This is a genomic window from Sphingobium agri, assembly GCF_023051225.1.
Classification (GTDB): domain Bacteria; phylum Pseudomonadota; class Alphaproteobacteria; order Sphingomonadales; family Sphingomonadaceae; genus Sphingobium; species Sphingobium agri.
This window is the reverse complement of sequence record NZ_JALKHS010000006.1, coordinates 343,003-452,756: the sequence shown is the minus strand read 5'-3', so window position 1 is coordinate 452,756 and position 109,754 is coordinate 343,003. Positions and strand designations below refer to the sequence as shown.

General features: G+C 63.3%; 119 protein-coding genes and 1 tRNA gene (2 of these 120 only partly in view). 39 read left to right on the top strand and 81 right to left on the bottom strand.

All coding sequences use genetic code 11. From position 1 onward, the window contains the following. The 9 genes from MU848_RS05390 to ptsP all read right to left on the bottom strand — a co-directional run. Positions 1-1,072, bottom strand: the 5' portion of a protein-coding gene (locus tag MU848_RS05390) for an RsmB/NOP family class I SAM-dependent RNA methyltransferase (protein WP_247230703.1). The gene continues 104 nt to the left of window position 1, outside the view; the window shows 1,072 of its 1,176 coding nt (coding positions 1-1,072); the start codon lies at positions 1,070-1,072; its stop codon lies off the left edge, out of view. A gap of 137 nt (positions 1,073-1,209) precedes the next feature. Further along, entirely contained in the window at positions 1,210-2,667 is a 1,458-nt protein-coding gene (gene guaB, locus MU848_RS05385) for an IMP dehydrogenase (protein ID WP_201514666.1), read from the bottom strand. A gap of 152 nt (positions 2,668-2,819) precedes the next feature. Then, positions 2,820-3,170: a hypothetical protein gene (locus tag MU848_RS05380; protein WP_247230701.1), complete on the bottom strand. Its 351-nt coding sequence runs from the start codon at positions 3,168-3,170 to the stop codon at positions 2,820-2,822. Between the two features lie 90 nt (positions 3,171-3,260). Then, a complete protein-coding gene (gene ftsH, locus MU848_RS05375) occupies positions 3,261-5,210 on the bottom strand; it encodes an ATP-dependent zinc metalloprotease FtsH (protein ID WP_097092856.1) in 1,950 nt (649 codons plus the stop codon). Between the two features lie 74 nt (positions 5,211-5,284). Next, positions 5,285-5,476, bottom strand: coding sequence for a hypothetical protein (locus tag MU848_RS05370; RefSeq protein WP_247230699.1), 192 nt, complete (start codon positions 5,474-5,476; stop codon positions 5,285-5,287). 151 nt (positions 5,477-5,627) lie between these two features. Beyond that, positions 5,628-6,578 carry a tRNA lysidine(34) synthetase TilS gene (gene tilS, locus MU848_RS05365; RefSeq protein WP_247230697.1) on the bottom strand — a complete coding sequence of 317 codons (951 nt, stop codon included), beginning with the start codon at positions 6,576-6,578 and terminating at the stop codon, positions 5,628-5,630. A 9-nt stretch (positions 6,579-6,587) separates the two neighbouring features. Next, complete coding sequence (locus tag MU848_RS05360; RefSeq protein WP_247230696.1) at positions 6,588-7,499, bottom strand: tetratricopeptide repeat protein; 912 nt, start codon at positions 7,497-7,499, stop codon at positions 6,588-6,590. Between the two features lie 130 nt (positions 7,500-7,629). Next, complete coding sequence (locus MU848_RS05355) at positions 7,630-8,553, bottom strand: helix-turn-helix domain-containing protein (protein WP_247230694.1); 924 nt, start codon at positions 8,551-8,553, stop codon at positions 7,630-7,632. A gap of 91 nt (positions 8,554-8,644) precedes the next feature. Beyond that, positions 8,645-10,921, bottom strand: a complete 2,277-nt coding sequence (ptsP, locus tag MU848_RS05350; protein ID WP_247230693.1) for a phosphoenolpyruvate--protein phosphotransferase — start codon at positions 10,919-10,921, stop codon at positions 8,645-8,647. A gap of 173 nt (positions 10,922-11,094) precedes the next feature. Between ptsP and MU848_RS05345 the strand changes: the two genes are divergently transcribed. Then, positions 11,095-12,261: a pyridoxal phosphate-dependent aminotransferase gene (locus tag MU848_RS05345; protein WP_247230691.1), complete on the top strand. Its 1,167-nt coding sequence runs from the start codon at positions 11,095-11,097 to the stop codon at positions 12,259-12,261. Between the two features lie 40 nt (positions 12,262-12,301). Here MU848_RS05345 and MU848_RS05340 read toward each other — a convergent pair whose 3' ends face one another. From MU848_RS05340 to MU848_RS05320, 5 genes are read right to left on the bottom strand one after another with little or no spacing between them, the layout of a single operon-like run. Then, the gene (locus MU848_RS05340) at positions 12,302-12,769 is read right to left on the bottom strand and encodes an SRPBCC domain-containing protein (RefSeq protein ID WP_247230689.1); all 468 of its coding nucleotides are present in this window, start codon (positions 12,767-12,769) and stop codon (positions 12,302-12,304) included. Next, positions 12,766-13,254: a VOC family protein gene (locus tag MU848_RS05335; protein ID WP_097092048.1), complete on the bottom strand. Its 489-nt coding sequence runs from the start codon at positions 13,252-13,254 to the stop codon at positions 12,766-12,768. Before MU848_RS05335 ends, MU848_RS05340 begins: the two co-directional genes overlap by 4 nt. Before the next feature lie 13 nt (positions 13,255-13,267). Continuing rightward, positions 13,268-14,071: a VOC family protein gene (locus MU848_RS05330; RefSeq protein WP_247230687.1), complete on the bottom strand. Its 804-nt coding sequence runs from the start codon at positions 14,069-14,071 to the stop codon at positions 13,268-13,270. 28 nt (positions 14,072-14,099) lie between these two features. Further along, a complete protein-coding gene (locus tag MU848_RS05325) occupies positions 14,100-14,456 on the bottom strand; it encodes a DUF1428 domain-containing protein (RefSeq protein WP_247230685.1) in 357 nt (118 codons plus the stop codon). A gap of 24 nt (positions 14,457-14,480) precedes the next feature. Then, positions 14,481-14,924 (bottom strand): VOC family protein, encoded by a 444-nt coding sequence (locus MU848_RS05320; RefSeq protein ID WP_247230684.1) that lies wholly within the window; start codon positions 14,922-14,924, stop codon positions 14,481-14,483. A gap of 112 nt (positions 14,925-15,036) precedes the next feature. Here MU848_RS05320 and MU848_RS05315 point away from each other — a divergent pair, with 112 nt between their 5' ends. Beyond that, positions 15,037-15,723, top strand: a complete 687-nt coding sequence (locus tag MU848_RS05315; protein ID WP_247230682.1) for a winged helix-turn-helix transcriptional regulator — start codon at positions 15,037-15,039, stop codon at positions 15,721-15,723. 7 nt (positions 15,724-15,730) lie between these two features. Here MU848_RS05315 and MU848_RS05310 read toward each other — a convergent pair whose 3' ends face one another. The 3 genes from MU848_RS05310 to MU848_RS05300 all read right to left on the bottom strand — a co-directional run bounded on the left by MU848_RS05310 (position 15,731) and on the right by MU848_RS05300 (position 19,106). Beyond that, on the bottom strand, positions 15,731-16,468 hold the full coding sequence (locus MU848_RS05310; RefSeq protein ID WP_247230680.1) for a hypothetical protein: 738 nt from the start codon (positions 16,466-16,468) through the stop codon (positions 15,731-15,733). Positions 16,469-16,697: 229 nt separating this feature from the next. Beyond that, positions 16,698-17,711 (bottom strand): NAD(P)H-dependent flavin oxidoreductase, encoded by a 1,014-nt coding sequence (locus MU848_RS05305; RefSeq protein WP_247230678.1) that lies wholly within the window; start codon positions 17,709-17,711, stop codon positions 16,698-16,700. A gap of 129 nt (positions 17,712-17,840) precedes the next feature. After that, positions 17,841-19,106, bottom strand: coding sequence for an aspartate kinase (locus MU848_RS05300; protein ID WP_097092053.1), 1,266 nt, complete (start codon positions 19,104-19,106; stop codon positions 17,841-17,843). 159 nt (positions 19,107-19,265) lie between these two features. Between MU848_RS05300 and MU848_RS05295 the strand changes: the two genes are divergently transcribed. Further along, on the top strand, positions 19,266-19,472 hold the full coding sequence (locus MU848_RS05295; protein ID WP_097092054.1) for a hypothetical protein: 207 nt from the start codon (positions 19,266-19,268) through the stop codon (positions 19,470-19,472). A 42-nt stretch (positions 19,473-19,514) separates the two neighbouring features. Continuing rightward, the gene (gene ubiG / locus MU848_RS05290; protein ID WP_247230676.1) at positions 19,515-20,252 is read left to right on the top strand and encodes a bifunctional 2-polyprenyl-6-hydroxyphenol methylase/3-demethylubiquinol 3-O-methyltransferase UbiG; all 738 of its coding nucleotides are present in this window, start codon (positions 19,515-19,517) and stop codon (positions 20,250-20,252) included. 251 nt (positions 20,253-20,503) lie between these two features. Here ubiG and ahpF read toward each other — a convergent pair whose 3' ends face one another. From ahpF to MU848_RS05270, 4 genes are all read right to left on the bottom strand, one after another. Continuing rightward, the gene (ahpF, locus tag MU848_RS05285; protein ID WP_247230675.1) at positions 20,504-22,084 is read right to left on the bottom strand and encodes an alkyl hydroperoxide reductase subunit F; all 1,581 of its coding nucleotides are present in this window, start codon (positions 22,082-22,084) and stop codon (positions 20,504-20,506) included. 163 nt (positions 22,085-22,247) lie between these two features. Then, a complete protein-coding gene (ahpC, locus tag MU848_RS05280; RefSeq protein WP_097092057.1) occupies positions 22,248-22,811 on the bottom strand; it encodes an alkyl hydroperoxide reductase subunit C in 564 nt (187 codons plus the stop codon). A gap of 117 nt (positions 22,812-22,928) precedes the next feature. Next, positions 22,929-23,591, bottom strand: a complete 663-nt coding sequence (gene betI, locus MU848_RS05275; RefSeq protein ID WP_380800642.1) for a transcriptional regulator BetI — start codon at positions 23,589-23,591, stop codon at positions 22,929-22,931. A gap of 133 nt (positions 23,592-23,724) precedes the next feature. Further along, a complete protein-coding gene (locus MU848_RS05270) occupies positions 23,725-24,069 on the bottom strand; it encodes an ArsR/SmtB family transcription factor (RefSeq protein WP_201514683.1) in 345 nt (114 codons plus the stop codon). Positions 24,070-24,356: 287 nt separating this feature from the next. Here MU848_RS05270 and MU848_RS05265 point away from each other — a divergent pair, with 287 nt between their 5' ends. After that, entirely contained in the window at positions 24,357-25,496 is a 1,140-nt protein-coding gene (locus MU848_RS05265; protein ID WP_281494301.1) for a site-specific DNA-methyltransferase, read from the top strand. A gap of 102 nt (positions 25,497-25,598) precedes the next feature. Next, entirely contained in the window at positions 25,599-26,723 is a 1,125-nt protein-coding gene (folP, locus tag MU848_RS05260) for a dihydropteroate synthase (RefSeq protein WP_247230673.1), read from the top strand. 285 nt (positions 26,724-27,008) lie between these two features. Here the strand turns inward: folP and MU848_RS05255 are convergent, their stop codons facing one another. The 5 genes from MU848_RS05255 to glmM form a co-directional block, all read right to left on the bottom strand. Further along, positions 27,009-27,671, bottom strand: coding sequence for a L,D-transpeptidase family protein (locus MU848_RS05255; RefSeq protein WP_281494351.1), 663 nt, complete (start codon positions 27,669-27,671; stop codon positions 27,009-27,011). A gap of 633 nt (positions 27,672-28,304) precedes the next feature. Then, entirely contained in the window at positions 28,305-28,904 is a 600-nt protein-coding gene (locus MU848_RS05250; protein WP_097092061.1) for a ribonuclease HII, read from the bottom strand. Further along, a complete protein-coding gene (gene thiD, locus MU848_RS05245; RefSeq protein ID WP_201514684.1) occupies positions 28,897-29,658 on the bottom strand; it encodes a bifunctional hydroxymethylpyrimidine kinase/phosphomethylpyrimidine kinase in 762 nt (253 codons plus the stop codon). The genes MU848_RS05250 and thiD overlap by 8 nt, the downstream gene beginning before the upstream one ends. Next, positions 29,655-29,879, bottom strand: a complete 225-nt coding sequence (locus MU848_RS05240) for a DUF1272 domain-containing protein (protein ID WP_247230671.1) — start codon at positions 29,877-29,879, stop codon at positions 29,655-29,657. Before MU848_RS05240 ends, thiD begins: the two co-directional genes overlap by 4 nt. Further along, positions 29,879-31,219 carry a phosphoglucosamine mutase gene (glmM, locus tag MU848_RS05235; protein ID WP_247230670.1) on the bottom strand — a complete coding sequence of 447 codons (1,341 nt, stop codon included), beginning with the start codon at positions 31,217-31,219 and terminating at the stop codon, positions 29,879-29,881. The genes MU848_RS05240 and glmM overlap by 1 nt, the downstream gene beginning before the upstream one ends. An 87-nt stretch (positions 31,220-31,306) precedes the next feature. Between glmM and MU848_RS05230 the strand changes: the two genes are divergently transcribed. Further along, the gene (locus MU848_RS05230; protein ID WP_247230668.1) at positions 31,307-32,740 is read left to right on the top strand and encodes an alanine/glycine:cation symporter family protein; all 1,434 of its coding nucleotides are present in this window, start codon (positions 31,307-31,309) and stop codon (positions 32,738-32,740) included. A 14-nt stretch (positions 32,741-32,754) separates the two neighbouring features. On the opposite strand, the gene MU848_RS05225 is transcribed toward MU848_RS05230, so the two are convergent. From MU848_RS05225 to MU848_RS05205, 5 genes are all read right to left on the bottom strand, one after another. After that, the gene (locus tag MU848_RS05225) at positions 32,755-32,937 is read right to left on the bottom strand and encodes a CsbD family protein (RefSeq protein WP_097092066.1); all 183 of its coding nucleotides are present in this window, start codon (positions 32,935-32,937) and stop codon (positions 32,755-32,757) included. A 139-nt stretch (positions 32,938-33,076) separates the two neighbouring features. Then, positions 33,077-33,619: a 30S ribosomal protein S9 gene (gene rpsI / locus MU848_RS05220; protein ID WP_097092067.1), complete on the bottom strand. Its 543-nt coding sequence runs from the start codon at positions 33,617-33,619 to the stop codon at positions 33,077-33,079. Then, on the bottom strand, positions 33,619-34,098 hold the full coding sequence (gene rplM, locus MU848_RS05215; RefSeq protein WP_097092068.1) for a 50S ribosomal protein L13: 480 nt from the start codon (positions 34,096-34,098) through the stop codon (positions 33,619-33,621). Before rplM ends, rpsI begins: the two co-directional genes overlap by 1 nt. A gap of 130 nt (positions 34,099-34,228) precedes the next feature. Further along, a complete protein-coding gene (gene cutA, locus MU848_RS05210) occupies positions 34,229-34,549 on the bottom strand; it encodes a divalent-cation tolerance protein CutA (RefSeq protein WP_247230666.1) in 321 nt (106 codons plus the stop codon). Further along, on the bottom strand, positions 34,546-35,589 hold the full coding sequence (locus MU848_RS05205) for a COX15/CtaA family protein (RefSeq protein ID WP_247230664.1): 1,044 nt from the start codon (positions 35,587-35,589) through the stop codon (positions 34,546-34,548). The genes cutA and MU848_RS05205 overlap by 4 nt, the downstream gene beginning before the upstream one ends. A 140-nt stretch (positions 35,590-35,729) precedes the next feature. Between MU848_RS05205 and MU848_RS05200 the strand changes: the two genes are divergently transcribed. Beyond that, a complete protein-coding gene (locus MU848_RS05200) occupies positions 35,730-37,766 on the top strand; it encodes a hybrid sensor histidine kinase/response regulator (RefSeq protein ID WP_247230662.1) in 2,037 nt (678 codons plus the stop codon). 200 nt (positions 37,767-37,966) lie between these two features. Here the strand turns inward: MU848_RS05200 and MU848_RS05195 are convergent, their stop codons facing one another. Together MU848_RS05195 and MU848_RS05190 are read right to left on the bottom strand one after the other, a co-directional pair. Then, the gene (locus MU848_RS05195; protein WP_247230660.1) at positions 37,967-38,596 is read right to left on the bottom strand and encodes a 2-dehydro-3-deoxy-6-phosphogalactonate aldolase; all 630 of its coding nucleotides are present in this window, start codon (positions 38,594-38,596) and stop codon (positions 37,967-37,969) included. Continuing rightward, positions 38,593-39,495 carry a 2-dehydro-3-deoxygalactonokinase gene (locus tag MU848_RS05190; RefSeq protein WP_247230658.1) on the bottom strand — a complete coding sequence of 301 codons (903 nt, stop codon included), beginning with the start codon at positions 39,493-39,495 and terminating at the stop codon, positions 38,593-38,595. Before MU848_RS05190 ends, MU848_RS05195 begins: the two co-directional genes overlap by 4 nt. Positions 39,496-39,592: 97 nt before the next feature. Between MU848_RS05190 and MU848_RS05185 the strand changes: the two genes are divergently transcribed. The 5 genes from MU848_RS05185 to MU848_RS05165 all read left to right on the top strand — a co-directional run bounded on the left by MU848_RS05185 (position 39,593) and on the right by MU848_RS05165 (position 45,546). Then, the gene (locus MU848_RS05185; protein WP_247230656.1) at positions 39,593-41,395 is read left to right on the top strand and encodes an IlvD/Edd family dehydratase; all 1,803 of its coding nucleotides are present in this window, start codon (positions 39,593-39,595) and stop codon (positions 41,393-41,395) included. A 16-nt stretch (positions 41,396-41,411) separates the two neighbouring features. Beyond that, the gene (locus MU848_RS05180; RefSeq protein WP_247230655.1) at positions 41,412-42,341 is read left to right on the top strand and encodes a Gfo/Idh/MocA family protein; all 930 of its coding nucleotides are present in this window, start codon (positions 41,412-41,414) and stop codon (positions 42,339-42,341) included. Between the two features lie 18 nt (positions 42,342-42,359). Further along, a complete protein-coding gene (locus MU848_RS05175; protein WP_247230653.1) occupies positions 42,360-43,118 on the top strand; it encodes a FadR/GntR family transcriptional regulator in 759 nt (252 codons plus the stop codon). Between the two features lie 533 nt (positions 43,119-43,651). Then, positions 43,652-44,314 (top strand): protein-L-isoaspartate(D-aspartate) O-methyltransferase, encoded by a 663-nt coding sequence (locus MU848_RS05170; RefSeq protein ID WP_247230651.1) that lies wholly within the window; start codon positions 43,652-43,654, stop codon positions 44,312-44,314. A 242-nt stretch (positions 44,315-44,556) separates the two neighbouring features. Continuing rightward, positions 44,557-45,546 (top strand): LacI family DNA-binding transcriptional regulator, encoded by a 990-nt coding sequence (locus MU848_RS05165; protein WP_247230649.1) that lies wholly within the window; start codon positions 44,557-44,559, stop codon positions 45,544-45,546. Here the strand turns inward: MU848_RS05165 and MU848_RS05160 are convergent. Beyond that, complete coding sequence (locus MU848_RS05160; protein WP_247230648.1) at positions 45,543-46,400, bottom strand: SMP-30/gluconolactonase/LRE family protein; 858 nt, start codon at positions 46,398-46,400, stop codon at positions 45,543-45,545. The two genes, MU848_RS05165 and MU848_RS05160, sit on opposite strands and share 4 nt — an antisense overlap. Positions 46,401-46,403: 3 nt before the next feature. Beyond that, positions 46,404-47,498 (bottom strand): aldose epimerase family protein, encoded by a 1,095-nt coding sequence (locus MU848_RS05155; protein WP_247230646.1) that lies wholly within the window; start codon positions 47,496-47,498, stop codon positions 46,404-46,406. Positions 47,499-47,663: 165 nt separating this feature from the next. On the opposite strand from MU848_RS05155, the gene MU848_RS05150 reads away from it, so the two are divergent. Further along, positions 47,664-48,968 (top strand): sugar MFS transporter, encoded by a 1,305-nt coding sequence (locus MU848_RS05150; RefSeq protein ID WP_247230644.1) that lies wholly within the window; start codon positions 47,664-47,666, stop codon positions 48,966-48,968. A 70-nt stretch (positions 48,969-49,038) separates the two neighbouring features. Here the strand turns inward: MU848_RS05150 and MU848_RS05145 are convergent, their stop codons facing one another. Continuing rightward, positions 49,039-49,932, bottom strand: a complete 894-nt coding sequence (locus MU848_RS05145) for an N-formylglutamate amidohydrolase (RefSeq protein ID WP_247230642.1) — start codon at positions 49,930-49,932, stop codon at positions 49,039-49,041. A 147-nt stretch (positions 49,933-50,079) separates the two neighbouring features. Here MU848_RS05145 and cpdR point away from each other — a divergent pair, with 147 nt between their 5' ends. Beyond that, the gene (gene cpdR / locus MU848_RS05140; RefSeq protein ID WP_097092082.1) at positions 50,080-50,457 is read left to right on the top strand and encodes a cell cycle two-component system response regulator CpdR; all 378 of its coding nucleotides are present in this window, start codon (positions 50,080-50,082) and stop codon (positions 50,455-50,457) included. Positions 50,458-50,464: 7 nt separating this feature from the next. On the opposite strand, the gene MU848_RS05135 is transcribed toward cpdR, so the two are convergent. Further along, positions 50,465-51,799 (bottom strand): dicarboxylate/amino acid:cation symporter, encoded by a 1,335-nt coding sequence (locus MU848_RS05135; RefSeq protein WP_247230640.1) that lies wholly within the window; start codon positions 51,797-51,799, stop codon positions 50,465-50,467. Positions 51,800-51,926: 127 nt separating this feature from the next. Between MU848_RS05135 and MU848_RS05130 the strand changes: the two genes are divergently transcribed. Beyond that, positions 51,927-52,001 (top strand) — tRNA-Val (locus MU848_RS05130). A 60-nt stretch (positions 52,002-52,061) separates the two neighbouring features. Here the strand turns inward: MU848_RS05130 and MU848_RS05125 are convergent. After that, positions 52,062-52,631: a DUF1003 domain-containing protein gene (locus MU848_RS05125; RefSeq protein ID WP_247230638.1), complete on the bottom strand. Its 570-nt coding sequence runs from the start codon at positions 52,629-52,631 to the stop codon at positions 52,062-52,064. Between the two features lie 33 nt (positions 52,632-52,664). Beyond that, positions 52,665-53,783 carry a DNA topoisomerase IB gene (locus MU848_RS05120; RefSeq protein WP_097092122.1) on the bottom strand — a complete coding sequence of 373 codons (1,119 nt, stop codon included), beginning with the start codon at positions 53,781-53,783 and terminating at the stop codon, positions 52,665-52,667. A 118-nt stretch (positions 53,784-53,901) separates the two neighbouring features. Between MU848_RS05120 and MU848_RS05115 the strand changes: the two genes are divergently transcribed. Then, a complete protein-coding gene (locus MU848_RS05115) occupies positions 53,902-54,471 on the top strand; it encodes a type 1 glutamine amidotransferase domain-containing protein (protein WP_247230636.1) in 570 nt (189 codons plus the stop codon). Between the two features lie 94 nt (positions 54,472-54,565). Here MU848_RS05115 and MU848_RS05110 read toward each other — a convergent pair whose 3' ends face one another. From MU848_RS05110 to MU848_RS05100, 3 genes are all read right to left on the bottom strand, one after another. After that, entirely contained in the window at positions 54,566-55,336 is a 771-nt protein-coding gene (locus MU848_RS05110) for an SDR family NAD(P)-dependent oxidoreductase (protein ID WP_247230634.1), read from the bottom strand. A gap of 184 nt (positions 55,337-55,520) precedes the next feature. After that, positions 55,521-56,267 (bottom strand): energy transducer TonB, encoded by a 747-nt coding sequence (locus MU848_RS05105; protein ID WP_247230632.1) that lies wholly within the window; start codon positions 56,265-56,267, stop codon positions 55,521-55,523. 5 nt (positions 56,268-56,272) lie between these two features. Then, positions 56,273-58,354 carry a TonB-dependent receptor domain-containing protein gene (locus MU848_RS05100; RefSeq protein ID WP_247230631.1) on the bottom strand — a complete coding sequence of 694 codons (2,082 nt, stop codon included), beginning with the start codon at positions 58,352-58,354 and terminating at the stop codon, positions 56,273-56,275. A 122-nt stretch (positions 58,355-58,476) separates the two neighbouring features. On the opposite strand from MU848_RS05100, the gene MU848_RS05095 reads away from it, so the two are divergent. Together MU848_RS05095 and MU848_RS05090 are read left to right on the top strand one after the other, a co-directional pair. Continuing rightward, positions 58,477-59,265 carry a DUF4198 domain-containing protein gene (locus MU848_RS05095; protein WP_247230629.1) on the top strand — a complete coding sequence of 263 codons (789 nt, stop codon included), beginning with the start codon at positions 58,477-58,479 and terminating at the stop codon, positions 59,263-59,265. 26 nt (positions 59,266-59,291) lie between these two features. After that, entirely contained in the window at positions 59,292-59,774 is a 483-nt protein-coding gene (locus tag MU848_RS05090) for a hypothetical protein (protein WP_247230627.1), read from the top strand. A 72-nt stretch (positions 59,775-59,846) separates the two neighbouring features. Here the strand turns inward: MU848_RS05090 and MU848_RS05085 are convergent, their stop codons facing one another. From MU848_RS05085 to petA, 5 genes are all read right to left on the bottom strand, one after another. Further along, positions 59,847-60,497, bottom strand: a complete 651-nt coding sequence (locus MU848_RS05085; RefSeq protein ID WP_281494300.1) for a 5'-methylthioadenosine/S-adenosylhomocysteine nucleosidase — start codon at positions 60,495-60,497, stop codon at positions 59,847-59,849. 11 nt (positions 60,498-60,508) lie between these two features. Next, positions 60,509-61,045: an adenine phosphoribosyltransferase gene (locus MU848_RS05080; RefSeq protein WP_247230623.1), complete on the bottom strand. Its 537-nt coding sequence runs from the start codon at positions 61,043-61,045 to the stop codon at positions 60,509-60,511. Between the two features lie 82 nt (positions 61,046-61,127). Then, on the bottom strand, positions 61,128-61,979 hold the full coding sequence (locus tag MU848_RS05075; RefSeq protein WP_247230621.1) for a cytochrome c1: 852 nt from the start codon (positions 61,977-61,979) through the stop codon (positions 61,128-61,130). Between the two features lie 17 nt (positions 61,980-61,996). After that, complete coding sequence (locus MU848_RS05070; protein ID WP_247230619.1) at positions 61,997-63,316, bottom strand: cytochrome b; 1,320 nt, start codon at positions 63,314-63,316, stop codon at positions 61,997-61,999. A gap of 11 nt (positions 63,317-63,327) precedes the next feature. Further along, positions 63,328-63,894, bottom strand: coding sequence for a ubiquinol-cytochrome c reductase iron-sulfur subunit (gene petA / locus MU848_RS05065; RefSeq protein WP_247230617.1), 567 nt, complete (start codon positions 63,892-63,894; stop codon positions 63,328-63,330). 211 nt (positions 63,895-64,105) lie between these two features. Here petA and MU848_RS05060 point away from each other — a divergent pair, with 211 nt between their 5' ends. From MU848_RS05060 to MU848_RS05050, 3 genes are read left to right on the top strand one after another with little or no spacing between them, the layout of a single operon-like run. Continuing rightward, positions 64,106-64,564 (top strand): tRNA (cytidine(34)-2'-O)-methyltransferase, encoded by a 459-nt coding sequence (locus MU848_RS05060; protein ID WP_247230615.1) that lies wholly within the window; start codon positions 64,106-64,108, stop codon positions 64,562-64,564. Positions 64,565-64,577: 13 nt separating this feature from the next. Next, positions 64,578-65,441, top strand: a complete 864-nt coding sequence (hemF, locus tag MU848_RS05055) for an oxygen-dependent coproporphyrinogen oxidase (RefSeq protein WP_097092133.1) — start codon at positions 64,578-64,580, stop codon at positions 65,439-65,441. Positions 65,442-65,446: 5 nt separating this feature from the next. Beyond that, positions 65,447-66,046 carry a GNAT family N-acetyltransferase gene (locus MU848_RS05050; protein ID WP_247230613.1) on the top strand — a complete coding sequence of 200 codons (600 nt, stop codon included), beginning with the start codon at positions 65,447-65,449 and terminating at the stop codon, positions 66,044-66,046. On the opposite strand, the gene MU848_RS05045 is transcribed toward MU848_RS05050, so the two are convergent. Further along, positions 66,028-66,816, bottom strand: a complete 789-nt coding sequence (locus MU848_RS05045; protein ID WP_247230611.1) for a glycerophosphoryl diester phosphodiesterase membrane domain-containing protein — start codon at positions 66,814-66,816, stop codon at positions 66,028-66,030. The genes MU848_RS05050 and MU848_RS05045 overlap by 19 nt on opposite strands. A 73-nt stretch (positions 66,817-66,889) precedes the next feature. On the opposite strand from MU848_RS05045, the gene lipB reads away from it, so the two are divergent. From lipB to MU848_RS05030, 3 genes are all read left to right on the top strand, one after another. Beyond that, positions 66,890-67,594 (top strand): lipoyl(octanoyl) transferase LipB, encoded by a 705-nt coding sequence (lipB, locus tag MU848_RS05040; protein ID WP_247230609.1) that lies wholly within the window; start codon positions 66,890-66,892, stop codon positions 67,592-67,594. 74 nt (positions 67,595-67,668) lie between these two features. After that, positions 67,669-67,944 carry a hypothetical protein gene (locus MU848_RS05035; RefSeq protein WP_247230607.1) on the top strand — a complete coding sequence of 92 codons (276 nt, stop codon included), beginning with the start codon at positions 67,669-67,671 and terminating at the stop codon, positions 67,942-67,944. A gap of 123 nt (positions 67,945-68,067) precedes the next feature. Beyond that, positions 68,068-68,757, top strand: coding sequence for a hypothetical protein (locus MU848_RS05030; protein ID WP_097092138.1), 690 nt, complete (start codon positions 68,068-68,070; stop codon positions 68,755-68,757). Positions 68,758-69,089: 332 nt separating this feature from the next. Here the strand turns inward: MU848_RS05030 and queE are convergent, their stop codons facing one another. The 25 genes from queE to MU848_RS04905 form a co-directional block, all read right to left on the bottom strand. Beyond that, entirely contained in the window at positions 69,090-69,737 is a 648-nt protein-coding gene (gene queE, locus MU848_RS05025; RefSeq protein WP_247230605.1) for a 7-carboxy-7-deazaguanine synthase, read from the bottom strand. Positions 69,738-69,748: 11 nt separating this feature from the next. Further along, positions 69,749-70,441, bottom strand: a complete 693-nt coding sequence (queC, locus tag MU848_RS05020) for a 7-cyano-7-deazaguanine synthase QueC (RefSeq protein ID WP_247230603.1) — start codon at positions 70,439-70,441, stop codon at positions 69,749-69,751. A gap of 44 nt (positions 70,442-70,485) precedes the next feature. Beyond that, a complete protein-coding gene (locus MU848_RS05015; protein ID WP_247230602.1) occupies positions 70,486-70,896 on the bottom strand; it encodes a DUF3617 domain-containing protein in 411 nt (136 codons plus the stop codon). Positions 70,897-71,045: 149 nt separating this feature from the next. Continuing rightward, complete coding sequence (hslO, locus tag MU848_RS05010; protein WP_380800283.1) at positions 71,046-72,002, bottom strand: Hsp33 family molecular chaperone HslO; 957 nt, start codon at positions 72,000-72,002, stop codon at positions 71,046-71,048. Positions 72,003-72,142: 140 nt separating this feature from the next. Continuing rightward, entirely contained in the window at positions 72,143-73,072 is a 930-nt protein-coding gene (argF, locus tag MU848_RS05005; RefSeq protein WP_247230600.1) for an ornithine carbamoyltransferase, read from the bottom strand. Between the two features lie 101 nt (positions 73,073-73,173). Then, positions 73,174-74,367: an aspartate aminotransferase family protein gene (locus MU848_RS05000; protein WP_247230599.1), complete on the bottom strand. Its 1,194-nt coding sequence runs from the start codon at positions 74,365-74,367 to the stop codon at positions 73,174-73,176. A 158-nt stretch (positions 74,368-74,525) separates the two neighbouring features. Next, complete coding sequence (locus tag MU848_RS04995) at positions 74,526-74,921, bottom strand: flagellar export chaperone FliS (RefSeq protein ID WP_201514721.1); 396 nt, start codon at positions 74,919-74,921, stop codon at positions 74,526-74,528. An 18-nt stretch (positions 74,922-74,939) separates the two neighbouring features. Further along, positions 74,940-76,346 carry a flagellar filament capping protein FliD gene (gene fliD / locus MU848_RS04990; RefSeq protein ID WP_247230598.1) on the bottom strand — a complete coding sequence of 469 codons (1,407 nt, stop codon included), beginning with the start codon at positions 76,344-76,346 and terminating at the stop codon, positions 74,940-74,942. 97 nt (positions 76,347-76,443) lie between these two features. Then, entirely contained in the window at positions 76,444-76,899 is a 456-nt protein-coding gene (locus MU848_RS04985; protein WP_247230597.1) for a hypothetical protein, read from the bottom strand. Positions 76,900-77,112: 213 nt separating this feature from the next. Further along, a complete protein-coding gene (gene flhB / locus MU848_RS04980) occupies positions 77,113-78,249 on the bottom strand; it encodes a flagellar type III secretion system protein FlhB (protein WP_247230596.1) in 1,137 nt (378 codons plus the stop codon). 1 nt (position 78,250) lies between these two features. Beyond that, positions 78,251-79,033: a flagellar biosynthetic protein FliR gene (fliR, locus tag MU848_RS04975; RefSeq protein WP_097092148.1), complete on the bottom strand. Its 783-nt coding sequence runs from the start codon at positions 79,031-79,033 to the stop codon at positions 78,251-78,253. After that, the gene (gene fliQ / locus MU848_RS04970) at positions 79,030-79,302 is read right to left on the bottom strand and encodes a flagellar biosynthesis protein FliQ (RefSeq protein WP_097092149.1); all 273 of its coding nucleotides are present in this window, start codon (positions 79,300-79,302) and stop codon (positions 79,030-79,032) included. Before fliQ ends, fliR begins: the two co-directional genes overlap by 4 nt. Positions 79,303-79,321: 19 nt before the next feature. Then, entirely contained in the window at positions 79,322-80,116 is a 795-nt protein-coding gene (fliP, locus tag MU848_RS04965) for a flagellar type III secretion system pore protein FliP (RefSeq protein WP_247230595.1), read from the bottom strand. Further along, positions 80,106-80,369, bottom strand: coding sequence for a FliO/MopB family protein (locus tag MU848_RS04960; protein WP_097092151.1), 264 nt, complete (start codon positions 80,367-80,369; stop codon positions 80,106-80,108). The genes fliP and MU848_RS04960 overlap by 11 nt, the downstream gene beginning before the upstream one ends. A gap of 84 nt (positions 80,370-80,453) precedes the next feature. After that, entirely contained in the window at positions 80,454-80,792 is a 339-nt protein-coding gene (gene fliN, locus MU848_RS04955) for a flagellar motor switch protein FliN (protein ID WP_097092152.1), read from the bottom strand. Further along, positions 80,789-81,673, bottom strand: coding sequence for a flagellar motor switch protein FliM (locus MU848_RS04950; RefSeq protein WP_247230593.1), 885 nt, complete (start codon positions 81,671-81,673; stop codon positions 80,789-80,791). Before MU848_RS04950 ends, fliN begins: the two co-directional genes overlap by 4 nt. A gap of 52 nt (positions 81,674-81,725) precedes the next feature. Next, positions 81,726-82,361: a flagellar basal body-associated FliL family protein gene (locus MU848_RS04945; RefSeq protein ID WP_097092153.1), complete on the bottom strand. Its 636-nt coding sequence runs from the start codon at positions 82,359-82,361 to the stop codon at positions 81,726-81,728. A 27-nt stretch (positions 82,362-82,388) separates the two neighbouring features. Beyond that, positions 82,389-84,251, bottom strand: coding sequence for a flagellar hook-length control protein FliK (locus MU848_RS04940; RefSeq protein ID WP_247230592.1), 1,863 nt, complete (start codon positions 84,249-84,251; stop codon positions 82,389-82,391). A gap of 1 nt (position 84,252) precedes the next feature. Continuing rightward, positions 84,253-84,678: a flagellar FliJ family protein gene (locus tag MU848_RS04935; RefSeq protein ID WP_097092154.1), complete on the bottom strand. Its 426-nt coding sequence runs from the start codon at positions 84,676-84,678 to the stop codon at positions 84,253-84,255. Next, a complete protein-coding gene (locus MU848_RS04930; protein WP_097092155.1) occupies positions 84,675-86,003 on the bottom strand; it encodes a FliI/YscN family ATPase in 1,329 nt (442 codons plus the stop codon). Before MU848_RS04930 ends, MU848_RS04935 begins: the two co-directional genes overlap by 4 nt. Before the next feature lie 13 nt (positions 86,004-86,016). Then, entirely contained in the window at positions 86,017-86,595 is a 579-nt protein-coding gene (locus MU848_RS04925; protein WP_380800641.1) for a FliH/SctL family protein, read from the bottom strand. 52 nt (positions 86,596-86,647) lie between these two features. After that, positions 86,648-87,664, bottom strand: a complete 1,017-nt coding sequence (fliG, locus tag MU848_RS04920) for a flagellar motor switch protein FliG (protein ID WP_097092156.1) — start codon at positions 87,662-87,664, stop codon at positions 86,648-86,650. Then, entirely contained in the window at positions 87,657-89,393 is a 1,737-nt protein-coding gene (gene fliF / locus MU848_RS04915) for a flagellar basal-body MS-ring/collar protein FliF (protein WP_247230589.1), read from the bottom strand. The genes fliG and fliF overlap by 8 nt, the downstream gene beginning before the upstream one ends. 3 nt (positions 89,394-89,396) lie before the next feature. Continuing rightward, a complete protein-coding gene (gene fliE / locus MU848_RS04910; RefSeq protein WP_247230587.1) occupies positions 89,397-89,756 on the bottom strand; it encodes a flagellar hook-basal body complex protein FliE in 360 nt (119 codons plus the stop codon). 12 nt (positions 89,757-89,768) lie between these two features. Beyond that, the gene (locus tag MU848_RS04905) at positions 89,769-91,010 is read right to left on the bottom strand and encodes a sigma-54 interaction domain-containing protein (protein ID WP_247230586.1); all 1,242 of its coding nucleotides are present in this window, start codon (positions 91,008-91,010) and stop codon (positions 89,769-89,771) included. 329 nt (positions 91,011-91,339) lie between these two features. Here MU848_RS04905 and MU848_RS04900 point away from each other — a divergent pair, with 329 nt between their 5' ends. The 4 genes from MU848_RS04900 to MU848_RS04885 all read left to right on the top strand — a co-directional run bounded on the left by MU848_RS04900 (position 91,340) and on the right by MU848_RS04885 (position 96,199). Continuing rightward, complete coding sequence (locus MU848_RS04900; protein WP_247230584.1) at positions 91,340-92,170, top strand: flagellin N-terminal helical domain-containing protein; 831 nt, start codon at positions 91,340-91,342, stop codon at positions 92,168-92,170. Positions 92,171-92,383: 213 nt separating this feature from the next. After that, positions 92,384-93,868 (top strand): glucan biosynthesis protein, encoded by a 1,485-nt coding sequence (locus MU848_RS04895; protein ID WP_247230582.1) that lies wholly within the window; start codon positions 92,384-92,386, stop codon positions 93,866-93,868. A 70-nt stretch (positions 93,869-93,938) separates the two neighbouring features. After that, the gene (gene mdoH, locus MU848_RS04890) at positions 93,939-95,819 is read left to right on the top strand and encodes a glucans biosynthesis glucosyltransferase MdoH (RefSeq protein ID WP_247231652.1); all 1,881 of its coding nucleotides are present in this window, start codon (positions 93,939-93,941) and stop codon (positions 95,817-95,819) included. Positions 95,820-95,905: 86 nt separating this feature from the next. After that, the gene (locus tag MU848_RS04885; RefSeq protein ID WP_247230580.1) at positions 95,906-96,199 is read left to right on the top strand and encodes a GIY-YIG nuclease family protein; all 294 of its coding nucleotides are present in this window, start codon (positions 95,906-95,908) and stop codon (positions 96,197-96,199) included. 83 nt (positions 96,200-96,282) lie between these two features. On the opposite strand, the gene MU848_RS04880 is transcribed toward MU848_RS04885, so the two are convergent. The 8 genes from MU848_RS04880 to MU848_RS04845 all read right to left on the bottom strand — a co-directional run bounded on the left by MU848_RS04880 (position 96,283) and on the right by MU848_RS04845 (position 102,574). Beyond that, positions 96,283-97,014 (bottom strand): sigma-70 family RNA polymerase sigma factor, encoded by a 732-nt coding sequence (locus tag MU848_RS04880; protein WP_247230578.1) that lies wholly within the window; start codon positions 97,012-97,014, stop codon positions 96,283-96,285. A gap of 13 nt (positions 97,015-97,027) precedes the next feature. Beyond that, entirely contained in the window at positions 97,028-99,148 is a 2,121-nt protein-coding gene (gene flhA, locus MU848_RS04875; protein WP_247230576.1) for a flagellar biosynthesis protein FlhA, read from the bottom strand. A gap of 9 nt (positions 99,149-99,157) precedes the next feature. Then, positions 99,158-99,979 carry a lytic transglycosylase domain-containing protein gene (locus MU848_RS04870; protein WP_247230574.1) on the bottom strand — a complete coding sequence of 274 codons (822 nt, stop codon included), beginning with the start codon at positions 99,977-99,979 and terminating at the stop codon, positions 99,158-99,160. Between the two features lie 182 nt (positions 99,980-100,161). After that, positions 100,162-100,470: a hypothetical protein gene (locus MU848_RS04865; RefSeq protein ID WP_097092164.1), complete on the bottom strand. Its 309-nt coding sequence runs from the start codon at positions 100,468-100,470 to the stop codon at positions 100,162-100,164. Positions 100,471-100,478: 8 nt separating this feature from the next. Then, positions 100,479-100,757 carry a flagellar biosynthesis anti-sigma factor FlgM gene (gene flgM / locus MU848_RS04860; protein WP_201514738.1) on the bottom strand — a complete coding sequence of 93 codons (279 nt, stop codon included), beginning with the start codon at positions 100,755-100,757 and terminating at the stop codon, positions 100,479-100,481. 46 nt (positions 100,758-100,803) lie between these two features. After that, complete coding sequence (locus MU848_RS04855; RefSeq protein ID WP_247231650.1) at positions 100,804-101,322, bottom strand: flagella basal body P-ring formation protein FlgA; 519 nt, start codon at positions 101,320-101,322, stop codon at positions 100,804-100,806. Between the two features lie 92 nt (positions 101,323-101,414). Continuing rightward, positions 101,415-101,906 (bottom strand): flagellar motor protein MotB, encoded by a 492-nt coding sequence (locus MU848_RS04850; protein WP_247230572.1) that lies wholly within the window; start codon positions 101,904-101,906, stop codon positions 101,415-101,417. Further along, positions 101,906-102,574: a motility protein A gene (locus tag MU848_RS04845; RefSeq protein WP_247230571.1), complete on the bottom strand. Its 669-nt coding sequence runs from the start codon at positions 102,572-102,574 to the stop codon at positions 101,906-101,908. The genes MU848_RS04850 and MU848_RS04845 overlap by 1 nt, the downstream gene beginning before the upstream one ends. A 261-nt stretch (positions 102,575-102,835) precedes the next feature. Between MU848_RS04845 and flgB the strand changes: the two genes are divergently transcribed. The 10 genes from flgB to flgK form a co-directional block, all read left to right on the top strand. Further along, positions 102,836-103,207 carry a flagellar basal body rod protein FlgB gene (gene flgB, locus MU848_RS04840; protein WP_247230569.1) on the top strand — a complete coding sequence of 124 codons (372 nt, stop codon included), beginning with the start codon at positions 102,836-102,838 and terminating at the stop codon, positions 103,205-103,207. A gap of 2 nt (positions 103,208-103,209) precedes the next feature. Next, positions 103,210-103,620 (top strand): flagellar basal body rod protein FlgC, encoded by a 411-nt coding sequence (flgC, locus tag MU848_RS04835; protein WP_097092168.1) that lies wholly within the window; start codon positions 103,210-103,212, stop codon positions 103,618-103,620. Next, positions 103,617-104,276, top strand: coding sequence for a flagellar hook assembly protein FlgD (locus MU848_RS04830; RefSeq protein ID WP_201514741.1), 660 nt, complete (start codon positions 103,617-103,619; stop codon positions 104,274-104,276). Before flgC ends, MU848_RS04830 begins: the two co-directional genes overlap by 4 nt. Before the next feature lie 50 nt (positions 104,277-104,326). Further along, on the top strand, positions 104,327-105,190 hold the full coding sequence (locus MU848_RS04825; RefSeq protein WP_247230567.1) for a flagellar hook-basal body complex protein: 864 nt from the start codon (positions 104,327-104,329) through the stop codon (positions 105,188-105,190). A 117-nt stretch (positions 105,191-105,307) separates the two neighbouring features. Continuing rightward, entirely contained in the window at positions 105,308-106,051 is a 744-nt protein-coding gene (locus MU848_RS04820; protein ID WP_247230565.1) for a flagellar basal body rod protein FlgF, read from the top strand. Positions 106,052-106,112: 61 nt separating this feature from the next. Next, a complete protein-coding gene (flgG, locus tag MU848_RS04815) occupies positions 106,113-106,901 on the top strand; it encodes a flagellar basal-body rod protein FlgG (protein WP_097092172.1) in 789 nt (262 codons plus the stop codon). A gap of 8 nt (positions 106,902-106,909) precedes the next feature. After that, positions 106,910-107,587, top strand: a complete 678-nt coding sequence (locus MU848_RS04810) for a flagellar basal body L-ring protein FlgH (RefSeq protein WP_247231649.1) — start codon at positions 106,910-106,912, stop codon at positions 107,585-107,587. An 11-nt stretch (positions 107,588-107,598) separates the two neighbouring features. Next, positions 107,599-108,846 carry a flagellar basal body P-ring protein FlgI gene (locus MU848_RS04805; RefSeq protein WP_247230563.1) on the top strand — a complete coding sequence of 416 codons (1,248 nt, stop codon included), beginning with the start codon at positions 107,599-107,601 and terminating at the stop codon, positions 108,844-108,846. Further along, the gene (locus MU848_RS04800; protein ID WP_247230562.1) at positions 108,846-109,157 is read left to right on the top strand and encodes a rod-binding protein; all 312 of its coding nucleotides are present in this window, start codon (positions 108,846-108,848) and stop codon (positions 109,155-109,157) included. Before MU848_RS04805 ends, MU848_RS04800 begins: the two co-directional genes overlap by 1 nt. Further along, on the top strand, positions 109,154-109,754 hold the start of the coding sequence (flgK, locus tag MU848_RS04795) for a flagellar hook-associated protein FlgK (RefSeq protein WP_247230560.1). Its footprint extends 734 nt past the window's final position; 601 of the gene's 1,335 nt are visible here — the first part of the coding sequence; its start codon is at positions 109,154-109,156; its stop codon lies off the right edge, out of view. Before MU848_RS04800 ends, flgK begins: the two co-directional genes overlap by 4 nt.

The window sequence follows — 109,754 nt, the reverse complement described above, 5'->3', positions numbered from 1 at the left end:
CATCTTCGGCCACCCACCCGTCGTGACGATCAAGGAACGCCTGAACTTGCCCGGCGCCTTCCCGATCGGTGAGCGCGCATGTAGCATAGACAAGCACCCCGCCTGGAGCGACGAGCGGCGCGGCGAAATCCAAAATTCGCGCCTGCTCTCCAACCAGCCGGTCCAGTCGCGCAGGCGTTAGCCGCCATCGCGCCTCAGGATTGCGCCGCCACGTTCCCGTGCCGGAACATGGCGCGTCGACAAGCACCACGTCGGCGCGCCCGCCCAGGCTCTCCATCGCACGCTCCTCATGACCCTGATCGAGCAGCAGCGTTTCGATGAAGGTCGCCCCCGCCCGTTCCGCCCGTGGGTTTAGCCGGGCAAGGCGGGAACGGATCGTATCCGCCGCGATCAGCCTTCCTTGCCCCTGCATCGCTGCAGCAAGGGCCAGCGTCTTACCCCCCGCCCCGGCACACAGATCGATGACAGTCATGCCCGGTGCGACCCCGCACACTGCCGAGATCAGCTGGCTTCCAGCATCTTGCACCTCGACAAGACCCTGCTTCCACGCCTCACTCTGCTCGACCGGCCAGCCCTCGGGCAGCCGCAGCGCATCGGGAAGTCCTTCGACCGGCTCCGCGTCAGGAAAAAGCGGCGCAACCTCTGCCGCCGTGGCTTTCAGGCGATTGGCCCGCAAGTCGACAGGCGCGCGGCCGAGCAGTTTTTCTTGCTCGACCGGAGGTGCGAACAATGGCTTGAGCCAGCCCGGCACAACGCCAGCCTCGGCCCCCTGCTCATCGCTGCTGATCGGCGCGGGCGCATGTGCCGATCCGTCGAACAGAGCCGCAAGCTCCGGCCGCTCCCGCGCCAGCCCAACCATCGCCGCCCGCCCGTTGTCCGGCCGCTCGGCCACCCGCCTTACCGCGTCATAGACATGATCGCGCACCGCCCGCCGATCGCGCGACCCAGCATAACGCCGTTCCTTGAAATAGCGCGCGATCAACGTGTCCGCCGCCGGTCCGCCATCGCGCGCAGACGCAATGATAGCGTCCAGCAATTCGATCGCAGCCTGAACACGCGCAGCAGGTGTCATATCATACTCCCCCCTCTCGCAAGCGAGAGGGGCCGGGGGTGGGCCTACCGCACCAGCGGCACTTTCAAAGAATCAACCAAAAGGCGGCCGCGCTTTCACCCCAGACCTCTCCCTTGAGTAGAGGGATATAGGCGACCTTACCGCGTCGGATAATTGGGCGCTTCCCGGGTGATGGTCACGTCATGAACATGGCTTTCGGACAGACCAGCATTGGTGATCTGAACGAAACGAGCGCGCTCCTGAAGGTCCTTGATCGTGCGGCTGCCGGTGTAGCCCATCGCCGCCTTAACGCCGCCGACCAGCTGATGAATGACATCCTTGGCCGGTCCCTTGAAGGGCACCTGCCCCTCGATGCCTTCGGGCACCAGCTTCATCTGGTCCTTGATATCCGCCTGGAAATAGCGGTCGGCCGAGCCCCGCGCCATCGCGCCGACGCTGCCCATGCCCCGATAGCTCTTATAGGCACGGCCCTGGTAAAGGAAGGTTTCGCCCGGCGCTTCGGCGGTGCCAGCCAGTAGCGACCCGACCATGACGCAGCCCGCACCAGCCGCCAACGCCTTGGCGACGTCGCCCGAGGTGCGAAGGCCGCCGTCCGCGATCACCGGAATGCCTTGCTTGGCCGCTTCATTTGCCGAGTCCATGACGGCGGTAAGCTGCGGCACGCCGACGCCCGCAACGACGCGCGTCGTGCAGATCGAGCCAGGCCCGATGCCGACCTTCACGCAATCCGCGCCCGCATCGATCAGCGCCTTTGTCGCTTCTGCCGTCGCCACATTGCCCGCCACGACCTGAACATGGTTGGACAGGCGCTTCACCGCCTCCACCGCAACCGCGACCTGCTTGCTGTGGCCATGCGCCGTGTCGATGACGATCAGGTCGCATTCCGCGTCAATCAACGCTTCGCTGCGCTCCAGCCCCTTGTCCCCGACCGTGGTCGCCGCAGCCACACGCAAGCGGCCAGACCCATCCTTCGTCGCCTGCGGATAGGTGACTGCCTTTTCGATGTCCTTGACCGTGATCAGGCCGACGCAATGATAGTCGTCGTCGACCACCAGCAGCTTTTCGATCCGCCGCTGGTGGAGCAGGCGCTGAGCCTCTTCCTGGCCAACGCCCACCTTCACGGTGGCGAGATTATCCTTGGTCATCAATTCGCTGACCGGCTGCTGCGGATTTTCAGCGAAGCGTACGTCGCGATGGGTCAGGATGCCAACCAGCTTGCCCGAATCCTCGACCACGGGGATGCCGCTGATCTTATGCCGCTCCATCAGCATTTGCGCGTCAGCCAGCGTGGCGCGCGGGGTGATGGTGATAGGGTTCACCACCATGCCGCTTTCGAAGCGCTTGACCGCACGCACCGCGTCCGCCTGCTCTTCGATCGACAAGTTGCGATGCAGGACGCCGATGCCGCCCAATTGCGCCATGACGATCGCCATGTCGGCCTCCGTCACGGTATCCATGGCGGACGAGAGGATCGGAATGTTTAGCTTGATCTGCTTCGTTACATGGGTGCCGGTGTCGGCCTGGCTCGGCAGCACATCAGACTCGCCGGGCTGCAGCAGCACGTCGTCAAAGGTGAGGCCGAGGCGGATATCCATGTAAAAGCCACTTTCTATTGCGCGATCGGCCAAGGGGCATAGCGTGATCGCTGGGGATTCGTGGCGGCCCATGTAACCATTAACCAGCGAAACGACCAGACCTTAGGCGCATTTTGTTGCTGGGCGTCTCACCGTACAGAGAAACTGCACTTTCAGGATTTGTCGGCTGCAGGCACAAGCCGATCGAGCCATGCCTGCGCCTGCTTCGGTTCTCCCACGGCCTGCGAACTAACAGGGCCGCGTGATGCCAGAAAGTCCTGTTGCAACGCGAACGGCGGCATCAACAACTGCTCCCGCGCCTTGTCTATGGCTTCCCCAATTTCAGCCAGTCCTTCGATCACGGGCGCTATCGCCGCGCGACCGGCCCGATCATCCTTATGGCCGAACAAGCCCCATTTCCCTGAAGCCGTGACACGTAAGGCGTCCACCAGCTTCTCCGTATATTCCGCCTCCAGTTCCAGGCGGCGGGCATCCAGACGTTCCAATCGATCAGCTTTTGCCATGCGTGCCCTATCTCACCATGATTGAGGAGCGGCAAAGGAAAAGGGGCACCGCCCAATGGCAGCACCCCCTTTTAAACCCTTGACCGCCGCTCAAATCCCCGCAGGCGAAGGCTCCCCAAAGGGGCCCTTGCGCTTGCGCGTCTTGGGGATGGACGATCCTGCCGCAGGCACCGTCGAAGGCTTGATCGTCGTGCCATCGTCGCGGGTGATTTCACCCTTGTCGAGCAGCGTCTTGATCTCTTCGCCGGTCAGCGTCTCATATTCGAGCAAGGCATTGGCCAGCAGGTGCAGCTGATCTTCATGTCCCGTCAGCACATCCTTGGCCCGATCATAGCCACCTTCCACGATCGTGCGGATTTCAAGATCGATCGCCTTCGCGGTCTCGTTCGACATATGGACGCGCTGGCTCTGCGAATAGCCGAGGAAGGTCTCTCCCTGCTGCTCTTCATACTGCAGCGGACCCAGCTTGTCCGACATGCCCCACTGGGTAACCATGTCGCGCGCCAGCTTGGTTGCGTACTGAATGTCGCCCGAAGCACCCGAGGACACCTTGTCATGGCCGAAGATGATCTCTTCCGCCACGCGCCCGCCCATGGCGACTGCCAGGTTCGCATGCATCTTGTCGCGATGATAGCTGTAGCTGTCCCGCTCCGGCAGACGCATCACCATGCCAAGCGCACGGCCGCGCGGGATGATCGTCGCCTTGTGGATGGGGTCCGACGCCGGTTCGTGGACCGCGACGATGGCATGTCCCGCCTCATGATAGGCGGTCATCTTCTTCTCATCGTCGGTCATGACCATGGAGCGGCGCTCGCTACCCATCATGACCTTGTCCTTCGCCGCCTCGAACTCGTCCATCGCAACCAGACGCTTGCCGCGACGGGCGGCCATCAGCGCGGCTTCGTTGACGAGGTTCGCTAGGTCAGCACCCGAGAACCCCGGCGTGCCGCGCGCGATTGTGCGCGGGTTGACGTCCGGCGCCAGCGGCACCTTCTTCATGTGCACGGCAAGGATCTTCTCGCGGCCCTCGATATCCGGGCGCGGGACCACCACCTGACGGTCGAAACGGCCCGGACGCAGCAGAGCGGGGTCGAGAACGTCGGGGCGGTTGGTCGCCGCGACGATGATGATGCCCTCGTTCGCCTCGAAACCGTCCATCTCGACCAGCAGCTGGTTCAGCGTCTGCTCGCGCTCGTCATTGCCGTTGCCGAGGCCTGCGCCACGATGACGGCCGACCGCGTCGATTTCGTCGATGAAGACGATGCAGGGCGCGTTCTTCTTGGCCTGCTCGAACATGTCGCGCACGCGGCTCGCGCCGACGCCGACGAACATCTCGACGAAGTCAGAACCGGAGATGGTGAAGAAAGGAACGCCCGCCTCGCCCGCGATCGCGCGAGCCAGCAGCGTCTTGCCGGTGCCGGGCGAACCAACGAGCAGAGCGCCCTTGGGGATCTTACCGCCCAACCGCGCGAACTTGCTCGGGTCCTTCAGGAACTCGACGATTTCTTGCAATTCCTCGCGAGCCTCATCGATGCCCGCGACATCGTCGAACGTCACCTTGCCGTGCTTTTCGGTCAGCAGCTTGGCCTTGGACTTGCCAAAGCCCATCGCGCCACCCGCGCCGCCACCCTTCTGCATCTGGCGCAGCACGAAGAAGGCAATGCCAAGGATCAGCAGGAACGGCAACGACTGGTAGAGCATGATTTGCCAGAAGCTCGGCTGCTCCTCGCTTTGGCCGGAATATTTGACGTTATAATCGTCAAGCAGGCCCGTCAGAGCCGGATCATTGACGGGAACGGTGTTGAACCGCTGCCCGCTGGTCAGCGTGCCAGTAATCTTGTCGGTGGCGATCGCGACGTCCTTGACCTGCCCTTCCTGAACCTTCGAACGGAATTCGGAATAAGCGATGCCGCTGCCTGCTTGGCTAGCGGAGCGGCTGTCGAACATCGAAACGAAAAGCAGCAGGGCGATAATCACCCCCGCCCAAATCATCGCGCTTTTGATCCAGGGATTGCCCTGCGGGTCCTTCTCGTCGTTCATCATCACTCTCTTTCACCGGGCAAGATAGGGTGCTCCGGCAAAATCGCAAGTTGGGCGATTTGCCCGCCGGACGTTCAGCCCCCGGCGAATTGCGACAGGGCGATATAGGCCAGGATCACCGCCACGCCCGCCGACAGGCCGCACAGCAGATTGCCGACATATAGCAGCATCGGCGGATGCGGACGCGCCAGTTTCCGGTTACGTTGCGCTGCCGAAAGGATGATGCTGGCGAGCACGCCATAGGTCAGCGCCGCAAATTCGAACATAATCAGCTTTCCATGCTTTGAGGGGCAGGCTCATTAAGCATGGAGGCTATTAAGGAAAGGTCATTGCGCTGCAACATTTCGACGGGCCGAGCCACAGATAAGTTAGATCGTGGAACCTTTCCGTAACGATCAACAAGCGCGATCCTGTTTATCATCTTCGGGCGGGCGCAACGCTGATTTTCCAGACAGCCCCGCCTTTGATCAAGAGCGCCCCCAGGCTCGTCTGCCCACCTTGAGCAGCGATAAGAATCGCGCGATCAATTCCGTCTCCACGCGGCAGCGCACCCGGCTGCGCCTCCGCGACAATGCGCATCACGAGCCGCCGCAGCAGTTCCCGGGGCAGATCGGTCCTCGTCAGCAGCCAGGCGCCGTCCTCCCGCCGAACATGTGCCGCAGCAAGATCGTCGATCATCCAATCCAGCGCTTCGGCGCATTCCGCCAGTGCAGCGGCGCTGCGTGCAGCCGCCCGCGCATCGAGCCAGCTGACATTTTCCAGATGCTGCCGGATCGCCGCGCGATCGAAACGCGGATCGGCATTGGAAGGATCATTGACGAACGGCAGGCCTGCCGAGCGGACATGGTCCAGAAGATCCGCGCGTCTCGCATTCAGCAAAGGCCGAAGCACATGTCCTTGCCGAGCACGGATGCCCGAAAGCCCATTCACCCCCGAACCACGGTTGAGCCGCATCAGCACCGTCTCAAGCTGGTCATCGGCATGGTGCGCGGTACACAGCCAGTCGATCCGCCGTTCGACCCTCCATTCCTCAAGCGCGGCATAGCGTTGGGCGCGGGCCCATTGCTGAACGTTACCGGTCAAAGGAGCCGCAGGGTGAAGCACCGCATGGGGGATGCCGCGCCCGCTGCACCACTGCGCCACCATCGCCGCCTCGTCCGCGGATTCGGGTCTTAGACCATGATCAACAGTCGCAGCCTCGACCCGGCCAGCGAAACAGCGGTGGGCAAGGTCAAGCAGCGTCATGCTGTCGGGGCCGCCCGACACTGCCACGCCAAAACGCAGGCCTGCTGCCTCGCCCACCAGATCGCCGACCGTCTGGATCAGCAAGGCTTCCAGGTCAGATTGTGCCGAAGAGGGTTCGGCCATGGCTTTGCCTTAGCTGCACTTCGCCCGGGTGCGGCCCTTCTCCATCATGCCGCGCAGGCTGGCCGACATGCTGGAGCCATAGACCTGCTCCAGTTCTGCATAAACCTTGCACGCATCGGCCGGCTTTTTAAGCTGGATCAATGCCTCGCCAAGATAGGCAAGACTGTCGGCGGCCCGGTCGCCCTTGGGTCGCTTCTGATAATTGTCGTAGAATGTCACCGACGCAAGCGCAGGCTTGCCATCGTCCAGATAGGCCCGGCCCAACAGGTTGGCGGAGCGGCTCGCGACCGGCGACGCACCATATTTTTCGACGGTCGCTTTCAGCTGAGCCTGCGCTTCGGGGTAGAATTTTGCGTCCCACAGCCGAAAGCCATAGCTATAGGCGTCACTCGCGGCATCTCCCGTCGATGGCCGCTCGATGGCAGCCACCGCCAGTTTGCGGGCTTCCGTCGCGCCACCATTGGTCCCTGGCTGAGGCTTCGCCTCGATCGGAGCCGCATCGGCCGACGGTACCGCCGGACGTACCGCCGGCGGCGTGACGACTTCGGCACGGCTCTGTGCTTCAGCCTTATATTTGTTGAACGCCTCTTCCAGTTGACGGATTTTGAAGCTGTTCTCTTCGACCTGCCCCGTCATCGACGCAAGCTGGGACTCCAGCGCAGCCACCCGCGCGGTCAGATCGGCAACGGGCGACGAGGACGGTGTGCCGGGCGGCACTGCGGGCGTAGATGGACGGGTGATCTCCGCCTCCAACGGAGTGCCTGCGGGAAAAACCTTCCGCTGAACCGCCCGCATTTCCTTTTCCAGCCGGTCGATGCGCACATCGATCGCCACATTCTGGGCAGCCGCCGCTGGCACAAGCGCAACCATGGCGGGCGCTCCCAACAACAGGGCGGTTGTCGCAAATAAGGCGTAACGCATGATGATCCCCGACTAAACTATCTAACCGACGACACGGCTAAAAAGCCGCATTCCCCGCTTTTAACCATAAGGCCATATTCGCCGCCGTAAAGCGCGACGTGCGGCTGCTCAAGCGAGGATGCGCGCGATCTTAGTTCGCTGCCGGCGGGGCAGCCGGTGCTGGCGCAGGTGCCGCCGGTATCGCAGGCGCGACACTTCCGGTGACGGGCCGAACCGGCGGCAGCTGCGCTGCCGAGGGGGCGGAGGGTGGAGCCGCACCCGCTGAAGCAGGCGCCGCCCGCGCCAGCAAGGCGGCCGCCGATACAGGCACGTCGGAAATGGTCCGATCCGGCGCGCCCAGCGGCACAATCGACTTGCCGCCAACCGTCACCGACAAGGCTTGCGGGCGGCCGGTGAGGATCATGGGATTGCGAGCGTTGGCAGGCAGAGTGAAACTCTCACCCTTCTTCATCAGCCCGTCCTTCAACCGCTCGCCAGCCTCGTCATAGATGCGCAACCACACATCATCATTGGCGGTGAACACCACCGTCTGTACGACCGGCGCTGCGGGACGAGCGCCAGCGGCTGGCTTCGCAGCAGTGACGGGCTTGGCCTGCTCGGCAGCAATCTCTTGCCCTGTAGGGGGCGTTAACATCTGCGTGCGCCAGATCGTGAAACCGGCGACGAGCAGGATCACGATAGCCGCAGCTGTCCATGCAAGGACGCGCGACGGCACCCGCGCCGGGTCGGCCGGTTCGAACGCTTCGTACCGGTTCGTCCCAAGTTCCGAATTATGAACGGCATGGCGTACATCAGCGGCAATCGCCACTTCGTCCAGATCCACCGCGCGGGCATAAGCACGAGCGAAACCCACGGCATAGGGAATGCCTGGCAGTGCGGAATAGTCGTCGCGCTCGATCGCTTCCAACTGGCGCTGGGCGATGCGGGTGCGTGTCGCCACGTCCTGCATCGACAGGCCTTGCGCCTCGCGCGCGGCGCGCAGCTTTGCGCCGGGAGTGCTGGATTGCACGTCCGGCGATGTTGCGCCGTTTTCCAGTTCGGGTTGTTCTGCCATGCTGCTCCGCGATCTTAGAGGCTGGTCTTGTCTCATTCCGGTACAGGGATTGTCAACGCCGGGGCGGGCATGACCGACCCATTTTCCCTGTTCAATTCAGTTCGATGCCGCGCTCGGTCGCCCACTCGGTCAACGCCCCGCGAACGTCCACGACGCCATCATTCAGCAGGTCGCGCATCATAACCTGCAATTCGGCGGCGTCGATCGCGCGGATCATCGCCTTGACCGGCCCCACCGATGCAGGCGTGATCGACAGACGCCGCACGCCCAGGCCCACCAGCGCCATTGCCTCCAGCGTCCGCCCGCCCATCTCTCCGCAAACGCCGACGGGCACCTGATATTCACCGCAGGTACGCACTACCCGGTCCAGGAAGCGCAGGATAGCGATGCTCAGCCAATCGTAGCGCTCGGCGAGCTTGGGATGCGCCCGGTCGGCCGCGAATAGGAACTGCGTCAGGTCATTGGTGCCGATCGACAGGAAATCGAGCTTGGGCAACAGCAGGTCCAGCACTTCGGCCAGCGCAGGCACCTCCAGCATCGCGCCATAGCGTACCGCCGTCGGCACCTTCTTGCGCTGGGACAGAAGCCATTCGCGCTGGTGCTCGACCAGAGCACGTGCCTTCTCATATTCCCACGGCTCCGACACCATCGGGAACATGATGTTCAGCACCTTGCCCGCGGACGCTTCCAGCAGCGCCCGCGCCTGCGCCTTCATCAGCCCGTCCCGGTCGAGCGCCAGCCGCAGCGCGCGCCAGCCCATCGCCGGATTGTCCTCCAGCTCCTCGTCCTCGTCGCGCTGCATGTACGGCAGCGCCTTGTCACCGCCGATATCGACCGTGCGGAAGATCACCGGACGGTCCCCGGCCGCGTCCAGCACGTCCTTGTAAAGGCGCTGCTGCTTTTCCCGCTGCGGCAGCGTCGCCGACACCAGAAACTGAAATTCTGTGCGAAACAGCCCAATCCCGTCCGCGCCGACCAGATCCAGCGCCTGCGCATCCTCCCGCAGGCCCGCATTCACCATCAGCTCGATCCGCTGCCCGTCCGCCGTGACCGACGGCAGATCACGCATCGCGGCGAACTCCGCCCGCCGCTTCTGCGTGACGTGCAGCCTGTTCTCGAACGCTTCGTCCATGTCCGGCGTCGGACGGACCAGCAGGCTGTTCGACACGACATCCATGAGGATCAGGTCGCCCTCATTCACCTTTTGCCGGATTTCGCGGACGCGCCCCAGCACCGGCACACCCATGGCGCGCGCGACGATGGTGACGTGCGCGGTCAGCGACCCTTCTTCCAGGATCACGCCCTTCAGTCGCCGCCGGTCATATTCCAGCAGTTCCGCCGGACCCAGGTTACGCGCGATCAGGATGGCATCCTGCCTCAGCCCCAGTTGCGCTGCCGTGCCCAATTGCCCCGACACGATCCGCAACAGCCGATTGGCCATGTCCTCCAGATCATGCATCCGGTCCTGCAACAGGGCATCGTCGATCTGCCGCATGCGCATCCGGGTGCGCTGCTGCACGCGCTCGATCGCCGCCTCGGCGGTCAGGCCGCTGTCGATCGCTTCGTTGATGCGCCGGATCCAGCCCTCGTCATAGGCGAACATCTTGTAGGTTTCGAGCACCTCCTGATGCTCGCCCTCCATCCCGAACTCGACCGCCCCGGTCATCCGGTCAATCTGCTCGCGCATCTTGGTGAAGGCGGAAATGACGCGCTGCCGCTCGGCCTCGGTATCCTCGGCCACCGTATGTTCGACATGGACGCGCGGCTGGTGAAACACCGCATGCCCCCGCGCCATGCCCATCACCAGCTGCAATCCCTGCAGCATGATCGTGCCCGTATCCTGCACCCGCAGATCTGCCGGGCCATCATCCGCCAGCTCGGCGTTGGCGATCAACTCCGACAGCACCATCGCCACGGTCTGCAGCGCCTCGATCTCGACCTCTTCATAGCGGCGCGGCTCGACATGCTGGACGCACAGCACCCCGATCGCCCGTTCCCGCCGCACGATCGGCACGCCCGCAAAGCTGTGGAACAACTCTTCGCCCGTTTCCGGCCGATAACTATAGTCCGGATGCGCCGCCGCCTCGTCCAAGTTCAACGTCTCGACATTGGTCGCGATCAGGCCGACCAGACCTTCGCCCATCGCCATCCGCGTGACATGGACGGCCTCCTGCTTGAGGCCCCGCGTCGCGAACAGTTCCAGCAGCCCTTCGCGCACCAGATAGATGGAGCAAACCTCGCTCGACAGCGCCTGCCCGATAATATCCACGACCTTGTTGAGCTTCGCCTGCGCACTCGTCCGCGCGGCCATCACCTCCTGCAAGCTGGTGAGGATCTGGCGGGCGGCGGCGGCGGGCGTCGTGGGCATGTCAATGCGCTAACAGATCGCGGGGCCCCTTTCCAAGGGGAAGTCAATTCAATCGGCAGGGAAACCGATCAAAATCGTCAAAAAACTTGGGCGACATATTGCGGAAACAAGCGACCGCTTCGTCTCCTCGATCGGAACACCATGCGGTTGGTTCGAACAAGGGGACAGATGACATGACCTTGATACTGGAAAAGGATGCCCGCGAAGACCTGCTGGATCGCGGCTATTCCCGTCGCAACATCGGCAAGATTGCCGCCCTGCTCGGTGCAGGCGCTGCGGCAAATTCCCTGCTGATCCAACCCGCCCATGCGCAGCAGCAGGCCGCGCGCGGGATCAAGGGCGCGGTGCGCATCGGGTCGAACGAATGCTGGGCAGGCCCCTTCCCTTCCGGCGTGGAAGCGGCGGCAAGGGCGTCATCTTTCGGCAACTGGTATGATCCCGACAACTACCGGGGCGACCTTATCTCCACTGTGGCGAAGGTAGAGGGGCTAACGGAGTCGCAAGTCATGCTGTGGCCGGGCTCCGGCGGGCCGCTGGTCAGCATCGTCGCTGCCTATTGTTCGCCCACCAAAGGGCTTGTGAGCGCCGATCCGACATTCGAATCCGCCTGGCGTACCGCCGATTATATGAAAGCGCCGATCGCCAAGGCGGCCCAGGCACCTGGCAAGGGCCATGACGTCAAAGCGATGCTCGCCGCCAATCCCAATGCCGGCCTTTATTATATCTGCACGCCCAACAATCCCACGGGCACCATCACGCCGCTTTCAGACATCAAATGGCTGCTGGACAACAAGCCCGCCGACGCAATGCTGCTGGTAGACGAAGCCTATATCCACTTTTCCGAAGCGCCGAGCGCCGTCAGCCTGATCGCAGGCCGCAAGGACATCATCGTCATGCGGACCTTCTCGAAGCTGTTCGGCATGGCAGGCATGCGCCTCGGCCTCACCTTCGCCGATCCTGAGGTACAGAAGCGCATCATGCTGTTCGGCCCCAGCGCAGGCGGCCTGTCGATCACCGCCATGGCGTGCGGCAATGCCGTCTACACCGAAAGCGGCCTCATCAAGGCCCGGCGCGAGGAATGCGCCGCCAACCGGGCCGAAACCATCGCCTGGCTCACGAAGAAGGGCGTCGCCGTGCATCCCGGCAGCCAGGCGAACATGTTCATGATGGACTGGAAGAAACCAGCCAAGGACATGCAGGCAGCCCTGCTTGCAACACCCGAAAAAGTTCAGATCGGCCGCAACTGGCCCATCTGGCCCACAGTCTCCCGCGTCACTGTCGGTTCGGCCGAGGATATGGCGAAGTTCCGCTCGGCTGTGGAACGAGTGCTGAAAGCCTGACCCCAAATTCCTCCCCATCACCTGATGGGGAGGAATTATCTCATGCGATCGCCGCCGAAGTCTCGCACAAATCCTTGAACTGCTGCGCCATCTGGTCCCATCCGGGATGGAACCCCATCTCCTGATGCCGCTTCAGCGCCTCATCGCTCCAATGCCGGGCCGTCGCGGTAAAGCGCGTTCCCTCGCCTTCTTCGACGAAACTCCAGATCGAGGTCAGGAACGGCTCCTGCGGTATCCACCCTGAGGCGTAGGCGTCGGTCGATACCACTCGCTCGACGGGGACCACCTCAAGGAAGATGCCCTCCATCGGCCCGGTATCTTCGCCATCGGGGCCGAACATGCGCACGGCGCTACGGCCACCGGGGCGCAAATCTTCCTCGATCACCTCGGCCTGCCACGGCTTGGGACAGAACCATTGGTCCTTCAGGTCAGTCCACACCTTCCACACGATCTCGCGCGGAGCCGCGATGTGGCAGCTGACGGACAGCTCATGTTGCGCGCTGCTCATACCGTCGCTCCCTCATAGGCCGCCTTCATGCGGGCAAGGTCCAGTTTCTGCATCGTCATCATCTCGGCCATCATCGGCTGAATGCCGGGGCCGCCCTTGCGGTGCATCTCCATGACCTCTTCCGGCACGATCTGCCAGGACAGGCCGAATTTGTCCTTCACCCAGCCACAGGGGCCAGGCGCGCCGCCGTCGGCCGTCAGCGCATCGAAATAGCGGTCGACTTCAGCCTGGTCCTTGCACGAGATCGACAAGGACACCGCTTCGGTAAAGCCGAATTCCGGCCCGCCGTTCAGCCCCTGATAGCTCTGGCCGAACAGCGTGAATTCCACCAGCAGCACGTCGCCTTCCTTGAACGGCGCGGGGCCGGGAACATCATGGGGATAACGGCTGATCGAATCGACCGACCCGCCAAAGACAGAGACATAGAAGCGCGCAGCTTCCTCTGCCTGTCCGTTGAACCACAGACAGGGTGAAATCTTCGACATCCTTCCTCTCCTCTTATGCTGCGGTCGAACGCATGCCGACCAGCGCGAACATCGCGCCTTGCGGGTCCGTCGCCTGGATGATCCATGCACCGCCCGGCACTTCGGCGGGGCCATTCAGCACGGTGCCGCCGCCTGCCTTCACCTTCTCCACGCCCTCATCGATGTCCGGCACCACGAAGTAGAACAGCCATTGCGGCTCCGGCATCTGCTCGGGCTTGGGCATCATGCCGCCTTCCATGCTGTTGAAGTCGGTCCCGCCGGACATGGAGAAAAGCTGGTAGCTGCCCATTGGCCCCATATCCATCGCCTCGCCCTTCCCCCAGCCGAACTGCGACGTGTAGAAGGCCAGGTCCGCGTCGAAACTGCCGCTGTAAAGCTCGTGCCAGCCGACATGGCCTGTCGCCATCGGCGGCGCGCCCTCCATGCCGTCCGGGCTCGACCCCTTGAGCAGCATGAAGATCGCGCCACCCGGATCGCTCATCACGGCAAAGCGCCCGACGCCCGGAATATCTTCCGGCGGCCGCTTCACGCTCGCTCCCGCGCCGCTCAGTCGCTGGGCATCGGCATCGACATCGGCCGATCCGACATAGCCGCCCCACCAGGGCGACATGCCGCAATCCTTCGCTTCCGCCGGAATGCGCATGATGCCGCCCAGCGGCCCCGCGCTTCCTGACACGACATGATAGGGATCGTCCGTCCGCTCGCCGCCAAAGGGCTGCGCCGTCCATCCCACCACATCGCCATAGAAGGCGATTGCGCCCTCCGGATCGCCGGTCATCAGTTCATACCAGAAGAATTTGCCGGTCAGGTCGCTCATCATCCGCCTCCTTGTCGCATGCTGTTGGTCAGGCCTTCTGGTCGATCATTACGTCGAACCCGCCATAAATCATTCGCTTGCCTGAAAAGGGTATCTCGCCATCTTCCTGCATGCGGGGATCGTTCATCACCTTCTCTTGCCCCGTGTCGCGCGTTGCCTTGTCGGGCCATTCGATCCAGGAAAAGACGACATCCTCGCCTTCTTCGGCGATTACGGAGGTGCGGAAGTCATTGACCTTCCCGACAGGAACATCAGTGCCCCAGCATTCCACCATGCGCAGCGCGCCATGCTCCAGGAAGATCGGAGCGGCCCGGGTCGCGAACTCCTTATACCGCTCCTTGTTGCCCTTCAGCACGGGAACCACGAAACCGTCGATATAGCTCATCATCTCTCTCCTTGTTCGGATTGATCAGGCGGCAACTTCCCGCTGATGGGTCGCCAGCGCCGCTTCAACGTCCATCCAGGTGACTTCCCAGATATGGCCGTCCAGATCAGCAAAGCTGCGACCATACATGAAGCCATGATCCTGGCTCGGATTGGGCTCCGTCCCGCCCGCGGCGAGTGCCTTTTCGGTAGTCACATCCACCGCAGCCCGGCTTTCCTCGCTGATTGCCAGCAGCACCTGCGCCGTTTCATGCGCATTGGGTATGCGGCGCGGCGTGAAGCTCGCGAAGCGCTCGTGCGTCAGCAGCATCACATGAATGGCGTCGGACAGGCTCATCATCTGGCTGTCCTCGCTGCAAAAATCCTTGTTCCGCACCGCACCTACCGCCTCATAGAAGTCGATTGCGGCGGACAGGTCCTTTACCGGCAGGTTGATGAAAATCATCTTGGGAGTGGGGGCATCGGGCATCACGCATCTCCTTGAACATCGCGGCAAGGAGCTATGGAACTCGACTCACCGCCTTGAACTTTTTGGACCCAATGATTATGTTATGCAACATCAAAGTTAGAAAAGATAACCAATGACTCGCAATTCCAAAAAGCGCGCCTATCAGGATGGCTGTGCAACGGCCCATGCGCTCGACCTCATCGGCGACCGCTGGGCCATGCCGATCATGCGGGAATTGATGCTGGGTCCCAAGCGTTTCACCGATCTGCGCGCCAGCCTGCCCGGAATTAGCGCCAATGTGCTGACGCAGCGTCTGGAGGAACTGGAAGCCGCGAGCGTCCTCGTCCGCCGCCGCCTCCCCCCGCCCGCCGCCAGCCAGATCTACGAACTGACCGAGTGGGGCCGTGAGTCGGAAATCCTGTTCCAGGTGCTCGGCCGCTGGGCCTGCCGCTCGCCCACGATGCAGCCCGGCCAGCCGATGAGCAATGTGTCGGTCGTCCTGTCCATGCGCACGATGATCGACCGCAGACGCATCGCTGGCTTAGACGCGGTGATAGGCTTCCGCTTCGGCGAGGAAGAATTTCGCGCGCAGTGCAAGGACGGCGACTTCACCATGGATCGCGGGCCTGTCGAGGGCGCGGACGCGGTGATCAGCGGTGATCAGAATGCGCTCGCCGCCGTGGTATATGGCGGGGCAAGCTTCGAAGATGTCGGCGGCGCGCTGAAGATCGAGGGGAACCGCGAACTGGCAGAACGCTTCGTCCGCCTCTTCCCGCTGCCCTCAAAAGCTCCGGTCACTTTCATGCCAGCAGGCGACTGAAGTCCTCTTACCGCCTGATCGGGAAAGTCGGCACGTTCACGCGCGGCGCCGACGTCGCGCCGGGCACCAGCGCCTGTCCGCTCTCCTCCCGCAGCGGCGGCAGCGCAGGCGGCGGCACGAAGCCAGGGCTGATCTCGGCCGGTGGCTTGGGCGGCGGCGGCAGGGGCGTGGGCGACACGATCACCGTCACCGTGCCGCCAAAGCGGGACTGCCACTCCGCCAGCCGGCGCAGATAGTCGGCATAGGCTTCGTAAAATTCCTGAAACGGCTTCTCCAGCGCCGTCAGTGCTTCGGGCGCATAGGCCAGCAACTGGTTCGACGGCATGGCAAGGATCTTCGCGCCCACATCCACCGCCACGGGACAGAAGCTCTTGGTCACAGGCGGAAGCGAAAAGAAATTATAGACGACCGTGTTCAGCAACTCGCGCGACTGAAGCCCCGCACTGCCATAAGCGGCGGTATAGTTGCGATCGACCGCCGCATTCGCTTCGCGCAATATGTCCTTATGGACATGCAGCATCCTGTTATACTGAACCCGCGCAGGCTCGCCCGCACCATGGCAGGAGAGCGCCGCGACGTTCAGCGCCATGCGGACATGCCACAACGCCGTATTCGCCGTGACTCCGCGATTGGGCGTCAGATATTTCCCTTCGGCATCAACCTCCGGAATGCTCATATCCTCGACCGCACCCATCGGCGGCAGCGGCTTGATCGTGCGGACGACCGGCGGCGGAGGGGTCGGCACCTGTTTGGGCGTGGAACAGCCTGCAACCAGCGCCAATGCGGCCACCGAAGCGATTGTCCAGACGCGACATGAAGCAGCACGCAACGGCAACCCATTATCCCCTATGATTAATTGTCAGCGCCAAAGCTCATGGCCCAAACTCATGGCAAAGCTGCGCGTTCCTGGCGATGATCGCCCGGATCGCTTCATCCCTTCAGGGATTCGGTTCGTCCCGATAATCAGGACAGCCTCAGGCGCTACGCCGCTCCAGCGCGACAACCGCCTCGTCCATTAACTGCGTGATGATGTCGGTGACCGGCTCTTCCTTCGTCACCATGCCGACCGACTGCCCCGCCATCAGCGACCCACCCTCGACATCGCCGTCGATCACAGCCCGGCGGAGCGCTCCCGCCCAATAATGTTCGATCTGCAACTGCGCTTCCATCATGTCGACGGAGCCGCCATCGAGCAGATTGGCGACTTCCCGTTGCTTGGCGGTAAAGGCTTCGGTCCCGGCATTTTTGAGGGCCCGCACCGGAATGACCGGCAAACGCGGGTCGATCTGCACGCTGGCGATCGCGTCGCGCGCCGAAGCACGGAAGAAAGCCTTCTTGAAGTTCGGATGCGCGATGCTCTCGCTCGCACAGGCAAAGCGGGTGCCAAGCTGCACGCCCGCCGCGCCCATTTCCAGATAGCCCGCGATCAACTCGCCACGCCCGATCCCGCCAGCGACGAACACCGGCAGCTGCGACGCCATTTCCGGCAGGATTTCCTGCGCCAGCACGCTGGTCGACACCGGTCCGATATGGCCGCCCGCTTCCATCCCCTCGATCACCAGCGCATCGACGCCCGAGCGCGCCAGCTTCTTGGCCAGGCTCAGCGCCGGAGCGAAGCAGATGAGCTTGGCGCCCTTCTCCTTGATCGCCTCGATGCTGCCCTTGGGCGGCAAGCCGCCTGCCAGCACCACATGGCCGACCTCATGGCGCGCACAGACCTCGATCAGGTCGAACAGTTGCGGATGCATGGTGATCAGGTTGACGCCGAAGGGCTTGGACGTCAGCGCCTTCGTCGCCGCGATTTCCTTGTCGAGCAGTTCCGGCGTCATCGCGCCGCAGGCGATCACGCCAAAGCCGCCCGCGTTGGAAATGGCCGCGACCAGGTTCCGCTCCGACACCCAACTCATCGCCCCGCACATGATCGCGACGTCGCAGCCAAGAAATTCGGTGCCGCGAGCCATCAGGGAAGTGAGTTTGGCGTTGGTCATCAGTCTAATCCTAGAAGCACAAAGCCCCTCCCCTTCAGGGGAGAGGTTGGGGTGGGGGCCCTCCCCACGCGCTGTTCAGTGGGGCCAGGCCCCGGCCCCTCCCCCCAAGGGGAGGGGTAATCATTTGAATTATGCGACCGGCGCGTCCAGCCCATAGGCCGTGTGCAGCACACGCACCGCCAGTTCCGTCTCATCCTCGTCGATCAGCACCGAAACCTTGATCTCGCTGGTCGAGATGGCGAGGATGTTGATCCCGCGATCGGCCAGGCTCTTGAACATGGTCGAAGCAACCCCGGCATGGCTTTTCATGCCGACGCCGACGACCGACACCTTCGCGACCTTCGTGTCCGGGATCACGCGGTTGAAGCCGATCTCTTCCTTCTGGCTTTCCAGCACGTCCAGCGCGCGGGCAAGGTCGGCGCCCGGCACGGTGAAGGTCACGTCCGTCTCGCCCTTGTCGCGGCCGACATTCTGGATGATCATGTCGACGTTGATCGCGGCATCGGCCAGCGGGCCAAAGATGTGCGCCACGGCGCCCGGACGATCGGGCACGCGGGTGACGGTGATCTTCGCCTCATTCTTGTCATGGGCGATGCCGGTGATGAGCTGACGTTCCATCTTGTCTTCCTTGAGCTTGGCTTCCAGTTCCTCCTCGCTGACGATCAGCGTGCCGGGGAGGTCGGTCTGGGTGGGATCATCGAAGGAGGAAAGCACCTGCACGACCACGCCTTCCTTCATGGCGAGGCCGACGGAGCGGGTCTGGAGCACCTTGGCCCCGACCGAGGCCAGTTCCAGCATTTCCTCATAGGTGACGAGGTCGAGCTTGCGCGCGCGCGCCACGATACGCGGGTCGGTCGTGTAGACGCCATCGACGTCCGTATAGATGTCGCAGCGGTCTGCCTTCACCGCCGCCGCGACGGCGACCGCCGAAGTGTCCGAGCCGCCACGGCCCAGGGTCGAAATGCGGCCGTCTTCCATCATGCCCTGGAATCCGGGGATCACGGCGACAGTGCCCGACCGCATCGATGCAAGCAGATCGATCGTATCGATGTCGCCGATGCGCGCCTTCGCATGGGCTTCGTTGGTGCGGATCGGCAGCTGCCAGCCCAGCCAGCTGCGCGCGTCCACGCCCATGGCTTTGAGCGTCATGGCGAGCAGGCCGCTCGTCACCTGTTCGCCGCTGGCGACCACTACGTCATACTCCGCCGGATCGTAAAGCGCGGACGCTTCCTTGCAGAAGCCGACCAGCCGGTCCGTCTCCCCTGCCATGGCGGATACGACGACGGCGACCTCATGACCCTGCTCGACGACATGTTTGACGCGCGCGGCCACGTTGCGAATTCGCTCCATCCCCGCCATCGAGGTGCCGCCGAATTTCATCACGATGCGCGCCATTTTCTTGTCGAACCTGTCTGCTGATCTGGAAAGATGATCCCCCTCCGGGGAAAAACGGCGCCGCTATAGCAGCAGCGGCAGATATGGCAAGCAAGGCCATATGGAACCCCATGGCGTCATCGCTCATTCCTTGAGTGGAAGATTTAGAAGGAGGAAGCCATGGACGGAGTCCTTTACGGGCTTTTCACGATCGGAGGGCCGATCCTGCTCGCGGCGGTGCTCATTTATGTGATCATGAGCAACCGGCGGCACAGGAGTCCCGAAGAATTGGCGCGGACGGAAGCGGCCACGCGCGAACTGCATCGGCAGTTGGATGCGGAGGACAAATATCTCGACGGCGATGGGCCGCCCCCACGCAAGAAATAAATGCCCGTGGCGCACCATCGCGGAGCTTGATAGGCAGGGTGCATGGCCAACTCAGTTCCCAGCACCATAGACCCCCGCGAAGCCGCGCATTTCGGCGCGATGGCAGCTGACTGGTGGGATCCTTCCGGCAGCAGCGCCATGCTGCACAAGCTCAATCCTGTAAGACTGCGCTATATTCGCAGCGCGATCGATGGGCACTGGCTGGGTGAGGAAAGCAGCTTCCGTCCCTTGACGGGCAAGCGCGCCTTGGACGTCGGCTGCGGCGCGGGCCTTCTATCAGAACCCTTGGCACGCCTCGGCGCCACGGTGACAGCCCTCGACGCCGCGCAGGAAAATATCGCCATCGCCCGCGCCCATGCCGAACGCCAGGGCCTGTTGATCGACTATCGCGCTACACCGGTCGAGCAGCTGGACAGCGAAGGGTTCGACCTCGTCACGTCGATGGAAGTCATCGAGCATGTCACTGATCCCGCAGCGTTCGTAGGCGCGCTGGCGGCGAAACTGGCCCCCGGCGGCTTGCTCATCCTGTCCACTCCCAACCGCACGCCTCTGTCACGCCTCGCAATGATCAGCATCGGCGAAAGCATCGGCGGCATTCCCAAAGGCACGCATGATTGGGACAAGTTCCTGACACCAGAGGAACTGACCGACATGCTGGTGAAGGCCGGACTGGAGGTCACCGATGTCACCGGCCTTTCCTTCGACCCGCGCAAGGGCTTCACGCTCTCTTCGAACAAGGCAATCAACTATCTGCTGACCGCCCGGCACGCTGGCGGTTAAGGGGCCGAGCCAAAGATGGACGCACATTGCTGCCAAGGCAGAAACTGGAGCTTCGCGCTCTGGATCGCGCACCCCTCTCCCGTACCGTTCGCCTGAGCTTGTCGAAGGGCTCTACTCTCTTAAGGAAAGGGCTTCGACAAGCTCAGCCCGAACGGGTGTGCGGGAGACGGCCACACCCGTAGAAATCAAGAAGCGGCCGCCACCGGGCCTGGGGGCGACCGCTTCCCAACCCCCCGCTCGGGGTTGTCTCTTCAGGCTGCTTCGGCTGTTTCCGCGGAAGCGGGCAGACGAATGAGATAGTCGAAGGCAGAAAGCGCCGCTGTCGATCCGGCCCCCATGGCGATCACGATCTGCTTGTAAGGCACGGTCGTGCAGTCGCCCGCAGCGAATATGCCTGGCTGACTCGTTTCGCCCCTGGCGTCAATCTCGATTTCGCCACGTGGCGACATCGCGATTGCGTCCTTCAGCCATTCCGTGTTCGGGACCAACCCGATCTGGACGAAGATGCCTTCCAGCTCGACATCATGTTCGGTTCCATGGTTGCGGTCCTTGTAGCTAAGGCCCGTGACCCTGTTCCCGTCACCCTCGACCTTGGTCGTAAGCGCCGAGGTGATGATCCGCACATTGGGCAGGCTGGCGAGCTTGCGCTGCAACACCGCGTCGGCGCGCAGCTGGCTGTCGAACTCGATCAGCGTCACATGAGCAACGATGCCGGCCAGATCGATGGCCGCTTCGACGCCGCTGTTGCCGCCGCCGATCACCGCCACGCGCTTGCCCTTGAACAGGGGGCCATCGCAGTGCGGGCAATAAGCCACGCCCTTGTTGCGATATTCCTCTTCGCCCGGCACGCCCATCTGCCGCCACCTGGCGCCAGTGGACAGGATGACGGTGCGGCCTTTCAGCGAAGCACCATTTTCCAGCACGACTTCATGATATCCGCCCTCGGTCTTCGCCGGGATCAGCTTGGCCGCCTTTTGCAGGTTCATGATCTCGACATCATAATCCTTCACATGCGCTTCCAGCTGCGCGGCGAGCTTGGGGCCCTCCGTCCGGCTGACCGAAATGAAGTTCTCGATGTCCATCGTGTCGAGCACTTGCCCACCGAAGCGTTCCGCCGCGACACCCGTGCGGATGCCCTTGCGCGCTGCATAGATCGCCGCCGCCGCGCCAGCAGGACCGCCGCCGACCACAAGCACTTCGAACGGCTCCTGGGCCTTGATCTTCTCCGCCGCGCGGGTTTCCGCGCCGCTGTCGATCTTCGCGACGATCTGCTCCAGCTCCATGCGACCAGAAGCGAACGGCTCTCCGTTCAGGAACACGGTCGGCACAGCCATCACCTGGCGCGCATCCACCTCTTCCTTGAACAGCGCGCCGTCGATGGCAACATGCTTGATCCGCGGGTTGAGCACGCTCATCAGGTTCAGCGCCTGCACCACGTCCGGGCAGTTTTGGCATGACAGCGAGAAATAGGTTTCGAAGCTGAAGTCGCCGTCCAGCTCCTTGATCTGCTCGATCAACTCCTGCGCCGCCTTCGACGGGTGACCACCCACCTGCAGCAGGGCAAGCACCAGCGAGGTGAACTCATGCCCCATCGGAATGCCCGCGAAGGTCACGCCGATATCGGTGCCCACCCGCCGGATCATGAAGCTCGGCTTGCGTTTGTCGTTGCCGGAGATGACCGTCACCTTGTCCGAGAGTTCGGCGATCTCGCTCAGCAGCCCTTCCAGTTCGCGCGATTTCGCGCTCTGGTCCAGCGACGCCACCAGCTCGATCGGCTGCGTGATGTTCGCCATATAGGCCTTCAGCTGGCCTTTCAGATTTGCGTCCAACATCTTCGTAGCTCCATTGAATTGGCGCACCGCCCGTGGGCGCGCAGGTCCGCTTGCCGGGAGGTGCGACCCAAAGGCCCGGCATGACAGCGTTCAAAATGTCTTGGTAAACCCCCGCCGGGCCGGGGAGTTGCTCGACCCGACCCGGCGAAAGGGCAGGTCTTGCTTAGATCTTGCCCACGAGGTCGAGCGAGGGAGCCAGGGTTTCTTCACCCTCTTCCCACTTGGCCGGGCACACTTCGCCGGGGTGAGCGGCGACATATTGCGCAGCCTTGACCTTGCGGAGCAATTCGGTCGCGTTGCGGCCGACGCCTTCCGAAGTGATTTCCATGAACTGGATCACGCCTTCGGGATCCACCAGGAAGGTGGCGCGGTCGGCCAGGCCCACGCCCGGACGCATCACGTCGAAATTGTTCGTGATCTGCCCCGACTGGTCGCCCAGCATATAATAGTTGATCTTGCCGATCGCGGGCGAGGTGTCGTGCCAGGCCTTGTGGCTGAAGTGCGTGTCGGTCGAAACCGAATAGACTTCGACGTTCAGCGACTGCAGCGTCGGGTAGATGCCGGCCAGGTCTTCCAGTTCGGTCGGACACACGAAGGTGAAGTCGGCGGGATAGAAGAAGAAGATCGCCCACTTGCCCTTCACGTCCTCGTCGGTGACGTCGACGAACTTGCCTTCCTTGAACGCGGTGGCCTTGAACGGCTTGATGCTGGTGTTGATGAGAGCCATGGGCTTTCCAGTTCCTTCTTAGGGTTGCTGTTGCCCGGCCTATGTAGGGAGGGAGCAGGGTCGGGGGAAATTGCTTTTATTCACACCTGTCATTGAGAAAAGCGATCAACGGACCGATTATTGATCGACCGGCTCATCCCTTGGTTTCTGGATCACATAGGTCATGGCTTCCTTGGCCATCTCCAGCGCCTCTTCGATCGTGAAGGTCGAGGAATCGAGGCACAGCTCCAACCACAAGCCGTCCAGCATGGCGGTCAAGCCAATCGCAGCGATCCGCGCCGCCGGACGCGGAATCTGCGGCGCGGCTTCCCTCAGCAGCACCTCCAGCCGTTCGCGCGATCCGCCATAGGTCTCCGCATGCGTGGCGGCGATTTCCGGACTGGTCTTCACCAGGCTCCAAAAGGAAATCCAGGTCGCCAGCAAATTGGGGTCCAGCACAGGCGGCTGCAAATTCGCCCTGATATAAGCCCACAGCCGATCAAGCGGATCAGGCCCCGCTTCGGCAACGGCCTGCTCCAGCGCCGCCGCCACCTTCTCTCCCACATCGCGATAGGTGGCGAGGATCAGCGCGTCGATCCCATCGAAATAATGGGTAAGCAATCCCGCAGACACCCCCGCCCGCGCGCAAATGGCCCGAACGGATGTCGCCGCCACCCCCTTCTCGGCAAGACATTGCGCCGTCGCTTCGATCAGAGCCTGGCGCCTGACATCGGGTGACTCTCTGACAAAGCGCGCCCGCCCCTGTCTCCCGTCAAGGCGGCCTGCAATCTTCTGCTCCACGTCTTTTTTCCCGTCACCATGCCGCACCCCTTCAGGGCGGCCCACCCCGCCCCCTTCCCGCAACATGGATCACGGCGCTTTCGATCATCATTTAGGCCCGCAATGCAAGGAGAAAAGATCGGCGAAAACCGCGTCAGGCCGGTTCGTTCAATTCTTCCAACGCGGTAAAGCGCTGTGACCAGAGCGCACCGTAAATAGCCATCCACTGCACCACCGGCGCCAGCCCCTTCACGCGGGCTGCATAATAGGTCTCCCGGCCTGCCCGGCGAGCCGTCACGAGTCGAGCCCGCTTCAACTTCCCCAGATGCCGCGACACCATCGGCTGCGACACGTCGGACACCGCCGTCAGGGCATGCACGCTCTGCTCCCCTTCCTTCACAAGATATTCCAGGAGGGCGCGCCGCGTCCCGTCGGACAGCGCCTTGAAAAGTTCGTCACATGCCGCCGAGCGGTCGCCGCTTGAAAGAGGATCATTCATTGCGAAGTCATAACCAAATGATTATGAGAAGATCAAGCGGAGACCGTTTTTGAAGGGTCGAAGCGACGTTAACCAAAAAAAGTTGGCGGGGTCCAGCAGCTGAGTCTTTTGAGTCACACCACCTGATATTGAGTCCCATGGCGACATCCGGACTCAACATGTCGTGTCTACCTCTTTCGTTCTCCTGCTGTTAACTTTTGTCTGAGGCTCAGCGGCTAAGCCGTTGATCTTGACGCCGGACTCCCGACGACTCAACGCTGGTCCTCGAAACGAATGGGGGTCACATAATGGGTGTCATGGAACGCGTCGCGCCGCGGCGTAAAAGGGCGGTTGCGCCGGTTGAAAGAGAGGCCGTCGCCATCCCGGCGAACAGCCTCCTGCGCGGCGACTGCATCGCCGAAATGGCGAAGCTCCCCGACGCCTGCATCGACATGATCTTCGCCGATCCGCCCTATAATCTCCAGCTCGGCGGCGACCTGTTCCGTCCCGAAGGCGGCCGGGTCGATGCCGTCGACAATGACTGGGACAAATTCGATACGCTCAGCAGCTATGACCGCTTTACCAAGGCATGGCTGGCGCAGGCCCGCCGCATCCTGAAGCCCAATGGCACCATCTGGGTCATCGGCAGCTACCACAACATCTTCCGCGTCGGGACGGCGCTCCAGGACGAAGGCTTCTGGATCCTCAACGACATCATCTGGCGCAAGTCCAACCCCATGCCCAATTTCAAGGGCACCCGCTTCACCAACGCGCATGAAACGCTGATCTGGGCCAGCCAGGGCGAAGACGCCAAATATACCTTCAACTACAAGGCGATGAAGACGCTCAATGACGAGCTTCAGATGCGCTCCGACTGGGTGCTGCCGATCTGCGGCGGGCAGGAACGGTTGAAGCGCAACGGGACGAAGGCGCACCCGACGCAAAAGCCCGAATCCCTGCTCTACCGCGTGCTGCTGGCGTGCACGAAGCCCGGCGATGTCGTGCTCGATCCCTTTTTCGGCACCGGCACCACCGGCGCAGTCGCCAAGCGGCTTGGCCGCCAGTGGATCGGCATCGAACGCGAAGACAGCTATATCGAAGTCGCGATGGAGCGCATCGAAGCCGCCCTGCCGCTGGACGAATCCGCCCTCACCATCATGCAAAGCGCGAAGAGCCAGCCCAAGGTCGCCTTCGGCACGCTTGTAGAAACCGGCTATCTGCAGCCCGGCTCGATCCTGACCGACGCCAAGCGCCGCTGGCAGGCCACCGTGCGCGCCGATGGCTCGCTTTGCATCGGCACGGATACGGGATCGATCCACAAGATCGGTGCAACCCTGCAAAATGCGCCCAGCTGCAATGGCTGGACTTTCTGGCACCATGAAGTCGACGGCGCCCTCAAGCCCATCGACACGCTGCGCCAGACTTATCTGCTCGCAAACGAGCCCTGACGCCCTCACCTGCATTTCCGTTCGGGCTGAGCCTGTCGAAGCCCCTTCTTTTTCTTTAACAAGGAAAAGCTTTCGACAGGCGCAGCGTGAACGAGACCAGCAATGATCCTATCCACCCTCCCCCACGACGCTCGGCTTTACCTGAAGCCCACATGGTTCGTCCCCTCCCCCATCGGCCTGCCCGATGGGTCAGCGGCACGCATGGCCAATGGCCTGATCTGGTTCCAGGCCTATGAGCTGACCGCACTACAGGGCGCGCACCGCCTGACGCGGATCACGATCCCGGTGGCGCAGTTCGACGAAACCATCGTCTCGCTTCCCGCCCCGCTCGCGGAACGCGCCCAGCGTCTCGCAGCCAATATCTCGGCGCAGCGCAATCCGCTCGCACTAGGCGATCGCACCATCCGCTTCGATGCGCCGCAAGTCATGGCGATCCTCAACGTGACCCCCGACAGCTTCTCCGATGGTGGAAAGCATATGGGCGATCCCCAGGCGGCGGCGGACGCTGGCTTTGCCATGGCGGCGGCCGGCGCAGCGCTTATCGACATCGGCGGCGAATCCACGCGCCCAAAAGCTCCCAAAGTGTGGGAAGGCGACGAAATCACTCGCGTCGTGCCGGTCATCGAAAGGCTCGCCGCCGCGGGCGTCCCGGTATCGATCGACACGCGCAAGGCGGCCGTCATGGAAGCGGCGCTCGCGGCAGGAGCAAAGGTCATCAACGATGTCAGCGCCCTTGCCCATGATCCCCGCGCGCTGGAAGTCGCGGCGCGCGCGTCCTGCCCCGTCATCCTGATGCATGCGCCGTCCTCCGGCGATGACCCGCATGACAATCCCGGCGGCTATGGCGATGTCGTCGCCGATGTGTTCGACATGCTCGAAAGCCGCATCGAAAGCTGCGTCAGTGCAGGCATTGCGCGCGACCGGATCATGGTCGATCCAGGCCTTGGCTTCGGCAAGTCGCTCGCCGACAATCTGGCGCTGGTCAATGGCCTTGCCACTTTCCAGGGTCTCGGCGTGCCATTGCTCTTTGCCGGAAGCCGCAAGCGCTTGATCGGCGCCCTGTCCAACGAAGCCCCCGCCGCCGACCGCCTCGGCGGCTCTATCGCCCTCGCCTTCCGCGCCGCGCAATCCGGCGCGCAAATGGTCCGCGTCCATGACGTGAAGGAAAGCGTCCAGGCCCTGCACCTGTGGCGCGGCCTGGCCGACGCAGGGCTCAGCGCGGTTTAGAGCATGTTCATGTTTGAGTGACCGTCACCCCGGACTTGATCCGCGGTCCCGCTTCTTATCTGACGCTACCGAGGCAGCGGGACCCCGGGTCGAGCCCGGGGTGACAGAAAATCAGCCTTAATGCCGATGCTTCCGTGTAAGACGATCGCCTTCTAAAGATCGCAAGCACTCCTAACCCGGTCGCCCTGAGCCTCAGGCCAACAACCCACACCCGGGCTGAGCTTGTCGAAGCCCTCACCTGTTCAAAACGAAGGCGTCAGACCTCTGGAAAAACAGGCACCAACCCTACCACCGCCGCAACCTCGGCCGGAACACACTGGGATCAACCGCCAGCACAGGCACATCCCGCGATGCCAACTCAACCTTGGCCTGCTCCACCACCGGCGGTTTGGGACCCGGCGTGAATGTCACCACCGCCGTCCCCGGATCATTCATGACCAGTTGATCCAGCATCAAGGCCGGTCCCAAGGCATCCGCATTGACCCGAACCAAAGTGCCAAGCTGCGTCATCCCGAACAATGTCCGCGCAAAGGCGGTAGGCAGCCTGATGCAGCCATGGCTCGCCGGATAGCCAGGATTATGCCCCGCATGCAGCGCCACGCCATCCCAGGTAAGCCTTTGCATGAACGGCATGGGTGCGTTGCTGTAGAGGTTGGACCGATGCCATTCCCGCTTCTGCAGGATCGTGAACTCGCCGGTCGGCGTCCGGTGCCCCGGCGTACCCGTGGATACGCTCGCCATACCCACCAGCCGGTCGCCATTATAGACATGCACCATCTGCCGCTGAAGGCTGATGATCAGGTAGAGCGGCCCGTCGAACGGCCCCTCCTCCAGCCAACGATAACCGCCCGGCTGCATCACCTGTCCTTCCGAGGCTGCGACCTCAGCGGCCGCTTGGCTCATCGATGACACAGGCGCTATGGCGGCAAGCGCCAGCAGGAAAGGCATCACGCGCATAAAGTCTTTCTTAACTATTGTGCACGGATTCGCCAGCCAGAAGCGGCTTGTGGCTCACTATTCTTAATCCCGCCATGGCACAGAGTAAGAAGGCTTGATCGCATCCAGAGGCACGCGGCGAACTCCGCTCAGCGTGCTGATCCGCTGAGAAGTGACGGAGGGCTAGAGCTTGCCCCTTTCTCGATACGTAGCCGCCAAGCTGGAACGCGTCCCGAAACTAGCCGGGTGGCTCCATCATCTCACCCCTCCCGCAGGCGGGAGGGGCCGGGGGTGGGCAGGGAGCGACGTCCGACGAACGTGCAACCCCGCTGAACAAGCCGCCCGCCTCACCAAAGACTGCTGCATGGCGTGCTGCTGCAAAGGCACGCGAACACCCTCAGACCTGTGGGCTGTTCAAACCTAAAAACTGATCTCGCATGGATTGAGCCCCATCAGTCGGGAAATCAGTTACCGAAGTCTCTCACCCTGCTCGAATATGATGCGGATCAAGCAAGAGCGGCTCAGCTCAACTCAATTGGCCTTGGGACATGGTCCAATCACACTGGATCGGGTTACGCTACATTTATGTCGAGTTTTTCCGCCTGCCAGCAGATGACGCCATCTGCTGCGAAAGCGCTCCAGTTTCTACAACAGCACCAACTGCGCGACCGGGGCAAAGCTGCGCCGGTGCAGCGGCGTTGGGCCATGTTCCCTGAGCGCCGCCAGATGCATCGGGCTGCCATAGCCCTTGTTGCTTTCCCAGCCATAATGGGGGTGCACCGCCGCCGCCTCTATCATCATGCGGTCGCGCGCCTCCTTGGCCAATATCGACGCGGCGGCGATCGACAGGCATTTGGCGTCGCCCTCGACCACGGCGGTCGAGGCCCACCGCCATTTGGGGCAGCGATTGCCGTCCACCAGCACATGTGCGCAATCTTTGCTGAGCGCCTCGACCGCTCGCGTCATCGCCAGCATCGTCGCCCAAAGGATGTTGATCTCGTCAATCTCCTCGACTGACGCCACCCCGATCCCCCAACACAGCGCCCGCGCCTTGATCTCGCCCTCCAGCACCGCGCGGCGGGCGGCGGTCAGTTGCTTGCTGTCATTCAGGCCATCCGGGCAATCCTCCTGCCGCAGGATGACGGCAGCAGCCACGACCGGCCCCGCCAGCGGCCCTCTGCCCGCTTCGTCCACTCCAGCGACCAGCCCGGGATGATGCAATCGCTCATGCGCGAAATCAGGCATGTTGATGAAACCCGAACGGCGCGCCCATCGGCCCGTGCCCCTGCCCCAGACCCGGCGCCAACATCAGCGCTTCCCGAACATATTTCCTAGCAAATTCAATAGCTTCTATAAGCATTGACCCCTGCCCCAACCGAGCAGCAATAGCACTGGCCAAGGTACATCCCGTCCCATGCGTGTGAATCGTTTCAATTCGCGCATTGCTCCATGACTTTACCAACCCTCCCGGCCCGATCAGCCGGTCCGTCAGCATCGCCCCTTCGCCATGCCCACCCTTCGCCAGCACATGCGTATCGAAGCAGATCGCAATCTGTTCACCGCCCAGCGCCTCCAACTCCGGTATATTCGGCGTCACCAAAGTCGCCAACGCCATCAGCCGCTCAAATGCCGCGACCGTCGCCTGATCCGCCAGCACCGATCCGCTCGTCGCGACCATCACCGGATCGAATATGATCGGCACATTGGTCAACTGCGCCAGCCGGTCAGCGACCGCCTCCGCAGTCATAGCGGACCCAATCATCCCGATCTTGACAGCATCAACACCGATATCGCTGATGACGCTGTCCATCTGCTTGACCACCATATCCGCGGGCACCGCATGCACGGCCTGCACACCGATCGTATTCTGGGCCGTAATGGCAGTGATCGCGGTCATTGCATGACCGCCCAGCAGCGTAACAGTGCGGATGTCGGCCTGAATGCCAGCCCCTCCTCCGCTGTCCGAACCGGCGACGATCAAAATGCGCGCGGGTTTCATCCCTTGTAGTGACGCCGGATAGAGGCTGGATGGCGGACGAGCGCATCGCCTGTCCGCGTTGGGCGATCCATCAACTCCCCACCGCAATTGGGGCAACGGTCGTCCAGCGCCTCTGCGCAGCCAGCGCAAAAGGTGCATTCGAAAGAACAGATGAACGCCCCAGGGTCTGCCGCTGGCAAGTCCGTGCCACACCGTTCGCAATCAGGACGCATGTCAAGCATCAGGCCGCGACCCTGGCGACAGCGTCGCAGATCCGCTCGACGACATCCTTGACCTGATCCTCCCGATCCCCCTCTGCCATCACGCGGATCACCGGCTCAGTCCCGGACGGGCGAATGACCAATCTGCCACAGCCGTTGAGTTCGCCCTCTGCCTGCGCGATGACCCGCTTGACCTCTTCATGCTCCAGCGGCTTGCCCCCGGAAAAGCGGACATTCTTGAGAAGTTGTGGCACGGGATCAAACCGATGCAAGACCTCGCTGGCAGGCTTGCCCGAGCGAACGAGCGCCGCGAGCACCTGCAGCGCCGCTACGGTGCCATCGCCAGTGGTCGCGTAATCGGACAGGATCATGTGCCCGGACTGCTCTCCGCCAACATTGAAGCCGCCCTCTCGCATGCGCTCCAGAACATAGCGATCGCCGACCTTGGTACGCTCCAGGCTGATCCCGTGTCCGGCAAGATGCCGTTCCAGGCCAAGGTTGGACATCACCGTCGCTACCAGGCCGCCCCCGCGCAGCGATCCGTCACGTGCGAAATTGGTAGCGATCAGCGCCATGATCTGGTCACCATCGACAATCTGGCCTTTCTCATCCACGACGATCAGCCGATCCGCGTCTCCGTCGAGGGCAATGCCGATGTCCGCCCCGGAAGACACGACAGTCTCCTGACACAAAAGTGGAGAGGTCGATCCACAGCCATCGTTGATATTGATGCCGTTCGGCGTCACGCCGATCGCGATCACCTCGGCTCCCAATTCCCAGAACGCCGATGGCGCGACCTGGTAAGCTGCACCGTTCGCGCAATCGACGACGATCTTGAGGCCGTCCAAGCGAAGATCAGCAGGAAAGCTGGACTTCACCGCGTGGATATAGCGCCCTCTTGCGTCCTCAACCCGGCGCGCACGGCCGATTTCGGAGGGCGCTGCTAGCGGAATATCCTGCTCCAGCATCGCCTCTATCTTCAGCTCATCTTCGTCGGACAGCTTGTAGCCGTCAGGCCCGAACAGCTTGATGCCGTTGTCAGCATAGGGATTGTGACTGGCCGAAATCATGACGCCGAGATCAGCACGCATCGAATGGGCAAGCAGCGCAACTGCAGGCGTAGGGATGGGGCCGAACTGGACAACATCCATGCCCACCGCCGTGAAACCAGCCACCAGAGCATTTTCAACCATATAGCCGGATAGGCGCGTGTCCTTGCCGATCACGACCCGATGCCGGTGGCTGCCGCGCTGGAAATGCTTCCCCGCAGCCATGCCGACTTTCATCGCGAGTTCGGCTGTCATCGGCCATTGATTCGTCCGCCCCCTGATCCCGTCCGTGCCGAAATAACGCCTGCTCATAATTCCTGTCCTGCCACGAGGCTAACCTATGACCCCCATAGCAATCTTTGTTCGACTTTCCACCGCCGAGCCGTCATTCCCTAGCAGGTGGACGGCTTCAATGCAGCGGTAGACGCGCTCTCCAGCGCGGTCTTCTTCAAGGTTCCCTTGCTGGGCACCGAGATCGAATTGATCGTCCTCTACCTCGCAGTGCCGATGTTGTTCTTCACCATCTGGCTGGGATTTCCCAATGTTCGGGCGGTTGGACGTGCAGTGCGCATCTTGCAGACGCAGCCCGACGCAGATCAAGCCAAGGGTGATGTCAGCCAGTGGGGTGCCCTGACCACTGCGCTTGCCGGTACGATCGGCCTCGGCAACATCGCCGGCGTCGCAGTTGCGCTCACCATGGGCGGACCGGGCGCGATTTTCTGGATGTTCGTGATCGGCTGGTTCGCCATGACCGTGAAGATGGCCGAGGTGACGCTTGGCCTGAAATACCGGATCTTCGATCAACGTGGTCATGTCCATGGCGGACCCATGTATGTGCTGAGAGCCATCGGCGCTGCGCGTGGCTGGCCGCGGCTCGGGCTGGTACTGGGTGGGCTTTACGCGTTCTTCGCGCTGTTCGGCGCGATCCCGATGGTGCAAGTGAACCAGAGCTTTGCGCAGGTCAAGGTGGTGACCGGTCTGTCGAACGGCTGGGCCTATGGCGTGCTGTTGGCAGCCGCCGTCGCTTTGGTCACCCTAGGGGGTGCCGCATGGCTGGGTGAGGTTGCGAAGCGTCTTACCCCGCTCAAGGTCGCCGTCTACCTCGCAGGCGTTACCGCCGTTCTTATCATCCATGCTACAGCAATCCCGGCTGCCCTGGCACAAATATGGCATGGCGCCTGGACCGGCAGTGCAGCTACCGGGGGCGCCGTTGGCGCCTTCGTCTCGGGCATGAGGCGTGCCGTTTTCGCCAGCGAGGCAGGCGTCGGCTCGGCTGTGATGGCGCATAGCCTGGCGCGGGTACGCCATCCTGTATCGGAGGGGCTGGTCGCGCTGCTTGAGCCGCTGCTCGGCACGATGATCGTTTGTTCCGTTGGCGGGTTGGCGCTCGTCGTTGCAGGTACGTGGACATCCGGGCTCGAAGGCGTGGCCATCACTTCGGCCGCGTTCGCGCAGGTGTCGCCCTGGTTTCCGTGGCTGCTGGCAGTGGTCGTCGTTCTGTTCGCCTACTCGACGCTCGTCGCCTGGGGATTTTATGGGCTTCAGGCCTGGGGATATCTTTTTGGCCATGGTCCAAAGGCGCAGTGGAGTTACAAAATCCTCTATATCCTGGCGCTGCCGCCTGCCGCGGCGATCGACCTAGGACGAGTGGTGGATATTGTCGACAGCAGCTTCTTCCTCATGGCTATTCCTAACGTCATCGCACTCTATCTGTGCGCTGGAGAACTGCGGCGGGACGTACGCGCCTATCTACGCCCGTCCAATGATGCCTCAGCCACTACAGAGCCGGGCATTAAGAAAAAAGCCCCGCGTCATGCGAGGCCTTTCTCCTGATGCGATGAAGGCTATCAGATCTTGTCGCCAAGCGCGCCCTTCACAGAGCCCTTGACGTCCTGAGCAGTGCCCTTTGCCTTCTGCGCTTTTCCTTCTGCGGCGAGATCGGCGTTATTTTGATGTTGGCCTACCGCTTCCTTGACGGCGCCTGCAGCCTTGTTGCCTGCGGCCTTCAGCTTGTCAGTCGCTTCACCCATATTGTCCTCCTGTCGTGATCTACGGCAGGTCAACAACCTGGATTAGCGAAAGGTTGCCACTGATACGCGTCCGCAACGGACTGCCATAGAAAAAGGGGCCGGAAAACCGGCCCCTTCCAAAATGCTTTGTACCTGACGCTTAGCGCTTCGAGAACTGGAAGCTCCGGCGGGCCTTGGCCTTACCATACTTCTTACGCTCAACGGTGCGGCTGTCGCGGGTGAGGAAGCCCTCAGCCTTGACCGCGCTGCGCAGTGCCGGTTCGTACTTCGACAGCGCCTGGGCAATGCCATGCTTCACGGCGCCAGCCTGACCCGACAGACCGCCGCCCTTGACGGTGGCGATCACGTCATACTGACCTTCACGCTCGGTCACGCCGAAGGGCTGGTTGATAACGAGACGCAGGGTCGGGCGAGCGAAATAGACTTCCTGATCGCGGCCGTTGACCGTGATCTTGCCGGTGCCGGGCTTCACCCAGACGCGTGCGACGGCATCCTTGCGGCGGCCGGTGGCATAGGCGCGGCCGAGGCTGTCGATTTCCTGCGCACGCAGGGGAGCCGAAGGCTGAACCGGCGCGATAGGCGCGTCGGCAGCGGTGGTCTCACCAGCAGCAGCGGGAGCAGCTGCGGGCGCGTTGGCGGTCAGCGACGCGAGGTCGGACAGGGACTGGCGGTTATCGGACATTATGCACCCACCTTGTTCTTGCGGTTGCGCGACGCGAAATCGAGCACTTCGGGGTTCTGCGCTTCGTGCGGATGTTCAGCACCGGCGAAGATGCGCAGGTTGCGCATCTGCTGACGGCCGAGCGGGCCACGGGGGATCATGCGCTCAACGGCCTTTTCCAGGACGCGCTCGGGGAAGCGGCCTTCCAGGATCTTGGCAGGCGTGGTTTCCTTGATGCCGCCGGCGTAACCGGTGTGCTTGTAGTACACCTTGTCGGTCAGCTTGCGGCCGGTGAACTTCACCTTGCCTGCGTTGATGATGATGACATTGTCACCGCAATCGACGTGGGGCGTGAAGCTGGTCTTGTGCTTGCCGCGAAGGATGTTCGCGACGGTCGAGGCGAGGCGGCCGACGACGAGACCTTCCGCGTCGATCAGGATCCACTTCTTTTCGACCGTTGCCGGGGTTGCCGGCTTGGTGGTCTTCATCAGCGCCTTCATGGTGCCAATCTCCAGAATGAAATAGTGAACTGAAAGCGTTCTGGGCTTTCAGAAGATGGGGGCTAATGACGTCGAGGGGTTCAGAAGTCAAGAGATTCGGCGGGTTTCCTGACGGGTAAAATAATACCCGTCACTTCGCGATCTGCTCTGCGACCCATTTTGCGTAGGCCAGATCAGCCGATTCCACCGGCAAAGCGAGGATTGCGGGCACTTCATAGTCGTGAAGTTCGGCAATGCGCGCCATAAGGGCGTCGCGGCGGGAGGGCGTGGTCTTGAAGAGGACCGGCACCTCGGCGGTGCTTTCCATGACCCCGTTCCATTCATAGAGGGAGGTCGCGGCCCCGAGCATATTGGCGCAGGCGGCCAGCCTTTCCGCGATCAGCTGGCGCGCCACGCGATCAGCCGCCTCCGCCGAGCCGAAGAGCGTGTAGACAAGCGCGACGCCGCTCATGCCCGACGTTCCCCAACGGCGTGCGCGCCCCAAGCGGCGGCAGCGACGACGAGGGCGCCGACCGCCTGATGCAGCACGGCCAGCGACAGAGCGATGCCGCTGATAACGGTGGCGATGCCGAGCGCGATCTGCGTGCCGACCGCAGCGTTGATCGCGATCGAGGCGCCGCGCCGCCCTGCCCCCTTCGCCTTGCGCGCAAGGAGGATCAGCATGGCGGCGGCAACCCATGCCCACCAGCGGTGGATGAAATGGACGAGATAAGGATCGCTGGACAAGGTGGCCCAGAGCGATCCCAGCCAGGAAATCCCCTCTGGCACGAAATGGTCGTTCATGAGCGGCCAGGTGTTCGAGACATAGCCAGCGTCGAGCCCGGCTGTGAAGGCCCCGAACATCAGCTGGACCAGCAGCACCAGCAGGGCGACAAGGGCAAAAGGACGCAGCGCGGCTGGACGGGCGGCCGGGTTCCGCGCGAGCGCAAGCAGATCAAGCGCGGTCCAGACGAGGCCGCCGATGATGAAGAGCGCGGTCAGCAGATGGACGGCCAGCCGGTAATGGCTGACATCGGTGCGCACCGACAGGCCGGACGTGACCATCCACCAGCCGATCGCACCCTGAAGCCCGCCAAGCGCCAGCAGCGCGACCAGCCGCCACCCATAGCCGGAAGGGATCGCGCGCCGCCAGGCGAACCAGATCAGCGGAAGGGCGAAGGCGACGCCGATCAACCGCCCAAGCAGCCGGTGCACCCATTCCCAGAAGAAGATGAACTGGAAGTCGGAGAGGGTCATGCCCTGCCGGAGCTGCTGATATTCGGGAATTTGCTGATAGAGCCGAAACGCGTCCTCCCACTGCGCATGGGTGAGCGGCGGGATCGCGCCGGTGATCGGCTTCCATTCCGTAATCGACAGGCCCGATTCGGTGAGGCGCGTGATGCCGCCGACCACCACCATGCAGAAAACCAGCGCCGCCACGGCAAGCAGCCAGCGAGCGATCGAGAGCGGACGGGATGCAGCCGTAGCCGGGCCAAGGGCAAGTTCGGTCATGGCGGCGATCCATGCGCCGATGCCCTTATTGTTGCAAGAGGGCGACCATGGGACAAAAGGTCGCAACGTTCCGTAACGAGCGGATACAAATCATCGGACAGGCGTATCCCGCCTATGCACTTCTTAACAGAGGATAATCGATGATTGCGCCGGCGGACACTATCGCCGGAATGATCGCCACGCAGGGTCCCCTGGGGGATCTGACGGCGCACATCGGCGACGGGTCGCCGCTGGGCCCGGTTGAGCGATGGTCGCCCGCGCTGATCTCAACGGTTCGGCTGATGCTGTCATCCAAGGCGGAAATCGTGCTGTTCTGGGGGCCGGAACTCTGCGCGCTTTATAATGAAGCCTATGCACCGACGATCGGCGACAAGCATCCAGCCGCGCTTGGCCGCCCGGCGCGGGAGAATTGGGCTGAACTGTGGGACGATCTGGAGCCGCTGCTGCTGTCCGTGGTCCAGAAGGGCGAGACGGTGCATGCCAAAGACCGTCCCTTTTACATCGAACGGGACGGTGGACGGGGCGAGCAGGTTTATTTCGACATCAGCTATTCCCCCGTGTTCGAAGCGGACGGATCGATCGGCGGAGCATTGTGCATCGTCAACGAGACGACGCAGCGGGTCAAAGCCGAACGGGAGATGGTGGCTGACCGCAACCGCCTGTGGACGCTGGCCCGCGATCCGTTCCTGATTGCCGACATGGAGGGAAAATGGCTGTCGGCGAGTCCTGCATGGACGGACATATTGGGATGGAGCCAGGAGGAACTGATCGGCCGCACATCGGAATGGATGGAACATCCCGATGATAGCGCGCGCACCAGAGAGGAGGTTCAAACCCTGCAACAGGGGGTGTTGACGATCCGGTTCGAGAACAGGTTCCGGACCAAGGATGGCGAGTATCGCAGTTTCAGCTGGACGGCGGTGCCCGACAATGGGCTGGTCTATTGCGTGGCGCGGGACGTCACGGAACAGCGCGCCCATGCTCGCGCCCTTGCCGAAACGGAAGCCGCGTTGCGGCAGGCGCAGAAGATGGAGACGCTGGGCCAGCTGACCGGCGGCGTCGCCCATGACTTCAACAATCTGTTGCAGGTCGTCACCGGCAACCTCGAACTGCTCCAGCGCGGCCTCAACGATAATGAGCGGATGCGTCGCGCGGCAGACAATGCGATGGCAGGTGCCGAGCGTGCGGCGATGCTGACGCAGCAGCTGCTCGCCTTTTCGCGCCGCCAGCCCTTGGCGCCCGAACGCGTCGATCCCAACCGGCTGGTGAGCCGCATGTCGGACCTGCTGAACCGCACCTTGGGCGAGAGGATCGAGGTGGAGACGATCCAGGCCGCGCGCGCATGGCCGATCGAGGTCGACCTCAACCAGATGGAAAATGCGCTGCTGAACCTGGCGGTCAATGCGCGGGACGCGATGCCGGACGGCGGCAAGCTGACCATCGAAGTCGCCAACACGCATATCGATGACCATTATGCGGCGCAGGAAGATGATGTGCAGCCCGGGCAATATGTGCTGATCTGCCTATCTGACACAGGCCAAGGCATGGACGCCGAGACGTTGAGCCACGCGATTGAGCCCTTCTTCACCACCAAGGAAGTGGGGCGCGGCACCGGGCTGGGCCTGTCCATGGTCTATGGCTTCATCAAGCAGTCAGGCGGGCATATCCGGGTTTATTCGGAGGTGGGTGAAGGGACGAGCGTCAAGATCTACCTGCCCCGCTATCATGGCCTGGTGCCCGCCAACGACCAGTTGGAGGAGGCCCCCCGCCCCGCCGTTAGCGGCGGCGACGAGACGGTGCTGGTGTGCGAGGATGACGAGAAGGTGCGCGCCTACGCCGTCGAGGTGCTGAACGAGTTGGGCTATCATGTGATCGAAGTGGGGAATGGACCGGCGGCGCTGGAAGCGCTGGAGCAGCCGGGCGAGCATATCGACCTGCTGTTCACCGATGTGGTTCTGCCCGGAGGGATGACGGGAGCGGACGTGGCGCGGGAGGCGGCGGCGCGCAGGCCCGACATCAAGATCCTGTTCGCGACCGGCTATGCGCGGAACGCCATTTTCCACCATGGGCGGTTGGACCCGGGAGTGGAATTGCTGACCAAGCCTTTCACCTATGCCGACCTGGCGGGCAAGGTGCGGGAGGTGTTGGACCGGCGGGTCGAGCAGCGGGTGGGATAGTGTTCGGGGTTTGGGGTTGATGCGCTTAGCTTGGCTTAGCTTGAACTGGATGGGAGGCGTGGCCTGTTCAACCTCTCGCCATTCACGCGGATCACTCTAAATCCGTTCGGGCTGAGCTTGTCGAAGCCTCTTCCCTTCTAAAGGAAGTAGAGCCCTTCGACAGGCTCAGGGCGAACGGATGATGGGTAGCGTGGCGCTCTTTAGCGGAGCGCGCGCCACGCTTCGACCAAGGCTTTCGCTCGGTCCGCCACTGTCGCGGCAGTGTCGCCAGCGCGGTATAGGGCTCCGCCGACGCCGATGCCTTCGCATCCTGCGCCGAGCCATTGGCCGATAGTCTCGGCGCCGGTGCCGCCGACCGCCCAAAGGCCGACATGGCGCGGCAGCACTTCCTTGATGGCCTTGATATAGGTGGGGCCGACGCTGGCGGCGGGGAATAGTTTGAGGCGGCGGGCGCCAGCGCGGACAGCTGCGAAACCTTCGCTGGGGGTCATGAAGCCGGGCAGCATGTCGAAGCCATATTGCGCGCCCCGCGCGATGACGGCGGGGTCGGTATTGGGCGTCACCATGATTCGTCCACCGGTGCGGCGCAGATCGTCCACTGCTTCGACCGACAGCACGGTGCCACCGCCGATCAGCGCGGTCGTGCCGAACGCCTGCTGGAGCGCGGTGATGCTTTCGAAGGGTTCGGGCGAGTTCAATGGCACTTCGATGATGCGGATGCCCGCGTCGATAAGAGCCGTGCCGATCTCCACCGCTTCTTCGGGACGAAGGCCACGGAGGATGGCGCAGACGGGCGGAGCGCCTGCGGCAAGAAGGGAATCGAGGGTCATGCGGCATTCTCCGGAAGAGTGAGGCCAGCGAGGACGCAATCGTCGCCGCTCAAGGATCGGGAAGAGAGGCCCTGCGCCTCCAGCGCCTCTGCATAGCGGGCGCACAGGCGCTGATCGCCAATGAGGGTGATGCCGCTCACGTCGCCGAGCAGGGCGCGCACTTCGGCGATTTCGCAACCGATGAGAAGGCCGGAAAGATAGCCAGCGGCCCAATCTGGCGAGCGTCCGGCGCGCAGGCGCTTGGCGCGGGCGGCAAAGAGGCTGGTGAGGAGGCGGCCCTCCCCGGCCCGGCCGAGGCCTTCGGCAAAACCTTCCGCTTCCTGGGCGGCATCTGCGGGGTCGGCTTTGGGGCCGAGCGTGGACTGATCACGCAGCAGGGCGAAAAGCTCGCCAGTGGGGACTGTGCGGAAGCTGACGATGCGGCCGTCTTCAACCAGCGACCATTTATTGTGCGTGCCGGGCAGGACGATGAGGTGGCGGCCCTGCGCCAGATCGGGATTCCGGTGCATCGCGCCGAAAATCTGCGTTTCCTCGCCGCGCATGACGTCGGGGACGCCATCCTCGTCCGTGCAGGCAAGGCCCGCGAGGATCGACAGCGGCGCGCCCTGCCAGTCGAAGCGGACGGCAGCGGTGCGCCAATCCTGCGCGGTGGCGGGGCAGTCCGCATAGGGCGCTTCCACCCAGCCGTCGCGCGCGCCCGCCATGCCGCACAGGCGGATGGTGCCGGGCGTGCCGTCTTCCAGCCAGGGGGCGATGGCTTGCGCGAAGGCTTGGGCGGCGTTCGCGCCCGCTTCGGCTATGCCGGGGCCCTCGCGGCGGGCGGTGACCTGCCCCTGCTCCATGCGGAAGAGGCGAAGGCGGCTGGTGCCCCAGTCGCCCACCACGTCATAGCTGCTCATGCGCGTCATTTCCGTTCTTGTCTGCTCATTTGTATGAGTATATGGATCAGCCGATAGCGTCAATGCGTGGCGCGCCTCAATGCCTTTAGGATATCTCATGGCCGTTTCGTCTCAGCCCGACCGGAAATTGCGCAGCCGCGCCTGGTTCGACAATCCGGACAATATCGACATGACGGCGCTCTATGTGGAGCGATATCTGAACTTCGGGTTGAGCCTGGAGGAGTTGCGGAGCGGCAAGCCGATCATCGGCATCGCGCAGACCGGCAGCGACCTGTCGCCCTGCAACCGCCACCATCTGGTGCTGGCTGAGCGCATTCGCGAGGGTATCCGCGAGATGGGCGGCATAGCGCTCGAGTTTCCGGTCCACCCGATCCAGGAAACGGGCAAGCGGCCAACCGCGGGGCTGGACCGGAACCTTGCCTATCTGGGGCTGGTCGAGGCCTTGTACGGCTATCCGATCGATGGCGTGGTGCTGACGACGGGCTGCGACAAGACGACGCCTGCGCTGCTGATGGCGGCGGCGACGGTGAACATTCCGGCGATTGCGCTCTCGGTCGGGCCGATGCTCAATGGCTGGTACAAGGGGCAGCGGACGGGGTCGGGCACGATCGTCTGGCACGCACGGCAGCTGCTGGCGGCCGGGAAGATCGATGATGAGGGCTTCATCAAGCTGGTGGCCTCTTCAGCGCCCTCGACTGGCTATTGCAACACGATGGGCACGGCGACGACCATGAACAGCCTGGCCGAGGCGCTGGGGATGATGTTGCCGGGATCGGCCGCCATCCCCGCGCCCTATCGCGATCGGCAGGAGGCCGCGTGGCGCACCGGCAAGCGGATCGTGGAGATGGTGGCGGAGGATCTGAAGCCCTCAGACATATTGACGCTGGATGCCTTTCATAATGCGATCATGGTCAATTCGGCGATCGGGGGATCGACCAACGCGCCGATCCATCTGGCGGCGATCGCGCGCCATGTCGGCGTCGAATTGCCGCTGAAGGATTGGGAGATGGTGGGGCATCATGTGCCGCTGCTGGTGAACCTGCAGCCGGCGGGCGAATATCTGGGCGAGGATTATTATCGCGCGGGCGGCGTGCCTGCGGTGGTGGGGCAGCTGATCGCGCAGGGCCTGATCCGCGAGGGCGCGATGACGGTGAACGGGCGAACGATGGGCGAGAATTGCCGGGCGGTGGAGATCGAGGATGAAAATGTCATCCGCCCGTTCGCCCAGCCGCTGAAGGAAGAAGCGGGCTTCCTGGTGCTGTCGGGCAATCTGTTCGACGCGGCGATCATGAAGACGAGCGTCATCAGCGAGGAATTCCGCCAGCGCTACCTCTCCAACCCTGCCGATCCCAACGCCTTTGAAGGACCGGCGGTCGTTTTCGACGGGCCGGAGGATTATCATGCGCGGATCGACGATCCGGCGGTCGGCATCACGCCCGACACGCTGATGTTCATGCGCGGCGCCGGACCGATCGGTTATCCGGGCGCGGCGGAGGTCGTGAACATGCGGCCGCCTGCCTATCTGATCACCGAAGGCGTGTCCGCCCTGCCCTGCATCGGTGACGGGCGGCAGTCGGGCACGTCGGGAAGCCCATCCATCCTCAACGCCTCGCCAGAGGCTGCGGCGATGGGCGGACTGGCGCTGCTGAAAACGGGGGACCGGGTGCGGATGGACCTGGAGGCGCGGACGGTGAACGTGCTGATCCCCGACGAGGAACTGGAAGCGCGGCGCGCGGCGCTGCGGGCGGAGGGGGGCTATGCCTATCCGGCGTCGCAGACCCCGTGGCAGGAAATCCAGCGCGCTCTGGTGGGACAGCTGGACAAGGGGGCGATCCTGGAGGGCGCGGAGAAGTTCCAGCGGATCGCGCAGACCCAGGGTCTGCCGCGCGACAATCATTAAAGAGCAGAGGAACGGCATGAACGGCATCATCAAGGCGGGGCTGGTCGGGCTGGGCAAGATCGCGCGCGACCAGCATTTGCCCGCGATCGAACAAACCGGCGGCATCGACCTGGTGGCAGTCGCCAGCCGCAATGCGCAGGCGGATGGGGTGAACAACTATCCCACGCTGGACGCGATGCTGGCGGGCGAACCCGACATGGATGCGGTGATCCTGTGCCAACCGCCGCAGGTGCGCTATGAGGCCGCGCGCGAAGCGATCCTGGCGGGCAAGCATGTCTTCCTGGAAAAGCCGCCCGGCGCGACGGTGACGCAAGTCGAGGCGCTGATCACCCTGGCGCGCGCGCAGGGCGTGACGATCTATGCAAGCTGGCACAGCCGCCATGCCGCCGCCGTGGCAGATGCCAAGGCATGGATGGCGAAGCGCAAGGTCACGCGCGTGTCGATCGAGTGGCGCGAAGATGTGCGGCATTGGCATCCCAGCCAGCCCTGGATTTGGGAAGCAGGCGGCTTTGGCGTGTTCGATCCGGGCATCAATGCGCTGTCGATCCTGACCGAGATCATGCCCGAACCGGTGACGATGCTGGCCGCGAGCCTGGAAGTGCCCGCCAACAAGCAGGCGCCGATCGCCGCCAGCCTGAAGATGGCGAGCGCGTCGGGCGCGCCCATCGAAGCAGCGTTCGATTGGCGGCAGACCGGCAAGCAGACATGGGACATTGCCGTCGAAACGCAGGATGGCAAGCTGCTCCTGTCCGAAGGCGGCAACCAGCTGACCGTGGACGGCGAAGTCATGGTGCAGGCGCCAGAAGGCGAATATCCGGAGATGTACCGGCAGTTCGTCCAGCTGGTGAAGGATCGGGCAATCGGCGCCGACATCAGGCCGCTGCAACTGGTGGCTGACGCCTTCCTTTGCGGCAAGCATTGTCCTACGGCGGCATTCGAGGATTAAAGGGCGGGGGAGCAGAGCTTGGGTAAGGAAGACCGGCATCCGGCGGAACGAAAGTTCGGCAGTGAGGAAAGCGGGCTTCGTATCCACCAGGCGATTGCCCGGCAGCTCGGCACCGCGATCGTGGCCGGAATCCACAAGCCGGGCGATGTTTTCGAAGGCGAGATAGAGGCGGCCGAACGGCTGCGCGTGTCCCGCACCGCCTATCGGGAAGCGGTGCGCATACTGGTGGCCAAGGGCATGCTGGAAAGCCGCCCCAAGGCGGGGACGCGCGTCCTGCCGCGCAGCCGCTGGAATGTGCTGGACCCCGAAATGCTTGCCTGGATGTTCGCTGGGGAGCCGGACGCGGCCTTCGTCCGGGACCTGTTCGAACTGCGCGGCGTCATAGAACCGGCAGCGGCGGAATTGGCGGCACGGCGGCGCACCGGTTCGCAGCTTTTGGCGATGGAGCAGGCGCTTGCGCAGATGCGCGGCCATGGACTGTCGACGGAAGAAGGACGCGCCGCCGACCAGCGTTTCCACCACGCCATCCTCGCCGCGACGCAGAATGACGCGCTGGCTGCGCTGGCAAGTTCGGTTGGAGCCGCGGTCAGTTGGACCACGACATTCAAGCAGCGCAGGAAGTCACCCCCGCGTGATCCCTTTGCCGATCATCGGGCGGTGTTCGACGCGATTGCGGCGGGCGATGCGGAGGGTGCGCGAGCGGCGATGAGTGAGCTGTTGCGGCTGGCGCTGGCGGATATGGATATTGCGCTTTTGGAGCCGGTGGCGGGTTCTTAATTGGGCCGGTTGGAATAGCGGGCCGAATGTGGATGCAGTCCGAGTGTCCGTATCTACCGTCATCCTGGCGGAAGCTGGGATCTCAGGGGGTGTTGTGCCGTGTGGCCTGAGATCCCAGCTTTCGCTGGGATGACGGAATGAGGTGACGCTGTTTACAGTGTGATGTCGATGTGGATCTTATCAGCTTTGATCGATCAAGTCCCTAATGCGGCTTGCCCATTCCTGGAGCGTGAAGGGCTTTGCGAGCAGCGCGATGTTCGGGTCCAGCTTTCCGTCGCGCAGGAAAATTTCGCGGGTGTAACCGCTGGTGTAGAGGATCTTGAGCCCAGGCCGTGTCCGATACTTGAGGAAAATGCAGAGCCTATCATAGCGCCTTGTTTTTGAACGCCGACCACCCCGCCGCGTGGAAGTTGGCTAAACGAGGTTAAGGCGTTGGCGCACAAAGGCGGGCGCTTGGAAGGTCATTAGAGGATATGATCTTCGTCGAACGGCGGGCGTGAGTCGTTGGCTCTCAGGAGCGGTCAGGAGGCGGGATGGCGGATTGCGCGCGCCTGCGCCAGATGATGGTCGAGCAACAGATCATCCGCCGGGGCGTGGGTGATCCCCGGCTGTGGGCAGCCATGCGCGCCGTGCCGCGCGAGCGCTTCGTTCCGGAAGATGTCCGAAGCCTGGCCTATGAGGACAGGCCCTTGCCGGTCGAGGCGGGCCAGACCATTTCGCAGCCTTATATCGTTGCGCGGATGATAGAGGCAGCGGCGATCAGCCCGGAGGATCGGGTGCTGGAGGTGGGTGCGGGCTCCGGCTACGCAGCGGCGGTCATGAGCCGCCTTGCCGCGCATGTCTTCGCGGTCGAGCGCATCGCCGAACTGACTGCGCTGGCGGAGGGGCGGATGAAGGCGCTTGGCTATGACAATGTGTCGATCGGCTTGGGCGACGGGACCGCAGGATGGGCGGAGAAGGCTCCCTTCGACGCCATATTGGTGGCGGCTGGCGGTCCGGGCGTGCCGCCGCCGCTGCGCGAACAGCTGGCGATCGGCGGACGGTTGGTGATGCCGGTCGGGGATGGCGGCGAACAGCAGCTTGTGCGCCTGATCCGCAAGGACGAGGAGGAGTTCGATCTGACGGTGCTGGAAGCCGTGCGGTTCGTGCCGCTGATCGGCGCGCATGGCTGGAAAGATGGGAATGCCGATCCCTGAGCGGGAAAGCGCATCCCGGACAACCACATGCTCGTGCAGTTAGCCTGCAGCTGTCCGGGATGACCTTATTGCCATCAGGTATGACAACGCTGTCTTTCTTAAAGAGTTGGGCGGATCGATCAAGTCCTTTTTCCTTTCGGCCCTTAAAAAGCCGCGGCCTTGTTTTGCGTGGGCTTTCCATGCCAATGCGATGGCGATGACATGGGGTGTTCATATCAGAGCGGGCGCGGTCCGGGGTTTTCATGGCCAGCATCCATGACGTAGCCGCGCTGGCTGGCGTTTCCATCAAGACCGTGTCGCGGGTCGTCAACAAGGCGCCCAATGTCAGCGAACAGCTGCGCGAGCGGGTGGCGGCGGCGATACAGCAACTGGACTATCGGCCGAACCAGTCCGCGCGGCGGCTGGCAGGCGGGCGGTCGTTCATGATCGCCTTTCTCTACAACAATCCCGTCGCAAGCTATATCAGCGGCATCCAGGCGGGCGCGGTCAACCGGTGCCGGGAACTGGGCTATCATCTGGTGGTCGAGCTGATCCCGTTGGCGGGCGAGGAGCGGTTCGACATTCTTGAGGGGCTGGCGGCCGCGCTGCGCCCCGATGGCGTGTTCCTCGCGCCGCCGCTGTCCGACGATCCCGCGGTGCTGGAATGGCTGGCGGAAAAGAAGTTGCCCTGCGCGCGGATCGCGGGGCCGAACGGGGCGCAGAGCCTGAATATCGTGACCCCGGAATGGGAGGCGGGACGGATGGTGGCCGATCACCTGCTAGGCCTTGGCCACCGCAGGATTGGCGTCATCACGCCGCCGCCTGCCCATGAGGCGGCGACGCACCGGGTTGACGGGTTCCGCGAAGGACTGGCCGCGGCGGGGCTGGCGGAGGAGGCGGCGCTATTCGTGGAGGGCGGGTTCGACTATCCGTCGGGGATCGCTGCGGGCGAGACATTGCTGGGAATGGCCGAGCCGCCGACCGCGATCTTTGCGACCAATGACGACATGGCGCTGGGCGTTCTGCAACTGGCGCGGCAGCGGGGCTTGCGGGTCCCTCAAGACCTCTCCGTGGTCGGCTTCGACGACACGCCCGCGAGCCTCACCGCCTGGCCGCCGCTCACGACTGTACGCCAGCCGCTGGCGCAGATGGGGGCAGCGGTCATCGACGCGCTGATCAACCGGCCCGCAAAGGCGCCGCAGTTCGATTTCGAGCTGGTGCCGCGTGAAAGTTCCGCGCCGCCCCCGGCTTAGCCTGCATAAAGCGACGTCGGCATGCCCTTCACACCGGCATCGACCTCGAACAAGCCGCCGTCATAGTCGCTGTCCGGCAATCCGACAGCCGCCGAACTCACGAACATGCGATCCAGCCCGGCACCTGCAAAGCATATGTTCGTCACCTGCTGCGCTGGCAAGGCGATGGCGCGGTCTAGCTTGCCATCGGGCGTGAAACGGCTGATGCGGCTGCCGCCCCAATGCGCGATCCAGATATGCCCGTCGGTGTCCACCGTCATGCCGTCGGGATAACCGTCTCCGTCGCCAAACTGGATGAAGACCTCGCGCGCGGACAGGCCGCCGCCTTCGGTACGGGAGAAGCGGTAGACGGTGCGGCGCGCGCTGTCGGTATGATAAAGCCAGTTGCCGCACGGGGAAAAGGCAGGCCCGTTGGGCACGCGATAGCCGCTGTCCATCTGCGTCCAGCGGCCGTCCGGGTCCAGCCGGTAGAAGGCGCCGCTGTCCTCCGCCTCCGCCATGTCCATCGTGCCGCACCAGATGCGCCCGTCCGCATCAGCCTTGCCGTCGTTCATGCGATTGCCGGGCAGATGCTGTTCAGGATCGCCGAACGGCTCAAGCGTGAGCGGATCAAGGGAAAGCCGCGCGAAACCGCTTTGCAGGCCAGCGATGAAGCCGCCGCCCTGCCGCTCGGCAACCCAGCCGATCGGCTCCGGCATCGTCCAACGGTCGATGCTGCCATCCGTCAGGGAAAGGCGATTGAGCGCGGGGGCGATGATGTCGGTCCAATAGACCGCATTGTCGCGCGCGGACCAGAGCGTCCCCTCGCCCAGCTTGTCGCGAATGTCGCGTTTGATGAGTTGCCACTGCGCCATGGTTCAGCGCTTTACCGAAAGGCGATAGATCATGACGTGACGATAGGGCTTGCCGGGATCGACCCGGGCCGAGGGAAAGTTCGGGTGATTGGGCGCGTCCGGAAAATTTTGCGGCTCAAGCGCGAAGCCGTCGCCCATGCGATAGAGATGATCATTTTTGCCAAGGAATGTCCCGTCGAGAAAATTGCCGGAATAGAATTGAAGTCCGGGCTCCGTGCTCAGCACTTCCAGCACGCGGCCCGACGCGGGGTCCTCAAGACGCGCAGCCAGCTCCGGCGTAGCCGTCCGCCCCTTGTCCAGCACCCAATTATGATCATAGCCGCGCCCGAAACTGATCTGCCGATCGGTGCCGTCGCGCACGGCATCATCCACGCGGCGAGGCGAGCGGAAGTCGAACGGCGTTCCCGCGACCGGCCTGATCTCACCAGTAGGGATAAGTCCCGCATCGACGGGCGTATAAGCCTTGGCCGGTATCGTTAGCAGATGACCGAGGGCGCCGCCCCGTGCGCCTTCGCCCGCCAGATTGAAGACGGCATGGTTGGTGAGGTTGACGATGGTCGGCTTGCTCGCCTGCGCTTCGAAACTGATGGTCAGCCCACCGCTTTCGTCCAGTGCATAGCTGATCCGGGCGTCGAGCTGGCCGGGATAACCCGCCTCGCCATCCGGGCTACTGTAGGCCAGCACGACTTCCGGGCGCGGTTCGCTGCGGACCGACACGACCTTCCAGACCTGTTTGTCGAACCCCCTCCCGCCGCCGTGCAGCGTATTGCCCTTGTCATTGAGCGGCAGCTGGTAGCTTTGGCCGTCCAAAGTGAACTGGCCGCGTCCGATCCGGTTGGCATAGCGGCCGACCGTCACGCCGAAAAAGTCGGGTCGCGCCAGATAGCCCGCCAGATCGTCATAGCCGAGCAGCACGTCAGCCTGCTTGCCGTCCCGATCGGGGCCAGACAGCGACTGCAATGTCGCGCCATAAGTGAGAATGCGGGCCGACACGCCATGCCCATTGGAAAGAGTGATCGCCTCTATGGCCGTGCCGTCAGCAAGCTGGCCTGCAGGAGCGCGGCTGGCTTCAGCCGCAAGTGCTGACGTGCTTGCCATCAGACACGCGAAACAATAGGACGATGATGTTCGAAAAGCATGGCTGATCCAGCCCCCCTGCATACGATCCCCCTGCCGCCGGGGTATATTGACGCCCGACGGGCAGCTATATACTCGGACAAATAGAAGCAGCACAAGCCTGTTGGCCCCTGTTGGAGAAGATGAATGCCTGCACCTCCCTCATCATCAGCCACTCTGACTGCGGGCGACCATCCCGCCACCCGGTACGGTCCTGCACTGACGCTGCTGGCGAGCCTGTTCTTCATGTGGGGCTTCATCACCGTCATCAACAACACGCTGTTGCCGCACCTGCGCAGCGTGTTCGAGCTGAACTATACGCAGACAACGTTGATCGAGTCCGTATGGTTCATCGCCTATTTCGTCGCGTCGATTCCTTCGGCCAAGCTGATCGAACGTGTCGGATACCAGAAGTCGCTGGTGATCGGCCTGCTGATCATGGCGGCGGGGTCGCTCGGCATGATGCTGGCGGCCAGCCTGCCATCCTATGGCGTCACATTGACCATGCTGTTCATCATCGCGAGCGGCATCACGCTGCTTCAGGTGGCGGCCAACCCCTATGTGGCGGTTGTCGGCAAGCCTGAAACCGCATCTTCGCGCCTCAATCTGGTGCAGGCGATGAATTCGGCGGGAACGATGCTGGCGCCGCTGTTCGGTGCTTATCTGATCCTTGGCCGTTCCAAGGGCGGCACGTCGAGCGCGGACGTCGTGCTGACGCCGGCCGAACGGCTGGCGGACGCGCAATCCGTGATACTGCCCTATGGGTTGGTTGCCGTCGTGTTGGTGGTGCTGGCGATCGTCATTGCCCGCTTCCCCCTTCCCGCGATGGGATCATCGACCGCCCGGCTGGCGAAGGAGGAACGGAAGAAGCACTCACTCTGGTCGCATCGCAATCTGGTCTTCGGCATCCCCGCCATCTTCATCTACCTGATCGCGGAAATCGGCGTCGCCAACCTGTTCGTGAACTTCGTCAGTCAGCCGGACATCGCCAATCTGACTCATGAACAGGCTGGCCGCTATCTGAGCTTCCTGTGGGGCGGCATGATGGTTGGCCGGTTCGCAGGGTCGGCGATCATGCAAAAGGTGGACGCGGGCAAGGTGTTGGCAGCCTTTGCCACAGGGTCGTTCATCGTGATGCTTGTCGCGGTGTTCAGCCACGGACCCGTCGCAATGTGGGCGCTGATCCTGGTGGGCCTTGGCCATTCGATCATGTTCCCGACCATCTTCACCCTTGGCATTCGCGGCCTGGGGCCGTTGACCGAGGAAGGTTCCGGGCTGTTGATCATGGCGATCGCCGGCGGCTCGCTGGTGGTCGTTCAGGGATGGCTAGCCGACAATTACGGTCTGCAGAACAGCTTCCTGCTGACGGCTGCCTGCGAACTCTACATCCTCTTCTACGCGCTTTGGGGTTCAAGGCCGACGCACGCGCTGCCTGACCAGCATCTGGAATGACGCGCGTTTAGAGAGCCAAGCAAATGAGAGGCCGGGGTGCATATAACGCCCCGGCCTTTTGCATGGGCGGCTATTCAGCGGCGAGCGGATAGGCGGCGCGTGGCGCTTCGCAGGCGATCGCATCGACCAACGAGCCGATAGCCGCCTGGACCCGCGGCAGGCCGGGGCCGGGATTGTCCAAGGCGGCGTCCAGATAGAGGCTGCGGTCAATCTCCACCTGCATGGCGTAGAAGTCATGGCCCGGCTGCCCATGGCGTTCGATCATATGGTCGCCCGCATAGGGATGGTTCTGCGCCACCGTCAGCCCATGCCCTTCCAGCACATCGGCCGCCAGCGTCATCAGCCGCGCCGATGCCGCCCGGCCGAAGCGATCGCCCAGCACTGCGGTGGGCGCAGGCTGCCCGGCGGCAGCTGCGGGAAGCGGCGGCATGGAATGGAGATCGATCAGCACGGCATGGCCATGCGCCTCTCGCGCGGATCGCATCATGCGGGTCAGGGTGGCATGATATGGGCGGTGGATCGTGTCGATGCGGCGGCGCACCTCCTCCCACCCGACAGGCCGCTGCCACAATTCATATGCCCCCGGCAGCCGGCGCGGCAGCAGGCCCAGGCCGCCGCGCAGCTTCGCGCTGCCTTGAAGAGCAGCGTCACGGGGCAGGCCCGTCACCATCGCGGGATCGATTTCCCGCTCATGCCGATTAAGGTCGATCATCGCCCGAGGCGCACGCGCCACCAGCACATGATAGCCGCGTTCGATCAAGGGGTGGGCGAGCAAGTCCGCCCAGCGATCCTCCAACCGCCGCAGCACGTCGGGCGCGACTCTGGCGCTGTTCAACAAGGCCGGGTCATAGGCTCGCCCGGCATGGGGCACCGAAATAACCACGGGAGCGATCGGCCGGTCCGGTCCGTAGAGATCATGCGAAGGCAGAGATTCGGCCGGAGCGCGCGGTGCGGAATAGCTCAAATCATCTCCTTCCACAGGGCGCGGCAAAAATGGTTACCCGGCTGGATATATATGTTGGTTGTCGCATATAATGACTGGCAGCGCCACCCGCGAGGGGTGCCGCACGAGATCGGCCGAGACCGGCCAGAGACGAGACTGACCCGAGCCATGGTTCGAATTCTGCTGGCCGAAGATGATGACAGCATGCGCACCTACCTCGCCCGCGCGCTTGAGCGGTCGGGATATGAGGTGGTGGCCGTCGAGACCGGCGCGCAGGCGGTGCCATATATCGAAACGGATCAGTTCGACCTGCTGCTGACCGATATCGTCATGCCCGAAATGGACGGGATCGAGCTTGCCCAGCATGCGGCCACGGTTGCGCCAGACATGCGGATCATGTTCATCACCGGCTTTGCCGCCGTGACGCTGAAGGCCGGAAAAGCGGTGCCGCAGGCCAAGGTGCTATCGAAGCCGTTCCACCTGCGCGACCTGGTGCTGGAAATCGACCGTATGTTCGGCAGCAGCAGCATGAGCGGGCTGAACTGAAAGCCATTTAGCCGGGGACGACTTCTTCCATATCGGGGGTCGGCGGCAGCGCTTCTCCTGCCATGGCAGCAGCGAACCGCTCCCGGTCAAGGCCGCTCTCCCATGCGGACACGACCACGGTGGCGACCGCATTGCCGATGAAATTGGTAAGGCTACGGCATTCGCTCATGAACCGGTCGATGCCCAGGATGAGTGTCATGCCCGCGACCGGTACGGACGGGACGATGGAGAGCGTGGCGGCGAGCGTGATGAAGCCCGCGCCAGTGACGCCCGCCGCGCCCTTGCTGGACAGCATCGCGACCAGCAACAGCAGGATCTGGTCACCTATGCTCAGATCGACATTGGTCGCTTGCGCTATGAACAGCGCCGCCAGCGTCATGTAGATGTTCGTGCCGTCAAGGTTGAAGCTGTACCCTGTCGGGACCACCAGTCCGACGACCGACTTGCGGCACCCTGCCCGCTCCATCTTCTCGATAAGGCTGGGCAGCGCGGCTTCCGATGAAGAGGTGCCGAGCACGAGCAGCAGCTCCGCCTTCAGGTAGCGGATGAGGTGCAGGATATTGAAACCGACGAGCCTCGCCACCAGCCCGAGCACGACCAGAACGAACAAGAGTGAGGTGAGATAGAAGGTCGCGACCAGTTCCGCGAGGTTCGCAAGCGCGCCCACGCCATATTTGCCGATGGTGAAGGCCATCGCGCCGAGGGCGCCGATGGGGGCGGCCTTCATGAGGATCGACACCAGCTTGAAAATGGCGTGGCTGGCGGAGTCCAGCACCTGCATCAGCGGCTCCGCCTTATCGCCGATCAGGGTCAGGGCGATGCCGAACAATATGGCGACGAACAATACTTGCAGGATGTTGTGGCCATCCGCGACGGCCGAAATCAGCGTGGCAGGGATGATGTCCATCAGGAAACCGGTGAGCGTCCGGTCATGCGCCTGCTGCTGATATTCGGCGACCTTGCCCGCATCGAGGCTCGCCGGGTCGATATTGAGGCCAGCGCCCGGATGCACGACGTTCGCGACGATCAAGCCCAGGATCAGCGCGAGGGTGGAAAAGGTGAGGAAATAGGCGAAGGCCTTTGCCGCCACCCTCCCGATCGCGCCCAATTCCTTCATGCCCGCGATACCGGTCACGATGGTGAGGAAAATGACCGGGGCGATGATCATCTTCACCAGTTTGATGAAGGCATCGCCGAGCGGCTGGAGCGCGACGCCCGTCTGGGGGAAAAAATGGCCGATCAGGACTCCGGTCGCGATGGCGGCGAGCACCTGCACGTAAAGCTGGCGGTAAAAGGGCAGCGGCGTAGTCGCTCCGCCCGCTACGTTGTGGATGTCCTTCATGCTCGCCCGGCCGCCCCCTGTTTCCCCGCACAATATGGGCTGCGCACCCTCTGTCCAGAGAATTAGCTTTTAAGCGAATTTCCCGCTTGCACACCCCACCACCCCCCGCTATTGGCGCAACTCCCGTGGGCGTGTAGCTCAGTGGTAGAGCACTGTGTTGACATCGCAGGGGTCGCAAGTTCAATCCTTGCCACGCCCACCATCGAAAACCCCGTCAGATCAAGGATCTGGCGGGGTTTTTGTTTGCCTGAGGGAGGCGGGACTAGGGCTCTGACCTCCGGTCCTGCTGCTCAATCTCATCCAGGACGGCCTCCGGCGCTACGTCTCGAGCAATGTCGTCCAGCACCGGATCGCCGGATTTTCTGATTCCCAGATGCTGTGCCACCTCCAAGTTCAGCTGCACGAGCTTGGTGATCTCATGCTCAGCCAACAGGCTGATCTGAAGGTCAAGGTCAGCTCGTTTGTCCGCCGCAGCTGCCGCTCGGTTCTGGCTGATCAATACAAATGTCGACAGGAATATGGCTTCGACCGATGCCCAGGTCGCGAGAATGACGAAGGTCGGGTCGAATGGCTTCACGCCAGGAATCACGCCAAGATTGATCGCCACCCATGCACCGAACAGCAGCATGTGGAGGTATACGAAGCGCATGCTGCCGGTGAATCGCGTTATCGCTTCAGCAGCCTTTTCCTGGATGCTCGCTCTTTGCTCTTCGCCGCGGCGGCGCGCTTCCAGGGCGGCGATGTTCCGCTTCAATGCTTCGGAAAGATTGGGTGGCTGAGGCGGCGGAACTGTCACCGCTGCTTCCGGCTCGCGCCCCGGAGGATTGCTCATAGTCACTACCTCCCAGGAGCGAGCCTGTTCACCTCAGGCTCTCCCCTCTCCATCCTTTGGTGAGAGTTTGCGCTGGAGAAACGAGAGAACCAGGGTCTCTTCGGGCGAAAGCTGTGTCAGGTCTCCGCGCAATTCTTTCTCTACCTCCTCCCGCGCCTCCAGGATCAGGGCGTCGTTCAGATAACTGTCGAATATCTCCGGATGGATGTAGCATTTTCGGCAGACCGTCGGCGTGTTGCCGAGCCGAGCCGCCACCGTCTCGATGGCGGCCCGAATGTTTCGCTTTGCCGCCGCCTGGCTGTCGACCTTCTCAAGTTCAGCAAGCGCCAGCGCTGCGAGCACCGTGCCGCTCCACGTCCGGAAATCCTTGGCGGTGACGTCGCGCCCGGAGATTTCCTTCAAATAGCCATTTATATCGCCGGAGGTCACCTCCCGCTGCTCGCCCGCATCATCGATATATTGAAAAAGGTGCTGACCTGGCAGGTCCTGGCTGTTCTTGACGATCTTCGCGATACGACGGTCGCGCAGGGTCAGCCGCCATTGCTTCCCACTCTTGCCCTTGAACCGGAAACGCATTTCAGATCCATTCACATCGACATGCCGATCGCGCAACGTCGTCAGTCCATAACTCTTGTTCTGTTTGGCATAATCAGCATTTCCTACGCGGATCATTGTTGTCTCAAGCAGGCGGACGACAGCGGCGAGGACTTTCTCGCGTGGCATGCCTCTCAAACTCAGATGCTCTTCCACCTTAGCTCTGATCCTGGGCAGGGCAGCGGCAAATTCCAGCAAATGCTCATATTTGGTGCTGTCACGAATTTCGCGGAATTTTTGATGATAGCGATATTGTTTACGGCCTTTAGCATCCCTGCCCGTCGCCTGAAGGTGACCATTGGCGTCCGCGCATATCCAGACGTCGGTGTAGGCTGGCGGAATAGCAAGCTTGCGAATGCGCGCGAGGGTTTCCGCATCGCGAACCGCGCTTCCATCCGCCCGGCGATATTGGAAGCCCTTCCCTCGTTTGATCCGCCTGACGCCCTCTTCTTCATCGCTGGTGTAAACGAGCCCAGCCACTTCCGCAGCTTCTCGCGCGTCTACAATTGCGCCATTTTCGTTGTCATCGGGGACGATCGGCGAGGTTTCGAGGTTCATGGACAGAAATCGCCTGGGATCAGGCGCCGGTTCCCGCAATCTGAAATAACGGCGGCACTAACCGGAAAGTGAACCGTTCAAGAGCGCTGAGACGCGATCATGTGAAGGGAATCCACCGATGACACTCGAAGGCAAGAAGATCGCCATTCTCATTGCGCCGCGCGGGACGGAAGAGCCGGAATTTACGCAGCCGAAGGCAGCGGTGGAGCAAGCGGGCGGCACAGTCACCGTGATCAGCCTGGAAGCGGGCGAGGCGCAGGCGGTCAACAATGATCTCGACCCCGGGGCAACCTTTCCTGTCGACAAAGCGATCGGCGAGGTTTCCTCCAAAGATTTTGACGCGCTGGTCATTCCCGGCGGATCGGTAGGCGCTGACAAGCTGCGGGGATCGAAGGAGGTCGTCGCGTTCGTCCGCGCATTCTTCGATCAATCGAAGCCTGTCGCCGCAATCTGCCACGCGCCTTGGACACTGGTTGAGGCGGATGTTGTCAAGGGACGGACGCTTACCTCCTTCCCAACGCTCCAGACCGATATCCGCAACGCCGGCGGAACATGGATCGATCAAGAGGTCGTGGTGGACAAGGGATTGGTGACGAGCCGCAATCCGAAAGACCTCCCCGCCTTCTGCGCGAAGCTGATCGAGGAGATCAGCGAGGGCAAGCATGCCGAAGGAGGAGAAAACACTTAAGGTCTATCTAGTGTCAGCAGATATCTTTTGTCGCAGCATCAACATCGCGACGAGGTGCGAGCTTGATCCGCGAACCCCTTCAACGCTGGACGCGCTAATAATTCACGCGGGTGAACATCGAGCCGTCGATGACGAAGTTCGCGCCCGTGGTGAAGCTCGACCGGGGGCTGGACAGGAAGAGGGCCGTCGCGGCGACTTCATCGGGTACTCCCATCCGGCCGGTGGGATGTAATGCCAGCATCGCGTTGAAATAGTCAGGCCGTTCCGCGCGCAGGCGGCCGACGCTGCCGTCTTCGTCATAGATCATGCCTGGGGAGATGGTGTTGAACCGGACCTTCTTGGGCGCATATTGGCGTGCAAATCCCTTTGTCAGGTTGGTCAGTGCGGCCTTCATCGCCGAGTAGGCGTCAGGTCCTCCGACTTGGGTGGACGCCATCGAAGATATGGTCAGGAATGAGGCATCCCCCTTTGCGGCGGCCGCAGCCTCCAGATAGGGGATTACAACTTCGGCAGCGGCAATCGCGCCGATCACATCCGATTCGAACGCCAATCGCCATTCCGCCTCCCCATTGCCGGAAGCGATGCTACTGGCGTTCGCGATATACATGTCGATACCGTTCAGCGCCTCGGCAGCCTCATGGATAAATGCCCGCAGTGCCGAACTATCGGTAATATCGACTGGCGCGCCGAAGGCTGGAACGCCGTACGCCTCGAGCTTTTTGAGGGCGGCCGCAACATGATCGGCATTGCGCGCACAGATCGCGACCTTCGCTCCCTCGGCTGCAAATAGCTCGGCTGTGGCCCGGCCGATGCCACGGGTGCCGCCAGTAATGACGACTGTCTTTCCTTCAAGGTGCAGGTCCATGTCTTCCCCTTCCCGTTCGATTACCTTTGGCTGGGCATCCGTTTGCACCATATGAAAAGCAATGTGCACAAGGCACAACCGACTAAGATCGCGCCGACCTATGCCTCTAGCGCATAGCTGGGAGTGGAAATGCCAAGTGTCCTTTTTGGCAGCCGCCCTGCCCGTGGTGGCGCGGCAGGCGCCTTCATGCGGGCAATATAAATTCGATCGGCGCGGTGAATTCTATACGCTCGCCAGGGAGCTCTGCCGGGGGGCGGGGATAGGGGGACGCGCGCTGCAGCATCGCTCTGGCTTCCTCATCGAGAACCGGATTGCCCGAGCCCCTGATGATCGCGCCTTCCAGCAAGGTTCCGGCGCGATCCAAAGTGAACCGAACCTGCACTTGCCCTTCCTCGCGTCGCATACGAGCGCGGCGGGGGTAAATTTTATGAGCGTAGAGCCAGGATCGAACCTTCGCGGCGTAGCTCCGGCTGGTGCCCGACGGGGCCTTGATATCAGCGCCATCTGCCACGCCGCGTGGGGGAAGCGAAGATGTGGCCGGCAAGGCCGCAGCCCCCTCAGCCCCGGATGCATTCGGTGCAGTCATGACCTGGCTTGCGACTGACACGACAGGTGCGATCGGTACGAGGGTAGACGGCGGTGACTGATCAATCCTCAAGGGCTGCACCACAGGCGAGGAAATCGGCGGCCGAACTACCGACCTCTGCTCAGCGGTTTGAGAGGAGCCTGCGGAAGCCGCCTCCCTTTCCTCCGCCCCTTGTTCAACCCCCTTCAGCTGCGCCAGCGAAAAGACCGTCAGCGCAGGCGATTCCTGCCGTCGCACCGCCTGCCCCATTCCCAGGTTCAGCAGCGCCGCCATCAGCAATCCGTTCACCAGCAGGGAAGCCGCTGCCGGACCGCTAATGCGGAAGGATGGAACCGCCCGCGCCATCATCGTCAGAATGTGTTCGCAACGCTGAACTTGAAGCTCTGCCCTTCGGCCGCCAAAGCGGACAAGTGGCGGCGATATTGCTTGTCGAACAGATTATCCACGGCGACGCGGAACTCGAATCCCTTCGCCGCGCCGCTCCGTGGCTTGAACGCGAAGAAGAGGTTGTGGACACTATAGCCTGGGGTCGGCAAGCCCGATCCGGCAGAAGAAAAGATGCCTGTCGTCACCTTGTCCTGCCGTTCGGCGAACTCGCCGGTCCAACCGCCCGAAAGACCCGTTGCCGAATCGGCGTAGCCCAGCGTCAGGCGATAGTCATTGGCAGGAATGGTGTTGAGATAGTTGTCCGTCAGGCGATCCTTGCCGTCGATAAGGGAAGCATTGGCCCGCGCGAAAAAGCCGCCAACGCCATATTCTGCCTCTATCTCCAGCCCCTTGAAACGCGACCGGTTGATATTCTGGAAATAGGGCGTTCCCGCCGGGCCGGCGACGTTGACGATCAGGTCCTTCACATCGTTCTGGAACAGGGTGGTCTTCGCGCGGAACCGGTCTCCACGTCCCAGCGCATCATCGAAGGACAGGGTGAAGCCGACCTCATAATTGTCGGACTTCTCAGGCCGTAAATTCGGGTTGTCGGGCCGCGTCGCCGACCGCGTGAAGACCTCATCCACATTGGGCATTCGTACCGTGCGGGCGGCAGACCCGAACAGGCCGAACCATGGGGTGACATTGTACAATGCGGCAAGCTTGGGCGAGACACCGCTGTCTTTCACCCGCCGCGTCAAAGTTGTGCCACCGACGACCGTGTCGCCAGGCTTAAGGTCTGTCCAGTCGATGCGAACGCCGGGCATGATGGTCAGCTTGTCGGACCAGACGATCTCCAGCTGGCCGAACAGCCCATAGCGGCTCATGTCACCTTCCGGATGGGTGCCCGCACCCGGCGTCACCGTACCGTTCATCGCCACGCGCGGATTGCGCCGCTCCTGGATACTCCACTGGCCACCGGCAATGAGGAAGGCCGTCCAGTCGCCGCCCATGTCGAAACGGCTGCTGTTCTGCAGCTTTGCCTGCCAGCTTTCGTAGGAAAAATCCGAATAGGCCAACGTTCCAAGGAATGCCGTTTCGGTCTGGTGCACCTTCGACAGCGAATAGGCGATCTGCGCCTCGACATTGAAGATCTTGCTGCCGTCGAAATCGTTCACATAGCCCACCACCGCTGTCTTATCGTGAACGCGGCGGCGCATCAGGCTGTTTCCGGTGGCGGCCGAAACCTGGTCGTAGACCTGCGGCGCGTCGCTGATCCAATCCTGGTAGCTGGCCCAGATGGCGTGGTTCCGATTGCCGCCGATGGAAACACGACCCTTTGCCAGCCAACTGTCCGATAGCGTTGCGGATGCAGCGACGATGCCGCCATTACCGCTCCTGTAGTCATCGCTGCGGCGGTAATTATTGCTGCCTAGCAATTCGACGCCCTCAACCGGCTGCGCGGCTACGATGCCCGACAGCGTATGCGCTTGCGCGTTGGTATCGGTCGCGGCCTTCAGGCGGACGGCCAGCGGATCTCCGCCGGTCAGGAAATCGGACGCATCCTTTGTCGTGAAATTGACGACGCCCGCCAGCGCGCCAGCTCCGTAAAGGGTCGAGGAGGCCGGGCCGCGCAGGACTTCGACCCGCTTGTAAAGCTCGGGCTCGGTGAACAGCGCGCCCATGCGATATTGCTCGTAGAATTTGGTGACGCCGTCGACATTGAGCAATATCCGATTATCGGAATCCCCCACAGCCGTGCCCATGCCGCGGATGTTGAACCCCTGCCCCAGTTGGCCGACGCCGCCCTGCACGTTCACGCCCGGCATGTCTTCCAGCAGATCGCCGATCGTCATCGCCTGGGCTTGATCAATATCCTCCTGGTCGAGCGTGCTGACGGCTTGGGGCGTGTCGATGGCCACCTTTTCTGCCCCTGCGGATATGACCATGCGGTCCAGGGTCATGCGCGTTGTTTCCGGCGCGTCGGCTGCCTGCTGCGCCCAAAGCTCGGCGGGCACGGCGATCAGCACGGCACCCATCAGAAGCTTTGCCTTGGCCTTCATCATCTTACCCCCTTTTGCATCTCCATGGGACATCAAGGGCCCCGAACGGCGCTCGGCTTACCAACAATGAATGATATTGCAAGTGAGTCGCATTAGATATATCGGGAAATCGAAAGGGGATTCTGATGAAATTGTTGCGACTTCATTCTGCCGCATGGCTTGCGATCATCTTGGGTGCTTCCACTGCCCAGGCGCACATGCCTTACGTGCTGCCCACCCAGTTCGATCTGGGCAAGGCTGACCATGTTACCGTTCAGTCGGCGTTTGCTGAGGATGCCTTTTTACCTGAAGTTGCCATGCGTGACGCGCCCTTCCACTTGATAGGACCGGATGGAAAGCAACTTGCGGTCGGCCCGGTCACGCATTTGCGCGACATCAGCATGTTCGAAGCGGCGATCCCTTCGGACGGGACTTACCGGGTGACGAGCGGCCTTCGCGCCGGACGCAAGGGCAAGATGTTCAAGGCCGGGAATGACTGGAAAATGCGCGGCGAGGGTAGCGAGCCGCCTGCTGGCGTTGCGGAGGTCGATGTGCAGAGCATGACGTTGGCCGAAGCCTATGTCACACGCGGCCAGCCTACCCAGGTGGCGCTGAAGCCGACTGGCAAGGCGCTGGAAATCCAGGTCATGTCTCATCCCAATGCGATCGTCGCTGGAACAGATGCGAGCTTCACGCTGCTCTTCGATGGCGAGCCGCTGGCTGGCGCGGACATCACCCTGTTCCGCAGCGCTGGCCTGTATGATGGGCGAAAGGTGGCCGCTCAGGTGAAGAGCGGCTCGGATGGCCGCTTCGTCCTGAGACCGCAAGATGCTGGCACCTATCTTATACTTGTACGCCATCGCGCCGCCGCTCCGGCGGGGTCAGAAACGCCCTATCGCAGCTACACCTACACTTTGGCCTTCGACGCGGCCTGACCCTTTTTCCAGCTAGAGGATATGATATGAAAATTCGGCTCTTCCTGACCGCCGCCCTGCTCGCAGCATCGGGCACAGCGTTCGCCGCTCCGCATGAAGGATCGGCCTTCATCCACGATTATGATGCCGATCATGACGGGCAGGTCACCCGCGCTGAGTTCGACGCCGTCCGGACTGCTCGCTTCAAGGCGACGGATGCAAATGGTGATGGGTGGTTGTCCGAAGACGAATATGTCGGGGAATATCAGACCCGTCTCGAGCAGCAACTCGCGGCATCGGACCGTAGCGAGGAGAAGAAGGCAGAAGAGCGGCAGCGGCAGATGCGTCAGGCCAAAGTTCGCTTCGGCGTGCTGGACAAGGACAAGGACACCAGGATGAGCCGGGCGGAATATGACGCCTCTGGCACCCGTGCTTTTGCCGAGCAGGATGATGACAAGGATGGTGTCGTGAATGCTGCCGATGCGGCTGCCACTCGCGCGAAGCAACTCGCCGCACAGCAGAAAGACTAGCGTTACCCATGGCGGACTGAGAAAGGAGCAGAGTTGCAAGTGCAGCTCTGCTTCGCCTGGCGTCGCTTCTATTCAGGGCGACAGGTTTCGGGAGCCCAAGTGGGCAACGAGCATATCGACGGCGTGGGATAATTTCTCATCGAGAAGCGCGAGGAGCTTCGTCCAGCCCAGCATGTCGTTCAGTTCGCCAGGCCCATCGGAGATGCCGCGCAGGCCCATGAGCGGGACAGCGAAGCGCTGGCAGGCCCGGGCAATCGCGAAGCTTTCCATGTCGACCATTTCCGCGTCTATCAGCGCATATTCCTCGCCCCCAACGATATTTGCGCCGGTCGAAAGGCGCGCGGTGGGGAGGTCGAGGGGCGTGTGCAACGGCAGATCGACGGGGTGATCTATGAACGGCGTCACGCCCTTGGCAAAGCCGAGGCGGGAAGCGTCCATGTCTCGCCAGGACACGCTGGCGACTTGATAGACTTCTCCTAACTGGCAGGTGCGGGACCCGGCTGATCCCAAGGAGACGGCGAGATCGGGGAGAGCGTCCTGCTGGTGGAGGTGCTGAAGCGCGAGGCTGGTCGTAACGGCAGCTTCGATCGGGCCGACGCCGGTCATCAGCGGCGTGAAGCGGGAACGCAGATGCGGGCCATATTCGTCCTCGATCGCCATGATGAAGAGGACGCGATTTCCGGCGATTATTTCGCAATTTGTCAGGCCTGTGGGAAAATGCATGAAGAAAACCGTTAATTGCCGGGAAATTCGAGGAGGGCGGCGGTGGCGACGCCGTCGGCTTCGAGGGCGGCGCGGCCGCCAAGGTCGGGGAGGTCGATCGCGAAGAGGGCGAGGAGCAGGGTGGCGCCTTGTTCGCGGAGGAGCTGGGCAGCGGCGAGAGCGGTGCCGCCGGTGGCGATCAGGTCATCGACCAGGAGGACCCGGGTGCCCTGCCCTATCTGTCCTTCATGCAATTCGAGACGGTCCGTCCCATATTCAAGCACATAGTCGATGCCGACCGTCTTGCCGGGGAGCTTGCCCGGCTTGCGGATGGGCACGAAGCCGAGGCCCAGCGCATGGGCGAGCGCCGCACCCAGCACGAAGCCGCGGGCTTCGATGCCAACGACGATGTCGGCGTCAAGCGGACGGGCGATCGCCGCAAGCCCGCTGACGAGCGCGGACAAGCCTTGAGCATCGGCGAGCAGGGTCGTGATGTCGCGAAAGAGGATACCCGGCTTGGGAAAGTCGGGGATGGTGCGAACCAGCGCGGCGAGTTCATCGATATCCATGGCTACTCCCAATGAAAAAGGGGCGCGGTGTCGTCATGACGCCGCGCCCCTTCCTTTTTCATTCCCTTCGCCCAAGCGGCGGTCAGGCGGCCTTCTTCTTCTTTTCGGCCCAGATATTCTGGTAGGACATATAGGCCAGCGCCGTGGCGATCAGGAGGAAGACGATGGTCGCCAGACCCGCGCGGCGGCGGTTCTCAAGCTTCGGTTCCGCCGTCCAGGTAAGGAACGCCGCAACGTCCTTGGACATCTGATCCACGGTCGCCTTGGTGCCGTCACCATAGGTCACCTGGCCATCGGCCGTCAGCGGCGGAGCCATGGCGAGGTTCAGGTTGGCAAAATAGGGATTGTAGTGAAGACCTTCTGGCGTCTTGGCATCCGGGAAATGCTTGAGCAGTTCAGCCGGCTGCTTCTGATAACCCGTCAGCAGCGAGTAGACATAAGCCGTGCCGTCGTGACGCGCCTTGGTCATGAGCGAGAGATCCGGCGGGATCGCATTGTTGTTCGCCGCAGCCGCCGCGACATTGTTCGCGAAGGGCTTGGGGAAATAATCCGCCGGAACCGGCTCACGGGTCGACATCTCACCCGTCTTGGGATCGACGTCAGGCGTCTTGATCGCCCACTGCTTGGCAATCGCCTTAATTTCCGGCTCATTATAGCCGATGCCAGCCAGGTCGCGGAACGCCACGAACTTCAGGCTGTGGCAGGCCGAGCAAACTTCCTTGTAGACCTGGAAGCCGCGCTGCAGCTGGGCCTGGTCGAACTTGCCGAGCGGGCCGTTGAACGAGAAATCCACATGCTTGGGATGCTTGTGAAATTCATGCTCCACCGTCTTGGCGGGCGGTTCGGTGACATAAGCCACCGCGCCCACCAGGAAGGATATCAGCAGCCAGCCAGCAAAGAAGAGGCCGACGAGAAATGCGCCGATGCGAACCATGTTACTCTTGTCCCCTCTTAGCCGGCGTTCGACGGCTGCGGATCCGCGCCCATGCCGGGAAGCGCATCCTGTTCGCCCTTGATGTTATGGCGGTTAAGCACGGATTCAGTGATCGAGCCTGGCAGCGGCAACGGCCGCTCAAAGCGCGAGATCAACGGCAGGATGATCAGGAAGTGCGCGAAATAATAGGCCGAGGCGATCTGCGAGATCATCACATAGGGCTCTTCCGCCGGCGCGCCGCCGCAATAACCCAGGACCAGAACGTCTGCGATCAGGATCCACCAGAACTTCTTGAAGGTCGGACGATAGTTGCCCGAACGCACCGGCGAGGTGTCCAGCCACGGCAGGAAGAAGAGCAGCAGGATCGATGCGAACATCGCCAGCACGCCCAACAGTTTCGCCGGGATGAAGAAGAAGTCCACCGTGAAGGCGCGCAGGATCGCGTAGAAGGGCCAGAAATACCATTCAGGAACGATATGCGCGGGTGTCGAAAGCGGGTTCGCTTCGATATAGTTGTCCGGATGGCCGAGATAGTTCGGCGCGAAGAACAGCAGGATCGAGAAGAGGATGAGGAATACGCCGACCCCGAAGCCGTCCTTTGCCGTGTAATAGGGATGGAAGGGAACAGTGTCCTGCGGACCCTTTACTTCCACGCCGGTCGGGTTCGACGAACCCGGAATGTGCAGCGCCCAGATGTGCAGGATGATGACACCCGCGATCACGAAGGGCAGCAGGAAGTGCAGCGAGAAGAAGCGGTTGAGCGACGCATTGCCAGGAGCAAAGCCGCCAAGCAGCCAGGTCTGGATCGGTTCGCCCACGACCGGGATCGCGCCGAACAGGCCGGTGATCACCTTCGCCCCCCAATAGGACATCTGCCCCCAGGGAAGCACATAGCCCATGAAGGCAGTCGCCATCATCAGGAGGAAGATGACGAGGCCGAGCAGCCAGACCATTTCGCGCGGCGCCTTGTAGGAGCCGTAGAAAAGGCCGCGGAAGATGTGAAGATAGACGACGATGAAGAAGAAGCTGGCGCCGTTGGCGTGCGCATAGCGCATCAGCCAGCCCGCGTTCACGTCGCGCATCGTCTGTTCGACGGTGCCGAAGGCGACGAGCGTGTTCGCGCCATAATGCATGGCCATGATCACGCCGGTGACGATCTGGATCACCAGCGCGAGGCCAGCGAGAACACCGAAGTTCCAGAAATAGTTGAGGTTGCGCGGAACCGGATAACCGGCGCCGATCGCGTTGTAGACGAGGCGCGGAAGCGGCAGCTTCTCGTCGATCCACTGCATCGCGGGATGCTTGGGAGTATAATGCTCAGCCCAGGGAAAGCTCATGGTTTCTTACCTCAGCCTACAAGAATGGCAGTATCGGAAGTGAAGCTGAACTTCGGCACTTCCAGGTTCTTGGGCGCGGGGCCCTTACGGATGCGGGCAGCCGTGTCGTAGTGCGAACCATGGCAGGGGCAGAAATAGCCGCCAAATTCACCCTTGTTCTCACCCTCGCCCGCGCCCAGCGGCACGCAACCCAGATGGGTGCAAACGCCCATGGTGACGAGCCACTGCTTCTTGCCGTCGACGGTGCGTTCTTCCAGCGTCTGCGGGTCACGCAGGCCGCCAGCGTCAACCTTGTCAGCCTCGGCGATTTCCTTTTCCGTCAGGTGACGGACGAACAGCGGCTGCGAACGGAAGGTCGTCTTGATCGCCTGACCCGGCTGGATCGCGGAAAGATCGACCTCGGTCGATGCCAGCGCCAGCACGTCCGCGCTGGGGTTCATCTGATCGACGAGCGGAATGACGACGGCGACAGCCCCGACCCCCGCGAAGCTTACTGCGGCGATATTGATGAAGTCGCGACGACGCACCCCACCTTCGCCGGATAGACCTTGGCTGTCCGTATGTTCAACGCTCGCCATGCACCTCAACCCTTGCAAAGACGTCCCTGATACCCGCCGCATTGCCGTTTCCGGCCCTGATTATGGAAGAGAGCCACGGCGCCCACGGAATATGGGCCCCGCCTTTCCCCCTGGCGTGGTTCGCGGGCCTGATAGACCCACTGTAGCTTCTTTGCCAACAGCAATTTGGCCATGGCTATGACAATTTGCCCTGCTGCTTTATGCGCGGGGCATGCGTATTGCCCTTTACCAACCCGAGATCGCGGGGAATGTCGGCGCCATCCTGCGCCTTGCCGCCTGTTTTTCCGTGCCCGTGGACATCATCATGCCGATGGGATTCGCCTTTTCCGACGCCAAGCTGAAGCGCGCCGCGATGGATTATGGCGCGGCGGCGGATGTGACTCGCCATGCGAATTTCGAGGCGTTCGACGAATTCCGGCGCAGGGAAGGCCGCCGCCTGGTGCTGATGAGCAGCCATGCTTCGCAGCCCCTTCCCGAGGTGCGTTTCCAAAGCAACGACATATTGCTGATGGGTTCGGAAAGCGCGGGCGTTCCGGACGCCGTGCGGGACATGGCCGACCTGCGCGTGCGAATCCCGATGGCGGCGGGATTCCGGTCCTTGAACATCGCCGTTTCCACGGGCATCGCGGTTGCCGAAGCCCTGCGCCAGACTGGCCAGTTTCCACAATGATCGAGATTTCGCGATGACATTGCACCTCAACCCCCAGCAGCAGGCCGCCCGTAACTGGTTCGAATCGCTGCGCGACCGCATCTGCGCCGAGTTCGAAGCGATCGAGCGGGAAGCGGGAAGCGATGCTTCTTTCGTCTACACGCCATGGGATCGCGAAGCACCGGGGCTGACCCCGGGCGAAGGCGGCGGCGGCGTTCGCGGCGTGATGAAGGGCAGGATATTCGAGAAGGTCGGCGTGAATGTGTCGACCGTATCGGGTGAGTTCGCGCCCGATTTCGCCAAGACCATTCATGGCGCCGGGGAAAATCCGGCCTTTTTCGCGACCGGGATCAGCCTGGTCGCGCACATGGCCAATCCGCATGTCCCAGCGGTGCATATGAACACGCGCTATCTGATCACGTCCAAAAGCTGGTTCGGGGGCGGCGCAGATCTTAACCCCCCCCTGCCCCGGGATGAGGACACGGCAAGTTTCCACGCGGCGTTCAAGGACGCGTGCGACGCGCATGACGCCGACTATTATCCGCGCTTCAAGGCATGGGCCGACGAGTATTTCTTCATACCCCATCGCGGCGTCCATCGCGGCGTCGGCGGCATCTTCTACGACCATCTGGAGTGCGAGGATGATGCAGGGTTCGACGCGAATTTCGCCTTTACTCGGTCGGTGGGCGAGGCGTTCCTGAAGGCCTTTCCCCCGATCGTGCGGCGGCGGATGGGCGAAAGCTGGAGCGAGGAGGATTATGCCCAGATGCTGGAATGGCGTGGCCGCTACGCGGAGTTCAACCTGGTGCATGACCGGGGCACGCTGTTCGGGCTGAAGACCGGGGGCAATGTCGACGCGATCCTGATGAGCCTGCCGCCGATGGCGAGCTGGAGCTGACTTCCATGCCGCTGACGCCGGTCGCCAATGACCAGATTGCGACGATCGTGACCTATCTGGAGATGGTGGAGCGGCCCCGGCCAGCGCCGATCCCGCCTGCTCCATTGCGGCTGGTGCCGTGGAAGACCCCTGCGCCGGATGCCTATCGCGCGCTGTTCCGGCGTGTGGGGGAGCCGTGGCTCTGGTTCTCGCGCCTCGTCATGAGCGATGCGGAACTGACGGCGATCATCCATGATCCGGCGGTGCAGGTCTTTGCAATCACGGATCCGCGGGGCGTGGAGGTGGGCTTGCTGGAGCTTGATTTCCGCGCGCTGCCGGACTGCGAGTTGAGCTTCCTTGGCCTTGTACCCGGCCTGACCGGCAAGGGGTTTGGAGCTTGGGTAATGGCGCAGGCCAAGTCGCTGGCGTGGCGCAAGGATGTGAGCCGCGTTTGGGTGCATAGCTGCACGCTGGATAGCCCGGGGGCGCTCGGCTTTTATCAGCGGGCGGGATTTGTCCCCTATAAGCGCGAGATCGAGACCTTTGCCGATCCTCGGCTGACAGGGCTATTGAGCGCCGACGCCGCGCCGCACGTGCCGATGCTGGGTCAGTCCGCCTCGGCCTGACGATAGAGCCGGGCGATCATGACAAGCATATAGACCTGCACCACGGTGGAGACGACCGCCGCCGCGACGCCGCCAACGAGCCGGGCGCCTTCCGCTCCGGCGACCAGGCGGCCGACCAGACCGAAGATGACCTGCGCGGCCGACCCGACGATGGCGGAGAGCAGCGTCAGCACGAGAAGGAAGCCGAACAGCCGCCAGAAATGGCCGCGTGTGAGCGCCCAGCTGTGTCGAAGCGAGGCCATGACGCCCTCATTGCCGTCGATCACCACCGGATTGAGCAGCAGAAGGCGGACGCTGGCAAAGAGCATGACAGCGCCGCCGCCAGCCAGCAGCAGCATGACGAGGGCAGCGGCCACGGGCTTTGCCACCATGGAGAAGGCGACGACGACCATCATGCCGACAATGGCTATGGCAAGCAGGACGCCGATCACGACCAGGGCCGTGCCGAGCAGCACGGGCAAGCGGGAGAAGCTGAGCCGCAGCGCTTCGCCGACGCTGATGCCGGGCCTGAGCGCCAGGGCGAAGAGGGCGAGCGAGCCGAACCAGATGATGATGACCCCGATCAGCGTCGAAAGCATGAAGCTGGCCGGGATGTCGGGCATCGCGCCCTTGTCCATGCGCCATGTCGCGAGTTCGGGCGGGGTCATCTCCTGAAGGATGAGGCCGGGCAGCGCGACGAACAGCAGGGCGACGGGGAAGAGCAGGCTGCGTTCGCGCGCGACGAAGGCGACCGCTTCTTCCCATGCCTTGCCGATCGACATCGCCGTCATATCTTCGCCTTTTCCCGTACTGAAAATCGGGAGGAGACTTGATCGCTCCCCTCGCCCAAGTCAAGGAAGTGCCATGTCATCCTCTCCCCCTTCGCCGGCCGGGGCCGAACAGATCGAATGGCGGGTCGATTCGGCGCCGGTCGACTATCCGCATGCGCTGGCCGACATGGAGGCGCGGGCGGCGGCGATCTTCGAAGGGCAGGCGCAAGAGCGGGTGTGGCTGCTCGAACATCCGCCGCTCTATACGGCGGGGACGAGCGCCGATCCGGCCGAGCTGATCGACCCGCGCTTTCCGGTGCATGATGCGGGGCGCGGCGGGCGCTACACCTATCATGGGCCGGGGCAGCGGATCGGCTATCTGAACATCGACCTCAGCGCGCGTGGCAAGGATGTGCGCAATTTCGTCCACCATCTGGAAGGATGGATGATCGAGGCGTTGGCGGACCTGGGGATAGCGGCGCGGCGGGCGGAGGGGCGGATCGGCATCTGGACCGATGACCTGGGCGGGCGCGAGGCGAAGATCGGCGCGCTCGGCATCCGGGTGCGGCGCTGGGTGACGCTGCATGGCTTTTCCATCAACGTCGATCCCGACCTGTCGCATTTTGGCGGCATCGTGCCGTGTGGCCTCGCGGAATATCCCGTCACGAGCATCGCGGCGCTGGGCAAGAAGGCGTCGATGGCCGATCTCGACGCGGCGTTGAAGGCGCACTTTCCCGCTTTCCTCGGCCGGTTGCGGCGCTGCGGCGCGGGGGTTGAGCAATGCGGAGCGGGCCGCTAGGGTCCGCGCCTACGCCGGGTGGGGGCCGCCGGGCATCACATGTTTGGGAGACCCGGATGCGCTGTGAAGCGAGGATGATCTTTACTGCCCTGCTGCTGACGGCAAGCGCCACGCTGGGGGCCTGCGGCAAGGACGACAAGACGAGCAACACGGTCCAGATGAAGGATCTGGAGGTCGTCGACGGCACGACCACGGATGCCATGACGGACCTGGACGGCGTGCAGAGCGAGGCGCCGTCTGCCGCCCTGCCGTCCGTCGGAGGCAATAACAGCGCCGCTGCCGCATCTCAGTCGGAACCCGCCGCTGCCAACGCAACGCGGGGCGAGGCAGAAGTGCTTTCGGATCAATAGAAGAAGCAAGGCGTTCAGGCGCAATACAGGCGCCATCGGCAAGGCATATGACAAGGAAAGCCCTGCCCGACCGTCGTTCACCAAGGCCGCCCTTCACAAAGGGCCATCCATAAAGGGAAAGTCATGCGATCCAGTTCCACCCTGCGCCGGATCTGTTCCGGGTTGATGCTTGCCGCCGCGCCGCTGCTGGCGCAGCCTGCCGCAGCCCAGTTCTTCTGGTCGCCGCCCGATTTCTCCGCGCCGCCGCTGACCGATGCCGAAGCGGCCACCGCACTGGGCCTGCCGGGCGCGACGGCGGAGGAAATCCGCGCGGGCCTGGTGTGGAACCTGCGCGCCGCGCTCAACGTCGCCGCGCTCCAGTGCCAGTTCGAACCCACGCTGCTGTCGATCAGCAACTATAACGCGATGATCGCGCATCATGACGCCGAGATGGATTCGGCCCAGTCTGTGCTGCTCGGCTATTTCCAGCGCACCGTCGGCAAGGGCAAGCCCGGCCAGGCGGCGTCGGATCAATATGGCACACGCATCTATTCCGGTTATTCGACGGTGCAGGCGCAGCGGGGCTTCTGCCAGGCGGCGGCACAGGTCGGACGTCAGGCGATCTTCGCCAATCGCGGCAGCCTGCATGAGGTAGCGCGCACGGGCCTGGGATCGATCAAGAAGTCGCTGGTGCTGGCAGGCGAGCAATTTTACGGCGATCCGGGCCGGAGCTTTGCGCTGACCCTGCCCTCGTTCGACAAGAAATGCTGGAAGAAGGACAAGCTGCGGCCGAACTGCCAGGCGGATTATGAGCAGAAGGTGGCGGCCAGGTGATGATGTGAGGGCGGGGCTGTTGGAGCTCCGCTTTCCGGTACGTGGGTGATCGTTGCGCCTTTTGACCGTTGGGCGGTTCGAGCGACCCAACGCCTGGTGGGACGTCGAAGCCTGTTTTTTCTCGCGCGCGATCCTCATAGGCGATCATGCGCACCAGGCTTATTCTACGTCACCCCGGACTTGATCCGGGGTCTCGCTAATTGACCGGCATCAGATGAAAAGCGGGACCCCGGATCAAGTCCGGGGTGACGACCATGCAAAGCCGAGTATGCTTCAAAAGTAAGTAAAGCCCATCGAAAGCTCAGGGTGGAGTTAGTTTGAGGTGGCGCGCGTTACCGCAGTCCCAGATATTTGTGCGACTGAAGGCTTAGCCGCCATTTCGGGCGGGCCATGACGAGATCGATCGCCGCCTGCATGTTCGCCGCCGCATCGGCGCTGTCGAGGGGCTGGATCAGCAAGTTGTCAAAGGCCCAGCCTTCCATCGCCTCCACATCACCGATGCTGTGTCCCCTGCCCGGTTGCGGCCAGACGAGTTTCAGTTCGTTGCCGCTGCGCTGGACGACATCGCTGCCTGCCTTTGGGCTGATGCAGACCCAGTCTATGCAGGGATGGGCCGGAATCGTGCCGTTGCTTTCGATGGCGATGATGAAGCCATGGGCGTGCAGCGCGTCGATCAGGGCATCATCGACCTGCAACATGGGCTCGCCACCCGTCATGACGATGTAGCGGCCTTCTTCGCCAGTGCCCCAAAAGGCGAGCGCCGCGTCGGCAAGCGCCTGCGCATCGGCGAATTTGCCGCCGCCTTGCCCGTCCGTGCCGACGAAATCGGTGTCGCAGAACTGGCACACGGCCTTGCGCCTATCTTCCTCACGACCGGTCCAGAGGTTGCATCCGGCAAAGCGCATGAAGACGGCGCGGCGGCCGCTATGCACGCCTTCGCCCTGCAGCGTCAGGAACATTTCCTTGACGGCATAGGTCATCGACGAACCCCTTATGGCCTGACGGCGTAACGGGTGGGATCGGGCAGGCCCGCTTCCTCAAAGCCCTTGGACCGGAGGCGGCAGCTGTCGCAGAGGCCGCAATGCTGGTCGCCGGGCGCAGGATCATAGCAGGACCAGCTCATCCCAGCATCCAGGCCCAGCCGGTTTGCCTCCCGCGCGATGGCGGCCTTGCTCATATGCTGCAGGGGCGCGTTGATCCGGACGGGATGGCCCTCGACACCCGCCTTGGTCGCGAGCGACGCCAGATGCTGGAAGGCGTCGATAAATTCAGGGCGGCAGTCGGGATAGCCGGAATAATCCAGCGCGTTGACGCCGATGAAAATGTCGTTCGCCCCCGAAACTTCGGCAAGGCCAAGCGTCAGCGACAGGAAGATCGTGTTGCGCGCGGGCACATAGGTGTTGGGAATGCCCGGCCCCACCCCGTCCTTGGGCACGGGCATGTCCGCCGTCAGGGCCGAGCCGCCGAACGCGGCAAGATCGAGCGGGAGGACGATGTGCCGCCGCGCGCCAAGAACGGTGGCGATGCGCGCCGCCGCCTGCAATTCGACACGATGCCGCTGATTATAGTCGATGGTGAGCGCGACCAGCTCATAGCCCGCCTCACGCGCAAGTCCGCCCGCGACCATCGAATCCAGCCCGCCCGACAGCAGTACGACCGCAATTTTGGGATCATTGGAAAGCATCGCGTTGCGCTACCCCTGCCGGAGCGCTGGCGCAAGCCGCCCGGTCAACGGCACGGTCCGACACGCCGTCCTTCCATGCTGAAGGAGAAAGGCGCGCCCCCGGCGATCCCCTGCGATTGGATCTGGACCAGACGCGGCGTTTCGATGCGCAGGTCCGTGCGGCCGCTGCCCGCCCCGCCACATTCGTAGCTTACCACCACCCGCTTCGCGCCTTCGTCAACCGTCAGCCGCTTGCAGCTGTCGCGGCCATGGCGGAGCTGGATCAACTGGCGAATGGCGGTGAGGCAGATGCGGCGCACGTCGCCCTTGCCGCCCTCTTCCGGCCGTTCACGCAATTCCCATTCCCCCGGCTCAAGGCCCCGAAGTGGTTGTTGTGCAAGCGCCTGAGACGCGACTGGCAATGTCGCGATCAACATCGCAGCGGCCGCACCCATGGCGCGCAGACCTGACGTCATTCGATAGCCCCCGTATTTCATCGCGGACTCCGGAAAAATCGGCTTGCCGTGCACGGCGGCGTCACCTTCCATGCACCCAAATGCGGCCTGTTGATAGCGCCAGCCCCCGCTAGAGCATCAACCTCCCCCGAAATCGTAACGGATTCGTGTCAGCCTTGCGCGAAGCTGTCCAGTGAAACCGGAAAGAGGCGGGAGCAAAAGGCGCAGTCGACACCGATAACCCCCTGGTCATCGGCCATGTGCGCCCGTTCTTCCGCCGGGAATCGGCCGATCACGCTGCGGATATGCGCAAGGTCGCAGCGGCACCCCTTGCTCAAGGGCACCGGCTCTGTGACGCGGACAACCTCTTCCTCGTGGAACAGCCGCCAGACGATGTCGGTCAACGGCAGCGCATCGTCGGTCAACTCCCCGTCGCTCAGCGTGACCGCCAGCGCCTTCACATGTTCCCATTCGGGATGATCATGGCGGGTATGCAGGCGTTCGCGGCCAACCTCTCCTTCAGGGAGATGCTGAAGCAGCATGCCCGCGGCGAGGCACCCCTGCCCCGCATCATGGCGCGTGGCGATGCGCACGATGCTGGGGATCTGTTCGGACTGGAAGAAATAATGTTCGGCCGCGTCCGCCAGCGAATCGCCGTCGAGCGGCACGATGCCCTGATAGCGCTCACCCGTGACCGCCTGGTCGAAGGTGATGGCGAGGAAGCCCTTGCCGAACAAGCCAAAGAGCGTCGGGTCGGGGCCAAGCTCCGCCAGCCTGTCAGCATCGAACTTGGCGTAGCCGCGCACTTCGCCGCCCTTGTAATCTGCGACAAGCAGGCTGACGACGCCATGTTCGTTATGCGCCTGCAATGTGAGCTGGCCGCCCGCATCCTTGAGCGTCGAACCAAGCAGTGCGGCAAGGACGAGCGCGGAGGCAAGCAGCCGTTCCACCGGCGGCGGATAGGCGTGGGCGGCCAGCACATCGTCCAGCACAGGGCCAAGGCGCAGGATGCGGCCGCGCGCATGACGTGACGGGATCGTGAAACCCTGGGCCTGGTCGATATCGGCGGGTGCGTTCAAGTCAGGCTCCAAAATGAGGTATAAGGCCGTCTTATGAAAAACCGTCATGCTGAACCTGTTTCAGCATCCATTTCTTCCCACGCGGAGAGTCCTGCGGGCACGATGGACGCTGACAAGCTCAGCATGACGACTAGAAATAACGTCGCCTCTGCGTGTTTCGCCCCTAGATAGGACGCGTTACCCGAATCTCAACCAAGGCGGCCCGCTGCCCAGAGCAGCACGGACTTCTGCGCGTGAATGCGGTTTTCCGCTTCGTCCCAGATCAGCGACTGTGGACCGTCGATCACTTCGGGCACCACCTCTTCGCCGCGATGGGCGGGAAGACAGTGCAGGAATTTGGCGCCCGGCTTCGCCTTGGCCATCAGCTCTTGCGTGACCTGATAGGGCATCATGGCCTTGAGCTTTTCGTCGGCATGCGGCTGACCCATGGAAATCCAGGTGTCGGTGACGACCGCATCCACCCCCGCCACGGCCTCGACCGGGTCGCGGGTGAGCGTGATGCCGGCGCCGAGGTCTTGGGCTTGTCTGATAAAGGCGTGGTCGGGCTCATAGCCTTCGGGGACGGCAATGCGCAGGTCGAACTTGAACAGGCCCGCTGCTTCGATGATCGAGTGCAGGACATTGTTGCCATCGCCGAGCCATGCCCATTGGCTGCCCGGCAAGGCAACGCCATGTTCGACCAAAGTCAGCAGGTCCGCCATGATCTGGCAGGGGTGCGACAGGTCGGTCAGTCCGTTGATGACAGGGACGGTGGCGTGCCGAGTCATCTCCTCGATCTTGGCATGATCGTCGGTGCGGATCATGATCATGTCGACCATGCGGGAAAGGACCCGAGCGGTGTCCGCAATGCTTTCGCCACGACCCAGCTGGCTGGTCGCGCCATCTAGGATGAGCGAGGTGCCGCCGAGCTGGCGGATCGCCATGTCGAAGCTGACGCGGGTGCGGGTGCTGTTCTTTTCGAAGATCATCGCCAGCGTGTGCCCGGCGAGCGGCGCGTCGGCATCTGCCTGACCCTTTGGCAGGCCCTTGCGCGCGGCTTTTCGGTCGATGGCGTCGGCGATCATGGCAGCGAGCGCGTCTGCGCCCGCGTCGGAGAGATTCAGGAAATGTCTGGTCATAATCAAACCCCTCAACTCGTTCGGGCCAAGCCTGTCGAAGCGCACTTCTCTATTCAAAAGAAGGAGTGCCCTTCGACACGCTCAGGGCGAACGGAAGTTGGCTATGCCGTTTGCGCCTCCGCAAAGCTGCGGGCACCGGCGGACAGCTTTTCGATGCATTCGGCGACATGTTCCTCGCCGATCACAAGCGGCGGCAGGATGCGGACGACATTCTGCCCTGCCGACACCACCAGCAGCCCATGATTGTCGCGCAGATGCGCCACGAAGTTGCGGGCGTCGGCACTGTCCTTCAGCTTGACGCCGAGCATCAGGCCAAGGCCGCGCACATCCTCGAACATGTCGTGATTGGGAATGAGCTGCTCCAGCGCGGAACGCAGGCGCGCGCCGATGCTGTTCACATGGTCGAGAAAACCCTCGCCCAGCACTTCGTCCAGCACGGCCATGCCGACCGCCATGGCGAGCGGGTTGCCGCCATAGGTGGAGCCATGCGTGCCGAACACCATGCCCTTGGCCGCTTCCTCCGTCGCAAGGCAGGCGCCGAGTGGAAAGCCCGCGCCGATGCCCTTGGCGACGGCCATGATGTCGGGCTGCACGCCATATTGCTCATGCGCGAAGAAGGTGCCGGTACGGGCATAGCCGCACTGCACTTCGTCGAGGATGAGGAGCATGCCCTTCTCGTCGCAGAGCTGGCGCAGGCCGGAGAGGAACTCCTGGGTCGCGGGCGTCACGCCGCCTTCGCCCTGCACGGTTTCGACGAGGAAACCGGCGGTGTTGTCATCGACGGCAGCCGCGGCCGCTTCCAGATCGTTGAACGGAACGACGGTGAAGCCGGGCAGCAGCGGTTCGAAGCCGTCGCGCATCTTGGGCTGGCTGGTGGCCGAGATGGTCCCGAGCGTCCGGCCGTGGAAGGCGTTGTCGAAGCTGATGATCTTGTGCCGGTGCGCCTCGCCATTGGCATAATGGTAGCGGCGCGCGGTCTTGATCGCGCACTCGACCGCTTCCGCGCCCGAATTGGTGAAGAAGACCGTATCGGCGAAAGTCGAATCGACCAGCCGCTGTGCGAACTTTTCACCAAGCGGCATGCCATAGAGGTTCGACGTGTGCATCAGCGTCGCGGCCTGATCCGCGATCGCCTTCACAAGCTTGGGATGACCATGGCCGAGCAGATTGACCGCGATGCCGCTGGCGAAGTCGAGATAGCGTTCACCACGCTCGCCGATCAGATAGCAGCCCTCGCCTCGCACCGGGCGGACATCGCACCGGGGGTAAACGGGCATGAGCGGCGTAATCGACATGGTGGCCCTCCCTTCGCTGGGCTGATGAAAAGTCTCAAAACGCAAAAAGGCGGCCCCCGCCGGGCCGCCCTTTGCGAGCGCTGCCTATACTAGCGGCGCTCAGGTGGTGCAAGCACCCTCTCGCCTGAGATGCCAGCGTCCGCCGGGATGACGGTGAATTACCCGATCTGGTTCCAGGCGTCGGCGATTTCCGCGATGATGTCGCGGGCCTGCTCGGCATGGTCGGGCGAGCGTTCCTTGGCGCTCAGCAGCAGCAGGCGGCGCGCTTCGCGGTAGATTTGGGCGAGGCCCATGGCGATGTCGCCGCCCTTGTCGAAGTCGAGGCTGGATTCGAGCGCGATCAGGATCGACATGGCGCGGGCCTGCTTGTCGGACACCTTCAGGCGGTCATTGTTGCGCTCGGCAAGCGCAGTGGCCTCAAGGGCGATCAGCAGCTCGTCGAACAGCACCTTGACGAGCGCATGGGGCGTCGCGCCTTCGATCCGGCTGCCCGAATGAACCGCTGCATAGCCGCGCGCCGCGCGATTGCCTGCATAGCCCTGAGAATAGAACATCTTATCTGACCCCTGTTATCAATTATCGCTTTTGGTCCACATGGCGACCTGCTGCTCAAGATAGGTCTGTGTCGCCTTGAACGCGGAAAGCCGCTTTTCCATGTTGGTGTAGATTTTGGAGAGCTGTGCCTGGTAGTCCGTCATCTGCTCGTTCAGCTTTTCCAGCTGCTCGGTGAGGTTTTCGGCCAGCTTTTCATATTTGGTCTTGGCAGTGGCGAGCGGACCGTCCTTCTGCTGGATCTTGTCGCGCACGCCGTCCATCAGCCCTGCAAGCCCCGGCGTCGTGTCCGACTTGACAGCCGGATTGAGCATCTGCGTGATCCCGGCCGCGTCGGCCGTCAGCGCCTTGTCGAGCGCGGCGGTGTCGAGCTTCAGCGTGCCGTCGCGGTTGGTGCTGACGCCGATCGAAGAAAGCGTCGTGTAGGCCCCGCTCGGCGCGAGCGCCGCCGAGGTCATCTGCGACAGCTGCCGCTTCATGTCGCGAACCGACGATTCGCCGTTCAGCGCGCCAGCGGTGGAGGGGTCCGATCCCTTCGCCGTGGCGGTGTTGAGCGCCTTCATCAGCGTGTTGTAGGCATCGACGAACTCGACCATCAGGTCGCGCATCGTGGTGGTCGGCTGCGTCGTCGCCAGCGTCACGCTGGTGCCCTGCGCGGCCTTGTTGAGGTCGATGCGCAGATGGGCGATCGCGGTATCGATGGTGTTGCTGCTGTAGCGCTGCTCCACCCCGTCAAGGCGAATGATCGAATCCTGCGCCTGCACCTGGCGCGTCATGCCGCCAGTCGTGCCGTCCCATGTGAAGGCGTCGAGCGCGGCATTGGCAGGTGATGACGTATTCGTGAAGGTGAAGCTGTTCGCGGCCCCGGTGGCGCCCTTCATCACAAGGCGCGTGCCCTGATTGTCAGTTATGACGCTGGCCGTCACGCCTGCGCCGGACGCATTGATGGCGGCGGCAAGATCAGCATAGGTTGCGCCCGCCGCGAGCGTGATCGGAACGGCGGCGCCATTGCCCACCTTGAGCGAAAAGCTGCCAGCGCCAAGCACAGTGGAGGCAGTTGCGTTCGCGGCGATAGCCGATGAGATGGTCTGCGCCGCGGCGAGTTGACGCACTTCAAGCTGAGCAGGAAGCTTGGGCGTACCGCCGGGCAGCAGGCTTACCGCCGCGATGCTGGGATCGTTGGAGGCAGGGTTACCCGCATAGCCGGTGCCCGCGAGCAGGCTATTGAGCGCATCGGCGAATGTGTCGAGCGAACTGGAAGCAGAGGCCAGCGCCGAAATCCGCGCATTATTGGCGCTCTGCCGGTCGGTGATCATCTTCTGCTTCGGGTCGCGCGCGGCGCTCACCAGGCTGGTGACCAGCGCCCCGGTATCAATGCCGGACCCGATGCCGAGCGCTGTCGAAATACTGCTGCTTACCGAAGTCATCGTCCGTCCTTTCGAGGATGAGAACGGCTCTAGAACGAAGACCTTTAGGAATGATTTTCATGAGGGAAGGAAAGACCGCGCTTGGCGATCTTTTACCTCAATGGTCAGTCGAAAGCAGTTGATCCACCGTTCCACGCTTGAGATGGGCCTGCGCAGCGTGCGCGTAGCTCGCCTGTTCCGCAATGCGCTTGCCCAGCGTCACCGCACTTTCCACCGCTTCCTTTGATGCGGGCGGCAAGGGCACGAGGATCATGGGCGCAGGCAGCAGCGTCTGGATTTCCGCTTCCGCGCCTTCCATGGTCGGCGTGGCCGAGGCCGATCGCAACTCCGCCAGGATATCGGCCACGCGCGCATGCACCTTGGCATATTCCGCCGCGCTGGCGAGATCATCTTCGGAAAGGCCCATATTCGTACCGCCGTCCTGCGGCTTGCCTGCTGGCGTATCCATGCCCTGCTGGGCAGCTACAGGCTGGACCGCGGGCACGGCCGAAGGCGTTCGGGAAGATACCCGATCAACCTGCGTTAAGTCGCTCCGCGAAACATATTCGTTCATGACGCACCATCCTAATGCGTCCCCATGAATATATTACGGCCAGCAATGCCTAAGATTTAGTTCACCGTGAGGTTTTTTATCAAGGCGTGGCGCCTCTCATCAAAAAATCACCCTGCCCCGTTCGGGCTGAGCTTGTCGAAGCCCTTCACTTTTCATGAAGAAGAAAAACGGCCCTTCGACAGGCTCAGGGCGAACGGGAGCAGGAGGCGGGTCCTAGAGCTTCTGGCCGTCGGCGTCGAAGCGCAGGTCGTCGGGCACACTGATGAAGGGCCGGTCCATCTCGCTGGCCATCCGGTTTTCCACGCGGAAGACGAAGGCGAGGACGGTCGCGACCGCCATGTAGAGCCCTTCATTGACGATCTGCCCGGCGCGCGAAGTGAAGTAGATGGCGCGGGCAAGATCGGGATATTGAAGGACCGTCACGCCATTCTGGTCGGCAAGCTCGCGAATGGCGGCGGCGATCGCGTCGCAGCCCTTCGCCACCACGACTGGCGCGGCATCCTGCCCCGGCTTGTAGCGCAGGGCGACGGCGAAGTGGGTCGGGTTGGTGATGATGACGCTGGCTTCAGCCACCGCCTGGCGCGTGGATCCGCTCAGCACTTCGAACTGGCGGCGGCGGATATGGCCCTTGAGTTCCGGCGAGCCTTCGCTCTCCTTATGCTCGTCCTTGATGTCCTGCTTGCTCATGCCGAGGCGTTTCGAGCGCTGCATGATTTGCGCGGGAACGTCGATACCAGCGATGAGGAACAGGCCGCCCGCCATGACGAGGCAGGTCATGATGAACATGTTGCCCAGTTCCGACATGGCGGGAGCAAGGCCCGACGAACCAAGGCCGATGATCGCGGTCAGCCGGTCCCAGATCAGCCAGACGCCGATGGAGCCGAGCAGCGCGACCTTGGCGATCGACTTCATCAGCTCGATAAGGCCCTGCATGCCGAAGATGCGCTTGAGGCCCGCTGCCGGATTGAGCTTCGACGCCTTGGGCGCGAAGGCGCCGGGGCGGAAGCCGAGCGAGCCGAGGATGGCGGGTCCCGCGATGGCGGCGAGCGTGGTCGCCAGCAATATGCCGCCGACCGGCAGCGCGATGCCGGTGAGCAGGCTCATGCCGCGCGCGGCGGGCGCGAAGTCCATGATATCCTCACGCCGGAAGCGCAGCGCCTCGATCAGCATCTGCGAAAGGGATTCGACGACGGAAGGTCCCGTCACCGCGATCCAGCCGATCCCTGCCATCACGACCAGCGCGGTCGCCAGTTCCTTGGACTGAAGGATGTCGCCCTTCTTGGCGGCATCCTGCAATTTCTTCTGTGTCGGCTTTTCGGTCTTTTCGCCGCCGCCATTGTCGCCAGCCATGTCAGCGGCCCTCCGCGATCGACTGGGCCTGGTCGAGCCCGGACTTAAGCGCGGCGGTCAGCCCCTCACCCATCACCGGCGCGGCGATGGCAAGCAGGATGAGGCCCGCCATGACGGCGACGGGCATGCCTACCGCGAAGAGGTTCAGCGACGGCGCGCTGCGAGCGAGCATGCCCATGATGATCTGCACCAACACCAGCGCGAAGCCGACGGGGAGCGCGATCGTGAGGCCCGCACCAAGCAGCGCGCCCCCGAACTGCACCAGATGCCACACCGCATCATTGCTGAGCATTGCGTCTCCGGGTGGCAGCGCCTTGTAGCTTTGCACCACGAAGCTGGCGAGCATCAGATGGCCGTCCATGCCGAGCAGCAGGAAGGTGGCGAGGATCGACAGGAATGTGCCGACCGCTTGGGTCGCCTGCCCCGAGGACGGATCGACCATGGCGGCGAAGTTCAGGCCCATGGTGTTGCCAATCGCCTCGCCCGCGACGAAGGCAGCGGCATAGCCGATCTGCACCGCAAAGCCCATGGCGAGCCCGGCCAGCACCTCGCCCATGACGAGCATCACGCCCGCGAAACTGGCGACGCCGTCCTGCGGCAGCTGGATGGTGACGCTGTTGAGCGCGGCGAGGCCAAGCGCAAGCGAGAGGATGAAGCGCAGCGGCAGCGGCACGGAGGGCGCGCCGAATACGGGCGCCGCGATGAAGGCTGCGCCCGGGCGGATCATGGCGATCAGCCAGATCCAGAGCTGCGTCTCCACATTCGCGAAGCCCGGCGCGATCATTGGAGCAGGTCCGGGATGCGTTCGAATATTTCGCGGGTGAAGTCCGCGATGAGGACAAGGATCGACCCGCCAAACAGCACCAGCATGCCGCCCACGACAATGATCTTGGGGATGAAGCTCAGCGTCTGTTCGTTGATCGAGGTGGCGGCCTGCACCATGCCGATGAGGACGCCAGCGATCAGGGCCGGGATCAGGATGGGCGCGGCGGCGAGCGCCGTGATCCAGAGCGCCTGTTGAGCAAGGCCCATGAAGAAGTCGGCGTTTTCCATGGCTAGATGCCTCGCGCGGTCATGTCGCGAAGGACCCGGCGAGAGACCCCATTGTCAGGGCCCAGCCATCCACCAGCACGAACAGCAACAGCTTGAACGGCATGGAGATGATCGTCGGCGACAGCATCATCATGCCGAGCGCCATCAGCGTGGAGGCGACAACGAGGTCGATGATGAGAAACGGCAGGAAGATCATGAAGCCGATCTGGAACGCCGTCTTCAGTTCGCTCGTGACGAAGGCGGGGAGCAGGATCGAGAAGGGGATGTCGGCGGGCGAGCGAAAGGCAGGCGATTCGGCGAGGTTGGCGAAGAGCTTCAGATCCGTCTCGCGCGTCTGCTTGGCCATGAAGCCGTGCAGCACCTTGCCCGACCGGCCGACCGCTTCCTCGATGCTGATCTGCCCCTTGCCATAGGGATCGAACGCCTGCGCGTTGATCTGGTCGATCGCGGGGCGCATCACGAAGAGGGAGAGGAAGAGCGAAAGGCCCACCAGCACCTGGTTGGGCGGGGTCTGCTGCAAACCCAGCGCCTGGCGCAGGATCGACAGGACGATGATGATGCGGGTGAAGCTGGTCATCATGAGCACGAGCGACGGCAGCACCGACAGCAGGCTCATCAGGACGAGGATCTGGAGCGACAGGGACAGCGGGCGGCCGTCGCCCGAAATCGCGCCCATCGCGCGGGTCAGCGCGCCGCCATTGTCGACCGGCGCCGCGGGTGCGGCCTGCGCGGCTGCCTGGGCGAGCGCGGGTTCAGCCAGCAGCACCCCAGCCGTCAGCGCAAGTCCGCCGATCAGCAGCGCCTTAGCGCGCACGATAGGGATCGCCTTCCGCGATCTTTTCGATCCGGCCGCGCGTGACGGACAGCAGTATCTTCTTGCCCTCGAACTCGACCACGGCGAGCTTGCCGAAGGTGCCGAGCGGGAGCGCTTCGAGCATCTTCAAGGATCGGCCGTCCTGCCCCGCGATCATGCCGGGCTGATATTTGCGCCAAAGCCACAGCGCGCCGAAGGCCATGCCGCCGACCAGCGGCAGGAGGATCAGCAGTTTGACGAAATACCAGAACATGAGGGCCGGTCCGCTATCATGGTTAACCGCCCTTCCGAATCAGAAAGATCGGCGCGCAGCAAGGGAAAAAGGATGGCGGCGCGATCAACCGCGCCGTTCGACCCCGGCCAGGCGGCTTTCGGCAGCAGCGATGTCGACGATGCGGATGCCATAGCGGCCATTCACCGTCACCACCTCGCCCTTCGCGATCAGCGCGCCGTTGACCATGATGTCGAGCAGGTCGTCGGCCTGACGGTCGAGTTCCACGATGCTGCCTTCCGCCAGGTCCATGACCTCCGCCAGGCGCAGCGACGTGGAGCCGACCTCCACCGACATGCGGACGGGAATGTCGGCCAGAAGGCGGAACTGGGGATTGCTGACCATCCGGCTCAATCCGTTGTCGGCAAAGCCGTCCATCCGCGGCGCTTCGCTCATGTCGCTCATTGTTCAGGTCCCTGTAAAAGCTTTTCAATCTGGAATGCGGCGCGGCCGTCCTGTTCGCCGATCGATCCATGAGCGACGATGCGGTCGCCCACGATCAGCGGCAGGCTGCGGCTGATATTGACTGGAATGATGTCGCCGGTCTTCAACTGCATGAGGTCGGCGAGCGAGAGATTGGGGCGCGCCAGCACGGTGCGGGCGGGCAGGCGGATGTCGCGCATGCGATTGGCGATGCGCGCCTGCCACACTGGATCGACGCGCTCCTCGTCCACCGGAGCCTTCGTCCCCATGAGCGGCTCCACCGCGCGCAACGACGACAGCGGGTAGAGCAGGTCGATCGGCCATTCCTGATCGCGCGCGATGCTGAGCATGAAGCGTTGCAGCACCATCTGCTCGCCTGGCTGCGCGGCGGATGCGAAGCCGATCCCGGTTTCGCGGATGACAAGGCCGATTTCCAGCGGCAGGATGTCGGCCCAACCTTCTGAAAGGCGCGCGATCACGCCTTCTGAAATGCGGCTGATCAGCCGGTCTTCGGTCGGGGTGAACTCGCCGCGCACGGGCAGCGGGCGATTGCCCAGGCCGCCGTAGAAGCAATCGACCAGCGTCGAGATCATGGCCGCGTCCATGCGCAGCAGCATCTGACCCTTTAGCGGCGCGATGCGATAGACGCCGATGCTGGAAAAGGTGGGCACTTGCGCCGACCACTGACCGAAATCCAGCACTTGCGCGTCGAGCATGGCGATATGCGGGCGCACGCCCGAGATTGGCTCGAACAAGGCGCGCAAACGCCGACCGAGCTTTTCGCCCAGCCGGTCGAGCCCGGACAGCAGCTGTGGTGTCTGCGATTCCCCACGCCCGAAAGCGTAGGTCTGAACGTCGTTCATCATAGTCCCCTGCCCTAGCGGGTCAGGGGACTTCCCGACCTTTCAGGCACCCCTATTGAATAACGAAATTGGTAAAATAAACGTTATCGATGCCGCCATAGCCCGTCTTTTGCTTCAAAACATCGTTGATAACGCCCTTGATCCGGCCCTGGAGCTGCCGCTTGCCTTCCGGCGTCGCCAGCATCGCTTCGGGCTGTTGGGCGAGCAGCATCAGCACCTGACTGCGAATCGCCATCTCGTGCGTCTTGATCGCCTCGATCACGCGCAGGTCGTAATAGGTGGATACCGCCACCGAAATCTGGGCGAAGGCGTCGGTGTCCGACATGTTGGAGGTGAAGGGCGCCTGCAGCTGGAAATAGGTCGCCTGATAGGCCGCCGGATTGGCGGGCGTGGGAAGGTCGATGCCCTTGCCCGGATGCGCGGGCGCATGGCCCCCGCCGCCGCCTTCACCATGCCCTTCGCCGCCCATGCCATGAGCCTTCGCGACTTCCTCGGCGCTCTCGCCCGCAAGGACGAGGACTGGCTTGTTGGGATCTTCCTTGGGGCCCTCTTCCTTGGCGCTGAAGAAACCGGCCGCGTAGAGCCCGCCAGCCGTGCCCGCACCACCCAGGACAAGCGCGGCGGCGGCCAGCAGGATCATCTTCATGCCCCCGCCCTTTTTCTTCTTCGCCTTCGCCTCGTCGCTCATCTGCCGGTCCCCCGAAAATCCTGGATCTTAAGCGTAACGCGCGCGCGCCCGGCCATGGGCGGCAGGCTGCGCGTCCGCATGGTTAAGAACGGCAGGATCGCCGGAGCCTTTAGGGCCGAAGCCATTATTTTCGCGCCCCTGCCAGCGATTTTGCTGACCCTGGGGCTGGCCCATATTCTGGCCGTTATTCTGCGCCCAGGCGGAGCTTTGAGAGCCTTGCTGCGGCTGTTGTTGCTGCTGTTGAGAAGATGACTGGCCACTTGTTTCGGCGCGGTGCGCTTCAGCCACCGCAGGCGCGCGTTCCACCTTCAACTCGGCGATGCGCACGGCAGCAAGGCCCGCGTCCAGCTTCAGCCGGTCGCTATCCTGCCGCAAGGCCGCCTCCGCTGCCTCGCTGGCAACGGTCAGGCTGACTGCGGCGCCGTCGGTGTCGTGCCGAATGTCCACCTGCACCGCGCCCAGATGCTGCGTATCGATCTGGAACCGACCCTGCGCGCCGTTTGCCGACAGCCCTGCAATGTCGCGAGCAAGCCCGTCGATCCACTGGCCGGAAACACCCATGTCGACGACCTGAGCGCCAAGGCTCGCAGACAAATCGGGCGATGGCGAAGCGGGAACTGCGCTTGGTACGGACAGGCTGGCGGTTTGCGGAGCCGCGACCGGAGGAGCAGCGGGAGCTGCGTCAGGGGACGGCGGAACGACGGACGAATCCAATGCCGGTTCGGCTGAACGCGCGGGCGTTTCGGCTTTCGCATGCGCAGCGGCGGAAACCTGTTCGCCGACGCGAATGGGCGCGCCGGTCTGGCGCGCGGCCACCTGTTCACGCACGATTGCCAGGAGAGCGATCGCTTCCGCCTTCACCGGCTTGCCATTGAGGACGGGCGCTGCGGGCGATACGCCTTCGGGGGCTGGGCTTTCGCCTGCCATCACCGCCACAGGCGCGTCTGGAACCGCCGAGGATATCTTCCCCTCGCCGCGAGCGTGGCGCTGGTCTGGGGCGATCCTTTCAGGGTCGCTTTGGATTGGCGCAGGACCGCGCGAGGGCGCCGATGGCACAGGAACCGTCATAATCGGTGCCACATTGGGTGCGGCAGCTACAGGTTCGGAGCCGTCTGTTGATGCATCGGCTACAGGTTCAGGATTGACTGGCGGAACGGCTTCAGCTGCCATGACGGGCTGCGGCACTGGAGCCGTAGCCGCAGGGTCCTGCTCCGTACGTTCGACCTTTGCCTTCTGCTTGGGCGAGGATTGGGTTTCGACCGGCGAGGCTTCCGCCATGACGGGAATGGCAGGCCCCGGCTCAGGCTCATCCTTGTGAGCGGCAGGATGAGCCTTGGGCGACTGGGCAGGCTTAGTCCCCTTATCCGGTACTGCGGCTTCCGGCTGGACGGGTGCTTCACCCGACGCATCTGGCTCAGGGATGGGTGCTTCGTCCGGCAAGCTTGTCTCGGACTGCGCCTGGGAAGGCGAAGGCTCAACCTGTAGCTGCTGCTCCACCGGAACATCTGCGGCCTGCTTGACGAGCCCGAGCGCTCGGCCGGGCGGCAATTGCGACGGCAAGGATTTGCCGGCGGCAACCGCTATGGCAAGCCCGTGCGGGACGTGGCCCCGCGCATGCGTGGCCTCGGGCGGAGCCATGTTTATCGGGAGGCCGGAGGGAGCGGTAGCTGTGTCCTGCTGTTCAATGGGCGGAGCATCGGCCGCAACGGGCGGCACAGCTGGTCCCTCGATCTGCGGCAGGGCCGGAGCAACGGCGGTCTCTTCCGCCATGGTGCCGTTGAAGAGCGCGGCGAAATCGGTCGTCTCGCCTGGCGTGGCAGGCTGAATCGCCGCTACGCCCGGCGCGGCTGAGGAAAAGAGCAGTGCCTTCAGGCTGGAAAGCATGTTCATCTCATAGGTCTCCCGTCCGCTGCATCCGGCGGTAGCGCGGCAGGGCCGCCAGCTTGTTTTCCCGCCATTCCTCCAGGTCCGCGCGGGCGCGATCCTTGAGCTTTTCGGCGATTTCGCGATCCCGATTGGCCGCAAGGGTCAGGCCTTCCTTGGCCTCTACCTTGCGGCGCGCATCGTAGAGCGCGCCATCCAGCTGACGGCCAGCCTGCTCGAGCCGGCCAGCAAGTTCCTGCATCGCTGCAAAATTCGCGCCAGTTGCCATGCCGGGGTCGGAAAAAAGATCGTTCCGCACCTTGCGCAGCCGGTCGGCATTGCGTTCGATGCCGTCTGCCTCGTCACGGGCACGGGCCGTTTCAGCGACAGCCATGGCATGTTGCACATGGCGGACGCGCAGCACGCGGTGGCGCGTCTTGAGCGCGCCCTTCATGCGCCGAACTCAGCGATGAGAGCACCAGCGCTGGTGTCGAGGTCGATCCGGCTTTTCTGATCCTGCCGGATGAAATCGAGGATTTCCTGGCGGCGTTGCACGGCTTCGTCGATCACCGGGTCATTGCCCGGGCGGTAGGCGCCCATCAGGATCAGGTCGCGATTTTCTTCATAGGCGGCCCACAGGCGGCGGTAGGAGGCAGCGGCCATGCGATGATCGTCCGGCACCACGTCAGCCATGACGCGCGAGAGGGACTTGCCGATGTCGATGGCGGGGAAGATCGCCTGTTCCGACAGATGGCGCGAAAGGACGAAATGGCCATCCACGATCGCCCGGGCGGCGTCCACGATCGGATCGTCGGTGTCATCGCCGTCCGCCAGCACGGTGTAGAGCGCGGTGATCGAGCCGCCGGTGCGGGCATCCACCCCTGCCCGTTCCACCAGACGGGGGATCAGCGCAAGCGCGGAGGGCGGATAGCCCTTCATCGCGGGCGGTTCGCCGAGCGCAAGGCCGATCTCGCGCTGGGCATGGGCGCAGCGGGTCAGGCTGTCGATGAGGAGCAGCACCTTCTTGCCGCGCGCGCGGAAATATTCGGCGATGGCGGTGGCCCGCGCGGCGGCGCGCAGGCGCAGCACCGGGGGATGATCGGCGGGCACGGCGACGACGATGCTCTTGTGCATCGAATTTTTGAGCTTGGTTTCCAGGAAGTCGCTGACCTCGCGGCCGCGTTCGCCGATCAGGCCCGCGACGACGATGTCGGCTTCCGCGCCTGCGATCATCTGGCCCATCAGGACGGACTTGCCCACGCCCGACCCAGCGATGATGGCAATGCGCTGGCCGCGCCCGGCGGTGAGCAGCGCGTTGACCGCGCGCACGCCAAGGTCGAACGGTTCAGTCACGCGGCCCCGGTCGAGGACATTGCCCTTGACGCCATTGAGCGGCCAGCTGCCGCCGGCGATAATCGGTCCCTTGCGGTCGAGCGGCTGGCCCATGGCGTCGATGACGCGGCCGATTAGCCCCTCGCCCACCTGCACCATGTTCGCCTGGCTGTCCGGTTCTACCCGTGCACCATTTTCCAGCGGTGCGTCGGCATCCAGCGGCACGAGCAGCGTCTTGTCGCCGCGAAAGCCGACCACCTCGGCGCGGCAGATGGTGCCGTCCGACGCGATCACCCGCGCGCCTGCGCCGATCGGCTTGCGAAAGCCCGTGACCTCCAGCATGCCCGCATCGTGGCTGACGAGACGGCCGACGTGACGGGGTGAACGGTTCTGGACCTGGAGATGGTCGAACAGGCTTTCCGCCTGGGCAAGCGATGCCTTGATCATGCCCAAACCCCCTTCATGAACGGCCTTCCATGTCGTCCATCAGCGCACGCAGGCGCGACAGGCGCACGTCCGGGCCATCCTCGACCCAGCCGTCTGCGGTTTCGAGCCGTACGCAACCGCGATGCATGGCGGGATCACCGACCAGCTTCACGCCGATCGCTTCGCCTTCCAGCATGGCGACATCGTCGGGATGCAGGTGGAGCGCGCTCTTGTCCTCATTATCCTCGATGAAAGCGGCGACCGTGTCGCAGCGCTGGACGAGCCGCTCCAGATCGATCTCGACCTCGCCGACAATCTGTTCGACCAGCCGGACGACCGTGGCCGACAACATGGTGGAGAGCATGCCGCTGGGCGCGGGCGAAAGATTTTCCAGTGCTTCGGCGAGGCGAGCGCGTGCTTCGGCATCCGCGGCGGCGGCATCGCCGACCACCCGGCATCCTTCATCGAAGCCGAGCGTGAAGGCCTCCATCCGGGCCTGTTCGATGATGTCCTCGTCGGTCATGGCGGGCGCGGCATCGTGCATCGTCCTGCCGGGCGCCGGGGCCGCGTCGGAATAAAGGCTGCGGAAGCTGCCGTTTTTCACCTGCCCCATGCCGCCCAGGGGGATGCTCGACGCATCCCGGCTGCTGCTCGCGTCCCAGACCTTAAACAAAATCGTTCCCCTTGCCGCCGAGCATGATGGTGCCAGCGTCGGCCATGCGGCGCGCGGTGGCGATGATCAGCTTCTGCGCCTCCATCACCTCTGCCAGGCGAATGGGGCCGCGTTCCTCGATCTCGTCGGCGATCGCCTGCGCGGCGCGGGCGGACATGGCGCCGAAGATCTTGCCCTTCAGCATCTCGTTCGCGCCCTTCAGCGCCACGACCAGCACGCTGCTGTCGATGGTGCGCATCAGCGTGCCCATATTCTTGTCATCCATGTCGATCAGGTTATCGAACACGAACATCTCTTCTTCGATGGTCTGCGCGATCATCTTGTCGCGCTTGGCCACCGCCTTCATGATCCGCTGTTCATTTTCCTTGCGGACATTGTTCATGATCGCAGCCGCCTCGATCGTGCCGCCGCGCTGGGACGCCGCGCCCTGCTTCTTGGCCGTGGAGCCACGCAGCAACAGCTGTTCCAGGTCATCCAGCGCTTCGTTCGACACCGGACCCAGGGTTGCGATGCGATAGACGATCTCTTCCTGATACTCAGCGGGCAGCAGCTGGAGCACATCGGCGGCCACCGGCGCTTCCAGATGGGCGAGCACGATCGCCATGATCTGCGGATGCTCCGCCTCGATCAGGGACGCCACTTCCTTGGCGTCCATCCACTTCAGCATTTCGAGCTGGGTGGAGCGGGTCGGAGGCGTGATGCGCGCCAGGATGGTTTCGGCGCGCTCCTCGCCCAGCGCCTTGGTCATCGCGCCACGGATGTGACGGGTCGCGCCATAGCCGATGGTGGTGCGCTTCTTCGCCTTGGTGACGAAATGGTCGAGCGCCTCGTTGACTTCTTCGACAGCGACGTCGGCGACGTCATACATGGCGTAGCCAAGCTGGCGAACTTCGTCGGGTTCCAGGCGCGAGAGGATCTGCGCGGCTTCATCCTCGTCGAAGAGCATCAGCAGGACGGCGGCGGCGGCGCTGCCCTTGATGGCGGCGGGAGCGGTATCGACCTCAGCCATTGTCCTTCTTCCCTTCCTTCAGGAGGTCGCGGACGACAAGGGCGGCACGATCCGGGTCCTGCTTCACGAAGTTGCGGATAAGGTCGGCGCGCTGTGCATAGTCATAGGTGGACGAGATCATGTCGAGCGTCACTGCCTTGCTGCCGTCCGGCGCGATCGCCGCCTGCTTGGTGATCTCGGAGGAGATTTCACGGCCGATCTTCTGACCCTGCGCAGCGGTCTGCTCGGCGGCGGCTTCCTGAGCAGCGGCGCGTCGCTTCAAGAGCGGGCGGCCGATGCCGAAGATCACCAGCAGCGCGACGGCCAGCGCCGACAGGTTGCGCACCAGCGGAGAGATCCAGTCCGCCTCATACCAGGGGGCTTTCACTTCTTCGGCCTTGACGAAGCTGCGCGAGGACAGCGCGACCACGTCGCCGCGCGCCTGATCGAAGCCGACCGCGCCCTTCACCAACGCTTCCAGAGCCGCGATTTCCTGTGCCGAGCGGGGCTTGCCATCCGCGCCATTGTCCAGCGCCACGGCGACGGACAGCCGCTTGACGGTGCCGACCGCGTCCCTGGTCACAGAAACTTCGCGGCCCAGTTCGAAGCTGCGGTTGAAGGTTTCCTCGGTCTTCATCGGCGCGCTTGCCGGGGTCGCGGGCTGATTGGCCTGCGTTCCCTGGCTGACAGCCTGCCCGTTGGGATTGGTTTGCGTGACGGTCGGGTTGACCGGGGCCTGATTGCTAAGTGCGCCCGGTACGCCGCTTGCTTCGCCGCCAGCGCCCTGGCCGCGCGGGTCGGACGCCCAGCTGCCGGTTTCAGTGCGCAGGCGGGCTTCGTCCTGCGGATAGGTTTCGCGGGTCGCCTGACGCTCTGCGAAGTTGAGTTCGGCGCGGACTTCCGTCGAGAATTTGCCTTCGCCCAAAATCGGGGTCAGCAGTGCGATCACCGACTGGCGATAGCGGTCCTCGATCTTGCCCTGCACCGCAAGCTGGCGGTCGTCGGCGGCATTGCCGTCATTATTGCTGAGCAGGCGGCCATTCTGATCGACCAGCGAAATCTGATCGGGGCTGAGTTCCGGCACCGACGAAGCAACGAGGTGGACGATGGCGCTCACCTGCGCATCGGTCAGCGTGCGGCCCGAAGCCAGACGCAGCATCACCGAGGCGGAGGGCTTGGCCCGTTCGCGCAGGAACACGCTTGGCGGTTCGACGGCCAGGTGCACCTTGGCGCTTTCGACGCTGTCGATCGCCTCGATCGTGCGAGCCAGGTCCATTTCGCGGGCCGAACGGAGCTTTTCGCCTTCCACGGCGCGCGACGCACCCATGGGCAGGCTGTCGATCATGCTGTTGCCGTCGGGCGCGCTCTTGGGCAGGCCTTGAGCGGCGAGCATCATCTTCGCCTTAAAATAATCATCTTCGGCCACGGTCATCGCGCCCGAATTGTCGAAGTCGTAAGCTAGGCCATTCTGGTCCAGAACCTGCGCCACGGCCGACTTGTCCGCATCGGGCAGGCCACGGAACAGGTCACGCTGGGGCGGTTCGCGCAGCGCCAGCCAGGCAGCGCCAGCCGTGGCGACGACGCCCAGCAGGCCGAGCAGCGGCAGGCTCTTCGCCACCGCAGGCTGTTTGATGAAGCCGGTGAAGCGCGCTTTCAGCGCATCGGCGCCCTTCGCGCCGCCAAAGGCAGGGGCGCTGGTGGCGGGGAGAGCGGTCGCGCCGCCATCGAGGGTGAGTGCGTTCTCGCTCATGGATTATACCGGCATGCTCATGATGTCCTTGTAAGCGGACAGGAGTTTGTTGCGGACCTGGAGGGTCGCTTCGAAGCTGACCGACGCCTGCTGCTTGGCGAGCATGACGGCGGCGATGTCGGTCGTTTCGCCCCGTTCGAAGGCGGAAGCCGCCTCGCCTGCCTGAGCTTGCAGGCCGTTGACCTGCTGGAGGGCGGAGTTGAGCGCATCGGTAAAGCCGCCGGGCTTGGTGCCCTCGGCCCCGCCAACGCTCGCGCCGCCGCCGACCGTGCCGGTTTGGGCAACATCGCGGAGAGCCGCGTTCTTCTGGAGGATGGCGTTGCGGATCGCCATCACGCTGTCAGTCGGGGAAATGCCGGTCATGCCCTACCTCCCTCAAGCCGCTGCAAGTTCGCGCATTTCGGCGAGCCGGTAGCGCAGGGTGCGTTCGGAAATGCCGAGCTTGCGCGCGGCGGCGGCGCGGTGGCCGTCCGTCTCACGCAGCGCGGCGCGGATGGCGTCGAGCTTCGACTGGCGAGCGACGTCGCGCAGGCTGATCGTTCCGGCAGGCGCGGGCTGCGCATCGACTACGCGCAACTGCGGCGCGCCAGCGATGTGCAGGTCTTCCGCGTCGATCCGGTCACCTTCGCGCAATACGATGGCGCGTTGGAGGACATTGCCCAGTTCGCGGGCATTGCCGGGCCAGACATGGGCGGCGAGCTTTTCCAGTGCCGCAGCGGTCGGCCAGACGAATTCCTGATGGCGCAGCAGCATGGCCGCTGCGATGGCGGTCACGTCGCCAGCGCGCTCGGCCAGCGGGCGCAGTTCCAGCGGCATGACATTGAGGCGCCAGTAAAGGTCTTCGCGGAAACGTCCGGCAGCGACTTCAGCGGCAAGGTCACGGTTGCAGGCCGCGATGATGCGAACATCGACCGGCACGGGATGGGTCGCGCCGACGGGCAGGATTTCCCCTTCCTGCAACGCACGAAGCAACTTTGCCTGCAGCGCCAGCGGCAGTTCGGCGATTTCGTCCAGGAACAGCGTGCCGCCATCAGCGGCGAGGAAGAGACCATCCGAAGCGTTGGCCGCGCCGGTGAAGCTGCCCTTCTTATGCCCGAACAGCATCGCTTCCATCATGGTTTCGGGAAGCGCGGCGCAGTTGACGGCAATGAAGTCGCGGCTGATGCGGCCCGACTGGGCATGGAGGAAGCGCGCCATGCCTTCCTTGCCGGTGCCGGTATCGCCCTGGATCAGGACCGTGGCGTCGCTGCGGGCAACGCGGCCAGCCAGCGTCATCAGGCGGGTGCTGGCTGCGTCGCCCACTGCCGGGACGCTCGCGGGGCGGGCGAGCTCGGCGATGAGGGCGAAGGCAAAGCCCATATCTTCGATATTGAATGCCACGCGGGCAGGCAGGCCGTTGGCGGCAGGCACCAGCGAAGGCTTGCCCTCGATCAGGTTGATCAGGATATCGCGATGGGTCGCATGGCCGATCTCCGTCGCCAGCAGCACGCGGCGCTCGTCACGCTCGCGCGGGCTCTGCGCATCGACGATGCGTACCATGTAAAAGGCATTTTCCAGCCAATGCTGCAGGCCCGGAACGAGCGCGCAGACACCTCGGCTCACGTCAAGCGACGACATGACAGTCCCATCCATTTTCGGCTGGCTTGTGCCCCCGCACGCCCCAACTCCCTTCGATGCTCTGACAAATGCCCTTCCCATGGTTATCATCTGGTTAATGCGGCAATAACCTTGCTGCCGGGCGGCAATTTTCTTCCGCTTTGCCGGGGCGGTGGATCGGCTTCCATAGGACAGCCCTCCGCAAAACCCCGGGATTTGCGAGCTTTTTGAACTTTCTCAGAAAAAAATGCGCTTGGCCCTAAAAGCTTTTTCCGCCGCGCCGTTATCCCCTTTCGAGGCCGCAAGCAGCCTGATGGCAGCGACCTGATAGGACATAGAAAGGGAATATCATGACTGTTATCGGAACCAACTCCTCCGCTCTGCGCGCCGCCAACGCTTCGGCTCTCGCAGGCAAGTCGCTGAGCACCGCCATGGAGCGTCTGTCGAGCGGCAAGCGCATCAACAGCGCCAAGGACGACGCGGCGGGCCTCGCGATCAGCTCGCAGATGACCTCGCAGATCAAGGGCATGACCCAGGGCATCCGCAACGCCAATGACGGCATTTCGCTGGCTCAGACGGCGGAAGGCGCTCTGAGCGAAGTTGGCAACATGCTGCAGCGCATGCGCGAGTTGACTGTTCAGGGCATGAACGGCACCAACGACACTAAAGCACAGGCAAACATCAAGACAGAAGTCGATGAGTTAGCTAAGCAGATCAGCAACGTCATTGCCAATACTCAGTTCAACGGCAAAAATCTTTTCACCGCCGCGACAGCCAGCGTCGATATACAGGCTGGTGCAAATTCGACTGACTCAATTACCATCACGCTGGGCGCTCTGGACCTGTCCGCAGTGGCGACCAGTACGGGCGGCACTCTCACGGGAACGACGGCCGCTCCGACATTCGTCGCTGCTGATTTGGCAAAGTATGACACTGCGATGGAGACCGTAGCAACAAAGCGTGCCACGCTTGGCTCGGTTCAGAACCGCCTAGAATCGACAATTAATAACTTGACTGCAAACGTCACAAATCTGTCCGACGCCAAGAGCCGCATCGAAGATGCTGACTTTTCGACGGAAACGACCGCTCTCGCCAAGGCGCAGATCCTGAACCAGGCTTCGACGGCGATGCTCGCTCAGGCGAACCAGAGCCAGCAGAACGTCCTGAAGCTGATCCAGTAATCCGGTTCAGCGAACCAGATTGACCGGCTGAGGTATTGGTCACCTGACAGCCAGTCATGGGAACCCGGCGCATCAACAGTCCCCACCGCGCCGGGCAACCACCTTCGATCGAACGGCCAGCATTCGAAGCCTCCGTCCCCCCGGGCGGAGGCTTCACCGCATTTTGGGGCGCCAAGGCTTGCATTATGCGATCATGCGCCCATCATTACGGCCATGATGGATATCGACCGGCGCGCGCTGATCGGCGCATCAGGCGCTGCCCTACTCCTCCCCGGAACCGTGCTCGCCCAGCAGGGAGGCGAGCGTTTTTCCTGGGACATGGTGATTGCTCGCGCCAGGGGTCTTGCGCGGCAGCCCTATCGGGAAACGCCGCATCATCCCGGTGCCCGCAAGGTAGATTACGAGGCGCTCTACAAAGCCCGCTTTCGTGAGGATCGGACGATCTGGGGCGATCTGCCGGGAGATACCGGCGTGCAGCTTTTCCCCTTGAGCGCCTCTGCTGAACAGCCGGTGGAGATTGCGCTGGTGGAGAATGGCCGGGCCACGCCGCTGCGCTATGATCCGACGATCTTTGACGCGCCTGCCGACAATGCGGTGCGGCAGTTGGGTCCGGACGCAGGCTATGCGGGCTTTCGCGTCATGAACTCCGCGCGCGATGGAGACTGGCTGTCCTTCCTCGGCGCCAGCTATTTCCGCTCCCCCGGCGCAACCAAGCAGTTCGGCCTGTCGGCCCGCGCGATCGCGATCAACACCAGCATACAGGGCAAGGAGGAATTCCCCCGCTTCACCCATTTCTGGCTGGAGCGCACGGGCCCAAGCGGCCTCACCATCTACGCCCTGCTGGACGGCGCTTCGATCACCGGGGCCTATCGCTTCGTGACTGAAAAGACGGCGCAGGGCGTGCAGCAGGATGTCGATGCCGCGCTGTTCGCGCGCCGCCCGATCGCGGAGCTAGGGCTGATGCCAATGACCAGCATGTTCTGGTATGATCAGGCAAGCCGCGCATCCCGCACCGACTGGCGGCCGGAAATCCATGATTCCGACCTGCTGGCAGTCGGCAGCGCGGACGGAACGATCCATGCGCGTCCGCTCATCAATCCCGCCGCCCCGCGCGTCGACGCCTTTGCCGAACGCAACCCAAAGGGCTTTGGCCTGATGCAGCGGGACCGGAATTTCGAAAATTATCAGGACGACGGCGTCTTCTATGAACGCCGCCCCTCGCTATGGGCTTCGCCGCGCAAACCATTCGGTGCCGGGCAGGTCCGGCTCTACGCATTTCCCACGACCAGCGAATATGTCGATAATGTGTGCGCCTATTGGACACCAGCGGCGGCGGTTCGGGCGGGCAGCCGGATCGATGCGAGCTACCGGCTCGACTGGTCATCGGCGGGTGGACCTGCAACGGGCATCGCGGTGCTCAATAATGTGTGGACCGGTCAGGCGGGTGAAGCGTGCGTGGACCGTCTGATCCTGGATTTTTCCGGCGTGGCAAAGGATGCGCGGCCCGACATCTGGGTCGATCTGGCTGGCGCTACGCTGGTCAGGAAGGGCGGATATCCAGTCCTTCATCAACCTGGCCTCTTCCGCGTGGCGCTCGATCTGCGACGTGAGAGCGGCAACGCGGCCGATGTCCGCGTTCAGCTTCGCTCCGGCAATGCGGCCATGAGCGAATATGTGCATTATCCGCTGGGCGCTTGAATTAACCGGCAGGGACCGGGCGCTTTGACGCGTCCGTCATGATTTTGGAACGGACAGACGTGAAATGGCGATGATCAACGGGCAAACGGATAGCGGCAAGGAGCAAGCCTCCGCACGCGCGTTCGAGCATGTGCCCGCCGAAATGCCGCTCCCGATGCCGGAGCAGGATTTCAGCGAGCATCCGCGCGACTTTCCGCACCGGCCGCTGAACATCGATCAATGGGCCCGGCGCATGCTCGTCATATTGCTGGCCTTATTGCCTGCATCCATGGCTGCGCATGAAATGCGGCGCTCCATTGGTCTCGACGGCATTTCGCTGTGGGAAGGCGTCTATCTTGCCCTTTTCATCCCGCTATTCGCCTGGATCGCCTTCGGCTTTGCCACCAGCCTTATCGGGTTCCTGATCCTGACAATGGGAAAGGCGTCGGCCGCCCAGCCCTATCGAACCTCCTTTGCCACCCCGCTCCGGGGGCGGACGGCCATATTGCTGCCGGTTTGCAACGAGGATTTCCTGGGCGTCATGGGCCGCCTGTCGATCATGGAGCGCTCCCTGGCTCAGGTCATGGGCAATGAACGCTTCGAATTCTTCATCCTGAGCGATTCCAACCCGGACAATGGCGAGATAGAGCGCAACACTTATCTGGAAATGCGCAAGGGCTTCTCGCGGCCGGTGCATTACCGCCGCCGCGCACTCAACATCGGCCGCAAGCCCGGCAATATCGCTGAATGGGTACAGCGGTTCGGCGGCGGCTATGATTATATGATCGTGCTGGACGCGGACAGCGTGATGAGCGGCCAGACAATGGCCCGGCTGGCGCTCGACTTGGAACGGCATCCGCATGTCGGCCTGATCCAGACCGTACCGACGATCGTAGGGGCATCCACCTTCTTTGCGCGCTGGCAGCAGTTCGCCAGCCGCCTGTTCGGCCCGATCTCGGCTGCGGGCATGATCTGGTGGGCGGGATCGGAAGGGATGTTCTGGGGGCATAATGCCATCCTGCGCACCAAGGCCTTCGCGCAGAGTTGCGGCCTTCCCGAACTGCCCGGCCGCGCCCCGTTCGGCGGCCATATCATGAGCCATGACATGATCGAGGCCGCGCTGCTTCGCCGCCGCGGCTGGGACGTGCACATGGTCATGGCCGACGACAGTTTCGAGGAGTTTCCCCCTTCCCTTCCCGATCTCGCCACCCGTGACCGCCGCTGGTGCCAGGGCAATATCCAGCATGTGCCGCTCATCCCCAAGATCAGGGGCTTGCATCTGGTCAGCCGGTTCCAGCTGCTGGTCGGCGCGTCGGCCTATTGTACGTCGCCGCTATGGCTGGCGCTCTTGCTCGTCGTGCTGGGTGGTGCGCTGGCTGGCGTCTGGCCGCCGAGCGCGATCCTGCCATCGGGCGGGCTGCTGGCGCTTACCGCTGTGCTGCTCTTCGGGCCGAAGCTGCTGGCCATGGGATGGGCGATGGCCGATCCGGCGCGGCGCATTGGCTTTGGCGGAGCGGCGCGCATGAGCCGGGGCGTCATGGCGGACATCGCGCTCTCGATCCTGATGGCGCCCGTCAGTATGCTCACGCAGACGATCAACCTGTTCGGCATATTGATGGGACGCAAAAGCAGCTGGAGCGGGCAGGTTCGCGACCGCGACGGCATGTCGATCGGGGGCGCCGTCTGGCTGTTCAAATATCATATCATGCTGGGCGGCTTGCTGACGGCATTGGCGATCCAGGGCGGCACGTCGGTGGGATGGATCATACCCGTGGTCGCGGGGCTTGTGCTTGCTCCCGTCCTTGCTGCCGTCACTGCGCGTAAAGGTCTGGGTCAGAAGGCGGAACGCAGCGGACTTTTTCAGGTGGCAGAGCCGTGGTGGCGGACAAACAGCTATCGCGCGCCGCATTATCCTGAGCAGGCTGCTGGGATGGCTCCGCTGCAGCAGGCAGTCGCGAACGATCGGCGATGAACTTTGTGCTCCTGCGGAGGCAGGAGCCCAGTCCACACGGCACAACTGGGTTCCTGCCTTCGCAGGAACACGGTAATGCGCAATGCATGAACAAAGCTGGCTATGTATATCTAATGGCTAGTGGCCGTAACGGCACGCTCTATCTTGGCGTGACCAGCGACCTCGTTCGCCGCAGCTGGCAGCATCGCAACGGGTTCGGCGGCGAGTTTTCCTTGAGATATCGCTGCCACTTTCTCGTCTGGTTTGAAACCCATGATGATCTGCAGGAAGCTCGTCTGCGCGAACTGCAGATCAAAAAGTGGAAGCGCGCTTGGAAGCTGCGCCTGATTGAAGAGAGTAACGCCGATTGGCGTGACCTATTTCACGAGATAGCCACCTAAACACGGTGCTCCTGCGAAGGCAGGAGCCTAGTTGGGACCGCAGAACAGGGCTCCTGCCTTAGCAGGCACACGGCGCAGAAAATTCAATCCCACTCGCGAAGCTTTTCGCGTAGCTTGTCCAGCGCCGCCTTCTTGATCTGGCACACGCGGGCTGCGCCGATGTCGAGCGCTTGGCCGATCTCCTCAAGGTTCAGTTCCTCGACGAAATAGAGCTGCAGCACCATGGCTTCGCGCTGCGGCAGTTCGCCGATGCACTTGGCAAGCGCAGCCTTGAGCGATTCGCGTTCCATGACATCGTCGGCGCGGTCTTCCACATCGGCGAACCACATGGACTGGTCGGAATAGACTTCATCCATGCTGGTGTGCTGCACCATCTCGCAACTGTCGGCGAGTTCGCGATAGTCGGCCGCTTCCATCCCCATTGCGCCAGCCATTTCCGCTTCGAGCGGCGCGCGGCGCAGCTGCTGCTCCAGCCGGTTGCGCACGGCGGCCAGCTGCTTGCGGTTGGCCATGGCCGACCGGGCGATCGTCGCCCCGCGCCGGAGATGATCGATCATCGCGCCGCGCACGCGCATCTGTGCGTAGGAGGCGAAACCTAGGCCGCGATCCTCAAAACCGTTCGCTGCCTCGACCAGTGCCACCATGCCGATCTGGAGCAGATCCTCGACCTCGACCGCGCTCGACACGCGGCCATGCACATGCCATGCGATCTTGCGCACCAGCGGCATGTAGCGGCGGGCGAGCTGTTCAGGGCTGTTGTTCGACCGGCCGTAGGTATTGGCGTCGGAACCGGCGATGACCTTCTTCATGAACATGGGTCAGTTATCCTCAGGCGACGCGTTCGCGAGTGGGAAGCGGATCGTGACGGGGCGCAGGCCGCTGCTCGCCGCCGACGACGGCGACGACCTCCACACCCTTGCCATCGGGGATTTCCAGGAAGGACAGCACCGGCGTTTCGGGCAAATGCGGCTTGAACAGCCGGGCGAGCGCGCGGCGCGCCACCGGCGACGTCACGATGGCGAAGTTGCGCGCCTGCCCCATGACCGGGCGCGCCGCCTGCACCACCGCTTCGATGATGCGGTTGGCAAGCGCGGGTTCGATCGGATGCTTGGCGTCGCCAGCAACGCGCATCGCCTGCGCGAGCAGCGCTTCCAGATCGCCGTCGAGCGTGATGACGGGCAGCGGCATCTTCACCGGAACCAGCCCCTGGATGATGAGCGCGCCGATCCGCTGGCGGACGGCCTCGACCAATTGCTCATGGCTCATGTCCGGCCGCGCGGCATCGACCATCGCTTCGCAGATGCGGCGGAAATCCTTGAGCGCGATGCCTTCGGAGAGCAGTGCGCGGCACAGCGCGGAAATCTGCGTGAGGCTGAGCGTGCCGGGGGTCAGGCCATCGACCAGCTGCGGCGCTGCGTCCTTCAGATTGTCGAGCAGCTTTCGCGCTTCGTCGAGACCGAACATCTCGCTCGCATTCATGGCGATCAGCTGATTGAGATGCGTCGCGACCACCGTCGGCGGATCGACAACGGTATAGCCCGCGACCACCGCTTCGCTGCGCTTGGCTGGCGAAATCCAGACGGCGTCGAGGCCGAATGTCGGGTCCTTCGCTTCACGACCGGACACCACGCCTTCCAGCGCGCCGCTGTCGAGGGCCAGCAGATCGTCGGGGAAAATCTCGTCCTCGCCGACGACGACGCCAGCGATGGTGATGCGATATTGGTTCGGCTCCAGCGCCAGATTGTCCTTCACGCGCACCATCGGCACGACAAAGCCTAGTTCCTTGGACAGCTGGCGGCGAATGCCGGTGATGCGGGCCATCAGCGGGGCGCCCTTGCGCTCGTCGACCAGACCGATGAGGCCATAGCCGATTTCAAGGCCGAGGATCGCGCCGTCCGACACGTCATTCCATTCGATCAGCGCGGGATTGGCGGGCTCCGGCATCGGCGCGGGCTCGGCAGCCTTCACCTTGGCCTGCTTGCGCAGGTGCCACGCGATATAGCCCGCGACCGCTGCCGCGGGCAGGATGATCATGTGCGGCATGCCGGGCAGGATGCCGAGGAAGGTCAGGATAGCAGCTACAGGCGTCCACGCCTTGCTCGATCCGAATTGGCCGGTGATCTGGTTCGACAGGTCATCCTCGCTGCCGACCCGCGTCACGATGGCAGCGGCGGCAATCGAGAGCAGCAGCGCGGGAACCTGCGCCACCAGCGCGTCGCCGATGGCGAGGATGATATAGGTCTGTGCGGCCTCGCCCATGGACAGGCCATGGCTGACCACGCCCAGGATGATGCCGCCGACGATGTTGATCGCCAGGATCAGGATGCCCGCGACCGCGTCGCCCTTCACGAACTTGGACGCACCGTCCATCGAACCGTAGAAGTCCGCTTCGGTCGCGACTTCGCGGCGGCGAACCTTCGCTTCTTCCGGGGTGAGCAGGCCAGCGTTGAGGTCGGCGTCGATCGCCATCTGCTTGCCCGGCAAGGCGTCCAGGGTGAAGCGCGCGCTGACTTCCGAAACGCGGCCCGCGCCCTTGGTGATGACCACCAGGTTGATGATCATCAGGATCGCGAAGACGAAGATGCCGACCACATAGTCGCCACCGATCAGGAAATGTCCGAACGCCTCAATGACATGGCCCGCAGCGTCCGATCCTTCATGGCCCGACACCAGCACGACACGCGTCGATGCGACGTTGAGCGCCAAGCGAAGCAAGGTCGCGAACAGCAGCACCGTCGGGAAGCTCGAAAAGTCCAGCGGCTTGGCGGCGTTCAGCGCCACCATCAGCACGGCCAGCGAAATCATGATGTTGGTGATGAAGCCAAGGTCCAGCATGAACGCGGGCACCGGCACCATCATGAACAGCACGACCATCAGCGTCGCGATGGGCAGCACGGCCCCCTTGGCGGCGCTCATCCAGATCTTCGCTTTGACTTGGGCAGGAGTCATGAGTGGCCGTTACCTTCCGAGGGTGGCGAGCATGAGATAGGCGAGGCGCGCGGTTTCCGGCTGCGGCTTGATGCTGACATCGGCCGCGCTGGCGAGGCGCTGGGTTTCGATCCGCACATAATCGGCGGGCTGCACCGTCTTCGCGCCATCGGGCAGCGAAGCGGCAGCATATTGGATGGGTCCGGTGTTGATCGAATCGACGCCGCGCTGAAGCTTTGACGCGAACCGGTCACGGATTTCGGCGAAGCTGCGAGGACTGCCGGAGCGATCGTAGAAGATGGAGCGGTTGGCCCGCGCGGCGGCGGGGAACATCGACGCGGCGGTTGCACCCGGCGCGCGATCATGGACCGACAGGAACTTGCTGGCCCCGCCGACGCCCAGGAAGTGGGCGAGGTAGAGATCGACCGGCTCAGCTTCACGGCCAAGCCGCTGTTCGAGATAGGCCTTGTTGTCGGCGGCATGCTGCGCAGCCATGACGGAGGCGGTTTCGGGGTGGTTGCGTAGATCCAGGATCTGCTGGCGCATTTCCGGGTTCGCGACATAATAGCGGCCGTTCTGGCCCCGGCTGATCATGTCGGCGGCCCAGCCAAGGCCATATTCGCTGCCATGCTTGTCGATGACGGCAAGCCAGCTCTGGTCGATAAACTGATACAGGCCCGTTGCCGACGAGGTGCTCGCGCGCGCCGTGGGATTAAGGCTGCTTTCGATCTTCGCCTGGCCCAGCAGATAGGCGAAGTCCACGCCCGTCCTGCGGCTCGCCATGGCGATCGCGTTCGTCACGCGGTTGCCGGTCGAAGCGCCTGTCGCTGCTATGTCTGCAAATGCCGACAATGAAATAATCCCCGTTGGTACCGGGGAGCATTAGAGCAAGGCTTATGCCAAGATTTGGTTAACGCGCGCTCCATAAATGTTGCTGGCGCGTTCAGCATGCAAAGAAAAAGGCGCCTCTGGGGCGCCTCGTCTCACAACATCAGAGTTTAACCTACCGTTCGGGGGAGCGGAGGCCCTGGCCTCTATCGCCCGTACACCAGCGGAGCCTGGGTCGACCCATGCGCCGCCAGCAGGGACAGGCGCTGTCCCGCATGATCGGTCAGCACATTGATCCGCACGCGCGCCGCTTCGATCATCGGCAGCAGCGCTGTCACTCGTTCGCGAATCGCGTCATCCGCGCGCCATGCGCCGATCGCACGCACTGCGGCGGCGCTCCGGCTCACATGGGCGGCGGCAGCATCGATGGCCGCGACGTCGGTGCCGTCAAGCGCGACGCGGAGCTCATCGAAAGCCGAGAAAAGGTCATCCAACGCTGCAAGGCCGAGCGGCATGATAAGCCTTAACCGTTGATCGGCAGGTCGAGCGCGAGCATCTTGTCGGCGATCGCAGCCGGATCGACCGGATAATTGCCCGACGCGATGGCCGCCTTGATCGCCGCGACGCGGTCCATGTTGACCGGCGCGCCTTCCGCCGCCATGCGGGCTGCGGGACTGGCGGATGCCGAAAATGACGACACGCTCGGCCCACCCTTGTCGGAAGCGCTCCGCGTCTTGCCGCTGTCCCGCAACCGGGAAGCCTCTATGGCGGCGCTCATATTCTGGCCGACAGATTTGATCATGGCTTACAATCCTTCACTCGTCCCGTTCACCCTATAACGGCAGGGTTCAGAAATCATTAAATCCCGGAATGCGCACGGTGCCCATTTCGACCACCTGCGCCAGGACAGGCGTGGACCGCTTGTCCTCGCGCACGCGGATGGTGTCGCCCACGGCGCCGTCTTCATCCGCGATCATCGCGCGCGAGACGCTGAAACTCGCATTGCCGGCGAGCAGCTGGACCGGGTCCCCCCGCTTCACCACCAAATCGCGCTGCGCAGGACGCGCAGCAACGCCATAGCGCGCAACCGGTGCCGCAGCAGCGCCGCCGCCGCCGCTCAAGGGCACGCGGATACGCCACCCTACGGAGTCGCACTTCACGATCGCCGCGCCGAAAGTCGGCCCTTCGACGCTCGGCGTCACAGGGCAGGCCGCCAGCCGCAGTCGCCGGTCAACTGGCGCGATAGGCCCGCCAGGCTCGCCGATATTGGCGCCCACGGTCATCGCGACCAAGCCGTCCAGCCGATCCAGATTCTCGAATTTCTGTTGCGCCAGCGCAGGCTGACAAACTGCTGTGGCCAGCACCATGGCGGCAATAAGGGGCAGCGTTTTCACAGCATATCTCCGGATGCGGGCAGATTCATGCCACGCATTAAGCATCCGATATGGCTAACAAGTCGTTAATGCTGCCCGGCAGCTTCCCCGATGCGGATCAGCTGGCCCTTGCCCGTGCCGCCGTCCATCTGGTCGAGGCCGCGAATGCGCAGCCGGTCACCTGCCAGCCCCTGCGCCTTCAACTCGCGCGCCACCGCGCCAAGCCGCGCCGCCGCGAGATCCCAGGGATCGAACCGCCGTCGCGCGGGATCGGTGCCAAGGCTGCTGATGTCGATCCTGCCGCTGCCCGATCGCAGGCCTGCTGCCACTCTTGCCAGCGCTGCCCTGCCATGACTCGACAACAATGCCTCATCCGGCAGGAACAGCTCCGCCGCGCGCAGCTCCATGTCCTTGGCCACCGCGCGCCCGCCAAATTGCTGACGCACCTGCGCCAGCATCGCGTCGCGCTTCTGCCCGCTTGCCTGCAACAAAATGAAGAAGCCGAGCAGCAACAACAGCAGGTCTGCGAAACTCACGGCCCATCGGTTGCGCCGGGCTTGCGAGGCGGCAGCGATCATCACGCCACCTCGCGGATGGCTGCCCGCAGCGTCGTCACATTCTCCCGCCGCGCGATGGCGACCAGGCGGCTGGCCGCTTCCTTCTGCCAAGCCAGTTCCCGCTCCGACAGGTCGGCAAGGCGGCTCGCGATGGGAGCGGCGATGACATTGGCGATCACCACGCCGTACAGCGTCGTCAGCAGCGCCAGCGCCATGGACGGCCCCAGAGCCGCCGGATCGTCCATCGCCGCGAACATGCCGATCAGGCCCAATATGGTGCCCGCCATGCCCAGCGCGGGGGCGGCATCGGCAATGGACAGCCAGACGTTGCGCGCACCGGCATGGCGGCGCGCCCGGTCGGCCAGCGCCTGCGCTGCCCAAATCTCGAACTGCTCGGTCTTTTCGCTGTTGGCGAGGCGCCGTGCCGCTTCAGCGAGGAAGGGGTTGGCGGTCTTCACCCGATCGGTGCAAGCAAGCCCGCGCAGTTGCGCGACCTGGTCGATCTTCAGCAAGGCCGCGCGCGCCGTCGCCTGATCCTTGTCCGGATCGGCGCGCAGCAGCGGCACCAGCGCGGCGAAACCACGCCCGATCGCCGGACCGCCATTCTGGAACAGCGCCACCGCGCCCACCCCGCCGATCATGATCAGCAGCGTCAGGGGATCGAAAAGCTGCGCCAATAGTCCGATCATCAACCAGTCCCCCATTCACCCGGATCACCAGCGGCAAAGCCTTGCCCAGGACCGGCAAAATCTTGCCGCCCCTGCCGCCGCCTTCATCCGAACCCAAGGATTTCCGCCGTTTCCGCACATGCCGATGCGTCACCCACGCAAATTGGCACGGCTCTTGCGAAATAGCCTTCGGATCACCTCCGGTTCACGCCAACAGGGCTCAGAACGGCGGAGGAACCGCAAAGTTTAGGCCCTCAAGGGCAAAAAGACGGAAAGACGGAAATGTCGCTGGAAGACGGATTGTTCGGAGTACATGGAAAGGCGCTGGCGCTTCGCTCGCAACGCCTGTCCCTGCTCGCGTCCAACATCGCGAACGCCTCGACGCCCGGCTACAAGGCGCGGGACATCGATTTCGACGCTGCGCTGAAGGAAGCGACGACGCGCCAGCAGGGCAGCGGAATAGCGGATGTCAGCAAGGCCGTGGACAACAGCATGGGCTATCGCGTGCCGCTTCAGCCCAGCCTCGACGGCAACACCGTCGAACTCAGCACCGAACAGACGCTGTTTGCTGAAAACGCCGTCAAATACCGCACGACCCTCTCCTTCCTGGAAGGGCGCATCAACACCATCACGCGCGCGCTGAAGGGAGAATGAGCATGAGCGGTTCTGGCCCCATGAATGTCTTCGACATCGCCGGCCGCGCCATGAGCGCGCAGCTTGTGCGATTGAACGCCACGGCTTCCAACATGGCCAATGCGGGCAATGTCACCGGAAGCGAGGCGGACGCCTATCGCGCCATCAAGCCGGTTTTCCAATCGGTCACCGACAAGCCCGGCGTGTCCACCGTGAAGGTCGCCAACGTCCTCACCACCGACGCCAAGCCGACCAAGCGCCACGACCCCAACCACCCGCTCGCCGACCAGAACGGCGATGTGTGGGAAGCGGCTGTCGATAGCAGCGCGGAGCTGGTCGACATGATCGAGACCGCCCGCATGTACCAGAACAATGTGCAGGTGTTGAACACCGCCAAATCCCTCATGCTCGAAACCATAAGGATCGGCAAATGAGCACGACCTCCACCGTCACCGACAGCGCGGGCCTTTCCGTCTATAATCCGTACAAGAATGTCGGCACGGGCAAGGCAGAGATGGGCCAGGCCGATTTCCTGCGTCTCCTCACCGCGCAGATGCAGACGCAGGACCCGTTCGCGCCGATGGATAACGCGCAGATGGTCGCCCAGATGGCCACCATCACCAACAGCAGCGGCATTGCGGAAATGAACCAGACGCTGAAAGGCCTTGCCTCGCAGCTTACGGGCTCGCGCCTTGGCGATGCGGCAAGCTGGATCGGCAAGTCGATGCTGGTTCAAAGCAACATCGTCGCCCCCGATGCGTCCGGTCAATATATCGGCCAGGTCAGCTTCAAGGACGCGACCAGCGGCGCGACCGTCGATCTGCTCGACGGGTCCGGCAACGTGCTCAAGACCATCGATCTCGGCAATCAGCCCGCAGGCGACGTCAATTTCTACTGGGACGGCAAGAATGAGGCGGGAGAGCGGGTCGCCACCGACGCGCTCAAGATTCGCGTCAACGGCGCTTCACCGTCGCGTGTCGCCAGTTGGGCCACCATCGCCGCCGTCCAGTCACCCGCCGACGGCAGCGCCTCCAAGCTCATCACCCCATTGGGCAGCTACAGCCCGTCGGACGCCATTTCACTCGCCTAACCTCGTGACCTAGAAATACTTCAAATCCTTTTCACCCAAGGAGCAACGCCATGTCCTTCTACATCTCGCTTTCCGGCCTCAAGGCCGCCCAGACCGATCTGGCGACCATCGCCAATAACGTCTCCAACGTGAACTCCACCGCCTTTAAGAAGAGCAAGGCCGTGTTCGGCGATATCTTCGCCGCCGCGCCGATGCAGACGACCACGCAGGTCGCTGGCCAGGGCGCGCGCGTGCAGGGGATCACCCAGCAGTTCACGCAGGGCACGATCGAGGGTACCGACAAGACGCTCGACCTCGCCATCACTGGCGAAGGCTTCTTCACCGTCAAGCGCACCGGCGACAGCCAGGTCAGCTTCACGCGTAACGGCGCCCTGTCGCTGACGGAGGACCGCTTCGTCGTCGACACGACCGGCGCCCGCGTGCAGGTGATCCCCGTTGACCCTGCCACTGGCCAGCCCAGCGCCGCGATCGCCGCTGGCCTTGCCGCCGGCACGCTGACCTCCGCTGACCTTGCCGATCTTCAGGTTCCCACCAATTGGCCAGCCGGCGGCACCGGTAACCAGCTCAACAGCGTCGGCGTCGGCAAGGATGGCCAGATCACCGGCGTCTATGCCGATGGGTCGACCGTTTACCTCGGCACCACCGCCATGGCGGCCTTCAACAGCCAGGACGGCCTGCGCCAGATGGGCGACGCACACTGGACCTCGACCTCGGCCAGCGGCGAGCCGCGCTTCGGCACCGGCAACAGCGGCCTTTACGGCTCGGTACGCTCGGGTGCTCTCGAACGCGCCAATGTCGATATTACCGAGGAACTGGTCGCCCTGATCTCGGCCCAGCGCAACTTCCAGGCGAACTCGAAGGCGATCGAGGCGGCGAACACGCTGTCGACCACCATCGTCAACATGCGCACTTAATAACAAGGCGCAGGGATGCTCACGCATCCGCGCCTTGGCTACGCTCAGGCCCCGCGCGGGCTTCACCGGGTTTCACGAAACCCGGTCAGCCCGCCGCGCTAGGAACAGGACAAAGTCATGGACCGGCTCGTCAACACGGCACTCACCGCAATGCGCGGCGCAATGGCGCGGCAGGCGGCGATTTCCAACAATCTCGCGAACGTCAACACCGTTGGCTTCCGGGCGGAGATCGCCAATGCAGAGACGCGCTGGATCAAGGGCGATGGTTTCGACACGCGGGCGCAAGCGTCCGAACAGGTGATCGCGTCCGACATGGCGCAGGGCGCGGTCGTCGAAACCGGCAATCCGCTGGACGTGGCCATGAACGGCGATGCACTGCTCGCCGTTCAAGCCGCGGACGGCAGCGAGGCCTATACGCGCCGCGGCGACCTTAAACTCTCCGACAGCGGCCTCCTCACCACCGGCGACGGCCTGCCGGTTCTTGGCGAAGGCGGCCCGATCACCCTGCCGCAGATGGACAGCGTCTCGATCTCGCAGGACGGGAGCATCTGGGGCGTGCCCCAGGGCGGCGACCCGGCGAACCCGCAGCGCGTCGATGGCCTGAAGCTCGTCCGCGCGGTCGGCTCCAGCATCGCCAAGGGCACGGATGGCCTTTTCCGCGAAACCAATGGCGGCGTCCTGCCGACCGATCCCCTCGCGACCGTCACCGGCGGCTCCGTCGAAGGCTCCAACGTCAACGCCACATCGGCGCTTGTGCAGATGATCGAGGCGAGCCGCGCCTGGGAAACCCAGGTGAAGCTGATCGACACGGCCAAGCAACTGGATGACGGCGGCGCGTCGCTCATGCGGCTAGATGGTTAATCTGGCACGAACCTTGCTTTTCATTCTGCAAGCCTGACCGGCAACACGGAGTTTCAAGACGATGAGCAACGCAGCCCTTCACGTCGCCCGCACCGGCCTTGACGCGCAGAACACGAAGATGCGCGTCATCGCCAACAACCTGGCGAACGTCAACACAACCGCCTTCAAGCGCGACCGCGCCGATTTCGAGACCCTCGCCTACCAGCAGATGGTCGCAGCGGGCGCCAACTCGGACGCTGAGAACAAGTTCGCCACCGGCCTCAATCTGGGCTCGGGCGTCGCGATGCAGGGGACCAGCAAGATCAACACGCAGGGCACGTTGCAGCAGACCGGCAACGCGCTCGACATGGCGATCGAAGGGTCTGGCTTCTTCCAGGTCCAGCGGCCGGACGGCTCCACCGCCTATACCCGTGCGGGCAATTTCAGCACCACGGCGGAAGGCGTGGTCGTGACCAGCGACGGCCTCCCCCTGGTGCCGCAGCTCACCGTGCCACAGGGCGCGACCGGCATCACCATCGGCAATGACGGCACCGTCACCGCCACGCTTCAGGGCCAGACCGAACCGACCCAGCTCGGCCAGATCGAACTGGCAAGCTTCATGAACCCGGCCGGGCTTCAGCCGATCGGCGGCAACCTGCTCACCGAAAGCGCCGCCAGCGGCACGCCGCAGGTTGGTGTTGCTGGGCTCGAAGGCCGGGGCGTCATCCGCTCGGGCAATCTTGAAACCTCGAACGTCAACGTGGTCGAGGAACTGGTCGACATGATCGAAACGCAGCGCGCCTATGAGGTGAACAGCAAGATGATCAAGGCGACCGACGAAATGCTGCAATATGTGAATCAGCAGCTGTGAGCGGGATGATGCGCTTCGCCTCCACCTCCATCCTCGCACTTTCACTGGTGGCCCTCGCAGCCACCCCGGCAATGGCCGGCAAAAAGCGCGATGCCGAGCGGCAATTTTATGCCCCCACCGTCGTTGCCGCCCCTGCCGCTCCTGTGGCGAACGGTTCGATCTTCCAGGCGTCGATGGGCTATACCCCGCTCACCAGCGGCGCGCGCGCGCAGAGCGTTGGCGATATCATCACCATCGTTCTGGTGGAACGCACCCAAGCGACGAAGACCAATTCGGCCGACACCAGCCGCAGCGGCAGCATCGGCCTGACGCCGCCGACCACCGGCCTCTTCTCGAAGCTCTTCTCACCGAGCGACATTGCGGCAAGCGGTGACCAGGGCTTCACCGGTAAGGGCAATGCGACCCAATCCAACGCGCTGAACGGAGAAATCACCGTGACGATCGCAGCAGTCTATCCCAACGGCACGATGCTGGTGAAGGGTGAGAAGGCGCTGACGCTCAACCGCGGCGACGAATATATCCAGATCAGCGGCCTCGTCCGCCAGGCCGACATCAGCCCGGACAACCGCATCGCATCGACCCGCGTCGCCGACGCCAAGATCATCTATACCGGCAAGGGCGAGATCGCCCGCGCAAGCCGCCAGGGCTGGCTGCAGCGCTTCTTCTCGATGATCAGCCCCTTCTGATGGAGATTGCAATGACCATCCTCGATCGCATCTCCCAGATCCTCCCCTTCACGGGGAGGGGGACCGCCGCGAAGCGGTGGTGGAGGGGTCGCGCGCTCTCGATGGAGCAGACACCCCTCCGTCAGCGCCTCGCGCTGACACCTCCCCTCGCAGGGGAGGATTTTCTACGGCGCGCGCTTGTCGTAATTGCAGTCCTCCTCACCTTCACCACCCCCGCCCATGCCGAACGCATCAAGGACCTCGGCACGTTCCAGGGCGTCCGCCCCAACCAGCTGACCGGCTACGGCATCGTCGTGGGCCTCGCAGGCACGGGCGACGACAGCCTCGATTATGCGACGCAAGGCGTGAAGGGCGTCGTCTCGCGCTTCGGCCTTACCTTGCCGCAGGGCATCAACCCCGCGCTCAAGAACGCCGCCGCCGTGCTCGTCACCGCCGACCTCCCCGCTTTTTCCAAGCCTGGCCAGCGGCTCGACGTCACCGTCTCGGCGCTCGGCAAGGCCAAGTCGCTGCGCGGCGGCACGCTCATCATGACGCCCCTGCGCGGCGCGGATAATGAAATCTACGCCATGGCACAGGGCAACCTCGCCGTCGGCGGGCTAGGCGTGTCTGGCGCGGACGGCAGCCAGGTTTCGGTGAACATTCCTTCGGCTGGCCGCATTCCCAGCGGCGCGACCGTGGAGCGCGCCGTCGCGACCGGCTTCGATACGGCCCCCACCCTCACATTCAACCTCGCCGAAGCAGACCTCACCACCGCCCTGCGCGTGGCGGACGGCATCAACCGCACTTTCGGCGACAATCGCGCTCGCGCCACCGACGCCGTTTCAGTGGACATCACCGCCGCCCCCGGCGCGACCGACCGCATCATGATGATGGGCATGATCGAAAATATCGAGATCAAGCCCGCCGACGCGCCCGCCAAGGTCATCGTCAACGCGCGCACCGGCACCGTCGTCATCAACGGCGCGGTGAAAATCCATCCGGCCGCCGTCGCGCACGGCAAATTGACCGTCAGCGTCAATGAAAGCCCGCGCATCGTCCAGCCTGCTCCCTTCTCGCAAGGGCGCACCGCCATGGAGCCTTCCAGCTCGATTTCGATCGATCAGGAAAAGAAACCAATGGTTAATTTTAAAGGTGGAGCATCGCTGGCCGATATAGTGAAGGCGGTGAATGCCATCGGAGCATCCCCCGCCGACATGGTCGCGATCCTCGAAGCCTTGAAGCAGGCAGGCGCGATGAAGGCTGAACTGGTGGTGTTGTGATGCAGATAAATGCGATTTCCAAAGGGGTTCAGCCCGCCGCCTCGCCCGAAAAGGCGCAGCTGGAGAAGGTTGCCAAGCAGTTCGAGGCAATCTTCCTGCGCCAGATGATCGGCACAATGCGCCAGTCTGGCGGCGGCGAAGGCATTTTCGATTCGAGCGCGACCGAACAGTTTCGCGACATGTCCGACGCGCGCACCGCCGACGCGATGGCGGAAAAAGGCAGCCTTGGCATCGCCGAAATGCTGCTGCGCCAATATGAAGCCCGCCAGCCGGTCGCGCCTGCCGCCACCGCGCAGGATAAGGGCGAATGAGCGACCTCTTCATCATCGGGGCTTCGGGCACCAAGGCCTATCGCCAGGCGATGGCCGCGATCTCGGAAAATATCGCGAACGCAAGCACCGAAGGCTATTCGCGCCGCTCGCTGACCACAATCGAATCGGGTTCCTCGACTGCCACGATGGCGACCTATATCGCCCGCGCCAATTTCGGCGGGACAGAGGTGCAGGGCGTAAACCGTGCGTCCGACCCCTATCTGGACGCGGCCGTGCGCTCCAGCGGCATGGCGCTCAGCAATTCCACCGCCCGGCTGCGATGGATGACCGACCTGGAAGGCGCGCTCAACGATACGGAAACCGGCATCGGCAAGCTGATGACCGGCATGTACCAGAATATGGACAAGCTCGCCGCCAGCCCGAGCGACCGCTCGCTGCGCGTCACCACGCTGGACAGCATCAGCCGCGTTGCCGAAGCGTTTCAGCGGACCTCGGCCGATCTTTCGCAGGTATCCAGCGGCATAGCCACCGAAGCCACGGCATCCGTCGAAACCATCAACCGCTCGCTGTCGCAACTGGCCGGTATCAACAACAGCCTGCTGCGCGCGCAGCCCGGCACGTCGGCCTATGCGCAGC

What these genes read in the sequence shown, in the direction of transcription:
- MU848_RS05300 (WP_097092053.1), bottom strand. Translation starts at nt 19,106, where the DNA reads ATGGCGCGCATCGTGATGAAATTCGGCGGCACCTCGATGGCGGGGATG.
- MU848_RS05155 (WP_247230646.1), bottom strand. Translation starts at nt 47,498, where the DNA reads ATGGCAAGCACGTCAGCACTTGCGGCTGAAGCCAGCCGCGCTCCTGCA.
- MU848_RS05195 (WP_247230660.1), bottom strand. Translation starts at nt 38,596, where the DNA reads ATGACCCTCGATTCCCTTCTTGCCGCAGGCGCTCCGCCCGTCTGCGCC.
- cutA (WP_247230666.1), bottom strand. Translation starts at nt 34,549, where the DNA reads ATGAGCGGCGTCGCGCTTGTCTACACGCTCTTCGGCTCGGCGGAGGCG.
- MU848_RS05115 (WP_247230636.1), top strand. Translation starts at nt 53,902, where the DNA reads ATGACACTCGAAGGCAAGAAGATCGCCATTCTCATTGCGCCGCGCGGG.
- MU848_RS05295 (WP_097092054.1), top strand. Translation starts at nt 19,266, where the DNA reads ATGGACGGAGTCCTTTACGGGCTTTTCACGATCGGAGGGCCGATCCTG.
- flgC (WP_097092168.1), top strand. Translation starts at nt 103,210, where the DNA reads ATGAGCGGTTCTGGCCCCATGAATGTCTTCGACATCGCCGGCCGCGCC.
- MU848_RS05185 (WP_247230656.1), top strand. Translation starts at nt 39,593, where the DNA reads ATGGCCGTTTCGTCTCAGCCCGACCGGAAATTGCGCAGCCGCGCCTGG.
- ftsH (WP_097092856.1), bottom strand. Translation starts at nt 5,210, where the DNA reads ATGAACGACGAGAAGGACCCGCAGGGCAATCCCTGGATCAAAAGCGCG.
- fliN (WP_097092152.1), bottom strand. Translation starts at nt 80,792, where the DNA reads ATGAGCGACATGAGCGAAGCGCCGCGGATGGACGGCTTTGCCGACAAC.
- MU848_RS05035 (WP_247230607.1), top strand. Translation starts at nt 67,669, where the DNA reads ATGATCTTTACTGCCCTGCTGCTGACGGCAAGCGCCACGCTGGGGGCC.
- hemF (WP_097092133.1), top strand. Translation starts at nt 64,578, where the DNA reads ATGACATTGCACCTCAACCCCCAGCAGCAGGCCGCCCGTAACTGGTTC.
- MU848_RS04820 (WP_247230565.1), top strand. Translation starts at nt 105,308, where the DNA reads ATGGACCGGCTCGTCAACACGGCACTCACCGCAATGCGCGGCGCAATG.
- cpdR (WP_097092082.1), top strand. Translation starts at nt 50,080, where the DNA reads ATGGTTCGAATTCTGCTGGCCGAAGATGATGACAGCATGCGCACCTAC.
- MU848_RS05030 (WP_097092138.1), top strand. Translation starts at nt 68,068, where the DNA reads ATGCGATCCAGTTCCACCCTGCGCCGGATCTGTTCCGGGTTGATGCTT.
- fliE (WP_247230587.1), bottom strand. Translation starts at nt 89,756, where the DNA reads ATGACCGGCATTTCCCCGACTGACAGCGTGATGGCGATCCGCAACGCC.
- queE (WP_247230605.1), bottom strand. Translation starts at nt 69,737, where the DNA reads ATGACCTATGCCGTCAAGGAAATGTTCCTGACGCTGCAGGGCGAAGGC.
- MU848_RS04825 (WP_247230567.1), top strand. Translation starts at nt 104,327, where the DNA reads ATGTCCTTCTACATCTCGCTTTCCGGCCTCAAGGCCGCCCAGACCGAT.
- MU848_RS05340 (WP_247230689.1), bottom strand. Translation starts at nt 12,769, where the DNA reads ATGAGCAGCGCGCAACATGAGCTGTCCGTCAGCTGCCACATCGCGGCT.
- MU848_RS04805 (WP_247230563.1), top strand. Translation starts at nt 107,599, where the DNA reads ATGACCATCCTCGATCGCATCTCCCAGATCCTCCCCTTCACGGGGAGG.
- flhA (WP_247230576.1), bottom strand. Translation starts at nt 99,148, where the DNA reads ATGACTCCTGCCCAAGTCAAAGCGAAGATCTGGATGAGCGCCGCCAAG.
- fliQ (WP_097092149.1), bottom strand. Translation starts at nt 79,302, where the DNA reads ATGGAAAACGCCGACTTCTTCATGGGCCTTGCTCAACAGGCGCTCTGG.
- glmM (WP_247230670.1), bottom strand. Translation starts at nt 31,219, where the DNA reads ATGAGCAGGCGTTATTTCGGCACGGACGGGATCAGGGGGCGGACGAAT.
- fliR (WP_097092148.1), bottom strand. Translation starts at nt 79,033, where the DNA reads ATGATCGCGCCGGGCTTCGCGAATGTGGAGACGCAGCTCTGGATCTGG.
- MU848_RS04960 (WP_097092151.1), bottom strand. Translation starts at nt 80,369, where the DNA reads ATGTTCTGGTATTTCGTCAAACTGCTGATCCTCCTGCCGCTGGTCGGC.
- MU848_RS05370 (WP_247230699.1), bottom strand. Translation starts at nt 5,476, where the DNA reads ATGTTCGAATTTGCGGCGCTGACCTATGGCGTGCTCGCCAGCATCATC.
- MU848_RS04895 (WP_247230582.1), top strand. Translation starts at nt 92,384, where the DNA reads ATGATGGATATCGACCGGCGCGCGCTGATCGGCGCATCAGGCGCTGCC.
- flgG (WP_097092172.1), top strand. Translation starts at nt 106,113, where the DNA reads ATGAGCAACGCAGCCCTTCACGTCGCCCGCACCGGCCTTGACGCGCAG.
- hslO (WP_380800283.1), bottom strand. Translation starts at nt 72,002, where the DNA reads ATGACGGTTTTTCATAAGACGGCCTTATACCTCATTTTGGAGCCTGAC.
- MU848_RS05255 (WP_281494351.1), bottom strand. Translation starts at nt 27,671, where the DNA reads ATGCCTTTCCTGCTGGCGCTTGCCGCCATAGCGCCTGTGTCATCGATG.
- folP (WP_247230673.1), top strand. Translation starts at nt 25,599, where the DNA reads ATGATCCTATCCACCCTCCCCCACGACGCTCGGCTTTACCTGAAGCCC.
- MU848_RS04930 (WP_097092155.1), bottom strand. Translation starts at nt 86,003, where the DNA reads ATGATCAAGGCATCGCTTGCCCAGGCGGAAAGCCTGTTCGACCATCTC.
- MU848_RS05110 (WP_247230634.1), bottom strand. Translation starts at nt 55,336, where the DNA reads ATGGACCTGCACCTTGAAGGAAAGACAGTCGTCATTACTGGCGGCACC.
- MU848_RS05080 (WP_247230623.1), bottom strand. Translation starts at nt 61,045, where the DNA reads ATGGATATCGATGAACTCGCCGCGCTGGTTCGCACCATCCCCGACTTT.
- flhB (WP_247230596.1), bottom strand. Translation starts at nt 78,249, where the DNA reads ATGGCTGGCGACAATGGCGGCGGCGAAAAGACCGAAAAGCCGACACAG.
- MU848_RS05125 (WP_247230638.1), bottom strand. Translation starts at nt 52,631, where the DNA reads ATGAGCAATCCTCCGGGGCGCGAGCCGGAAGCAGCGGTGACAGTTCCG.
- MU848_RS05160 (WP_247230648.1), bottom strand. Translation starts at nt 46,400, where the DNA reads ATGGCGCAGTGGCAACTCATCAAACGCGACATTCGCGACAAGCTGGGC.
- MU848_RS04945 (WP_097092153.1), bottom strand. Translation starts at nt 82,361, where the DNA reads ATGAGCGACGAGGCGAAGGCGAAGAAGAAAAAGGGCGGGGGCATGAAG.
- ptsP (WP_247230693.1), bottom strand. Translation starts at nt 10,921, where the DNA reads ATGCCCACGACGCCCGCCGCCGCCGCCCGCCAGATCCTCACCAGCTTG.
- MU848_RS05345 (WP_247230691.1), top strand. Translation starts at nt 11,095, where the DNA reads ATGACCTTGATACTGGAAAAGGATGCCCGCGAAGACCTGCTGGATCGC.
- flgB (WP_247230569.1), top strand. Translation starts at nt 102,836, where the DNA reads ATGTCGCTGGAAGACGGATTGTTCGGAGTACATGGAAAGGCGCTGGCG.
- queC (WP_247230603.1), bottom strand. Translation starts at nt 70,441, where the DNA reads ATGCTTTCCAATGATCCCAAAATTGCGGTCGTACTGCTGTCGGGCGGG.
- flgM (WP_201514738.1), bottom strand. Translation starts at nt 100,757, where the DNA reads ATGATCAAATCTGTCGGCCAGAATATGAGCGCCGCCATAGAGGCTTCC.
- MU848_RS05315 (WP_247230682.1), top strand. Translation starts at nt 15,037, where the DNA reads ATGACTCGCAATTCCAAAAAGCGCGCCTATCAGGATGGCTGTGCAACG.
- MU848_RS05180 (WP_247230655.1), top strand. Translation starts at nt 41,412, where the DNA reads ATGAACGGCATCATCAAGGCGGGGCTGGTCGGGCTGGGCAAGATCGCG.
- thiD (WP_201514684.1), bottom strand. Translation starts at nt 29,658, where the DNA reads ATGAAACCCGCGCGCATTTTGATCGTCGCCGGTTCGGACAGCGGAGGA.
- fliD (WP_247230598.1), bottom strand. Translation starts at nt 76,346, where the DNA reads ATGACTTCGGTAAGCAGCAGTATTTCGACAGCGCTCGGCATCGGGTCC.
- MU848_RS05095 (WP_247230629.1), top strand. Translation starts at nt 58,477, where the DNA reads ATGAAATTGTTGCGACTTCATTCTGCCGCATGGCTTGCGATCATCTTG.
- MU848_RS05265 (WP_281494301.1), top strand. Translation starts at nt 24,357, where the DNA reads ATGGGTGTCATGGAACGCGTCGCGCCGCGGCGTAAAAGGGCGGTTGCG.
- MU848_RS04865 (WP_097092164.1), bottom strand. Translation starts at nt 100,470, where the DNA reads ATGCCGCTCGGCCTTGCAGCGTTGGATGACCTTTTCTCGGCTTTCGAT.
- MU848_RS05015 (WP_247230602.1), bottom strand. Translation starts at nt 70,896, where the DNA reads ATGACGTCAGGTCTGCGCGCCATGGGTGCGGCCGCTGCGATGTTGATC.
- MU848_RS05000 (WP_247230599.1), bottom strand. Translation starts at nt 74,367, where the DNA reads ATGTCGATTACGCCGCTCATGCCCGTTTACCCCCGGTGCGATGTCCGC.
- MU848_RS05190 (WP_247230658.1), bottom strand. Translation starts at nt 39,495, where the DNA reads ATGAGCAGCTATGACGTGGTGGGCGACTGGGGCACCAGCCGCCTTCGC.
- MU848_RS04880 (WP_247230578.1), bottom strand. Translation starts at nt 97,014, where the DNA reads ATGTTCATGAAGAAGGTCATCGCCGGTTCCGACGCCAATACCTACGGC.
- MU848_RS05205 (WP_247230664.1), bottom strand. Translation starts at nt 35,589, where the DNA reads ATGACCGAACTTGCCCTTGGCCCGGCTACGGCTGCATCCCGTCCGCTC.
- petA (WP_247230617.1), bottom strand. Translation starts at nt 63,894, where the DNA reads ATGGCGAGCGTTGAACATACGGACAGCCAAGGTCTATCCGGCGAAGGT.
- MU848_RS04935 (WP_097092154.1), bottom strand. Translation starts at nt 84,678, where the DNA reads ATGAAGGGCGCGCTCAAGACGCGCCACCGCGTGCTGCGCGTCCGCCAT.
- MU848_RS05050 (WP_247230613.1), top strand. Translation starts at nt 65,447, where the DNA reads ATGCCGCTGACGCCGGTCGCCAATGACCAGATTGCGACGATCGTGACC.
- rplM (WP_097092068.1), bottom strand. Translation starts at nt 34,098, where the DNA reads ATGAAGGCGCTGATGAAGACCACCAAGCCGGCAACCCCGGCAACGGTC.
- fliG (WP_097092156.1), bottom strand. Translation starts at nt 87,664, where the DNA reads ATGGCTGAGGTCGATACCGCTCCCGCCGCCATCAAGGGCAGCGCCGCC.
- MU848_RS04950 (WP_247230593.1), bottom strand. Translation starts at nt 81,673, where the DNA reads ATGAACGACGTTCAGACCTACGCTTTCGGGCGTGGGGAATCGCAGACA.
- MU848_RS04925 (WP_380800641.1), bottom strand. Translation starts at nt 86,595, where the DNA reads ATGGGGCAGGTGAAAAACGGCAGCTTCCGCAGCCTTTATTCCGACGCG.
- MU848_RS04850 (WP_247230572.1), bottom strand. Translation starts at nt 101,906, where the DNA reads ATGATCGCTGCCGCCTCGCAAGCCCGGCGCAACCGATGGGCCGTGAGT.
- MU848_RS05330 (WP_247230687.1), bottom strand. Translation starts at nt 14,071, where the DNA reads ATGAGCGACCTGACCGGCAAATTCTTCTGGTATGAACTGATGACCGGC.
- MU848_RS05325 (WP_247230685.1), bottom strand. Translation starts at nt 14,456, where the DNA reads ATGAGCTATATCGACGGTTTCGTGGTTCCCGTGCTGAAGGGCAACAAG.
- lipB (WP_247230609.1), top strand. Translation starts at nt 66,890, where the DNA reads ATGTCATCCTCTCCCCCTTCGCCGGCCGGGGCCGAACAGATCGAATGG.
- MU848_RS04830 (WP_201514741.1), top strand. Translation starts at nt 103,617, where the DNA reads ATGAGCACGACCTCCACCGTCACCGACAGCGCGGGCCTTTCCGTCTAT.
- MU848_RS05360 (WP_247230696.1), bottom strand. Translation starts at nt 7,499, where the DNA reads ATGCGTTACGCCTTATTTGCGACAACCGCCCTGTTGTTGGGAGCGCCC.
- MU848_RS05060 (WP_247230615.1), top strand. Translation starts at nt 64,106, where the DNA reads ATGCGTATTGCCCTTTACCAACCCGAGATCGCGGGGAATGTCGGCGCC.
- MU848_RS05090 (WP_247230627.1), top strand. Translation starts at nt 59,292, where the DNA reads ATGAAAATTCGGCTCTTCCTGACCGCCGCCCTGCTCGCAGCATCGGGC.
- MU848_RS04810 (WP_247231649.1), top strand. Translation starts at nt 106,910, where the DNA reads ATGCGCTTCGCCTCCACCTCCATCCTCGCACTTTCACTGGTGGCCCTC.
- MU848_RS05225 (WP_097092066.1), bottom strand. Translation starts at nt 32,937, where the DNA reads ATGGGTGAAGCGACTGACAAGCTGAAGGCCGCAGGCAACAAGGCTGCA.
- MU848_RS05085 (WP_281494300.1), bottom strand. Translation starts at nt 60,497, where the DNA reads ATGCATTTTCCCACAGGCCTGACAAATTGCGAAATAATCGCCGGAAAT.
- MU848_RS04940 (WP_247230592.1), bottom strand. Translation starts at nt 84,251, where the DNA reads ATGAACATGCTTTCCAGCCTGAAGGCACTGCTCTTTTCCTCAGCCGCG.
- MU848_RS04800 (WP_247230562.1), top strand. Translation starts at nt 108,846, where the DNA reads ATGCAGATAAATGCGATTTCCAAAGGGGTTCAGCCCGCCGCCTCGCCC.
- MU848_RS04885 (WP_247230580.1), top strand. Translation starts at nt 95,906, where the DNA reads ATGAACAAAGCTGGCTATGTATATCTAATGGCTAGTGGCCGTAACGGC.
- MU848_RS05135 (WP_247230640.1), bottom strand. Translation starts at nt 51,799, where the DNA reads ATGAAGGACATCCACAACGTAGCGGGCGGAGCGACTACGCCGCTGCCC.
- MU848_RS05070 (WP_247230619.1), bottom strand. Translation starts at nt 63,316, where the DNA reads ATGAGCTTTCCCTGGGCTGAGCATTATACTCCCAAGCATCCCGCGATG.
- MU848_RS04985 (WP_247230597.1), bottom strand. Translation starts at nt 76,899, where the DNA reads ATGAACGAATATGTTTCGCGGAGCGACTTAACGCAGGTTGATCGGGTA.
- guaB (WP_201514666.1), bottom strand. Translation starts at nt 2,667, where the DNA reads ATGGATATCCGCCTCGGCCTCACCTTTGACGACGTGCTGCTGCAGCCC.
- MU848_RS05100 (WP_247230631.1), bottom strand. Translation starts at nt 58,354, where the DNA reads ATGATGAAGGCCAAGGCAAAGCTTCTGATGGGTGCCGTGCTGATCGCC.
- MU848_RS05105 (WP_247230632.1), bottom strand. Translation starts at nt 56,267, where the DNA reads ATGGCGCGGGCGGTTCCATCCTTCCGCATTAGCGGTCCGGCAGCGGCT.
- MU848_RS05200 (WP_247230662.1), top strand. Translation starts at nt 35,730, where the DNA reads ATGATTGCGCCGGCGGACACTATCGCCGGAATGATCGCCACGCAGGGT.
- MU848_RS05270 (WP_201514683.1), bottom strand. Translation starts at nt 24,069, where the DNA reads ATGAATGATCCTCTTTCAAGCGGCGACCGCTCGGCGGCATGTGACGAA.
- ubiG (WP_247230676.1), top strand. Translation starts at nt 19,515, where the DNA reads ATGGCCAACTCAGTTCCCAGCACCATAGACCCCCGCGAAGCCGCGCAT.
- MU848_RS05380 (WP_247230701.1), bottom strand. Translation starts at nt 3,170, where the DNA reads ATGGCAAAAGCTGATCGATTGGAACGTCTGGATGCCCGCCGCCTGGAA.
- MU848_RS05250 (WP_097092061.1), bottom strand. Translation starts at nt 28,904, where the DNA reads ATGCCTGATTTCGCGCATGAGCGATTGCATCATCCCGGGCTGGTCGCT.
- argF (WP_247230600.1), bottom strand. Translation starts at nt 73,072, where the DNA reads ATGACCAGACATTTCCTGAATCTCTCCGACGCGGGCGCAGACGCGCTC.
- MU848_RS05240 (WP_247230671.1), bottom strand. Translation starts at nt 29,879, where the DNA reads ATGCTTGACATGCGTCCTGATTGCGAACGGTGTGGCACGGACTTGCCA.
- tilS (WP_247230697.1), bottom strand. Translation starts at nt 6,578, where the DNA reads ATGGCCGAACCCTCTTCGGCACAATCTGACCTGGAAGCCTTGCTGATC.
- MU848_RS05150 (WP_247230644.1), top strand. Translation starts at nt 47,664, where the DNA reads ATGCCTGCACCTCCCTCATCATCAGCCACTCTGACTGCGGGCGACCAT.
- ahpC (WP_097092057.1), bottom strand. Translation starts at nt 22,811, where the DNA reads ATGGCTCTCATCAACACCAGCATCAAGCCGTTCAAGGCCACCGCGTTC.
- MU848_RS04905 (WP_247230586.1), bottom strand. Translation starts at nt 91,010, where the DNA reads ATGTCGTCGCTTGACGTGAGCCGAGGTGTCTGCGCGCTCGTTCCGGGC.
- fliF (WP_247230589.1), bottom strand. Translation starts at nt 89,393, where the DNA reads ATGAGCGAGAACGCACTCACCCTCGATGGCGGCGCGACCGCTCTCCCC.
- MU848_RS05120 (WP_097092122.1), bottom strand. Translation starts at nt 53,783, where the DNA reads ATGAACCTCGAAACCTCGCCGATCGTCCCCGATGACAACGAAAATGGC.
- MU848_RS05305 (WP_247230678.1), bottom strand. Translation starts at nt 17,711, where the DNA reads ATGACCAACGCCAAACTCACTTCCCTGATGGCTCGCGGCACCGAATTT.
- MU848_RS05045 (WP_247230611.1), bottom strand. Translation starts at nt 66,816, where the DNA reads ATGACGGCGATGTCGATCGGCAAGGCATGGGAAGAAGCGGTCGCCTTC.
- rpsI (WP_097092067.1), bottom strand. Translation starts at nt 33,619, where the DNA reads ATGTCCGATAACCGCCAGTCCCTGTCCGACCTCGCGTCGCTGACCGCC.
- MU848_RS04845 (WP_247230571.1), bottom strand. Translation starts at nt 102,574, where the DNA reads ATGATCGGACTATTGGCGCAGCTTTTCGATCCCCTGACGCTGCTGATC.
- MU848_RS05355 (WP_247230694.1), bottom strand. Translation starts at nt 8,553, where the DNA reads ATGGCAGAACAACCCGAACTGGAAAACGGCGCAACATCGCCGGACGTG.
- mdoH (WP_247231652.1), top strand. Translation starts at nt 93,939, where the DNA reads ATGATCAACGGGCAAACGGATAGCGGCAAGGAGCAAGCCTCCGCACGC.
- MU848_RS05170 (WP_247230651.1), top strand. Translation starts at nt 43,652, where the DNA reads ATGGCGGATTGCGCGCGCCTGCGCCAGATGATGGTCGAGCAACAGATC.
- ahpF (WP_247230675.1), bottom strand. Translation starts at nt 22,084, where the DNA reads ATGTTGGACGCAAATCTGAAAGGCCAGCTGAAGGCCTATATGGCGAAC.
- MU848_RS04855 (WP_247231650.1), bottom strand. Translation starts at nt 101,322, where the DNA reads ATGGTGCTGGCCACAGCAGTTTGTCAGCCTGCGCTGGCGCAACAGAAA.
- MU848_RS05335 (WP_097092048.1), bottom strand. Translation starts at nt 13,254, where the DNA reads ATGTCGAAGATTTCACCCTGTCTGTGGTTCAACGGACAGGCAGAGGAA.
- MU848_RS05165 (WP_247230649.1), top strand. Translation starts at nt 44,557, where the DNA reads ATGGCCAGCATCCATGACGTAGCCGCGCTGGCTGGCGTTTCCATCAAG.
- MU848_RS05320 (WP_247230684.1), bottom strand. Translation starts at nt 14,924, where the DNA reads ATGCCCGATGCCCCCACTCCCAAGATGATTTTCATCAACCTGCCGGTA.
- MU848_RS04900 (WP_247230584.1), top strand. Translation starts at nt 91,340, where the DNA reads ATGACTGTTATCGGAACCAACTCCTCCGCTCTGCGCGCCGCCAACGCT.
- MU848_RS04995 (WP_201514721.1), bottom strand. Translation starts at nt 74,921, where the DNA reads ATGTTCTATTCTCAGGGCTATGCAGGCAATCGCGCGGCGCGCGGCTAT.
- MU848_RS05075 (WP_247230621.1), bottom strand. Translation starts at nt 61,979, where the DNA reads ATGGTTCGCATCGGCGCATTTCTCGTCGGCCTCTTCTTTGCTGGCTGG.